126 protein-coding genes, 2 tRNA genes and 1 pseudogene (1 of these 129 cut by a window edge) are annotated in these 106,807 nt (G+C 68.6%); 83 read left to right on the top strand and 46 right to left on the bottom strand.

The genetic code is table 11. From position 1 onward, the window contains the following. Positions 1–610: 610 nt before the first annotated feature. From ACIBKY_RS00005 to ACIBKY_RS00015, 3 genes are read left to right on the top strand one after another with little or no spacing between them, the layout of a single operon-like run. Entirely contained in the window at positions 611–772 is a 162-nt protein-coding gene (locus tag ACIBKY_RS00005) for a hypothetical protein (RefSeq protein ID WP_397093194.1), read from the top strand. A gap of 7 nt (positions 773–779) precedes the next feature. After that, a complete protein-coding gene (locus tag ACIBKY_RS00010; RefSeq protein ID WP_397093195.1) occupies positions 780–941 on the top strand; it encodes a hypothetical protein in 162 nt (53 codons plus the stop codon). A 24-nt stretch (positions 942–965) separates the two neighbouring features. After that, the gene (locus ACIBKY_RS00015; protein WP_397093196.1) at positions 966–1,265 is read left to right on the top strand and encodes a helix-turn-helix domain-containing protein; all 300 of its coding nucleotides are present in this window, start codon (positions 966–968) and stop codon (positions 1,263–1,265) included. Positions 1,266–1,949: 684 nt separating this feature from the next. Here the strand turns inward: ACIBKY_RS00015 and ACIBKY_RS00020 are convergent. The 4 genes from ACIBKY_RS00020 to ACIBKY_RS00035 form a co-directional block, all read right to left on the bottom strand. Then, entirely contained in the window at positions 1,950–2,720 is a 771-nt protein-coding gene (locus tag ACIBKY_RS00020; protein WP_397093198.1) for a DUF4145 domain-containing protein, read from the bottom strand. Between the two features lie 219 nt (positions 2,721–2,939). Next, entirely contained in the window at positions 2,940–3,857 is a 918-nt protein-coding gene (locus ACIBKY_RS00025; RefSeq protein ID WP_397093199.1) for a XamI family restriction endonuclease, read from the bottom strand. After that, a complete protein-coding gene (locus ACIBKY_RS00030) occupies positions 3,814–5,448 on the bottom strand; it encodes an N-6 DNA methylase (protein ID WP_397093201.1) in 1,635 nt (544 codons plus the stop codon). Before ACIBKY_RS00030 ends, ACIBKY_RS00025 begins: the two co-directional genes overlap by 44 nt. Continuing rightward, positions 5,445–5,984 (bottom strand): hypothetical protein, encoded by a 540-nt coding sequence (locus tag ACIBKY_RS00035; RefSeq protein ID WP_397093202.1) that lies wholly within the window; start codon positions 5,982–5,984, stop codon positions 5,445–5,447. The genes ACIBKY_RS00030 and ACIBKY_RS00035 overlap by 4 nt, the downstream gene beginning before the upstream one ends. Positions 5,985–6,226: 242 nt before the next feature. Here ACIBKY_RS00035 and cutA point away from each other — a divergent pair, with 242 nt between their 5' ends. Then, entirely contained in the window at positions 6,227–6,559 is a 333-nt protein-coding gene (cutA, locus tag ACIBKY_RS00040) for a divalent-cation tolerance protein CutA (protein WP_397093203.1), read from the top strand. Here the strand turns inward: cutA and ACIBKY_RS00045 are convergent. Then, entirely contained in the window at positions 6,525–6,821 is a 297-nt protein-coding gene (locus ACIBKY_RS00045) for a hypothetical protein (protein ID WP_397093204.1), read from the bottom strand. The genes cutA and ACIBKY_RS00045 overlap by 35 nt on opposite strands. On the opposite strand from ACIBKY_RS00045, the gene ACIBKY_RS00050 reads away from it, so the two are divergent. The 3 genes from ACIBKY_RS00050 to ACIBKY_RS00060 are packed head-to-tail and all read left to right on the top strand — an operon-like array spanning position 6,809 to position 8,945. Then, entirely contained in the window at positions 6,809–7,507 is a 699-nt protein-coding gene (locus tag ACIBKY_RS00050; protein WP_397095416.1) for a replication initiator, read from the top strand. The two genes, ACIBKY_RS00045 and ACIBKY_RS00050, sit on opposite strands and share 13 nt — an antisense overlap. Next, on the top strand, positions 7,504–7,728 hold the full coding sequence (locus tag ACIBKY_RS00055; RefSeq protein WP_397093205.1) for a helix-turn-helix domain-containing protein: 225 nt from the start codon (positions 7,504–7,506) through the stop codon (positions 7,726–7,728). Before ACIBKY_RS00050 ends, ACIBKY_RS00055 begins: the two co-directional genes overlap by 4 nt. Next, complete coding sequence (locus tag ACIBKY_RS00060; protein ID WP_397093206.1) at positions 7,725–8,945, top strand: tyrosine-type recombinase/integrase; 1,221 nt, start codon at positions 7,725–7,727, stop codon at positions 8,943–8,945. The genes ACIBKY_RS00055 and ACIBKY_RS00060 overlap by 4 nt, the downstream gene beginning before the upstream one ends. On the opposite strand, the gene ACIBKY_RS00065 is transcribed toward ACIBKY_RS00060, so the two are convergent. After that, a tRNA-Gly gene (locus ACIBKY_RS00065) sits at positions 8,937–9,007 on the bottom strand. The two genes, ACIBKY_RS00060 and ACIBKY_RS00065, sit on opposite strands and share 9 nt — an antisense overlap. A 92-nt stretch (positions 9,008–9,099) precedes the next feature. Here ACIBKY_RS00065 and dcd point away from each other — a divergent pair. Next, on the top strand, positions 9,100–9,675 hold the full coding sequence (gene dcd, locus ACIBKY_RS00070) for a dCTP deaminase (RefSeq protein ID WP_397093208.1): 576 nt from the start codon (positions 9,100–9,102) through the stop codon (positions 9,673–9,675). On the opposite strand, the gene ACIBKY_RS00075 is transcribed toward dcd, so the two are convergent. Beyond that, complete coding sequence (locus ACIBKY_RS00075) at positions 9,647–10,876, bottom strand: MFS transporter (protein WP_397093209.1); 1,230 nt, start codon at positions 10,874–10,876, stop codon at positions 9,647–9,649. The genes dcd and ACIBKY_RS00075 overlap by 29 nt on opposite strands. Positions 10,877–11,074: 198 nt before the next feature. On the opposite strand from ACIBKY_RS00075, the gene ACIBKY_RS00080 reads away from it, so the two are divergent. Together ACIBKY_RS00080 and ACIBKY_RS00085 are read left to right on the top strand one after the other, a co-directional pair. Then, positions 11,075–11,692, top strand: coding sequence for a DUF47 family protein (locus tag ACIBKY_RS00080; RefSeq protein ID WP_184958320.1), 618 nt, complete (start codon positions 11,075–11,077; stop codon positions 11,690–11,692). Further along, positions 11,693–12,697 carry an anion permease gene (locus ACIBKY_RS00085; protein ID WP_397093211.1) on the top strand — a complete coding sequence of 335 codons (1,005 nt, stop codon included), beginning with the start codon at positions 11,693–11,695 and terminating at the stop codon, positions 12,695–12,697. Here ACIBKY_RS00085 and mshD read toward each other — a convergent pair. Then, a complete protein-coding gene (mshD, locus tag ACIBKY_RS00090; RefSeq protein ID WP_397093212.1) occupies positions 12,630–13,595 on the bottom strand; it encodes a mycothiol synthase in 966 nt (321 codons plus the stop codon). The two genes, ACIBKY_RS00085 and mshD, sit on opposite strands and share 68 nt — an antisense overlap. 108 nt (positions 13,596–13,703) lie before the next feature. Here mshD and ACIBKY_RS00095 point away from each other — a divergent pair, with 108 nt between their 5' ends. From ACIBKY_RS00095 to ACIBKY_RS00120, 6 genes are all read left to right on the top strand, one after another. Then, positions 13,704–15,488 (top strand): bifunctional metallophosphatase/5'-nucleotidase, encoded by a 1,785-nt coding sequence (locus ACIBKY_RS00095; protein ID WP_397093213.1) that lies wholly within the window; start codon positions 13,704–13,706, stop codon positions 15,486–15,488. A gap of 529 nt (positions 15,489–16,017) precedes the next feature. Beyond that, entirely contained in the window at positions 16,018–17,130 is a 1,113-nt protein-coding gene (locus ACIBKY_RS00100) for a hypothetical protein (protein ID WP_397093214.1), read from the top strand. Continuing rightward, a complete protein-coding gene (locus ACIBKY_RS00105; RefSeq protein WP_397093215.1) occupies positions 17,127–17,969 on the top strand; it encodes a GSU2403 family nucleotidyltransferase fold protein in 843 nt (280 codons plus the stop codon). The genes ACIBKY_RS00100 and ACIBKY_RS00105 overlap by 4 nt, the downstream gene beginning before the upstream one ends. 234 nt (positions 17,970–18,203) lie before the next feature. Further along, positions 18,204–18,713 (top strand): GNAT family N-acetyltransferase, encoded by a 510-nt coding sequence (locus tag ACIBKY_RS00110; RefSeq protein WP_397093216.1) that lies wholly within the window; start codon positions 18,204–18,206, stop codon positions 18,711–18,713. A 9-nt stretch (positions 18,714–18,722) separates the two neighbouring features. Further along, positions 18,723–19,850 (top strand): SDR family NAD(P)-dependent oxidoreductase, encoded by a 1,128-nt coding sequence (locus tag ACIBKY_RS00115; RefSeq protein WP_397093217.1) that lies wholly within the window; start codon positions 18,723–18,725, stop codon positions 19,848–19,850. A gap of 117 nt (positions 19,851–19,967) precedes the next feature. After that, entirely contained in the window at positions 19,968–20,435 is a 468-nt protein-coding gene (locus ACIBKY_RS00120; RefSeq protein ID WP_397093218.1) for a cyclase, read from the top strand. 38 nt (positions 20,436–20,473) lie between these two features. Here ACIBKY_RS00120 and ACIBKY_RS00125 read toward each other — a convergent pair whose 3' ends face one another. Continuing rightward, a complete protein-coding gene (locus ACIBKY_RS00125) occupies positions 20,474–21,169 on the bottom strand; it encodes a winged-helix domain-containing protein (protein WP_397093220.1) in 696 nt (231 codons plus the stop codon). Positions 21,170–21,336: 167 nt separating this feature from the next. On the opposite strand from ACIBKY_RS00125, the gene ACIBKY_RS00130 reads away from it, so the two are divergent. From ACIBKY_RS00130 to ACIBKY_RS00180, 11 genes are all read left to right on the top strand, one after another. Further along, positions 21,337–21,588: a MoaD/ThiS family protein gene (locus ACIBKY_RS00130; RefSeq protein ID WP_379622787.1), complete on the top strand. Its 252-nt coding sequence runs from the start codon at positions 21,337–21,339 to the stop codon at positions 21,586–21,588. A 61-nt stretch (positions 21,589–21,649) separates the two neighbouring features. After that, on the top strand, positions 21,650–22,315 hold the full coding sequence (locus ACIBKY_RS00135; protein ID WP_397093221.1) for a DUF2993 domain-containing protein: 666 nt from the start codon (positions 21,650–21,652) through the stop codon (positions 22,313–22,315). A gap of 68 nt (positions 22,316–22,383) precedes the next feature. After that, positions 22,384–22,896 carry a sigma-70 family RNA polymerase sigma factor gene (locus tag ACIBKY_RS00140; protein ID WP_397093222.1) on the top strand — a complete coding sequence of 171 codons (513 nt, stop codon included), beginning with the start codon at positions 22,384–22,386 and terminating at the stop codon, positions 22,894–22,896. A 2-nt stretch (positions 22,897–22,898) separates the two neighbouring features. Beyond that, entirely contained in the window at positions 22,899–23,702 is an 804-nt protein-coding gene (locus tag ACIBKY_RS00145; RefSeq protein WP_397095418.1) for an anti-sigma factor family protein, read from the top strand. 37 nt (positions 23,703–23,739) lie between these two features. Continuing rightward, positions 23,740–24,165, top strand: a complete 426-nt coding sequence (locus ACIBKY_RS00150) for a thioredoxin family protein (RefSeq protein WP_397093223.1) — start codon at positions 23,740–23,742, stop codon at positions 24,163–24,165. 33 nt (positions 24,166–24,198) lie between these two features. After that, a complete protein-coding gene (locus ACIBKY_RS00155) occupies positions 24,199–24,282 on the top strand; it encodes a putative leader peptide (protein ID WP_357918323.1) in 84 nt (27 codons plus the stop codon). A gap of 59 nt (positions 24,283–24,341) precedes the next feature. Further along, entirely contained in the window at positions 24,342–24,755 is a 414-nt protein-coding gene (locus ACIBKY_RS00160) for a DUF4395 domain-containing protein (RefSeq protein ID WP_397093225.1), read from the top strand. Further along, on the top strand, positions 24,752–25,591 hold the full coding sequence (locus ACIBKY_RS00165; RefSeq protein ID WP_184958292.1) for a sulfurtransferase: 840 nt from the start codon (positions 24,752–24,754) through the stop codon (positions 25,589–25,591). The genes ACIBKY_RS00160 and ACIBKY_RS00165 overlap by 4 nt, the downstream gene beginning before the upstream one ends. Continuing rightward, entirely contained in the window at positions 25,591–25,896 is a 306-nt protein-coding gene (locus ACIBKY_RS00170) for a DUF1416 domain-containing protein (protein WP_184958290.1), read from the top strand. The genes ACIBKY_RS00165 and ACIBKY_RS00170 overlap by 1 nt, the downstream gene beginning before the upstream one ends. Before the next feature lie 213 nt (positions 25,897–26,109). Next, complete coding sequence (locus tag ACIBKY_RS00175; RefSeq protein ID WP_397095420.1) at positions 26,110–26,661, top strand: RNA polymerase sigma factor; 552 nt, start codon at positions 26,110–26,112, stop codon at positions 26,659–26,661. Beyond that, complete coding sequence (locus ACIBKY_RS00180; protein ID WP_397093227.1) at positions 26,658–27,389, top strand: methylated-DNA--[protein]-cysteine S-methyltransferase; 732 nt, start codon at positions 26,658–26,660, stop codon at positions 27,387–27,389. Before ACIBKY_RS00175 ends, ACIBKY_RS00180 begins: the two co-directional genes overlap by 4 nt. Here ACIBKY_RS00180 and ACIBKY_RS00185 read toward each other — a convergent pair. Continuing rightward, the gene (locus ACIBKY_RS00185) at positions 27,356–27,919 is read right to left on the bottom strand and encodes a helix-turn-helix domain-containing protein (RefSeq protein WP_397093229.1); all 564 of its coding nucleotides are present in this window, start codon (positions 27,917–27,919) and stop codon (positions 27,356–27,358) included. The genes ACIBKY_RS00180 and ACIBKY_RS00185 overlap by 34 nt on opposite strands. Positions 27,920–27,966: 47 nt before the next feature. Between ACIBKY_RS00185 and ACIBKY_RS00190 the strand changes: the two genes are divergently transcribed. Further along, positions 27,967–29,142 (top strand): benzoate/H(+) symporter BenE family transporter, encoded by a 1,176-nt coding sequence (locus ACIBKY_RS00190; RefSeq protein WP_397093231.1) that lies wholly within the window; start codon positions 27,967–27,969, stop codon positions 29,140–29,142. Here the strand turns inward: ACIBKY_RS00190 and ACIBKY_RS00195 are convergent. Beyond that, on the bottom strand, positions 29,097–29,465 hold the full coding sequence (locus ACIBKY_RS00195) for a tetratricopeptide repeat protein (RefSeq protein WP_397093233.1): 369 nt from the start codon (positions 29,463–29,465) through the stop codon (positions 29,097–29,099). The two genes, ACIBKY_RS00190 and ACIBKY_RS00195, sit on opposite strands and share 46 nt — an antisense overlap. 81 nt (positions 29,466–29,546) lie before the next feature. On the opposite strand from ACIBKY_RS00195, the gene ACIBKY_RS00200 reads away from it, so the two are divergent. Further along, the gene (locus tag ACIBKY_RS00200) at positions 29,547–30,866 is read left to right on the top strand and encodes a hypothetical protein (protein ID WP_397093234.1); all 1,320 of its coding nucleotides are present in this window, start codon (positions 29,547–29,549) and stop codon (positions 30,864–30,866) included. Here ACIBKY_RS00200 and ACIBKY_RS00205 read toward each other — a convergent pair. Genes ACIBKY_RS00205 through ACIBKY_RS00215 form a run of 3 tightly spaced genes read right to left on the bottom strand, consistent with a single transcriptional unit; the run spans position 30,856 to position 33,023 of the window. Continuing rightward, positions 30,856–31,722: a hypothetical protein gene (locus ACIBKY_RS00205; RefSeq protein ID WP_397093235.1), complete on the bottom strand. Its 867-nt coding sequence runs from the start codon at positions 31,720–31,722 to the stop codon at positions 30,856–30,858. The genes ACIBKY_RS00200 and ACIBKY_RS00205 overlap by 11 nt on opposite strands. 3 nt (positions 31,723–31,725) lie before the next feature. Then, positions 31,726–32,364, bottom strand: coding sequence for a hypothetical protein (locus ACIBKY_RS00210; RefSeq protein ID WP_397093237.1), 639 nt, complete (start codon positions 32,362–32,364; stop codon positions 31,726–31,728). Further along, entirely contained in the window at positions 32,361–33,023 is a 663-nt protein-coding gene (locus tag ACIBKY_RS00215; RefSeq protein ID WP_397093238.1) for a hypothetical protein, read from the bottom strand. Before ACIBKY_RS00215 ends, ACIBKY_RS00210 begins: the two co-directional genes overlap by 4 nt. 170 nt (positions 33,024–33,193) lie before the next feature. Between ACIBKY_RS00215 and ACIBKY_RS00220 the strand changes: the two genes are divergently transcribed. From ACIBKY_RS00220 to ACIBKY_RS00245, 6 genes are all read left to right on the top strand, one after another. Next, on the top strand, positions 33,194–35,143 hold the full coding sequence (locus ACIBKY_RS00220) for a hypothetical protein (RefSeq protein ID WP_397093239.1): 1,950 nt from the start codon (positions 33,194–33,196) through the stop codon (positions 35,141–35,143). Positions 35,144–35,312: 169 nt separating this feature from the next. Further along, entirely contained in the window at positions 35,313–38,147 is a 2,835-nt protein-coding gene (locus tag ACIBKY_RS00225; protein WP_397093240.1) for an ATP-binding protein, read from the top strand. A 10-nt stretch (positions 38,148–38,157) separates the two neighbouring features. After that, complete coding sequence (locus ACIBKY_RS00230) at positions 38,158–38,763, top strand: thermonuclease family protein (RefSeq protein WP_397093241.1); 606 nt, start codon at positions 38,158–38,160, stop codon at positions 38,761–38,763. Between the two features lie 15 nt (positions 38,764–38,778). Further along, positions 38,779–40,083: a MurT ligase domain-containing protein gene (locus ACIBKY_RS00235; RefSeq protein ID WP_397093242.1), complete on the top strand. Its 1,305-nt coding sequence runs from the start codon at positions 38,779–38,781 to the stop codon at positions 40,081–40,083. Then, positions 40,073–40,786 carry a type 1 glutamine amidotransferase gene (locus tag ACIBKY_RS00240; RefSeq protein WP_397093243.1) on the top strand — a complete coding sequence of 238 codons (714 nt, stop codon included), beginning with the start codon at positions 40,073–40,075 and terminating at the stop codon, positions 40,784–40,786. The genes ACIBKY_RS00235 and ACIBKY_RS00240 overlap by 11 nt, the downstream gene beginning before the upstream one ends. Next, entirely contained in the window at positions 40,783–42,603 is a 1,821-nt protein-coding gene (locus tag ACIBKY_RS00245; RefSeq protein WP_397093245.1) for a hypothetical protein, read from the top strand. Before ACIBKY_RS00240 ends, ACIBKY_RS00245 begins: the two co-directional genes overlap by 4 nt. On the opposite strand, the gene ACIBKY_RS00250 is transcribed toward ACIBKY_RS00245, so the two are convergent. After that, positions 42,597–42,959, bottom strand: a complete 363-nt coding sequence (locus ACIBKY_RS00250) for a DsrE family protein (RefSeq protein WP_397093246.1) — start codon at positions 42,957–42,959, stop codon at positions 42,597–42,599. The genes ACIBKY_RS00245 and ACIBKY_RS00250 overlap by 7 nt on opposite strands. Before the next feature lie 112 nt (positions 42,960–43,071). Between ACIBKY_RS00250 and ACIBKY_RS00255 the strand changes: the two genes are divergently transcribed. The 4 genes from ACIBKY_RS00255 (at position 43,072) to ACIBKY_RS00270 (ending at position 45,508) form a co-directional block, all read left to right on the top strand. Further along, positions 43,072–43,560 carry an FABP family protein gene (locus tag ACIBKY_RS00255; RefSeq protein ID WP_184958255.1) on the top strand — a complete coding sequence of 163 codons (489 nt, stop codon included), beginning with the start codon at positions 43,072–43,074 and terminating at the stop codon, positions 43,558–43,560. A 6-nt stretch (positions 43,561–43,566) separates the two neighbouring features. Then, positions 43,567–43,863, top strand: a complete 297-nt coding sequence (locus ACIBKY_RS00260) for a DUF2470 domain-containing protein (protein WP_379622745.1) — start codon at positions 43,567–43,569, stop codon at positions 43,861–43,863. A 282-nt stretch (positions 43,864–44,145) separates the two neighbouring features. Beyond that, positions 44,146–44,559 carry a Fur family transcriptional regulator gene (locus ACIBKY_RS00265; RefSeq protein WP_184958251.1) on the top strand — a complete coding sequence of 138 codons (414 nt, stop codon included), beginning with the start codon at positions 44,146–44,148 and terminating at the stop codon, positions 44,557–44,559. 10 nt (positions 44,560–44,569) lie between these two features. Continuing rightward, on the top strand, positions 44,570–45,508 hold the full coding sequence (locus ACIBKY_RS00270; RefSeq protein ID WP_397093247.1) for a YgfZ/GcvT domain-containing protein: 939 nt from the start codon (positions 44,570–44,572) through the stop codon (positions 45,506–45,508). Between the two features lie 25 nt (positions 45,509–45,533). Here ACIBKY_RS00270 and ACIBKY_RS00275 read toward each other — a convergent pair whose 3' ends face one another. Then, positions 45,534–45,947 (bottom strand): hypothetical protein, encoded by a 414-nt coding sequence (locus ACIBKY_RS00275; protein WP_397093249.1) that lies wholly within the window; start codon positions 45,945–45,947, stop codon positions 45,534–45,536. Between the two features lie 76 nt (positions 45,948–46,023). Then, a complete protein-coding gene (gene dtd / locus ACIBKY_RS00280) occupies positions 46,024–46,449 on the bottom strand; it encodes a D-aminoacyl-tRNA deacylase (RefSeq protein WP_397093251.1) in 426 nt (141 codons plus the stop codon). A 50-nt stretch (positions 46,450–46,499) separates the two neighbouring features. Between dtd and ACIBKY_RS00285 the strand changes: the two genes are divergently transcribed. Then, on the top strand, positions 46,500–47,411 hold the full coding sequence (locus ACIBKY_RS00285) for an asparaginase (protein ID WP_397093253.1): 912 nt from the start codon (positions 46,500–46,502) through the stop codon (positions 47,409–47,411). Positions 47,412–47,418: 7 nt separating this feature from the next. Here ACIBKY_RS00285 and ACIBKY_RS00290 read toward each other — a convergent pair whose 3' ends face one another. Further along, a complete protein-coding gene (locus tag ACIBKY_RS00290; protein ID WP_397093254.1) occupies positions 47,419–48,000 on the bottom strand; it encodes an ankyrin repeat domain-containing protein in 582 nt (193 codons plus the stop codon). Positions 48,001–48,230: 230 nt separating this feature from the next. Beyond that, positions 48,231–48,737 carry a heme-binding protein gene (locus tag ACIBKY_RS00295; RefSeq protein WP_397093255.1) on the bottom strand — a complete coding sequence of 169 codons (507 nt, stop codon included), beginning with the start codon at positions 48,735–48,737 and terminating at the stop codon, positions 48,231–48,233. Between the two features lie 178 nt (positions 48,738–48,915). Between ACIBKY_RS00295 and ACIBKY_RS00300 the strand changes: the two genes are divergently transcribed. Next, positions 48,916–49,956: a sensor histidine kinase gene (locus tag ACIBKY_RS00300; RefSeq protein WP_397093256.1), complete on the top strand. Its 1,041-nt coding sequence runs from the start codon at positions 48,916–48,918 to the stop codon at positions 49,954–49,956. Continuing rightward, the gene (locus ACIBKY_RS00305) at positions 49,953–50,573 is read left to right on the top strand and encodes a response regulator (protein WP_379622724.1); all 621 of its coding nucleotides are present in this window, start codon (positions 49,953–49,955) and stop codon (positions 50,571–50,573) included. Before ACIBKY_RS00300 ends, ACIBKY_RS00305 begins: the two co-directional genes overlap by 4 nt. Here ACIBKY_RS00305 and ACIBKY_RS00310 read toward each other — a convergent pair. The 3 genes from ACIBKY_RS00310 to ACIBKY_RS00320 are packed head-to-tail and all read right to left on the bottom strand — an operon-like array spanning position 50,568 to position 54,215. Further along, on the bottom strand, positions 50,568–51,662 hold the full coding sequence (locus ACIBKY_RS00310; protein ID WP_397093258.1) for a serine hydrolase domain-containing protein: 1,095 nt from the start codon (positions 51,660–51,662) through the stop codon (positions 50,568–50,570). The genes ACIBKY_RS00305 and ACIBKY_RS00310 overlap by 6 nt on opposite strands. Beyond that, positions 51,655–52,599 (bottom strand): RNA polymerase subunit sigma-70, encoded by a 945-nt coding sequence (locus ACIBKY_RS00315; protein ID WP_397093259.1) that lies wholly within the window; start codon positions 52,597–52,599, stop codon positions 51,655–51,657. Before ACIBKY_RS00315 ends, ACIBKY_RS00310 begins: the two co-directional genes overlap by 8 nt. Before the next feature lie 5 nt (positions 52,600–52,604). After that, positions 52,605–54,215, bottom strand: a complete 1,611-nt coding sequence (locus tag ACIBKY_RS00320; protein ID WP_397093260.1) for a DUF2207 domain-containing protein — start codon at positions 54,213–54,215, stop codon at positions 52,605–52,607. A 60-nt stretch (positions 54,216–54,275) separates the two neighbouring features. Between ACIBKY_RS00320 and ligD the strand changes: the two genes are divergently transcribed. Continuing rightward, positions 54,276–55,181, top strand: coding sequence for a non-homologous end-joining DNA ligase (ligD, locus tag ACIBKY_RS00325; protein WP_397093262.1), 906 nt, complete (start codon positions 54,276–54,278; stop codon positions 55,179–55,181). Here ligD and ACIBKY_RS00330 read toward each other — a convergent pair. Continuing rightward, positions 55,171–56,253, bottom strand: coding sequence for an FAD-dependent monooxygenase (locus tag ACIBKY_RS00330; RefSeq protein ID WP_397093264.1), 1,083 nt, complete (start codon positions 56,251–56,253; stop codon positions 55,171–55,173). The genes ligD and ACIBKY_RS00330 overlap by 11 nt on opposite strands. A gap of 110 nt (positions 56,254–56,363) precedes the next feature. On the opposite strand from ACIBKY_RS00330, the gene ACIBKY_RS00335 reads away from it, so the two are divergent. From ACIBKY_RS00335 to ACIBKY_RS00345, 3 genes are read left to right on the top strand one after another with little or no spacing between them, the layout of a single operon-like run. Continuing rightward, entirely contained in the window at positions 56,364–57,272 is a 909-nt protein-coding gene (locus ACIBKY_RS00335; protein WP_397093266.1) for a TetR/AcrR family transcriptional regulator C-terminal domain-containing protein, read from the top strand. A 26-nt stretch (positions 57,273–57,298) separates the two neighbouring features. After that, entirely contained in the window at positions 57,299–57,421 is a 123-nt protein-coding gene (locus ACIBKY_RS00340; protein WP_397093267.1) for a hypothetical protein, read from the top strand. Between the two features lies 1 nt (position 57,422). Further along, positions 57,423–57,632 carry a helix-turn-helix domain-containing protein gene (locus ACIBKY_RS00345; protein WP_397093268.1) on the top strand — a complete coding sequence of 70 codons (210 nt, stop codon included), beginning with the start codon at positions 57,423–57,425 and terminating at the stop codon, positions 57,630–57,632. 2 nt (positions 57,633–57,634) lie between these two features. Here ACIBKY_RS00345 and ACIBKY_RS00350 read toward each other — a convergent pair whose 3' ends face one another. Beyond that, on the bottom strand, positions 57,635–58,369 hold the full coding sequence (locus ACIBKY_RS00350) for an alanyl-tRNA editing protein (RefSeq protein ID WP_397093270.1): 735 nt from the start codon (positions 58,367–58,369) through the stop codon (positions 57,635–57,637). 30 nt (positions 58,370–58,399) lie between these two features. Here ACIBKY_RS00350 and ACIBKY_RS00355 point away from each other — a divergent pair, with 30 nt between their 5' ends. Further along, positions 58,400–59,101: an SGNH/GDSL hydrolase family protein gene (locus ACIBKY_RS00355; protein WP_397093271.1), complete on the top strand. Its 702-nt coding sequence runs from the start codon at positions 58,400–58,402 to the stop codon at positions 59,099–59,101. On the opposite strand, the gene ACIBKY_RS00360 is transcribed toward ACIBKY_RS00355, so the two are convergent. The 5 genes from ACIBKY_RS00360 to ACIBKY_RS00380 all read right to left on the bottom strand — a co-directional run bounded on the left by ACIBKY_RS00360 (position 59,086) and on the right by ACIBKY_RS00380 (position 61,801). Beyond that, positions 59,086–59,454 carry a DUF2516 family protein gene (locus tag ACIBKY_RS00360; protein ID WP_397093272.1) on the bottom strand — a complete coding sequence of 123 codons (369 nt, stop codon included), beginning with the start codon at positions 59,452–59,454 and terminating at the stop codon, positions 59,086–59,088. The two genes, ACIBKY_RS00355 and ACIBKY_RS00360, sit on opposite strands and share 16 nt — an antisense overlap. A gap of 110 nt (positions 59,455–59,564) precedes the next feature. Continuing rightward, on the bottom strand, positions 59,565–59,984 hold the full coding sequence (locus tag ACIBKY_RS00365) for a hypothetical protein (protein WP_397093273.1): 420 nt from the start codon (positions 59,982–59,984) through the stop codon (positions 59,565–59,567). Positions 59,985–59,987: 3 nt separating this feature from the next. Further along, positions 59,988–60,479 carry a helix-turn-helix domain-containing protein gene (locus tag ACIBKY_RS00370; RefSeq protein ID WP_379622697.1) on the bottom strand — a complete coding sequence of 164 codons (492 nt, stop codon included), beginning with the start codon at positions 60,477–60,479 and terminating at the stop codon, positions 59,988–59,990. A gap of 60 nt (positions 60,480–60,539) precedes the next feature. After that, complete coding sequence (locus tag ACIBKY_RS00375; RefSeq protein WP_397093275.1) at positions 60,540–61,448, bottom strand: M56 family metallopeptidase; 909 nt, start codon at positions 61,446–61,448, stop codon at positions 60,540–60,542. After that, the gene (locus tag ACIBKY_RS00380; RefSeq protein ID WP_379622693.1) at positions 61,445–61,801 is read right to left on the bottom strand and encodes a BlaI/MecI/CopY family transcriptional regulator; all 357 of its coding nucleotides are present in this window, start codon (positions 61,799–61,801) and stop codon (positions 61,445–61,447) included. Before ACIBKY_RS00380 ends, ACIBKY_RS00375 begins: the two co-directional genes overlap by 4 nt. A 54-nt stretch (positions 61,802–61,855) precedes the next feature. Here ACIBKY_RS00380 and ACIBKY_RS00385 point away from each other — a divergent pair, with 54 nt between their 5' ends. Beyond that, positions 61,856–62,380: an O-acetyl-ADP-ribose deacetylase gene (locus ACIBKY_RS00385; protein WP_397093278.1), complete on the top strand. Its 525-nt coding sequence runs from the start codon at positions 61,856–61,858 to the stop codon at positions 62,378–62,380. A 39-nt stretch (positions 62,381–62,419) separates the two neighbouring features. Here ACIBKY_RS00385 and ACIBKY_RS00390 read toward each other — a convergent pair whose 3' ends face one another. After that, positions 62,420–63,205: a class I SAM-dependent methyltransferase gene (locus ACIBKY_RS00390; RefSeq protein ID WP_397093280.1), complete on the bottom strand. Its 786-nt coding sequence runs from the start codon at positions 63,203–63,205 to the stop codon at positions 62,420–62,422. Then, positions 63,198–63,941 carry an SDR family NAD(P)-dependent oxidoreductase gene (locus tag ACIBKY_RS00395; protein ID WP_397093281.1) on the bottom strand — a complete coding sequence of 248 codons (744 nt, stop codon included), beginning with the start codon at positions 63,939–63,941 and terminating at the stop codon, positions 63,198–63,200. The genes ACIBKY_RS00390 and ACIBKY_RS00395 overlap by 8 nt, the downstream gene beginning before the upstream one ends. A gap of 534 nt (positions 63,942–64,475) precedes the next feature. On the opposite strand from ACIBKY_RS00395, the gene mshA reads away from it, so the two are divergent. From mshA to ACIBKY_RS00410, 3 genes are all read left to right on the top strand, one after another. Further along, on the top strand, positions 64,476–65,759 hold the full coding sequence (gene mshA / locus ACIBKY_RS00400) for a D-inositol-3-phosphate glycosyltransferase (RefSeq protein ID WP_397093283.1): 1,284 nt from the start codon (positions 64,476–64,478) through the stop codon (positions 65,757–65,759). 82 nt (positions 65,760–65,841) lie between these two features. Next, positions 65,842–66,339, top strand: a complete 498-nt coding sequence (locus ACIBKY_RS00405) for a YbjN domain-containing protein (RefSeq protein WP_397093285.1) — start codon at positions 65,842–65,844, stop codon at positions 66,337–66,339. 10 nt (positions 66,340–66,349) lie between these two features. Further along, positions 66,350–67,087 carry a phosphoglyceromutase gene (locus tag ACIBKY_RS00410; protein WP_397093286.1) on the top strand — a complete coding sequence of 246 codons (738 nt, stop codon included), beginning with the start codon at positions 66,350–66,352 and terminating at the stop codon, positions 67,085–67,087. Positions 67,088–67,135: 48 nt separating this feature from the next. Here the strand turns inward: ACIBKY_RS00410 and phoU are convergent, their stop codons facing one another. Next, positions 67,136–67,780 (bottom strand): phosphate signaling complex protein PhoU, encoded by a 645-nt coding sequence (phoU, locus tag ACIBKY_RS00415; RefSeq protein ID WP_397093288.1) that lies wholly within the window; start codon positions 67,778–67,780, stop codon positions 67,136–67,138. A gap of 123 nt (positions 67,781–67,903) precedes the next feature. Here phoU and ACIBKY_RS00420 point away from each other — a divergent pair, with 123 nt between their 5' ends. Both ACIBKY_RS00420 and ACIBKY_RS00425 read left to right on the top strand, forming a co-directional pair. Further along, positions 67,904–69,082: a cell wall metabolism sensor histidine kinase WalK gene (locus ACIBKY_RS00420; RefSeq protein ID WP_246508319.1), complete on the top strand. Its 1,179-nt coding sequence runs from the start codon at positions 67,904–67,906 to the stop codon at positions 69,080–69,082. Beyond that, entirely contained in the window at positions 69,079–69,771 is a 693-nt protein-coding gene (locus tag ACIBKY_RS00425) for a response regulator transcription factor (RefSeq protein WP_184958198.1), read from the top strand. Before ACIBKY_RS00420 ends, ACIBKY_RS00425 begins: the two co-directional genes overlap by 4 nt. Before the next feature lie 65 nt (positions 69,772–69,836). Here the strand turns inward: ACIBKY_RS00425 and ACIBKY_RS00430 are convergent, their stop codons facing one another. After that, positions 69,837–70,409 (bottom strand): copper chaperone PCu(A)C, encoded by a 573-nt coding sequence (locus ACIBKY_RS00430; RefSeq protein ID WP_397093291.1) that lies wholly within the window; start codon positions 70,407–70,409, stop codon positions 69,837–69,839. A gap of 242 nt (positions 70,410–70,651) precedes the next feature. Between ACIBKY_RS00430 and ACIBKY_RS00435 the strand changes: the two genes are divergently transcribed. From ACIBKY_RS00435 to ACIBKY_RS00450, 4 genes are all read left to right on the top strand, one after another. Continuing rightward, entirely contained in the window at positions 70,652–71,134 is a 483-nt protein-coding gene (locus ACIBKY_RS00435; protein WP_030451583.1) for a CarD family transcriptional regulator, read from the top strand. 17 nt (positions 71,135–71,151) lie between these two features. After that, on the top strand, positions 71,152–71,613 hold the full coding sequence (gene ispF, locus ACIBKY_RS00440; protein WP_184958197.1) for a 2-C-methyl-D-erythritol 2,4-cyclodiphosphate synthase: 462 nt from the start codon (positions 71,152–71,154) through the stop codon (positions 71,611–71,613). A gap of 186 nt (positions 71,614–71,799) precedes the next feature. Continuing rightward, the gene (locus ACIBKY_RS00445; protein WP_397093293.1) at positions 71,800–72,087 is read left to right on the top strand and encodes a GlsB/YeaQ/YmgE family stress response membrane protein; all 288 of its coding nucleotides are present in this window, start codon (positions 71,800–71,802) and stop codon (positions 72,085–72,087) included. A gap of 73 nt (positions 72,088–72,160) precedes the next feature. Beyond that, complete coding sequence (locus ACIBKY_RS00450; protein WP_397093294.1) at positions 72,161–72,427, top strand: GlsB/YeaQ/YmgE family stress response membrane protein; 267 nt, start codon at positions 72,161–72,163, stop codon at positions 72,425–72,427. Here ACIBKY_RS00450 and ACIBKY_RS00455 read toward each other — a convergent pair. Beyond that, positions 72,424–73,593: a fumarylacetoacetate hydrolase family protein gene (locus ACIBKY_RS00455; protein WP_397093295.1), complete on the bottom strand. Its 1,170-nt coding sequence runs from the start codon at positions 73,591–73,593 to the stop codon at positions 72,424–72,426. The two genes, ACIBKY_RS00450 and ACIBKY_RS00455, sit on opposite strands and share 4 nt — an antisense overlap. A 72-nt stretch (positions 73,594–73,665) precedes the next feature. After that, the gene (locus ACIBKY_RS00460) at positions 73,666–74,532 is read right to left on the bottom strand and encodes a DUF2637 domain-containing protein (RefSeq protein WP_397093297.1); all 867 of its coding nucleotides are present in this window, start codon (positions 74,530–74,532) and stop codon (positions 73,666–73,668) included. A gap of 55 nt (positions 74,533–74,587) precedes the next feature. Between ACIBKY_RS00460 and ACIBKY_RS00465 the strand changes: the two genes are divergently transcribed. The 10 genes from ACIBKY_RS00465 to ACIBKY_RS00510 all read left to right on the top strand — a co-directional run bounded on the left by ACIBKY_RS00465 (position 74,588) and on the right by ACIBKY_RS00510 (position 83,508). Next, on the top strand, positions 74,588–74,974 hold the full coding sequence (locus ACIBKY_RS00465) for a PPOX class F420-dependent oxidoreductase (RefSeq protein WP_397093299.1): 387 nt from the start codon (positions 74,588–74,590) through the stop codon (positions 74,972–74,974). Positions 74,975–75,016: 42 nt separating this feature from the next. After that, positions 75,017–76,408, top strand: coding sequence for a cysteine--tRNA ligase (gene cysS, locus ACIBKY_RS00470; RefSeq protein ID WP_397093301.1), 1,392 nt, complete (start codon positions 75,017–75,019; stop codon positions 76,406–76,408). A gap of 23 nt (positions 76,409–76,431) precedes the next feature. Continuing rightward, a complete protein-coding gene (gene rlmB, locus ACIBKY_RS00475) occupies positions 76,432–77,391 on the top strand; it encodes a 23S rRNA (guanosine(2251)-2'-O)-methyltransferase RlmB (RefSeq protein WP_397093303.1) in 960 nt (319 codons plus the stop codon). Between the two features lie 21 nt (positions 77,392–77,412). Beyond that, positions 77,413–77,485: transfer RNA gene (locus ACIBKY_RS00480), tRNA-Thr, on the top strand. A gap of 684 nt (positions 77,486–78,169) precedes the next feature. Further along, positions 78,170–78,703 (top strand): Pycsar system effector family protein, encoded by a 534-nt coding sequence (locus ACIBKY_RS00485; protein ID WP_397093305.1) that lies wholly within the window; start codon positions 78,170–78,172, stop codon positions 78,701–78,703. Positions 78,704–78,751: 48 nt separating this feature from the next. Then, positions 78,752–79,399: a Crp/Fnr family transcriptional regulator gene (locus ACIBKY_RS00490; protein ID WP_397093307.1), complete on the top strand. Its 648-nt coding sequence runs from the start codon at positions 78,752–78,754 to the stop codon at positions 79,397–79,399. Between the two features lie 33 nt (positions 79,400–79,432). Continuing rightward, positions 79,433–80,242, top strand: a complete 810-nt coding sequence (locus ACIBKY_RS00495) for a hypothetical protein (protein ID WP_397093309.1) — start codon at positions 79,433–79,435, stop codon at positions 80,240–80,242. Further along, a complete protein-coding gene (locus ACIBKY_RS00500; RefSeq protein WP_397093311.1) occupies positions 80,239–82,176 on the top strand; it encodes a hypothetical protein in 1,938 nt (645 codons plus the stop codon). Before ACIBKY_RS00495 ends, ACIBKY_RS00500 begins: the two co-directional genes overlap by 4 nt. Further along, positions 82,164–82,976: a hypothetical protein gene (locus tag ACIBKY_RS00505; RefSeq protein ID WP_397093312.1), complete on the top strand. Its 813-nt coding sequence runs from the start codon at positions 82,164–82,166 to the stop codon at positions 82,974–82,976. The genes ACIBKY_RS00500 and ACIBKY_RS00505 overlap by 13 nt, the downstream gene beginning before the upstream one ends. 355 nt (positions 82,977–83,331) lie before the next feature. Then, on the top strand, positions 83,332–83,508 hold the full coding sequence (locus tag ACIBKY_RS00510; protein ID WP_397093314.1) for a hypothetical protein: 177 nt from the start codon (positions 83,332–83,334) through the stop codon (positions 83,506–83,508). A 410-nt stretch (positions 83,509–83,918) separates the two neighbouring features. Here the strand turns inward: ACIBKY_RS00510 and ACIBKY_RS00515 are convergent, their stop codons facing one another. Beyond that, the gene (locus ACIBKY_RS00515) at positions 83,919–84,854 is read right to left on the bottom strand and encodes a zinc-binding dehydrogenase (RefSeq protein WP_397093316.1); all 936 of its coding nucleotides are present in this window, start codon (positions 84,852–84,854) and stop codon (positions 83,919–83,921) included. Positions 84,855–85,070: 216 nt separating this feature from the next. Between ACIBKY_RS00515 and ACIBKY_RS00520 the strand changes: the two genes are divergently transcribed. After that, positions 85,071–85,745, top strand: a complete 675-nt coding sequence (locus tag ACIBKY_RS00520; protein ID WP_397093318.1) for a TetR/AcrR family transcriptional regulator C-terminal domain-containing protein — start codon at positions 85,071–85,073, stop codon at positions 85,743–85,745. A gap of 111 nt (positions 85,746–85,856) precedes the next feature. Further along, on the top strand, positions 85,857–86,459 hold the full coding sequence (locus ACIBKY_RS00525) for a hypothetical protein (RefSeq protein ID WP_397093320.1): 603 nt from the start codon (positions 85,857–85,859) through the stop codon (positions 86,457–86,459). A gap of 54 nt (positions 86,460–86,513) precedes the next feature. Here ACIBKY_RS00525 and ACIBKY_RS00530 read toward each other — a convergent pair whose 3' ends face one another. From ACIBKY_RS00530 to ACIBKY_RS00545, 4 genes are all read right to left on the bottom strand, one after another. Further along, positions 86,514–86,822 (bottom strand): hypothetical protein, encoded by a 309-nt coding sequence (locus ACIBKY_RS00530; protein ID WP_397093322.1) that lies wholly within the window; start codon positions 86,820–86,822, stop codon positions 86,514–86,516. A gap of 757 nt (positions 86,823–87,579) precedes the next feature. Further along, positions 87,580–89,175 carry a GMC oxidoreductase gene (locus ACIBKY_RS00535; RefSeq protein WP_397093324.1) on the bottom strand — a complete coding sequence of 532 codons (1,596 nt, stop codon included), beginning with the start codon at positions 89,173–89,175 and terminating at the stop codon, positions 87,580–87,582. A 226-nt stretch (positions 89,176–89,401) separates the two neighbouring features. Beyond that, positions 89,402–89,899, bottom strand: a complete 498-nt coding sequence (locus tag ACIBKY_RS00540) for a carboxymuconolactone decarboxylase family protein (RefSeq protein ID WP_397093326.1) — start codon at positions 89,897–89,899, stop codon at positions 89,402–89,404. Between the two features lie 60 nt (positions 89,900–89,959). After that, complete coding sequence (locus ACIBKY_RS00545; RefSeq protein WP_397093327.1) at positions 89,960–91,021, bottom strand: dihydrodipicolinate reductase; 1,062 nt, start codon at positions 91,019–91,021, stop codon at positions 89,960–89,962. Positions 91,022–91,088: 67 nt separating this feature from the next. Between ACIBKY_RS00545 and ACIBKY_RS00550 the strand changes: the two genes are divergently transcribed. Both ACIBKY_RS00550 and ACIBKY_RS00555 read left to right on the top strand, forming a co-directional pair. Beyond that, positions 91,089–91,451, top strand: a complete 363-nt coding sequence (locus ACIBKY_RS00550) for a MerR family transcriptional regulator (protein WP_397093329.1) — start codon at positions 91,089–91,091, stop codon at positions 91,449–91,451. A gap of 28 nt (positions 91,452–91,479) precedes the next feature. Continuing rightward, a pseudogene (locus ACIBKY_RS00555) lies at positions 91,480–91,692 on the top strand (CHRD domain-containing protein); the annotation flags it as partial. 237 nt (positions 91,693–91,929) lie between these two features. Here ACIBKY_RS00555 and ACIBKY_RS00560 read toward each other — a convergent pair. After that, positions 91,930–92,298, bottom strand: a complete 369-nt coding sequence (locus tag ACIBKY_RS00560) for a ClpX C4-type zinc finger protein (protein WP_397093330.1) — start codon at positions 92,296–92,298, stop codon at positions 91,930–91,932. 17 nt (positions 92,299–92,315) lie between these two features. Further along, positions 92,316–92,654: a hypothetical protein gene (locus ACIBKY_RS00565; RefSeq protein ID WP_397093332.1), complete on the bottom strand. Its 339-nt coding sequence runs from the start codon at positions 92,652–92,654 to the stop codon at positions 92,316–92,318. A gap of 311 nt (positions 92,655–92,965) precedes the next feature. Here ACIBKY_RS00565 and ACIBKY_RS00570 point away from each other — a divergent pair, with 311 nt between their 5' ends. The 4 genes from ACIBKY_RS00570 (at position 92,966) to ACIBKY_RS00585 (ending at position 97,374) form a co-directional block, all read left to right on the top strand. Next, complete coding sequence (locus tag ACIBKY_RS00570) at positions 92,966–94,786, top strand: glycosyltransferase family 2 protein (protein ID WP_397093333.1); 1,821 nt, start codon at positions 92,966–92,968, stop codon at positions 94,784–94,786. 75 nt (positions 94,787–94,861) lie between these two features. Next, the gene (locus tag ACIBKY_RS00575) at positions 94,862–95,872 is read left to right on the top strand and encodes an energy-coupling factor ABC transporter permease (RefSeq protein ID WP_397093335.1); all 1,011 of its coding nucleotides are present in this window, start codon (positions 94,862–94,864) and stop codon (positions 95,870–95,872) included. Between the two features lie 3 nt (positions 95,873–95,875). Then, the gene (gene cbiQ, locus ACIBKY_RS00580) at positions 95,876–96,634 is read left to right on the top strand and encodes a cobalt ECF transporter T component CbiQ (RefSeq protein ID WP_397093337.1); all 759 of its coding nucleotides are present in this window, start codon (positions 95,876–95,878) and stop codon (positions 96,632–96,634) included. Continuing rightward, positions 96,631–97,374 carry an energy-coupling factor ABC transporter ATP-binding protein gene (locus ACIBKY_RS00585; protein WP_397093339.1) on the top strand — a complete coding sequence of 248 codons (744 nt, stop codon included), beginning with the start codon at positions 96,631–96,633 and terminating at the stop codon, positions 97,372–97,374. The genes cbiQ and ACIBKY_RS00585 overlap by 4 nt, the downstream gene beginning before the upstream one ends. On the opposite strand, the gene ACIBKY_RS00590 is transcribed toward ACIBKY_RS00585, so the two are convergent. After that, positions 97,352–98,368: a potassium channel family protein gene (locus ACIBKY_RS00590; RefSeq protein WP_397093340.1), complete on the bottom strand. Its 1,017-nt coding sequence runs from the start codon at positions 98,366–98,368 to the stop codon at positions 97,352–97,354. The two genes, ACIBKY_RS00585 and ACIBKY_RS00590, sit on opposite strands and share 23 nt — an antisense overlap. Before the next feature lie 77 nt (positions 98,369–98,445). Between ACIBKY_RS00590 and ACIBKY_RS00595 the strand changes: the two genes are divergently transcribed. From ACIBKY_RS00595 to ACIBKY_RS00610, 4 genes are all read left to right on the top strand, one after another. Next, positions 98,446–98,784 carry an STAS domain-containing protein gene (locus tag ACIBKY_RS00595; protein WP_184958158.1) on the top strand — a complete coding sequence of 113 codons (339 nt, stop codon included), beginning with the start codon at positions 98,446–98,448 and terminating at the stop codon, positions 98,782–98,784. A 59-nt stretch (positions 98,785–98,843) separates the two neighbouring features. Then, on the top strand, positions 98,844–99,617 hold the full coding sequence (locus tag ACIBKY_RS00600; RefSeq protein ID WP_379614671.1) for an SDR family NAD(P)-dependent oxidoreductase: 774 nt from the start codon (positions 98,844–98,846) through the stop codon (positions 99,615–99,617). Positions 99,618–99,623: 6 nt separating this feature from the next. Then, the gene (locus ACIBKY_RS00605; protein ID WP_397093341.1) at positions 99,624–100,391 is read left to right on the top strand and encodes a crotonase/enoyl-CoA hydratase family protein; all 768 of its coding nucleotides are present in this window, start codon (positions 99,624–99,626) and stop codon (positions 100,389–100,391) included. Positions 100,392–100,492: 101 nt separating this feature from the next. Then, entirely contained in the window at positions 100,493–101,101 is a 609-nt protein-coding gene (locus tag ACIBKY_RS00610) for a rhomboid family intramembrane serine protease (protein ID WP_397093343.1), read from the top strand. Here ACIBKY_RS00610 and ACIBKY_RS00615 read toward each other — a convergent pair. Then, complete coding sequence (locus ACIBKY_RS00615; RefSeq protein WP_397093345.1) at positions 101,098–101,658, bottom strand: TIGR00645 family protein; 561 nt, start codon at positions 101,656–101,658, stop codon at positions 101,098–101,100. The genes ACIBKY_RS00610 and ACIBKY_RS00615 overlap by 4 nt on opposite strands. A gap of 140 nt (positions 101,659–101,798) precedes the next feature. Between ACIBKY_RS00615 and ACIBKY_RS00620 the strand changes: the two genes are divergently transcribed. Continuing rightward, positions 101,799–102,173, top strand: a complete 375-nt coding sequence (locus tag ACIBKY_RS00620; RefSeq protein WP_397093346.1) for a BlaI/MecI/CopY family transcriptional regulator — start codon at positions 101,799–101,801, stop codon at positions 102,171–102,173. Here the strand turns inward: ACIBKY_RS00620 and serC are convergent. Further along, positions 102,152–103,267 carry a phosphoserine transaminase gene (gene serC, locus ACIBKY_RS00625; protein WP_397093347.1) on the bottom strand — a complete coding sequence of 372 codons (1,116 nt, stop codon included), beginning with the start codon at positions 103,265–103,267 and terminating at the stop codon, positions 102,152–102,154. The genes ACIBKY_RS00620 and serC overlap by 22 nt on opposite strands. 105 nt (positions 103,268–103,372) lie before the next feature. Further along, on the bottom strand, positions 103,373–104,479 hold the full coding sequence (locus ACIBKY_RS00630; RefSeq protein WP_379614659.1) for a citrate synthase 2: 1,107 nt from the start codon (positions 104,477–104,479) through the stop codon (positions 103,373–103,375). Between the two features lie 154 nt (positions 104,480–104,633). Between ACIBKY_RS00630 and pdxH the strand changes: the two genes are divergently transcribed. The 3 genes from pdxH to ACIBKY_RS00645 all read left to right on the top strand — a co-directional run. After that, positions 104,634–105,275, top strand: a complete 642-nt coding sequence (gene pdxH, locus ACIBKY_RS00635) for a pyridoxamine 5'-phosphate oxidase (RefSeq protein WP_397093348.1) — start codon at positions 104,634–104,636, stop codon at positions 105,273–105,275. 10 nt (positions 105,276–105,285) lie between these two features. Continuing rightward, on the top strand, positions 105,286–106,527 hold the full coding sequence (locus ACIBKY_RS00640; RefSeq protein WP_397093350.1) for an MFS transporter: 1,242 nt from the start codon (positions 105,286–105,288) through the stop codon (positions 106,525–106,527). A gap of 144 nt (positions 106,528–106,671) precedes the next feature. Next, positions 106,672–106,807 carry the start of a metal-dependent transcriptional regulator gene (locus ACIBKY_RS00645; RefSeq protein ID WP_184958140.1) on the top strand. It continues 569 nt past the right edge of the window, so 136 of the gene's 705 nt are visible here — the first part of the coding sequence; its start codon is at positions 106,672–106,674; its stop codon lies beyond the right edge, outside the window.

The following is a 106,807-nucleotide window of genomic DNA, read 5'->3' on the forward strand; positions in this document are numbered from 1 at the left end:
TCTTGGTCGACTGCTGTCTTACCGGGAGCCTTCTCTTCTCTCAACCCACCCTCGCGCATCCACTCTGGCCTGCACGCTCAGGTTGGAAAAGCCTCAGGGATTCACATCCCGACCTGGGCTCACGCGCGTGGAGCGGGTGACGGGAATCGAACCCGCGCCGTCAACTTGGGAATTGCGGGAATCTTGCCTCGTAGGGGCGTTGACCTGGGCCTGAGGCCGGTCACGAGTGACCGTGGTTGACCCCTCGTCACCGCCTTATGGCACGCTAATGGCACGACGATCAGCCCGCGACCTGCTGCTCCTCGCGCGACGCGTACCCCTTGCCCGCCTGATCACCTTGTCCGCCGTGGACCCGTCCGAGGAAGAGCGGACAGGGCCACGGGGCATCCTTGGTGGGAGAAACGCAACGGGCATCCCGCTTGGGCGGTCCCTGGACTTGCGGGCCTACGGATCCACCAATCGGCTTGACGTGGAGTTCGCCAAGCACAACCTTCGGCGAGAGGCGGCGTGCGTCGGATGCGGCTGTGGAGAATATAACTAGATGGTCATAATCGTTTGCATGGGCTGAGAGGTCAGTCTTCATCCGGAGGTCGAGGCGTGGTATCTGACCATGTGCGTTGCCGATCCGGAGACTGCAGACCTGGTCAAGGGCGCGATTGATCAGCTCGCCGAGGAAGGCCCGACCGCGCGTCGTCCTCTGGTCGACCGGGTACAGGGCAGCCAGTTCCACAACATGAAGGAAACTACGTCCGCCCTCATCGGGGACGAGTGAGATCCGGATGTTGTTCTGCTTCGATCCGGCAAGGGAAGCGATCTTTCTGGTAGCCGACGACAAAGTCGGCAACTGGAACCGCTGGTATCGGGAAGCGATACCACTGGCTGATGAACGATTCGCCCAGCACCTGATCACGCTCAAACAAGAAGAGCAGGAGGAGCGATGAGCACTCAGTACAGCAAGTGGTCGGATGTCAAGGCCAAAGCGGCTCGACCCGCGAGACGAGACGGAACGCGCCGCTGGAGAAGCCGTCGCGCGTGAACGCCGCGAAGCATACATCCGCGGATTCCAGCTCGCCGAGATCCGTCAGGCCGCTGGTGTCACTCAAGCTGAACTCGCCCATACCTTGGGAGTCAGCCAAGCTCGCATCTCCAAGATCGAGCATGGCGAGGTGCCCGGCATTGACATCGTACGAGAGTACATTGCTCCGCTCGGGGGTCACTTGGATCTCGTAGCTACGCTCGGCGACCGAACCTGGAAAGTCGCCTGAGGAAGGCGCGTCAATCGTCTCGAGTGTGTGCCTGCGGTCGGCGCCTGTCTTGGCCATGGCGCAAGCTCTTCATAGGGGCGCGCGGAGCACCTTTTAGCCAGGGTGGGATCCAACTGCCCAACAACGTAGGTGGGCAACGGGTGGGGCCTCAAAAGTGCGCCCGACCGACGGGAGGACCTCGCAGTTGGGCGGGGTGTGGGGGCCGCGCCCCCACTGAATACAGCCTGAAGCCCATTTGCGCGAAGCGCCCCAGGAGCGAAGACCTTGCCTTTGGAGCGGGTGACGGGAATCGAACCCGCGCTGTCAGCTTGGGAACTCTTTCAAGATCACGCGGTCTGAGCTGGGAAAACACTGACCTGGGCGGATACCGGGCGAGTGACCGCGAGTCCCGTGACTTCCCGCTGATCGCCGACCGAACGGGCACGCAACGGGCACGGCGATCAGCCCCGTGACCAGGGTTTAGTAGCGCACCGCGAGTACCCTGCCCGCCTGATCATCCCGTCTGCCGTCGACCCGCCCGAAGGGGAAGCGGGCCGGGGCCATGAGGCCAAGGTGGAGCGCCCCACTGGACGAACGACCTTGGCCTCATGGCCCCGGTCTGCTCGGCTTGTCCCGGGTTGATGGCGGACGGGATGATCAGGCATCCACCTCAGCCACCTACGATCACCAAGCCCGACACGACGATCATCCTGGAGCCGGAGCGCCCCCGCCGGCGGCGTCTTGTTCCTGGGAGGCAGCCTGCTGAGCTTCGTCACGACGCTTCTTGAACTCGTTGAACTTGCCGGTGAACACGTAGAGGTAATCCATGAGCGCCTCAGCCAGACCAAGCGCGTCCTGCGCGTCCTGACGTGAGACTACGCGGCCAGTGAAGTGAGCCCCCGCGTTTCCGAGAACACGCAGTTCCTGCGCCCATTCGAGCAACCGGCCTTCGATCAACCCCTGGCGCTCCATTTCCTGGAGACCGCTCATCAAGTTCTTGCCGTGGAGGTTGATGTTGTAAGCAGCACAGACCCCTTCGAGAGATCTCCTTACCATGACCACCGTTGCGGTATATGCGTCGGTGTTGAAGCACAGTTGTGCCTCCTGGAGCTCCCTACGAAGATCCGAAGGAATTGCACGTGACCTCTCTAGGCCCCGCTGGTCAACGGTGGGCCAGACAACGTCCGCCCGAGTGGACCGGACTTTCTCGGATTCGTCCAGCTCGTTCCAAGTGACTTCCTGATAGAGAGCGACAGGTGCGGAGCAGTGCATGCAGGTAGCGATAGCTAAACGCATCTTCCGTTCATCGTGTTCACCGGACCGGCCGGTCACGAAGGAGGCCTGTTCTTCTGCGGCCTGTCGTTCCGAGCATGCCCAGCAATCGATCTCGTATTGAAACGGAGGCTGCTTCTCCTTCGTTCGCGGAGACTCGGATTGATCCTCTTCGAGGAAATCGGGGGGTGTGTTAGTAGTCATCAGGGAATTCGTGTCCGTCCACACAGGATGTCACGTTGATAACGTAACCAGTTTGATCGTTTGCGAACAGGGTGCGATCAGAAGCCAGCGGCCCGCGCGCGTCGCGCGCGAGAACGGCCCCCAGGCCGCACGCGCAGCGTGCGACGCGCGCAGGCCGCGTGGCGGTGCGCAGCGCCGCCCTTGATCCCTATGAGAACAATTCGGCAGTTCACACTGTCGTCATCGGGCATCGTCGATGAACTGTTTGAGAGGCTCCAGGTCATGAGACCAGAACAGGCTGAGACGGTTCTCCTGGGCGTAGGTGAGGTTCTTGAGCGCGAACACCCCGGACAACATGGCTGCGGGAACAACGTTGGCTTCGCCGAGCGCTTGCCGCCAGGACACGGCCTTCACTGCGGCGTCGTTGTTGATTCGCTTGTAGCTGTTCGTACCGCTGTTGGAGACCTTGCACTCGATTGGCATCAGGCGCCCATCCCATAGCCTCACACACACGTCGGCTTTTCGTCCGCAGACTTCTGCTTCACCGCTGAACGTGCCGTACGGCGGAAACTGGCTCATGTTCGAGATCTTTTTCGCAGGAACCTCTGTCAAGCCGCAGTCAGAGACGAGGAAGTCTTTCACCTTCTGCTCTTGGAGCTTCTTGCCTACGTTCCGCCTCAGGGTCTCTGTCTGACGGAACGCGAGCATGGCCGCGGTAGCAACGATGGCAGCGTGCCGCTCTGCCTCTGTAGGCTCGCGATCCTCGGTGAGCCACGGAAAGCGTTCCCGGTCGAAGCCAAGCAAGATCACTTCCATGAGGGCGGAGGCCCGTGCGGGGTCCCTCTGGATGAGCGTTGGAGCGAGCGAGATATCAGCGATGGTCTCAAGATCATCTTTGCTGATAGGCGGTGAGCATAGGTAGCGAGCTGCGTCAACGAGTGTCACGTCTCCGAGAATCGTTGCAGCTTCCTCTCGGATGCGGGTCAGGTCTACCGATACTTCGATGATGTTCGCTACGGCTTCGCGCCCTTTGTCGAAGAAGTCCAGGTACTGCTCTAGCGGCTCCCGGAAGCGTTCATCCCTGAATGTCTCGATCGATTTGCTTCTGTCCGATTCAAGCTGTGATTCGGTCCATTGTGTTGGCTGTACTTGGGGCATGCTGGAGGAGTACCTCCGGGCTCGGCACGGGGAGCCGTTCCATCTCTCGCGGCTCAAACTTGGTCAAGCCGCCAGCATAGGTGCGTCCTTGACCAAGAGCGACTGAGACCCGCAAATGTGCGGCGAGTCCGTCGAGGACCTCCGCGCCAAATGCCTGGCGCGGGTAGAGCCCATGTGCGATGTTAATGTGTCGTGCCTCCGCTAGGTTCCGAACGAAGGCGGGGGGCCTGCGCGCCATGTAAGTAGCCAGGATGGGTGCGGGCTGACGGAGACCTACGCTCCACCACGCCTTGCGGGCTCGTGCGATGTAGGTGTCTGCGGCCCCCTCGCTGCGCGCCGTGTCTAGGAAGCGATCCACAAGCCGCCGCTCGTCTGCATCTAGCTCGTCCAGATCTGTGGGCAGGTCGATCACCGGTCGCAAACCAGACGCGTCGACAAGTTCGTCTCCGGCCGCGAAGAGCTCCCGAGCCCGGGTGATTGAAGGGAAGAGGAACCGTTCAGGGATCCTGTCCTCTTCGGCGCGTCCTACCCAGACGTTGTTCGCTCCTGTGACTTGGCCACGGTGTACACGTACGAGCTCGCCGAGCTCTACGTAGCCCTCCGGGAGCTTAGGTGTCACTCGTACGAGTGGACTCCAGCGAGTGGATTCGATGAGCCTTTCGCGGGCCACCTCACGCCCTCCCTCAAGCGAACCTAGATCTTGAAGGCTCTTCACCTGACGTAGTTTTATTGAACTAGGAGAAGCCCCGAGACGGAAACACGTGACTGCTGCTGTCGTAGCAGCATCGGCGAAGGCTTCCACCGTAGGCTCAAGTACGTGAATTGCTTCACCGCCGAGTCCATCCAGCAGCAGCTCGCGAACTAGGCTTCCATAGTTAACATCGAGCCATTCTGCCGATGTAATGTAAGAGCCGAGATCTCCCTTTGCTCCATGTTGAACGGTGGCAAGGAAGAAATAGACGTGAAGCCCTGCGAGCTGGCTTGCCCGTAGGCCATGACGGCTAGCCGTGTCGACAAGCCACTTCTTCCATTCCGGCTGAATTTGGTGATGTCGTACGTACGGGGGATTGCCTAGATAGAGGGTCTGGCCATCCGTGGTGGGGATCGTTGAGGCTCGATAGTCGCCCAGCTCGATATGTGAGCGTGCGGCGAGCCCGTGCACTGCTAGATTCGCACGGGCCATTAGGGCTGCAACCGGATCGATGTCTACACCGACGAGTTCGACCTTGGGCCACTGTTGGGCAGCGGCGAGGAGATATCGACCTGATCCGGATCCCGGGTCCACCACCCTGCTTGGCTTTCCTTCGTTCGCCGCCCAGGCAACCATGCTCGCGATGATGGCTGGTGGCGTGTAGGTCTGGCCCAGAGGCCGCCTAGCGGCAGCATCTCGGATCCGGCAGAAGGCATCACCCAACGGATCATGTCCGGCGAGAATTCGTTCCCGGAGGTCATTGAGATCTAGGACAATTTCGGGAACCTGTCGGGAGAGGTCTCTTTCCTGGGCTGACCAGCCTGACACCTGATCGGCACCTAGCTGCAGTGCAGCGCTGATCAGGTCAGGGATTGTGCTAATCGGGCTCGTGTCGCTCATTGAGACACCTTTCTAGCTGGGCGGCCTTTCGGCTGAAGGGGGAGCGCTCGGGCCAGATAGCCGTCAAGCGCTTCGTCGCGTGTAGTGGCCTCCATCGCCAATGCGCGCGTAAGTACGCCATAGTCATGCTCATCAAGCTGGACGAGGCTGCGACGGATATGGGATCCCCATGCAGAAGGAAAGGTTTTCAGCTCAGATACCATGGTGACTAGTTCGGGGCCTTGGCCCCAGGGTGCTAGCTGGTCTATCTTTAGATCGCAATAGAAGTTATACGGCCGCTTGCGAAACTCTATCGGCATTTCGAGTTCTTGAAGTGGCGAAGCGATGATGGCACTAGCAATGACTCTGCCCCGATCGCGGGTTGGATTCCTAAAGCACTGCCGTGTCGTGTAGAGCGCGAGGGCGTCCCCTTGTTTCAGTGATCGCCATAGCCGCCATCGTTCTGGGCCGAATGCCATCTTTTGCTCACGAAGAACCCACCCGAGCGCCTCGCGGTCGCCGAGTATGGCCATAAAGCTGCTCGGTTGCAGGGTCATGATGTCGACCATACTATGGTCGACATACGCTCGAAAGGACATGTTGGAAAATCTGCCTCTGCGGATCTTTGGTAGTCGAACTCTCTGACGAGAAAGCTAGGGCGCGCCACTGACAGTTCTCGCGTCTCACGCCGCATGACCAGGGCAAACGCCTCATCTTAGTCATCTCGCCTACAGCCACAGCCATCGTGGCCTTGGATGCTTCCTCGCGAAGAGCGATGATGGATCCTCAAGGAGGGTGCATGGTGGATTGCGTGGAGGTTCGTGTCACTGCGGGCACCCGAGAGGAGGCCGACCAGATCTCTTCAACGGTGGTGGAACGACGATTGGCAGCGTGTGCCCAGGTGGTCGCGCCCATCGTGTCTACGTACTGGTGGCGGGGAGAGATCCACCAGGCGAACGAGTGGCTGTTGCTCATGAAGACGACCGCGGACCGCTTCGGAGAACTCGCAGGGTGCGTGCGGGCTCTCCACTCCTACGAGGTACCCGAGATCGTCGCAGTCCCAGTAGCCGTCGGGACGGCTGATTATCTACGGTGGATCACGAGGGAGACGTCCCCAGAGCCAGGCGAGTAGCGATCAGGTCGCCGAGTAGTTCGCGGGCGGCCTGGTCCTGCTGGCCGGCAAGGGTCTTCTCGACGGTGGTGAGATGCCGAAGGCCCCATGTTGACTCGGTGCGCTGGGCGGACTCCAGGGCGCGGCGGGCGTAGGCGACCCCCTCGGCCACGTCGCCGATCTGGAACTGAGACTGTGCCACGTCGGCGTAGATGACGGCGGCCCGCTTGTGGTCGGTGTCGCGGCCGATGGAGTCGAGCGCCGCCTGTCCTGCCTCGATCACGTGGCGCTCGTCACCGAGCTGCACGTACGGGGGAAGTTCTTCCCACCTGGGAGGAAGCCCTCGACCAGCTCGACGAGGACGAGCACGCCACGCCCCTACACCTGATCCGCTTCGGCGAGCAGGTCGACGTCAAGGGCGTGCTCGCTGGCACTCCGGACTCAGATCAGTGCATCCGCTACCTGTCCAAGTACCTCACCAAGAGCCTCGGCGAATCCCTCGACGGCCAGGCCCAACGCGAGCACGCCGCCCGTTTCGTCGATGCCCTGCGCTTCGAGCCGTGCGCGCCGACCTGCCCCAACTGGCTGCGGTACGGCGTGCAGCCCAAGGGCGCCAAGGCGGGTATGACTCCGGGCCAGTGCCGTTCCAAGGCCCACAAGCCCGAACACCTCGGCTATGCCGGTCGCCGCGTCCTCGTCTCCCGCAAGTGGTCCAACAAGACGCTCGCCGAACACAAGCAGGACCGCCGTACCTGGGTCCTGGAAGCCCTCGGCCAGCCAGACGAACCCATCGATCCACACCGCTACGTCTGGAAGCCGGTTCCCACGGGTGATGCAAACGTGCCACCGCTGGCCGTACGCCTCCTGAGATCCATCCGCGAGCGGCAACGCTGGCGCGCCCATATGGCCGAACTCCAGGCGCAAGCAGAGGGACAAGATCTTTCGGCAACTGAAGGGAGGGCAGCATGAACAACAGATCAAGGCCACCCGCTGACCGCCTCCTGACGGTCGCTGAGGTCGCTGAGCGGCTCGGCACTTCCGAGCGGTTCCCCCGGCGTCTCATCGAAGAACGCCGGATCACCTTCGTCCGCCTCGGGCGCAAGGTTCGCATCCCCGAATCCGCGCTCAACGACTTCATCGCGGCGGGACTCGTCCACCCCATCACCACTCGTACATGGAGGGCGGCATGAGCAAGCGTCGATTTGGTCGCGTTCGGAAACTCCCCTCGGGCCGGTACCAGGCCAGGTATCCGGGGCCTGACGGCATGGACCGTTCCGCACCGCACACCTTCGCGACCAAGAGGGAAGCGGACATCTGGCTGAGCAAGAAGGAAACGGAGATCCACGAGGGGGATTGGCTGAACCCCGATCTCGGGAAGGTCAGCTTCAAGGAGTTCGGTACGGCCTGGGTCGACGAGCGCCCCGGCCTACGTCCCAAGACGGTCCAGCTCTACGAGGGACTGCTTCGGCTCCACCTGATTCCGACTTTCGGCAACCGCACCATCGCCGAGATCAAGGAGCCGCACATCAGGAAGTGGCGCAAGGCGCTCCTCGACGCAGGGGTCGGGCCGGTCACCGTGGCCAAGGCGTACCGGCTTCTGAAGTCCATCTTCAACACCGCCGTCAGTGACGGTCTGATCAAGTCGAATCCGTGCAAGATCAAGGGTGCGGGTAAGGAAGACTCGCCGGAACGCCCGGTGCTGACCATGAAGCAGGTCTTCGTCCTGGCCGACTCGATCGAACCGCGCTTCCGCATGCTGATCCTGCTCGCAACCTTCGCGTCCCTACGCTGGGGCGAACTGGCCGCACTCCAGCGGCGCAACGTCGACCTGGAAGCAGGAACGATCCGCATCGTAGGGACCACGACCGAGCTCAAGGACGGCTCGGTGACCATCGGTCCGCCCAAGTCGGAAGCGGGCAAGCGCCTGGTCAGTGTCCCCGCGATGCTCCTCCCGGACCTCAAGGCCCACATGGAGACGTACGCGGAAGCGGGGGAGTTCGGGCACGTCTTCATCGGCCCCAAAGGTGCCAAGCTGCGTCGTGCGAACTTCACCCGAGTCTGGGCGGCGGCGCTCAAGAAGGCCAAGCTCTCCGGCTTCCACTTCCATGACCTTCGTCACACGGGTAACGACTTCGCCGCACGCTCCGGCGCAAGCCTCCGCGATCTGATGACCCGCATGGGCCACTCGACGACGAGGGCCGCCTTGATCTATCAGCACACCGCGATTGAGCGAGACCGGGCCATCGCTGACGCCCTCGGAAAGCTCGCGGAGAAGGGCCCTGAAAGACCAAGATCCAGATGGATCGGGCACGTAACGGGCACGGAAGATCGAATAGAACTCCGGAAAAATCAAAGGCCAGGCAGGGAATCCATCCCTGACCTGGCTTCTCTCGATGAGAGCGGGTGACGGGAATCGAACCCGCGCTGTCAGCTTGGGAAGCTGATGTTCTGCCATTGAACTACACCCGCGTCGGCCGGACGCCGCGCCCCCCACTGTAGCGGAAACCAGCCGTCCCCAAGCAACCCCGCCCCGCCCCCGCAACCACGGTAGGTTGCTCTACGTGCTGCTTTCAGACCGCGACATCTTCGCCGAGATCGACTCCGGCCGGCTCAGCCTGGAGCCGTTCGATGAGGACATGATCCAGCCGTCCAGCATCGATGTCCGGCTTGATCGATTTTTTCGTGTCTTCGAAAACCATAAATATCCGCACATCGATCCGGCGGTCGAGCAGCCCGACCTCACCCGCCTCGTCGAACCGGATGGCGACGAGCCGTTCATTCTGCACCCGGGCGAGTTCGTCCTGGCCTCGACCTACGAGGTCATCACCCTGCCCGACAACCTGGCCAGCCGTCTGGAAGGCAAGAGCTCGCTCGGCCGCCTCGGCCTGCTCACGCACTCGACGGCCGGTTTCATCGACCCGGGCTTCAGCGGCCACGTCACCCTTGAGCTCTCCAATGTCGCCACGCTCCCCATCAAGCTCTGGCCCGGCATGAAGATCGGCCAGCTGTGCGTCTTCAGGCTGAGCTCGCCGGCCGAGCACCCGTACGGCGCCCAGAAGTACGGCTCCCGCTACCAGGGCCAGCGCGGCCCCACCCCGTCGCGCTCGTTCAAGAATTTTCACCGGACCAAGATTTAGAGCGCAGCTCCACGAGCCCGGGGATCACCAACGCCACCAGCGGCAGCACCGCGGCGAGCGCGCTGACGAGCAGAACCGGCCTGGCCCCGACGGTGTCCACGAGCACACCGGTCGCGACCAGGCCGAACGGCGTCAGCCCGAGCACCGCCACCCATTCCAGCGAGGCCACGCGGGCCTGCCGCCCCGGCGGCACCTCGCGCAGCATGCCGATGACCCATTCGATGGCGGCGACTTCCAGCCCGACCCCGGCCAGCAGGAAACAGGTGAACACCGGCCAAGGCGTCGTCGAGGTCAAGAGCGACAAAGGCACCAGCCCGTACGGCAGCAGCCCCACCATGGCCGTGAGCCCCGGCCGGGGCCTGGGCCGGAGGAGTGCGATGACGGCCCCGATGAGCCCGCCGAGCGAGAGCGCGGCCAGCGACAGCCCGTAGATGGCGTCGGCCTCGTGCAGCGGCAGGAAGTTCCACTGCAGCTTGGAGGCGGTGGCCGGCAGCAGGACCTGGGCCGGGGCGACGATGAGCGTCTGGTGGAGGGCGAGCACCGCGATCACCGCGGCCATCCAGGGCCGGGACCAGACTTCGCGCATGCCTTGGCGGATCTCGTCCATGAGGCGGTGGCGCGGCTGGGCGGGCAGCACGGGTTCGCGCATGAGCCAGATGAGCCCGGCGCTGAGCCCGAATCCGAGCGCGGCGGCGAAGAAGGCGGCCCACGGGCCCCACGCGACGACGATGGCCGACCCGATGAACGCCCCGAGTAGCGATCCGCCGCGCAGGGAGACGCTGGTCATGGCGATTCCGGTACGGCGGTGCCGTTCAGGAAGAACGGTGGAAAGGACGCCCTGCAACGCGGGGCGGAAGAACGCCTCGCACAGCCCGCCGAGGAAGACGGCGACTCCCATGAACGGCGCCAGCGGCCAGATCGCGACGACGAGCGCGATGACCAGGAGGCCGAGCTGTGAGCAGGCCATGACGACGCGGCGGGGGAGCCGGTCCGCCCATACGCCGCCGAAGAGGGCGAAGCCCACCAGGGCGATCAGGCGTCCGGCCAGGACGAGGCCGATGGCGGCGGCGCCGTAACCACCCCGGACGAGTGAGATGACCACGGCTATGGGAAAGATGTAGTCAGCCGCCACAGATGCGGTGAGGCTGCACCAAAGCAGACGGAAGGATCGATCTCCCAACACACCGGCGGCTGGCCGCATATGTCACCAGGATGAGCCATAAGTGGCTCAAAAACCAGCAAAGCGGACGTCGGCAAAATGGTGATCAAGCTATCTGCAGGGCCGGTGTCCGGCAAGGGATGGAGGGTAGCCACACGATGAAGGGGACATGAAGTTCGCATTTTGCCTGGTAACCCGTACTCTCTTCCACGGACCATCCCCGCACATCTGGAGAACGACGTGCGCCTGCGTCTCACGCCTCGTGAGGACAGCTACTACGACCTGTTCGCCGACTCCGCGAACAACCTGGTCACGGCATCCCGGCTGCTGGTGGAGATCATCAGCGACGGCTCGGACCGGGAAGCCCTGGCCGAGAAGATGCGCGCTTGCGAACACGCCGGTGACGAACGCACTCATGCGATCATGAATCGGCTCAATGAGAGCTTCATCACCCCATTCGACCGCGAGGACATCTACCGCCTCGCCTCGAACCTCGACGACGTGATGGACTTCATGGAGGAGGCCTCCGACCTCATCGTCCTCTACCAGATCGACCACCTGCCCAAGGACGTCATCCGGCAGGTAGAGGTCCTGGAACGCGCAGCCGAGCTCACCGCCGAGGCGATGCCGCGGCTGCGGTCGATGAAGAACCTGAACGAGTACTGGATCGAGGTCAACCGCCTGGAGAACCAGGGCGACCAGGTGTACCGGCGCCTTCTGGCCAAGCTCTTCAGCGGTGAGTACGACGCGCTCACGGTCATGAAGATGAAGGAGGTCATCGACCGTCTCGAAGAGGCCGCCGACGCCTTCGAGCACGTGGCCAACACGATCGAGTCGATCGCGGTCAAGGAAAGCTAAGTGGACCTCACGCTCGCCCTCGTCATCGGCGTGGTCGTCGTGGCGTTGATCTTCGACTACACCAACGGCTTCCACGACGCGGCGAACGCCATCGCCACCTCGGTCTCCACCAGGGCCCTCACCCCAAGGGCGGCTCTGTTCATGGCGGCGGCGATGAACTTCATCGGCGCCCACTTGGGGACCCAGGTCGCACAGACCGTCGGAAAAGGCATCATCGATGCCCCACAGGGTTCCCACGGTCTGGTGGTCGTCTGCGCCGGCCTCATCGGCGCGATCACCTGGAACATGGTCACCTGGTATTTCGGACTACCCTCCTCCTCAAGCCACGCCCTCATCGGCGGCCTGATCGGCGCGGCGCTCGCCTCGGTCAGCGTCGTCCACTGGGACGGCGTCGTGGAGAAGGTCGTCATCCCCATGATCCTGTCGCCGCTGGTGGGTTTCTCGCTCGCCGCCGCGATCATGATCGCAATCTATTGGATCTTCCGCAACGCGCAGCCCGGAAAGACCAACCGCGGCTTCCGTTACGCGCAGACCGTCTCCGCCGCCGCCATGGCGCTCGGGCACGGCCTGCAGGACGCGCAGAAGACGATGGGCGTGATCTTCCTCGCGCTCACCGTCGGCGGCTACGCCTCCCCGCAGGACCCGATCCCGCAGTGGGTCATCCTGGCCGCCGCGGGAGCGATCTCACTGGGCACCTACGCGGGCGGCTGGCGCATCATGCGCACGCTGGGCCGGCGCATCATCGCGCTCGACCCACCGCAGGGCTTCGCGGCGGAATCCGCCGCGGCGACCGTGCTGTACGGCGCGGCCATTGGCTTCGGCGCCCCGATCTCCACCACCCACACCATCACCTCGGCCATCATGGGCGTCGGCGCCACCAAGCGCCTGTCGGCCGTGCGCTGGGGGGTGGCCGGCAACATCGTGACGGCCTGGATCCTCACGATTCCGGCCGCGGCTCTTGTCGCGGCTCTGTCGTACTTCGCGCTTCACTGGCTCGTGGAGTAGCGGCGTACATCACGTCGATGTCCCAACGGCTGAACCCGAGACCCGAGTAGAGCCTGATCGCGGCCGCGTTGGCCTCGTCCACGTAGAGCATGACCTGGGCGAGGCCGCGCGAGCGCAGATGGCGCAGGCCCGCGACGGTCAGCGCCTTGCCCAGGCCGGTGCCCTGCTGGGAGGGGTCGACGCCGACGACGTACACCTCGCCCAGCGGCTCGTGGCCGTGCTCGTCGGAGCCGTGGACCTTGGTCCAGTGGAAGCCGACGAGCCGGTCGCCGCGGAAGGCCAGGAAGAAGCCGGCCGGGTCGAACCACGACTCCGCCTCACGGCGCAGCACGTCCTCAAGCGTCCACGCCCCCTGCTCGGGGTGATGGGCGAACGCCGCCGCGTTCACCTTGAGCCAGGCCTCCTCGTCGCGGCCGGGGACGAACGGGCGCAGCCGTACCCCTGAGGGCATCTCAAAGGACGCCAGGGGCGCGAACAGCGACCGGCGCATCTGCCACAGGGAGCGAACCCTCTCGAACCCCATGGAAGCGGCCAGAGCGCCCGCACCGGGGTGATCTCCGTGCGCCCACAGCCGCAACCGGCCGTCGGTGATGTTCAGGACCTCGCTGAGCAGGCGCGTGCCATGCCCCTTTTGGCGGTACGACGGGTCGATCACCAGCTCACCACTTGGACCCTCGACCTCGTCGGTGGGGTCCACATGGGCGTAGCCGGCCAGGGTCTGGCCGTCGTAGAGCAGGAGCGAGCGGGCGCGGGCGTCGCCGCCGTAGCGCAGGTGGAGCATCACGTGCTCGTTCAGGGGGCGGACGCCGTCGGCCTCGGTGGCCGCTTCCACGACACTCAGAACGTCGGCGATTTCCTGTTCAGCAAGTCGTTCCGCGACCTTCACATGCACGCTCATGCGTCGAACTCTAGGCGTCCGTATGGCAAACAACGCCAGGGGGCTGGCCGATGAATCGTTACCTTTGCGACATGGGTTGCATGGATTGCGGCCGTAACGTCTTGGTCCATGACGTCTCGATCCCTCCTCCGGCTCGCGCTGGCCGGAGCCGTGGCCGCCGGCGGGTTCGCCTTGGCCATCACCCCCGCGGACGCCGGTAAGACCACCGCCAGAACGGTCCCCGTGCGCCTCCTCGCGCTGAACGACTTCCACGGCCACCTCGAGCCGCCCACCGGCTCCTCCGGCCGTATGGTCGACGAGAACGGACAGACCGTCGACGCCGGTGGCGCCGCCTACGTGGCCGCCCACATGAAGCGCCTGACCGACCGCAACACCATCGGTGTCGCCCAGGGCGACCTCATCGGCGCGACGCCGCTCATCTCGGCCGCCTACCACGACGAGCCCTCCGTCGAGTTCCTCGGGAAGATCGGGGTGAAGGTCTCCGCGGTCGGCAATCACGAGTTCGACGAGGGGTACGCCGAGCTGCGCCGCATCATGAAGGGCGGCTGCCACCCGGTCGACGGCTGCTCGCCCGCCGGCCCGTGGAAGGGCGCCCAGTTCGACTACGTCGGCGCCAACGTGCTGTTCAAGAACCGGAACGAGCGATCCGACACGCTGGCCGGGCTGTCCTCCACGCCGCAGGCCAAGCAGTTGCTCAAGGACTGGGGCGTCCCCGCGCTGCCGCCGGTCAGCATCAAGTGGAAGAACGGCGTGCCGATCGGCTTCATCGGCCTGGTCACGCAGACCACGCCCGGCATCGTCACCGCCGAAGGCATCAAGGACCTCAAGTTCGTCGACGAGGTCAAGGCCGCCAACGTCGCCTCCAAGCTCCTCAAGCTCATCGGCATCAAGGCCCAGGTCGTGCTGGTGCACGAGGGTGACCAGGTGAACGCCGGCCAGTCGCCCGACGCCTGCAGCGCCGTACCCGGAGCGGGCAACCGCATCGCCACGCAGGTGGACGCCGAAGTGGACATGGTGCTGAGCGGGCACTCGCACCAGGCGTACAAGTGCACCGTCAAGGACCCGGCGGGCAACGATCGCCTCTACTCGCAGGGCGGATCGTTCGGTCGCGTGATCACCCAGGTCGACTTCCAGGTGAACACCCGCAGCCGCGACATCGTCCGCGACACCGTCACGGCCGACAACCACGTCGTGACCCGCACCATCGCCGCGGACCCCGAGATCTCCACCTTCGTCCAGACGTGGAAGGACCGGGTCGCCCCGGTCGCCAACAAGCCCGTCGGCAAGATCACCGCGGACATCACCAACTCCGCCACTCCCACCGGCGAGACCCCGCTCGGCAACCTCATCGCCGACGCCCAGCTCGCCGCCACCAAGACCGGTGGCAACGCGCAGGTGGCGCTGATGAACCCGGGTGGCATCCGGGCCCCGTTCACGTTCGCCGGGTCGCCGGCGGGTGAAGGGGACGGTGTGGTGACGTATGGGGAGGCGTTCACCGTTCAGCCGTTCAACAACCTGATGCAGGTCGTGACGCTGACGGGGGCGCAGCTGAAGACGGTGCTGGAGCAGCAGTTCGTCGGTGGTCCCAACGGCCAGCCGTTCCAGAAGATCCTGCAGCCTTCGGCGAACCTGACCTACACCTACAACAGGGGCGCGGCCTGGGGCTCCAAGGTCAGTGACCTGAAGATCGACGGTGCCGCTGTCGCCGACACCCAGCAGGTCAGGGTGGCGGCGAACAACTTCCTCGTGGGCGGTGGCGACGCCTTCGCCGCCTTCAAGGACGGGACCGACGTGTGGAGCGGGCCGCTCGACATCGACGCCCTGGTCACCTACCTCACCGCGAACCAGCCCATCGCACCGCCGGCGCTGGGCCGTATCACCGCAGTCGGCTAGATGTGTGTGGGGCCGTGTGTTCCGCAAGCTCAGGCTGTGTCTTGCGGGGGCGCGGCCCCAAAGGCCCGGGCTTCGCGTTGGGCGCTTCGCGCTTCGGGGCTCAGGCTGTGCTTTGTGGGGGCGCGGCCCCCACACCCCACCAAAAGCGCGGGCTTCGCCTTTGGGGCGCTACGCGCATAGGGGCTCAGGCTGTACCAACCCCCGATCGAGGGGCTGCCGCCCCTCGAGCACCCCGCCCCGTTCACCGCCCAAGGCGTCCGCGGACCAACGCGCCAGGACTGAACGAGCGAATCGCGTGAGCGGTGTGTCCTGCTGAAAGCACCCACAGTCGTTCGAAGAGCCGATCACGAGCACACCATGGCGAATCTCTGAAGCAGGAGATGGAGGTTGTCGATCGGCCGTAACCGAGTCTCTGCCGGGGTAAGCCAGTATCCTCGCGCGGAGACTTGTCACTGAGCCGCTGTCGCAACTCGTCAGGATGGGCGAGTTTCGCGACGGCGCTGGTGTTCCACAAGCTAGAGTGTTCCGCGTGATGCGGAACGCCGAGCCCCGCGAAACAGAACTCGAGCACCTGCTCTATGCCGTCTTGCGTTCGATGCTCCCAGAAGAGTGGGTCCTGAAGATCACCCGAGAGCCTCGTTGGGCCTCTGAGGTGGGTGTGGACGCAACCTTCGAGATCCAAACCCCCGACGGCGCGCTTAGCCACGTCCACGTAGAGACGAAACGCCGGATAGAGCCGCGAGACGTTGATCGGCTCCTGAGCAAGATCTCGGCCTATGACAAGCGGTATCCCTCGGCAGAAACCACCGATCGTCGCGCCCAGCTGATCGCGGCTTCCTACGTCTCGCCCCGCGTGCGCGAGCTCCTGGCGGCGCAAGGCGCCGGCTGGTTCGACCCCACTGGCAATCTCCGGCTCCAGCTGCGGGAGCCTCTGATCTTCATCGATCGGCGGGGGGCTGATCGAAACCCCTATCCCGCGCAGGACCGTCGTCTCCGATCCCTTCGCGGCCCCGGCGCCGCCAGAATCGTTCGCGCGCTCCTGGACGGCCGTGGGTTTCGCGGAGTACGCGATTTGGCGGCCGAGGCCCAGGTCAGCGCGGCCACGAGTTCGCGTGTCCTCGAACTGCTGAACCGAGACAGTCTGCTCGAGCGCGACAACGGCGGGGCTGTCGTCACAGTACGCAAACGATCACTCGTTCACCGGTGGGTCCAGGACTATGGAGTGACCACCTCCAATCACGCGGTACCGATGCTCAGTCCCCGTGGCGCCGAGCAGGTCTTCCAGTCCCTACCGGACTATCCAGGCCGCTACGCCCTGACTCTGTCGGCCGCACTGCACGCTTACCTGCCCGCCGGACGTACCGCCGTCACCCCCCTGACATTGCCGGCGCTGTTCGTCGATGACGTCATGGCCGCGCAGCGGGATCTCAAGCTGCACCTTGCACCGCGAGGGGCCAACGTGCTCCTCATCGAGCCCTTTGATGAGGTTGTCTACCGCAATCCCACAGTCCGCGCTGGCCTGCGCTACGTCAGCCCCGCGCAGGCCGCTGCCGACCTCCTGACCGGGGCAGGCAGATCCCCGGAAGAGGGTGCTCAGCTGTTGGAACTCCTGGCCGAATCCGATCGAGAGTGGGCTGCGTGACATTCACCACCTCCATGGAGTACGTGCTCGCCCGTCGCGTCCTGCTCGACGCGTTGCATGCCCTCGGCCCTCATCGTGCCGCCGTCGTTCTGGTGGGTGCACAAGCGGTCTACCAGCACGTTGGCGACGGCATCCTGGCCGTGGCGCCGACGACTACCGACGCCGACGTCGCCCTCGCCCCAGACCTGCTATGTGAGGAGCCTCTTCTGGAGGCCGCTCTGCGGGATGCCGGGTTCACTCCCGGAGCCAACCCAGGAACCTGGCACAGCGCCAGCGGTATAGCCATCGACCTGATGGTCCCTGACGCGCTGAGCGGCGGTGGCAAGGGTCGGCGCGGAGCCAGGCTTCCCGTGCACGGCAACCGCGTCGCACGACGCACCACTGGGCTCGAACCAGCGCTGGTGGACAACCAGCAGCACGACCTCACCGCCCTGGACCCGGCTGACAACCGCTCCATCCGCATTCGCGTCGCAGGGCCCGCCGCCTTGCTCGCAGCCAAGGCCATCAAGGTCGACGACCGCTTGGAAGACCCCCACCGGCTCAAGCCCAAAGATGGGCTCGACATGCTGCGACTCTTGCAGGTCACGGAGGCCGGGCCCCTTGCCTCCCAGCTCCATCGACTCAGCAGTGATGTGATGGCAGGCGAGGTGACCAAGAGAGCTATCCAGGTGCTGCGCCGGCATGGAAACGGCCCGGACAGTATCCTCGCGCGCCTCGCGGCACGGGCGGTAGGCGTGCTGGAAGATCCCGATGTGATCGCCGCCTCGTTCGCGGTGCTTCTCCAAGAGACGCTCGCTGCCTACGATGCACGCCCAGAAGCCGTGTCTCCTGCCCGATAGGTAGTCAGTGACGCCAGCTCTCCGCTTCGACCCTCGCGTTCTCACGATCCTCGAGGTTTGACAGACAGATCAGCGGACGGTCAGCAGCAGATGATCGCGGTGGAGTGCCTTCGCAGGGGAGCAGCACGATCTATGACGTCGGCACAGCGGCTGGGCAACCGCGTCGTCGCACCGTTCATCAGCTGGAGAGTGGCTCTCGCGGGCGGAGAGAGCAGGTTGTTAGGGTCGCTGGTTGTGGCTGATGATCTGGCGCTTCCCATCCTCCCGACATCCGTGCCTGAGCTCGCCCTGCGACCGCTTACAGCCGATGATGCGGAGGCGTACTACAAGTTGATCGTGCGTAATCGCGAGCACCTCACCCGCAACGGCGACTACGAGGAGGTCAAGGTCGCGACGCTGGAGTCGGTTGAGCGGGAGTTCGTGAACCCGTCCGATCGGAATCTGCGGTTCGGGCTTTGGCTTGAGGACCGCCTTGTCGGCAGGGCGGATCTCAATCCGGTTGACCCGCCTCGGTATTCGATGGGGTATTGGCTGGATGAAGGGGTGACGGGCAGGGGTTATATGACCGCCGCGTGCGGGGCTTTGATTGATTTCGCTCGGGTGGGGCTGGGCGCGACGGACGTGTTCGCCGGGGTGACGCATGGTAACGACCGCAGCGTGGCTGTTCTGGAGCGGCTGGGGTTCACCGCGGTGGCCGACTTCGAGAGTTACACCAGGTTCCGGCTTTCGCTGGCGGCCGCATAGCCTGCCCGCGTGGACGATGGGCTGCTGTTCACCTATGTGATCCTGCTTCAGGTGATGCGAGCCAGGTCTTTCGCCGACGCAGGTTGCTTTTCGCATCGAAGGGTCCACGGCGAATTCTTGGTGCCCGGCCGCTGGTCCAATCGGCCCGTCCCGCGAACTGAATGGCAGGAATGGGGCAACTTGGGCCTGGGGCGGCTGGGCGATCCGGGCTGGGAAGATCGTTCAGGGACGGAAACGTCCAGACCGTCCGCGGCGATCAGGTCGCCGTCGCCGTCGCCGTCGCCGTCGCCGTCGCCGTCGCTGGTGCTGGTGCTGGTGCTGGTGCTGGTGCTGGTGCGGCGAGGATCTTCTACTGAAGGAACACACGTGACCACAGGTGACACGGGCGGGGGCAGCCGGCGGGTGGCGTTGGTGACCGGTAGTTCGCGCGGGCTGGGGAGTGCCATCGTGCGGCGGCTGGCCGAGGACGGCATGGCCGTTGTCGTCAACGGGCCGCCCGGGGACGCCCAAGCCCGCGTCGTCGCTCGCTCCGTCCGCGACAGCGGCGGCATCGCCGACGCCCTTCTCGCCGATGTCACCGACGAGCGGCAGGTCGCCGAACTGGTCACCGCCGTCACCACCACCCTGGGGCCCATCGACGTGCTGGTGCTGAACGCCACAGGGCCTCAGCCCGAGGCTCCCCTCACCGACGTCACCTGGGCGGACCACCTCGCCCAGCTTGAGTTCTTCGTCAAGAGCCCCGTGCTTCTCGGCCGCCTGGTGATCGAACAGATGCGGGCCGGCGGGTTCGGCCGGATCATCCAGATCGACTCCGAAGTCGCCCACCGGCCACCTCCGGGCCGGTCGGCCTATGCGACCGCCAAGAACGCCCAGATCGGCCTGACCCTCAGCTGGGCCCGCGAACTGGCGCCCGACGGCATCACCGTGAACACCGTCGCGCCGGGCTTCATCCCGGTCGAGCGCCATGCCGACGTAACGGCCGGGATCAGGAGCGCCTACCGGGCCTCGGTACCCGCGGGCCGCATGGGAACCGCCGACGACGTCGCGCATGCCGTGAGCTTCCTGGCCTCGGAAGGCGCCGGCTTCATCACCGGCCAGCGCATCGTGGTCGACGGCGGCCGCAGCCTCGGGACCTGACCACCGTCCCCGCCTCAACCCGCGGGCGGGACGCAGGCAGGCGGCACAAACCACAGCCTCGTAGGACATGGCGAACCCGAGGCCGGAGGCCTGATCGGCGCCGCATACGATCGGCCCATGCCGCGCTTCGAGGTCGTCACGCTCATCCAGGCGCCTGTGGAGGTGGTCTTCGACACCTCGCTCTCGGTGGAGACCCACACGTCCTCGATGCGGGCTTCACGGGAACGAGCTGTCGCCGGAGTCACCTCGGGGCAACTGACCCTGGGCGATCAGGTGACATGGCAGGCTCGCCACTTCGGGATCTCCTGGCGGCTGACTTCGACGATCAGCGCCTGCACCAGGCCGTCCTTCTTCGTGGATGAGCAGGTGGCGGGGCCGTTCCGGCGCTGGCATCACGCGCACCATTTCCAGGCGAGCACCGATGGCACCGTCATGCGGGACGTCGTCGATTTCGCCGCGCCTTATGGCCTGCTGGGCGTGTTCGCGGACCTCCTTGTCCTACGCCGTCACATGACCAGGCTCATCATCCTGCGCAACCAGCACATCAAGGCGGTCACCGAGGCGTCGGCCCAGAACGCCGGTTGAATGTCCCGCCTGTGAGAACGTGGTGAAGGCTGGTACGGCTACGAGACCAGGGATGAGTCGCCGCGTTCCGGGACGAATCTGTAGCCGACGTTGCGGACCGTGCCGATCAGTGACTCGTACTCGGTTCCGAGCTTCGCGCGCAGGCGCCGCACGTGTACGTCCACCGTCCGGGTGCCGCCGAAGTAGTCGTACCCCCACACCTCCTGCAGCAGCTGCGCCCGGGTGAAGACGCGGCCGGGGTGCTGGGCGAGGTACTTGAGGAGTTCGAACTCCTTGAAGGTCAGGTCGAGGACGCGGCCGCGCAGGCGGGCCGTGTAGGTGGCCTCGTCGATGGACAGTTCGCCGCTGCGGATCTCGTCGGGCGCGTCCTCGGTGGAGGCCAGGGACAGTCGGCCGGCGGCCATGCGCAGGCGGGCCTCGACCTCGGCGGGGCCGGCGCTGTCGAGCAGGACGTCGTCGACGCCCCATTCGGCGGTCATCGCGGCCAGGCCGCCTTCTGTGACGATGACCAGCAGGGGGACGTCTATGCCTGTCGTTCTGATGAGGCGGCACAGGCTTTTGGCGTGGGCGAGTTCTTTGCGGGCGTCGACGATCACGGTGTCGGAGGGTGGGGCGTCGATCAGGGCGGAGGCCTCGGCGGGCGCGACGCGGACGGAGTGGAGCAGCAGGCCGAGCGCCGGCAGCACTTCGGCCGACGGCTCCAGAGCGTTCGTCAGCAGGAGCAGGTTGCTCATCACGGCCTCCCCAAAACGCGCAAGGACCCGGGGGCTACGTCGCCCAGGTCCCATACGTGAGGATAACCCAAGGGAATCTCGCGTTCATTGTGCGTCCACCTGGTGAACAGCGAAACACGCGTGTTAACAGGGGCGCACAATGGAGCCGACACGATTGTGAGGAGCCTATGGCCACGGGAAAGGTTCGTTATTGGGCGGCGGCGAAGGACGCGGCGGGGGTCGCGGAGGAGCCGTTCGAGGCCGTCACTCTTGGTGAACTCATGACGAAAATCACAGCCGGCCGCGACGATCTGGCCAGGGTGATGCGGCGTTCGTCGTTCCTGGTGGACGGCGATCCGGTCGGCCGGCGGGCGCATGACGAGGTGGTGCTGGGCGAGGGGGTGACGGTGGAGGTTCTGCCGCCGTTCGCGGGCGGGTGATCTCCCGTTTTTTCAGGGAATTGGTCGGTAAGCTCAATGTCCCCCGTGCCAAAGGAGCCCGATGCGCAAGCTGGTCATTTTCCTGATCGTGCTGATCGTTCTCCTTGTCGCCGTCGACCGGGTCGCGGTGGCCGGCGTCCAGCGTGACCTGGCCAACCGGATCGGGGCCGCCGCCGACCTCAGCGGCACGCCCACGGTGACGATCGAGGGCATCCCGTTCCTGACCCAGGCGTTCGCGGGCCGCTATCCCGAGGTCCGCTTCGACCTCGGGACGCTCACCTACGGGGGCGTGCCCATCCGGAACCTGCACGGCGTCGCCTACGGGGTCACCGCGCCGCTGTCCGACGTGATCCAGAACACCGCGGACGTCCGCGCCGAACGGCTGGCCGTCAGCGGCACCGTGACCAGGGCGACGATCGACAAGTTCGCTCCCGCCGGCGTGAAGATCTCGGGCAACGGCCAGCGGCTCGTCGCCTCGGGAGAGGTGCCGTTCGGCGGGCAGAAGGTGAAGTTCAGCGCCGAGCTGAAGGTGGAGCTGACCGACGGCGGCATCAAGCTCGCCGCCACGAAGATCCAGGGAGTGCCGAGCCAGCTGGCGCAGTTCGTCACCTACACGATCCCGTTCAAGGGCAAGCTGCCGTTCGACGTGAAGGTGACGGGTGTGAAGAGCGTGGCCGACGGGCTGGAGCTCTCGGCAGAGGGAAAGAACGTGCCGCTCCGTGGATGAGGACGAAACCAGTGGATGAGGACAAAGCCACCGGTGAACCGCCTGGCCGTGCCGTACGTGATGAGGGCGTGAGTCCAGCTGGCACCGCCGACGAGGAGCTTGTACGCACCCTCTTCGACGAGCACGCCGGGCCGCTGTATGGCTACGTGTTGCGACTTACCGGAGATTCCGGCCGGGCGGAGGATGTCGTGCAGGAGACGCTGCTGAGGGCTTGGCGGCATCCCGACGCGTTGTCCGGGCGTCCGATCCGCGCGTGGCTGTTCACGGTGGCCCGCAACCTCGTCGTCGATCAGCACCGGGCGAGGAGGGCCAGGCCGCCCGAGACGGGTGACGACGCGCTGGCCGTGATCCCCGCCGACGACGAGCTGGAGAAGGCCGTCGAGTCGTGGGCCGTGGCCGAGGCCCTGGCGGCTCTGCGTCCTGAGCACCGCGAGGTGCTCATGGAGGTCTACTACCGGGGGAAGTCCGTGAAGGAGGCATCGGCCACGCTCGGCATTCCGCCGGGCACGGTCAAGTCCCGCACCTACTACGCGTTGCGGGCGTTGAAGCTGGCGCTGGAAGAGCGGGGGTTGGCGCCGTGAGGATGACCTGTGAGGAGGTACGGCTGTCGCTGGGCGCCCACGCGCTCGGCGCGCTCGACCCCGAGGAGGCGCTGGAGATCGACACCCACCTCGCCACGTGCGAGGCGTGCGGCGCCGAGCTCGTGGAGCTCGAAGGCGTCACCGCTTTTTTGGGCAAGGTCTCCGAGCGCGACGTGGAACTGGTCGCCAGCCCCCCGCGCCAGGTACTTGACCGGCTGCTGAACGACCGTGCCAAGCGCAGCAGGCGTGGCCGCGTCCTGCTGGCCGTGGCCGCCTCCGCCGCGGTGATCGCCGTCGGCGGCACGATCTGGACGGCCACGACCGGCGGCGAGAGCACCAGCTCGACGGCCGCGGGAGCGGAGCGCGCCGATCAGGGCAAGGCGGCCGCCCCTGACAGTGCCACCCAGCCGGAGTATGGCTTCGACACCAGCGCGAGCCCGGAGCCGCGGACGGCGGCGAGCAAGAGCGCGCCGGAGTCGCCCTCGACGCTGAACGCCCCCGCGGGCAAGGAGTTCAAGGGCGCCAACGGCGCCAGGCAGGCCACCGTCATGGCGATGCCCGCCGAAAGCGGCACCGAGCTCAACCTCACCGTCTCCGGCGTGGCGGTCGGCACCCAGTGCCGCGTGATCGTGCTCGGCGAGGGCGGCGAGCGCGAGACGCTCGACGGCTGGGAGGTCAGCCGGGAGAACTACGAGAAGCCTCCGGTCTTCCAGCTGACGACGAAGCTGCCGCTGGAGTCGATCCGGTTCATCAGGATCGTCGACCAGGACGGCAAGCTGCTGGTGCACACCAAGACCGTGACGTAGGGAAGAACCCGGGCCCCGCGATGGTTGGCCATGAGCGATGACGGGTTTGTGGGTGGCGCTCGGCACACTGGCGCTGGGCTTGGTGATCGGGGTGGTACGACTGCGCCGCGACGGAAGGATGCGCGAAACGGCCTCCGACGTGCTGACGGAAGGGCAGATCGGCGCGCCGCTGGGGGAGCGGGCGACGCTGGTGCAGTTCTCGACGGCGTTCTGCCAGCCGTGCCGCGCCACGCGCAGGATTCTGACCGAGGTGGCCGATCTCGTGCCGGGCGTGGCGCATGTGGAGATCGACGCGGAGTCCCGGCTGGATCTGGTGCGCCGACTGGACATTCTGCGCACCCCTACGGTCCTCGTCCTGGATCGGTCCGGAAAAATCACTAAAACGGCGTCGGGGCAGCCCAGGAAGGCCGACGTGCTCGCGGCTTTGGGCACCGCGGTGTCTCAGGAGCCGGACGAGATGTGACAGATGGCGAGACGTCGATGTAGTCTCATCGACATGAACCCCACGACAGAGCTGCTGACGAAGCGGCGCGCGGTTGATTTTTGCCGCGTGGCCACCGCGCTCTGTCGCGCTGCCTGAGGACGGTCTCGCGGACATTCAGGTCCGCCCCAACCCGACCCCTTCAGGAGCATCCAGCGATGCGTGCCGACCCTAGAGCGCTGCGCTTCGGCGCCGCGATAACGACCCTGGTCCTGACCCTCGTCCTGGTGGCCGAGAGCCCGTGGCTCCTGGCCGCCCAGGCGGTGGTCTTCGCACTCGGTACGGCGGGTCGCTCGCCGTACACCATGCTCTTCAAGGCGCTCGTCAAGAGCGCTCCGAAGGAGACGGAAGACGCCCGCCCGCCGCGTTTCGCGCAGGTGGTGGGGCTGGTCTTCGCGGGTGCCGGGCTGATCGGTTTCTTCACCGGGATCACGCCGCTCGCCCTGGGGGCGACGGCAGCGGCCCTCCTCGCCGCCCTCCTCAACGCAGCCTTCGGATTCTGTCTTGGCTGCGAGATGTATCTGCTGATTCGCCGTCTACTGCCCGCCGCCAAAATGGAGGTTCCCCAATGAGCCGCTCCGCCGTCCTGGTGGATGCCGACTGGGTCGAGGCCAACCTCGACACGCCCGGTGTCGTACTCGTCGAGGTCGACGAGGACACCAGCGCCTACGACAAGGGCCACATCCGTGGCGCCGTCAAGATCGACTGGAAGTCCGACCTGCAGGACCCGGTCCGCCGCGACTTCGTGGACAAGGCCGGGTTCGAGGCCCTGCTGTCCGAGCGTGGCATCTCCAACGACGACCAGGTCGTGCTCTACGGCGGCAACAACAACTGGTTCGCCGCCTACGCCTACTGGTACTTCAAGCTCTACGGGCACGAGAACGTCCGGCTGCTCGACGGCGGTCGCAAGAAGTGGGAGCTCGACTCCCGCGAGCTGGTCAAGGACGTGCCGGCCAAGGCCGCCACCACCTACGTGGCCCAGGACCAGAACAGCTCCATCCGCGCCTTCCGCGACGACGTCGTCAGCGCGATCGGCAAGCTCAACCTGGTCGACGTGCGCTCGCCCGACGAGTTCACCGGCAAGCTGCTGGCTCCCGCGCACCTCCCCCAGGAGCAGGCCCAGCGCGCCGGCCACGTGCCCACCGCCCGCAACATCCCGTGGTCGAAGTCGGCCAACGACGACGGCACCTTCAAGTCCGACGACGACCTGCGCACCCTCTACGGGGAGGCCGGCGTCGACTTCGGCAAGGACACCATCGCCTACTGCCGTATCGGCGAGCGCTCGGCGCACACGTGGTTCGTGCTGCACGAGATCCTCGACCAGGCCAACGTCAAGAACTACGACGGTTCATGGACCGAGTACGGCTCGCTCGTGGGCGTGCCGATCGAGCTGGGAGAGGCCCGCTGATGTCTGTTGTATCTCAGGGTTGCGCGGCGCCGGAGCAGACCGCGACGCTGCCCGCCGGGATCGACCTGTCCACCCAGGCCGTCATCCAGGGTGTGGTGACCGGCGCGGGCACCGCCTACGCGCGGCTGCTCGACCACTCGGGCGAGTTCACCGGCGAGGTCGTGGTGTCCGACGAGGGCATCTTCCGCTTCTTCGCCGCTCCGGGCGACTGGACCGTCCGCATCATCGCCGGTGGTGGCGTGACGCGTGACGTCCACGTCTCCGCGCGCCTCGGCGAGGTCTCGCAGCTCGCCGTCGCCGTCTGATCGACGTCCCCCTCCAGGGCGGGCCCGCTTCGTGCGGGCCCGCCCTTTTTGCGCCTTTACGGCTCTCGCCCCCTTGCCCGCCCCGCCGCCACCGGCCGGCGCCCGTCGAGCGCCGGTCGTGAGGGCTCACGGGTCGCTCGCCGTAACGCCGCGCGGTGACAGGACCACTGCAACCTCCCTCAGGGCGATGGTGTTCTATGGAACGTGATTGACATGGAATGCCTGGATCCGGTGCGCAAAGCGTTGCTCGACGACCTCGACGAGGGGTTCGCCGAGCTCTTCAACGCTTACCGGGGTCTGGTGTTCTCGACCGCGCTCCGCCTGACGGGCAAGTGGGCCGACGCCGAGGACCTGACGGCCGAGGCGTTCCTGCGTGCCTACCGCGCGCTCGCGGACTACGACCACGAACGCATCTCCGCCCTGCAGCCGCGCGCCTGGATCGTCACGATCGTGATGAACGTCTGGCGCAACTGCGCCCGGCACAAGTCCCGCAAGCCACCACCGCACCTGCTCGACGAGCCGGTCGAGACCCTGGACCCGGGCGAGGGAGTGGAGGAGGCGGCCCTGCGCCACGAGACCGGCGACGAACTGGCCGACCTGCTCGTCCAGCTCCCGAGCGACCAGCGCGCGGCCGTGGTGCTGCGGCACGTCGTCGACCTGCCGGTCAGCGAGATCGCGACGGTCATGCGGATCCCGCAGGGCACCGTCAAATCGCATATCTCACGAGGCCTGAAGCGGCTGCGCACACTGGGAGGTGCCCGATGACCCACGACCCGATCATCACCGGACTCGCGGCACTGGCCGCGGAGCCGCCGCACGACCTCTACGACCGGATCGCCACCCGCTGGACCCGCGTGCCGGGCCCGATCGGCGAGCTGTCGGTGGCCTTCACCGATCGCGGCATCGCGTACGTGCACCACGGCGACGGCTTCGCCGAGACGTTCCGGCGGCGCTTCGGCCGCCCGCTGGTGCGCGCCGAGCGCCCGCCCGCCGGGCTGGTTCCCGCGCTACGCACGGGACAGGCGTCCGGGCTTGAGCTGGACCTGCGCGGGATCAGCGACTTCCAGCGCGACGTGCTGCTGGCCGCGCGGACGATCCCGCGCGGCGAGGTACGCCCGTACGCGTGGATCGCCACCAGGATCGGCCGGCCCAAGGCGGTCAGGGCGGTGGGTACCGCGCTGGGCAACAACCCGGTGCCGCTGCTGATCCCCTGCCACCGGGTGACCCGCTCCGACGGCGTCCCGGGCGAGTACGTCTTCGGCGCGAGCGCGAAGGAGGAGGTGCTGGCGGGCGAGGGCGTGGACCTGGAGCGGATGCGCGAGCTGGCCGGTTCGAGCATCTTCTACCTGGGCAGCGACACCACGGGCGTGGTCTGCTTCCCGACCTGCCACAACGCCCGCCGGATCACCCCGGCGCACCGCGTCGGCTTCCGCACGCTGCCGCAGGCCGAGCGGGCGGGCTACCGGCCCTGCAAGGTCTGCCGTCCCGGGTAGCGGATGAGCAGGCTGGCCTGCACGACGTCGGGTCCCTGCGCCCGGTAGAGGTGCGGCCCGTCGGACGTCCAGCTGATGTGGTCGCCGGGCCCGGCCGTCATCGGCGCGGACGCCGGACCGGCGATCAGGGTGCCGTGGAAGACGGTGAGGTGTTCGGTGACGCCCTCATGGTGGGCGGGCGAGGACTGCGTGGTTCCCGGCGGGACGCGCAGCCGGTAGAGCTCGTAGGTGACCTCCTGGTCCTCGAACACCTCCAGCAGGGTGGCCTCGACGGCGGTGCCGTACATGACCTGGGGTTCCGCGGGGGTGTCGAGGATGGCGCCGATGGGCACGCCGAGCTGCGCGGTGATCGCCCAGAGCGTTTCCAGGGTGGGGTTGCGCTGGCCGGTCTCGACGCCGGAGAGTGTGGCCTTGCCGATCCCGGCCCGCCTGGCCAGCTCCGACAGGGAGACTCCGCGTGCCTCCCGTAGCCTGCGTACGCGCTGGCCCACCTCGCGCGGGTCGCCGTCGAGCGCCGGCCGGGAATCCATGCCGCCCATCTTGCCCTCTCGCCGCCGAGTTCACTACTGTTCCGCAAATGGAACGAACCACCCTGAGACCGGTCATCGCCGGCATCGTGACCGCGGTGGTCGGCTTCGCCAGTTCGTTCACCATCGTGCTGGCCGGCCTGCGCGCCGTCGGCGCGGACTCCCGCCAGGCCGCCTCCGGCCTGCTCGCCCTCTGCGTGGCCGTGGGCGTCACGACCATCGTCCTTTCCGTACGGCACCGCATGCCCATCACCGCCGCCTGGTCCACCCCCGGGGCGGCGCTGTTGCTGTCCACCGGCCCCGTCGATGGCGGCTACTCCGCGGCGGTCGGCGCCTTCCTGGTCTGCGGCCTCGCCATCATGGCCACGGGGCTGTTCCCCGCGCTCGGCCGCCTCATCGCCCGCATCCCGCAGCCGATCGCCGGTGCGATGCTGGCCGGCATCCTGCTCAAGCTGTGCCTGGCGCCGGTGGCCGCGGTCGCGCAGGTGCCGCTCATGGCGATCCCGGTGATCGTGATCTGGGCGCTGCTCTACCGGTTCGCCCGCATGTGGGCGGTGCCGGGCGCGCTGGCCGCCGCCGTCGTGGCGATCGTGGTGACCGCGCCCTCGCTCACCTTCGACGCGGTGCCCGTGGTGGCGCCGGCCGTACCGGCCTTCACCGGCTCCGCCATGGTCGGCATCGCGCTGCCCCTCTTCCTGGTGACGATGGCCTCCCAGAACGTACCGGGCATGGCCGTCCTTTCCGGGTACGGCTTCCGCCCCCCGTTCGGCCAGGTGCTGCTGGCCACCGGGGCCGGCACCGCCGCGGGAGCCTTCCTCGGCGGCCACGCGATCAACCTGGCCGCCATCTCCGCGGCGCTCGCCGCCGGGCCCGACGCCCACGAGGACCCCGCGCGACGCTGGGTCGCCTCCCTGACCTCGGGCATCTCCATGGTCGTCCTGGGCCTGGGATCGGGCCTGGCGGTGGCGCTGGTCCTGCTGGCACCGCCGGTGCTGATCGAGGCTGTGGCCGGTCTGGCGTTGCTCGGCGCACTGGCCGCCTCGATCGCCGCCGCGTTCAGGGCCGGGGTGGAAAGCGCCGCCGTCACCTTCGTGGTGACCGCCTCGGGAGTCTCCTTCTTCGGCGTCGGCCCGGCCTTCTGGGGCCTGCTGGCGGGCGGCGCGTTCCACCTGCTGATGAACTACAAGGACAGCTTCCGCTCGACGCGCGTCACCGAGTCGGCGTAGTCGGGCTCGGCGGCCATGGCCGCGGCCATCCGCAGGTGCGGCAGCGCCTGCTCGGGCTTGCTCGCCCGCTCCAGCGTCCGGCCCAGCAGGAACCGGGCATAGTGGTCGCTCGGGTCGCGCTCGACCAGCGTGCCCAGGGTCTTCCGGGCACGGCCGAGCTGGGCGGAGTGGAAGTAGGCACGGGCGGCGAGCAGGAGCACACCGGGGTCGTCGCCGTGCTCGTCGAGCAGCGGCTCCAGCATGTACAGGGCTCCGAGCGCATCCCGCTGGCCAAGCAACCGCTCGGCGTAGCGGTAACGCTCGATCTCGTTGAGAAGCGTCATAGACGGTTGAACAAACAACTTATCGGCGCCATTCCGCGTTGTAGATGCGCCCATCCGGGGCAGACCGCTACGATTCTGCAGATGTCCGGATCGTCTGGTGTGATGACACCCCCTCGACCTGGGCCAACACCGGCTCAGCGAGCGCCCTCGCCGTACTCGCTGCCCCTCCACACCCTGCGTCTGGCGGGCAAGTGCGCGCTGCCGCTGGTCCTGTGGTTCTCCGCGGGAGAGGTGGCCCGGTGGGCGCTCCTCTACATCGCGACGGAGATCTCCCACGGCGACTTCCGCCAGGCCCGCCTCGTGGTGACCATCACGCTCATGACGGTCATCGTCATGATGGCGATGACCGTCATCACCGGGATGATGCTCTCCCTGCGCGCCGCCATGTGGGAGAGCGCGGCCCGCCGCGCCGACGGGGCGGAGGACGAGTCGTTCTGGTCGTCGCTGAACCGGATCGCCCCCGCGTTCGCGGTGATCTATCTCGCCTGGGAGCTGTACAAGCCCGACGCCAGAGCCTTCCTGGCGATGGACTCGCTGCACAACCTGGACGACAACTTCTACAAGGTCATCTTCAACAACGTCGCCAACGGCACGAAGGAAGAGACCACGCTCAACATGGGGCTGGTCGGTCTCGACTGGCGCGTGTCACTGGGCGCCATGGCGGTGGCGCTGGGGCTGCGGATGCTGTTCGAGCGGCAGGTCGAGCGCGGAGCCGGCAAGCTGGCCGGCGTGGCGCAGGCCTTCGCCGAGTTCGCGTTCATGTTCTGCGGCCTGAACGCGGTCTTCACCTTCGGCGCGCTGCGCGCCGACTGGGCCGAGCACCGGGTCGTGGTCTCCGAGGCGGAGGACATCGTCGTCAAGGCCAAGGAGAGCGTTCCCGGCCTGGAGGCGTTCTGGAACTGGGTGGGCGAGATCTGGCCGTTCATCGTGGACGCTCTGGTCATGCCGCTCACCTGGCTGGCCGTCGCCGTTCTCGTGTTCGGCGGCACGGTCGACGACACCCGGCGGGCGCTGCGCGGCACCCGGCTGGCGGGCAGTGTCGACAGGCTGGAAGGCTCGCACGAGGTCACCCAGCGGTCGGTCAACCGCGTGGTCGGCGGGTTCCAGGAGCGCTGGGTCCCGGTCGTGAACGCCTTCCGCGTCACGGTCAAGGGCGGCGCGACGCTCTTCGGGCTGATGTGCCTGCTGTTCGTGGGAATCCGGGTCGGCGCGGACTATCTGGACAGGGCGGTCAGCACGTTCATCGGCTCGCCCACGCCGTACATGTGGCTGTGGGTCAGCTGGCCCGTCGAGTTCGTCAAGAACCTGCTGGTGACCGTGCTCACCTACTGCCTGCTGGCCGCCACGTTCGACATCGCGGCGACCAGGGCGCGGGCTCGCGGCGAGGACATCACCGCCTGAAGACGATCACGTCGTTGCGGCGGTCCTTCTCCGTGTCCTCGTCGTTCACCTGCAGCAGCTTGTCGGTCGGGGTGTCGGAGCGGTAGGTGATGTTCGGCTCCAGGTTGAGCTGGACCTCCTTGCCGACCGCCGCCGGGACGACCGCCATGGCCAGGTAGCTGTACTCCTTGCCGACCTCGTGCTTGTCGGTCGGGGTGTTGTCCTCGTAGATCTCGGCCATCCACGTCCGCCCGCCGGCGTCCTTCAGCTTGAGTTCCGGCTTGGCGGTGAGCACGGCGCCGGTGTCGTCGGTGGCCGAACGGGTGACGGTGATCTTCAACCACTGCTTGTCGGGGGTGTTGTGCCTGCTGCCCGGGGGCGCGGTGGCCGGTTCGATGGCCGACTTCCAGGACACGTGCTCGTAGGTGAGCGTCTGTCCGGGCTCCGCCAGGTGCACGGTCGGGCTGGGCCGGCCGCTCTTGTAGAACAGGTATCGGTCGGCGGTCGGTACGCCGATGGCCACGACAAGGGCGACGACCGCCCCGATACCGAGCAGGAGGCGGCGCGGCCGAGGCGGCGGCGTGGCGGCGGGCGGCGTCTCCTCCGGAGGGGTCCAGGGCGGCTGGGGCGGCCTCGGGGGCAACGGGCCCGCGCTCGGGATGGCCGGGATGGGCTGTGTCGAACCGCCGGCCGGCTCGGTGGGGGCGGGCGGCCACACCTGCTGGTCGGCGTGGATCGCGGGCCGGGGGCGCGGTGGCGTCGGGGCGGCGGCCCGCCGCCCGGGGCGCCGAATCGGTGGCGCCGGCGGCTGCGGACGCTGCGGGGGCTGGCCGGCGGGCGGGGCGAACCAGTCGCGTTCTGAATCGTTCGTGCTCATCGTCTACTTCTTCTCGCCCAGCGTGTACACGTCCTGAGGGGCGGCGGCGAGTTGCTTGGCCGCCGTCTCGTCGATGCCCAGGTCGATCTCCGCCGCCGGCAGCATCGGCTCGCCATAGAAAGCGCTCGTGGGCGCGGTGAACGAGGCCTGTGCGCCGGCCAGCGCGTCGGCGGGCACGTCGAAGACGAACACGCCCGACGCCCACCAGCCCGGCTGGCTCCACACGTTCGCCAGCGTCTTGCTCCTGTCGACCTTGTCGGTGGTGTCGAAGCGGCGGCCGTCCTCGGCGACCAGAACGGGCGGCCGGATCTTCATGGGTTCCTGCGGAACGGTCGCCGAGGTTTCGACCACCAGGAAGACGTTGCCCGTGACGGCGGTCTTGTCCCCGGCGCGGACGGACTTGGCCGTCTTCACGCCGTCCACGCGGATGGTGAACCGTCCGGTGGCGACCTCCTCGCCCTTGTCGCCGGCGCTCGCGAGCGGCATCGACATCTCGTCGGCGCTCAGGCCGAGGGTCTGGAGTCCCACGGCGGCCGCGGCCAGGGCGAGGCCCACGACGGCGCCGAGAACCTTGGAACCGCCCCCTCCGGCGGGCGCGCGGCGTCTGCGCGGCGCCGCCGGCCGCTGGTCGGTCGCGGTCACTGCGCCGCCTCCTGCTTCACCGGGGCCTTGATGGTGTAGAGCACTTCCACGGCGCGCTCGCGGGTGAAGGGGTCTTCCTTGTCGACGGGCATCCACATCGTCGTGCCGGAGAGGGGGTTCTCGCTCTCCTCCAGCTTGGACAGGCTCAGGGCCACCTCGGGCGGAGCCTGGGCCGCCTTGTCGAGCTCGTAACGGACGGTCACGTCCGACGGGACCCCCGGATGCAGCTGGGAGCTCTTGCCGTCCTCGCCCGAGGGGATGAAGGCCTGCGCGCCCCACTGCGACTTGATCTCCGGCGTCATCTTGATCAGCGTCCCGGCGAAGCCGCTGCCGGCGCCGGTGGCGCTGGAGCCCGCACCGGTGGTGATCGTCGTGTCGCTCTTGTTCGTGACCTTGAAGAGGAGGTCGAGATACCGCCGGGACTCCGCGAATTCGCCCGGACCTCGCTGGACGGTGATCTTGGCCTCCACGAACTCGGTCTCGTACAGGCCCTGGTCGATCTTCTGGCCGGCGGCCATCTGGGGCGGCGGCTTGTCCGGAGCGGTGTTCAGACCGCCGAGCAGGGCGGTGATGCCGAGGGCGGTGAGGATGACCAAGCCGATCGCGGGCACCACAACCGGGCGTTTGGGGATGCTTGGTGCGCCGGAGGGTTCCGTCATGGGTAAGGATGGTAATAGGTCGCGCTTGTCCCATCTGCCGCAATGGTCCCATCCCTGTGATGGATTTGGCGGGAACCCTGCCCGAATAGGGGTTCTAGCTCTTACGCTGTCACGAGCGGCCGACGACGAGGTCGCCGCGGGACAAGGACATATCGCAGCCGGAGGGTCACGTGACGGACGTGCATCCCGAGCATGCGCAGCTCCAGGCCGACCGGATCTACCTGGGCTGGCAGTACGTCCTGCTGCACCCCGACCCCGGCCCGCCGCCGAAGCGGCCCTCGCCCATCGGCGACACCGGCGAACCCGCCGACGCCGGAGAACAGGCCCGCATCGACACCGAGCTGCTGCGGCGCGAGAAGCTCCAGGAGGATCTGCTCAACCGGCCGGTCCGGATCTTCCGGATCTTCATGATCTTTCTCACGTTGCTCATCTTCGCCCTCGCCCTGCTGGGCTATCTCGACTGGTCGTTCGCGCTGATCGGGTTCGTGGCCGCGGGCGGCGTCGCCGGAATCTGCAGCTACGCGCTGCTGCAGGGCGACCGGGCGGTGCGCTACCGGGTCCTGGAGCAGCAGGCGCGCGACGACCGGGTGCGTCAGGAACGTGACAAGGAGTTGTTCCGCGCCCAGGAGGAGCACGCCCAGCGCTACCGCGAGTGGCAGGAGGTCAAGGACCGCCACGACCGGCAGGTCAACTGGTACGCGGTAGCCGTACCGGATGAGATCGACCGCATCGACGTGGCAGGCGGGACGCTGCCCGGATGGTCGGCGCTGATCACGCTGATCGGCGCGACCCGGCTCTACAGCGGCGGGCACCTGACCGTGCTCGACCTGTCCGAGGGCGCCATCGCCAAGGACCTCATCGAGCTGGCCAGGCGCGGCGGCGACGACCCGCTCGTCTGGGTGCTGCCCGTCGACCTGCCCCGGCTGGACCTGGGGGCGACGCTCAAGCCGGAGGCGTTCGCCGACGTGCTGGCCCACGTCGTCAGCGTCAGCGAGGAGCACCGCACCACCCGCGACCTCAGCTTCGACAACGCCATCCTGGAGCGCGTGCTGGAGGTCCTGGGCGAGAACGCCACGATCAGCCAGGTCACCGCGGCCCTGCGGGCGCTGGCCCAGGTGGGCGACCCGCGCGACGACCTGAGGTTCGGGCTGATCACCGCGACGCAGCTGGAGCGCATCGGGACGCTGTTCGGGCGCGGCGTCAGCGACCGCGTGGTGATCGAGCGCGCGTGGGCGCTGGAGTCACAACTGCGCAAGCTCGAAACCCTGGGCACCCAGGCCGTACGGCTCCCGCCCGCGCGCCTGCGCGTGGTCAGCATGGACCGCCAGGCGGGCGTGTTCGGCAACCGGGTCCTCGGCACGTACGTGGCCACGGCGCTGACCCACATCCTGCGCCAGTCGCCCGCCTCCGAACGGCCCTGGTACCACACGATCATCGTCGCGGGCGCGGACAAGCTCCGCGGCGACGTGCTCGACCGGCTCATGGACGCCTGCGAGACCTCCCGCACCGGCCTCGTGCTGACCTACCGCTCGCTGACCCCCACGGTCAGGGAACGGCTGGGCCGCGGGCACGCGGCGGTGGCGTTCATGCGGCTGGGCAACGCCGAGGACGCGCGGGTCGCCAGCGAGCACGTCGGCACCGAGCACCGGCTGGAGCTGGCCCAGCTCACCGAGACGATCAGCGCCTCGGTACCGGGGCTCGACGGCGGCTACACCTCGACGATCTCCCAGGTGGAGGAGTCGACGGAGGAGCGCGGTGACAACCGTACCGACCTGGCCGGGGACATCACCGAGTCGACCGAGTGGGGCAGGACGGCGACCAAGATAGGCGAGAAGGAGCGGGTGCTGCAGCGCTCGCGGGAGTTCCTGGTCGAGCCGCACCAGTTGCAGCAGTTGCCCACGACGTCCGTGATCGTCACCGACGCCACCGCCGAGGGCCGCCGGGTCCGCCTGGCCGACGCCAATCCCGCGATACTGACCTTCCCCAAAACCACGCTTGGCGAGCTGGAGGACGTCCGCGACGCCGTACTGGCGCAGAACGGCAACGAGAACCCCGGCGAGGAGCCACCCCCGAACCTCGGCCCGCCCCCGCCGCGTCTGGACTGGCGCAAGGAGAGGTAAGGACCTCCCCAATGACCGGTCCACACGCCGAATGGAGGCGGACTTTACTAAGAACCATCTGTGGGGGGATGAGATGCAACTAAGCGGACCCTGGTACAGAATCCAGTCGATCGCCGCACCCTCGCGAAGTTCATCGGCGGAGTGGGACTTCGTCTCCATCCTGCCGGCCGTGCTCTCGGCCGCCCAGCGGCAGCGGCCGTTCGTCATCGGCTGGCTCTCGCGCGGCTCCGGCGCGCCGCTGGAGCTGATCACCAACGCCGGGCCGCTGTCGCCGCCCCGGCAGCCGCGCCGCGCGCCGGGGCCCGAAGGCTCGCGCGGCCCCCAGCCGCTGCTGTTCCCCGGCGGGGCCAGGGGCGTGCAACTGGGCGAGGAATGCCTGGCCGACCTGTCCGACCTGGTGTGGATGCCCTGCCCGGGACGCCAGGCGCCGCCGCTGAACGCGCGCAGGGAGCACGATCCCGACGAGCTGAAGCGGCCCACGTTGTTCGAGTCGACGCTGGTCACGCTCATGTCGCGGCCGTTCGCTTGGCTGCTGGTGGCCGAGCCGACCGACATGCTCGACGCGGAGGTCGCCCATCTGCGCACCCAGCTCAACGTCCTCAGGCAGTACGGCGACGCCTCCGAGCGCTCCAGGTTCGACGCCGAGCGCGCCGAGCGCCGCATGCAGGAGCTCGACGCGTTCCGCGAGGCCGGGCTGTGGAACGTCAGGGCGCTGGCCGGCGCCGCCACCGCCGACGAACTGCGCCAGCTCGCACCCGTCCTCGTCGGCTCGGTCGAGATCGGCCACCACCCCTACCGGCTGCGCAGCGCCGCGGGCGCCGTCTACGCGCTGCCCGAGGCGCTGAGCCTGAACCTTCAGGACCCGGGCGACGGCGCCGCGGCGCCGTTCGCGGCCACCGCGGGCGCGCTGGCGGCCCTCGCCGGGCTGCCCAGGCGAGAGGTGCCCGGCCTGCGCGTGCTGGACGCCGGATTCTTCGACGTCACCTCGGAAGCCTCCGAGGCGGGCGAGCTCGACCTGGGCGAGATCCTCGACGGCCAGGACCGCGGCGTGGGCGCCTTCCGGGTACCGCTGGCCACGCTCAACCGCCACGCCTTCGTCACCGGCGCGACCGGCTCCGGCAAGTCGCAGACCGTCCGGCACCTGCTCGAACAGCTCAGCGCCGCCAGGATCCCGTGGCTGGCCATCGAGCCGGCCAAGTCGGAGTACCAGGCCATGGCCGGGCGGATCGACACCCCGGTCACCGTGATCAACCCGTCGGCGCCGGACAGCGTGCCGTTCAGCGTGAACCCGCTGGAGCCCGAGCCCGGCTACCCGGTGCAGGCGCACATCGACATGATCCGGGCGTTGTTCATGGCCGCCTTCGACGCCGAGGAGCCGTTCCCGCAGATCATGTCGCTGGCGTTGCAGCGCGTCTACGAGGCGACCGGCTGGGACGTCGTCACCGGCGGCGCCGTGCCCGGCTCGAAGGTGCCGCCCAGCGTGCCGACGCTGGAACAGCTCCAGCAACACGCCATGGACGTGATCCGGGAGATCGGCTACGGCCGCGAGGTCCAGGCCGACGTCGAGGGCTTCATCTCCCTGCGGCTGCGCTCGCTGCGCGTCGGCTCGGCCGGACGCTTCTTCGAGGGCGGCCACCCGGCCGACATCGGCGGGCTGCTCGAACGCAACGTCGTCCTGGCCATCGAGGACGTCGCCAACGACGAGGACAAAGCCTTCCTCATGGGCACACTGATCATCCGGATCGTGGAGCACCTGCGGATGCGCGCCCGCGGCGAGAAGTCCGGCGGGCTGCGGCACGTGATCGTGATCGAGGAAGCGCACCGGTTGCTGCGCGACCGCGGCGCGGGCCGCGCCTCCACCCACGCCGTCGAACTGCTCGCCGGAATGCTCGCCGAGATCCGCGCGTACGGCGAGGGCATCGTCGTGGCCGAGCAGATCCCCACCAAGCTCGTGTCCGACGTCGTCAAGAACACCGCGCTCAAGGTCGTGCACCGGCTGCCCGCCGAGGACGACAGGCAGCTCGTCGGCGCCGCCATGAACCTCAGCGACGAGCAGTCCCGCCAGGTCGTCTCGCTGCAGCCGGGCGCGGCGGCGGTGTTCGCCGACGGCATGGACCGGCCGCTGCGCATCATGGTGCCGCTCGGGGAGTCGCGGGAGAAGGTGCTGCCGGGACCACCGCCGCCGATCCGGGGGCGGCGCTCGGCGGCCTGCGGGGCGTCGTGCCGTACCGGGCAGGCGTGCACGCTCGTGGAACTGCGCGAGGCGGACGTGCTCGCCGGCGCGCCCGAGTGGGCGTGGTTGCGTATCTGGTGCGACACCGTCGTGCTGGCCTTCGTCGGCAACCGGCCGCTGCCCGGGGTGCCGCGCGCGCTCGCCGGGGTCTGGGCCGAGGTTCCGGCCAGGCGGCGCGAGTGCCTGCTGGCCACGCTCGTTGAGCGGGCGGTCAGCAGGCGGGCGTGGGCGCTGCGGAGCTGGTTCGACCCGGCGCTGCTGGTGGAGAAGGCCGCGGAGACGGCGGCCAAGCTGCTGAACGCGGCCGAGGGCGGCGGCGAACGGCCCGGCCCTTCGTGGGTGATCCCGCAGGTGCGGTGGCTGCACGAGGTGGACAGGCTCTTCCCGTTCGGGCAACCGGCTCCCGACCTGCGCGCGCCCGCGCCGGCGCTGGAGTACGCGCTGTTCGGCACCGGGACCTCCACCGAACTGGTGCGCGGCGAACTGCTCGGCCACCGGGCCAAGGCGCTGCGCCACCACCCGCTGTCGATGGAGATCGACCACAACCGGGCGCTGGCCTGGCGGGTCATCCTGGGCGACGACGAGAACGAGGCCGTGCAGCGCGACATCCTGGCCGTCGCGATCGGGATCGAAGCCGCCGCGCGGCTGCGGCACGTCGGGCAGATGATGGGCGCGGGGTGGCTGGAGAGCGTGCTGTCGTGGCCGCGGCGGTTCGTGCTGCCGTTCGAGAACGGCGGCGCCCCCGAGATCACCTTCGCCGAGTCTGGGTAGGTCTGCCCGTGTGCGACTGACCGTGATTGGAATACTGCTGGTTGTAGCCGCCCTGGGCGCGGTGTACGTACTGGCCGACACCTTCGTCAGGCCGCCCATTTCCGGGCTGGTGCCGGCGAGCCCGCCGCCGGTCGAGAGCGCGCGGGTCGTGTGGGTGAACGACGGCGACTCCATGGTGGTCGCGCCGGTCGACGGGGAGTACGCGGGGCGTGAGCAGCGTGTCCGGCTGATCGGGATCGACGCGCCCGAGATGCGGCCGGCGCCGCAGTGCTGGGCCAGGGAGTCGGCGGACGCGCTGCTGAAGCTGGCGCCTCGGGGATCGATCGTCACCCTCGCCTTTGATACGCAGAAATTTGATGACTACCGGAGGCAGCTGCGTTACGTGTGGAATGCCCGGGGGGTGCTGGTGAACGAGAGCCAGCTGGCCGCAGGGAACGCCTTCTTTCTTCGCGTGTGGCCGAACGTGGCGTACGAGAAGGAGTTCCGGCGGCAGGCGAACCAGGCGCGTACCGGAAAAAAGGGTTTGTGGGGTGGCTGCGCCGACCCCAGGCCGCCCGTCCACGGCGGGAATTCGGCGCCGGCGCCGAGTACCGGGAGCCCGCATGGCCAGCCTTGACTAGGATCCATAACCATGACCCAGCTTCCCCTGCGGGCTCAGCTCGCGAGTGCCCTGGGGCGCAGTGCCGCCACCTTGTCCAGGATGACCGGACGTGGCGACGGTTCGGTGATCGGCGGCCGCGTGGGCCTGATGCTGGAGCCCGACCTGCTGCGCCAGCTGGCGCGTGACCGCAGGCTGGCCCTCATCAGCGCCACCAACGGCAAGACCACCACGACCCGGCTGATCACCTCCGCGCTGCTGGAGATGGGCCAGGTGGCCACCAACGCCTACGGCGCCAACATGCCCGCCGGGCACGTCTCCGCGCTGTCGCAGCACAAGGACGCGCCCTACGGTGTGCTGGAGGTCGACGAGAAGTACCTGCCCGAGGTGCTCGACACCACCGGCGCCGGCGTCGTCTGCCTCATGAACCTCAGCCGCGACCAGATGGACCGCGCCGCCGAGATCTGGCTGCTGGCCCAGAAGTGGCGCCGGGCTCTGTCCGGAAAGCCCACCCACGTCATCGCCAACTGTGACGACCCCCTCGTCACCTGGGGCGCCTCCACCGCCGCCAAGGTCACCTGGGTCTCCGGCGGCCAGCGTTGGAAGGAGGACAGCTGGTGCTGTCCCGAGTGCGGCGGGCCGCTCGACCGTAAGGAGGAAAGGAGCTCGTGGGGAGAGAGCGAGCGTGCGATGCCCACGAGTCACGAAGCGGTCGCGACCATCGACACGGCGCGGCACTGGGCGTGCCGCGAGTGCACCTTCCACCGTCCCGAGCCGCAGTGGATCCTCGACGACGACGCCGTGATCGACCCGCGCGGCCGGCGCTGGGTGCTCGACATCCAGCTGCCCGGCTCCGCCAACCGCTCCAACGCCGCGATGGCCCTGGCCGTCGCCGAGGCGTTCGGCCTGCCGGTCGAGCGTGCCCTGCCGAGGCTGCGCGAGGTCACCTCCGTGGCCGGCCGCTACACCACCGTCGAGCGCGACGGCCGCCACGCCCGCCTGCTCCTGGCCAAGAACCCGGCCGGCTGGCTGGAGGCCTTCGACGTCGCCGACCCGGCGCTGCCGATCATCCTGTCGGTCAACGCCCAGGGCCCCGACGGCCGCGACACCTCCTGGCTCTGGGACGTCGACTACCGCATCCTGCGCGGGCGGCCCGTGTTCGTCACCGGTGAGCGCCGGCTCGACCTGGCGCTGCGGCTTGACGTCGCCGACGTACCATTCGCGCTGGCCGAGACCTTCGCCGAGGCCCTCGGCGCGCAGCCGCCCGGCCGGGTCGACGTGATCGCCAACTACACCGCCTTCCAGCAGATCCGATCGGAGTTCGGCCGTGCCGTCTGACAGCACCCTGCGCATCGTCTGGATCTACCCCGACCTGCTCAGCACCTACGGCGACCAGGGCAACGCGCTGGTGCTCGAGCAGCGTGCCCGCCGCAGGGGCATCGGCGCCGAGGTCGTCCACGTACGCTCGGCCGACCCCGTGCCGGAAACCGGCGACATCTACCTTATCGGCGGCGGCGAGGACCGCCCCCAGATCCTCGCCGCGGAACGGCTGCGCCGCGACGGCGGCCTCCACCGCGCCATCGCCCGGGGCGCGGCCATGCTGGCCGTCTGCGCCGGATACCAGATCATGGGATCCACCTTCGGCGGCGAGGAAGGCCAGCCGGTCGACGGCATCGGCCTCCTCGACATCAGCAGCACCCGCGGCCCCGCCCGCGCCGTCGGCGAACTCGTCGCCGAGGTCGACAGCGCACTCAACCTGCCCACGCTCACCGGCTTCGAGAACCACATGGGCGTCACCCACCTCGGCCCCGGCGTCAAGCCGCTGTCCCAGGTCGTCACCGGCGTGGGCAACGGCAACGGCTTCGAAGGCTGCTACGCCGGCCACGTCGTCGGCACCTACCTCCACGGCCCCGCCCTGGCCCGCAACCCCGCCCTGGCCGACCTCCTGCTGACCTGGTCGGCCGGCGACCTCCCACCCCTGGACGACCGCTGGTACGACGCCCTGCGCACCGAACGCCTCTCCGCCGTTTTGCCCCGTTGACCGGTGCGGAGGCGCCGCGGCTCGACGTGTGGGGCCTGCGGCGGAAGTGTTTCACCGGCCACGCGTCGAACGAGGTCCGCGAGTACGCCGCCCGCCTGGTGCCCCACCTCATGGAGTTGCTCGCGATACCGGAGCTGCCGCGCCGGGCCCTGATCCTCGGGCTCCTGGCGGAGGTGGCCACGGGCACCGGGGCCGTGGACGTGTCCCGTGACCCCGAGCTGCCGCCGGAGCCCGACCACGCCGCGGTGGCGCGGGCGCGGATGCTGGAGGCTTTGGAGACGCCGATCCGGCTGCTGGACGACCCGAAGCGGAAGGTCGCCATCAGGGCTGCGTACCTGCTGAGCCGGTTGCCCGACGGCGCCGCCCGGAGCGTCGGCCCGTTGAAGGCGCGCGCCTCCACAGGAGATCTGGACGTCAGGGTCGCGGCGGTGCTGGCCGTCGGGATGCTGGCCCCCCGCGAGAACGTGGAGTGGTTCCAGTCACTGGAGCACCCCGCCTTACGCGCGGCGGCCGCCGCGGGACTGGCCAGGGCGGACGTGTCCGAGCCCGACCCCAAGGCCGTGCACGCCGCCGCCGGCGCCGCCGTCTTCAAGCGGCTGCCGTGGGAGATGCGGCTGTGGGACGCCTTCCAGGAGTCCGAGAGATGGCACCGCGCGCTGGCGGCCGAGCTGGCCACCGCGGAGCGGTTCAAGGGCCGTGCCCGTACAGAGGTCAGGGACGCCGTGCTGCGCTGGCGTACGGCCGCGCAAGAGGTTGTCCCCATCCTTGTGGACAGGGCGCCCACGACCTACGGCAGCGACTTCCCCGGCCTGGTCGAGATCGTCGCCGAGGCGGGGGAGGTGTCGGCGGAGCAGGCCGACTTCCTGGCCGAAGTCCTGGAGCGAGGGGCAGTAAGTGGCGGTCGCGCGTATGAGTGGCCGCCCGAGGTGGTGGCGGCGATCAAGTCGCTGGCCCTGCGCGGAGACGCGCGCAGTCTTCCGTGGCTGGAGTCCGCGCTGCTTCACCCGCGCATCGGCGACGTCGGCCTTCCGGCGGCGGTCGCGCCGATGGCCGCGCACGCGGACGGGCTGCTGGCGGGCCTGGACACCTTCCTGCGCGGTCCCGAACTGAAGGGGAACCGCGGCTTCGATCTGGTCGAGGTCATCCACGCCCTGTCGGCCTGGGGCGAGGCGGCCGCGCCGTTGCTCCCGGCGCTGACGACGAAGTTCCCGGTCTACGGGTACTCGATCATCGTGCTCCCGCTGCTGGGGGCGATGGGGCCTGCCGCCGCCGAGGCGGTGCCGTACGTCAGGGGACTGCTGGAGCACGAGTTGGAGCAGCCGCGTGCGGCGTGGGCGCTCTGGCGGATCACCGGAGATCCCGGTGACGCCGTCGCGATCATCACGGAGCGCCTCGCGCAAAGCGGCCACTACGCAGGTGATCTGTCGCCGCTGCTCGAAGACCTCGGGCCGCCGGCGGCGAGTGCGGTGCCGCATCTGCGGGCCCTGCTGGACGACGAGGTCCACGGGTTCCGGTGGGATCGGGTGGGCATCGCGCGGGCGCTGTGGGCGATCACCGGCGATGCTGACGGGCTTGTCGAGGCGCTTCTTGCCGCCATCACGGTACGGCCGCTGCCCGATCACACCCTCACCTCCCAAAGCAGCGGCCTACGGGCGGTCGAGGCGCTGGGGTGGGTGGGGGAGGCGGCGGTCGGGGCTGTGCCTGCGCTTCGGGACATCGCCTACGGTCCCGCGCGGGTGACCTGGTGGGACGCGTTTCTGGACGACCGTTACCGGCGGGCGGCGGTTGAGGCGCTGGGGCGGATCGAGGGTCAGTAGACCAGGGCTTGGGCGCCTTCCGCCACCGCTTCCTCGACGAAGGCGGGGGCTCCGGCGATGCGTACGCCGTCGATGAGGTCGTCCACCGTGATCTCGCGGCGGGCGGCGCACTGGGTGCAGACCGTGACCCGGCCGGCGGCCAGGACCACGTCCAGGAGGTCGGTCAGGGGAGCGGCGTGGGGGAGGCTGAACTCCTTGGCCCTTCCCGGCAACGCGAACCAGGAGGCCTCGCCGGTCAGCCAGAGCGAGACCGGTACACCGCTGGCCAGGGCGGCGGCGGCGATGGTGAAGGCCTGGTTGCACCGCTCGGGGGCGTCGGCCCCCGCGGTCACTTTGATCACCAGTGATCGTGCCATGCAGGCCACCCTACGCCTCCTCCGCCGGGCCTCGGCACCTCGCCCGGGGGCAAGCATCGAGGGCATGCCGTACCCCGGGAACGGCGGGCGACGGAGAGTAATGTTGGGCGGCATGGAAACCCCTGAGGCGCACCCCGATCTTGAGCACATCTCCTTCCTCCTGGGCAGGTGGGAAGGCGCGGGAGTCGGCGGTTACCCCACGATCGAGAGCTTCAACTTCGGGCAGGAGATCGAGTTCGGGCACAACGGCAAGCCGTTCCTGGAGTACGTGAGCCGGACCTGGCTGCTCGACGAGGACGGGAACCGGGTGCGGCCTCTGGCCACCGAGTCGGGCTACTGGCGGGCGCGGCCCGAGCGGCAGCTTGAGGTGGTGCTGGCGCATCCCACGGGCATCGTGGAGATCTACCTGGGCGAGGTCGTCTTCCACAAGATCGAGCTGCGCACCGATGTGGTGGCGCGGACGGAGTCGGCCAAGGAGTACACGGCGGGGCAGCGGATCTACGGGCTGGTCAACGGGAACCTCATGTGGGCCTATGACATGGCCGCCGCCGGACACCCGCTGACGTCCCATATGTCGGCAGAGTTGAAGAAGGTAGCTTGAGCGGATATGACTACCCCTTTCACCCCTGATGTCGTCGAGGCGATCAAGCGCCACATGAACGACGACCACACCGACGACGCGCTCATCATCGTGCGCGGGCTGGGCGGGCGGCCCGAGGCCACCGAGGCGGTCACGAGTGACGTGACGGCGCAGGCGATCGAGTTCACGATCGACGGGGGCGAGAAGCTCAACGTGCCGTGGGGGGAGACGCTGACCGAGCGTCCTCAGGTGCGCAAAGCGGTCGTGATGCTCTACCGCGAGTCCTGCGAGAAGCTCGGGATCCCCTGGCGGACCGAGCACTAGGCAGGAAAGGCAGAAGGGCCCCGGGCAGGTTCCGCCCGCGTGAGCGGGCGGGCTGGATGGGCCATGGGTCGGGATGGACCTCCCGCCCCCCAGCAGCCTCGGGGCCCCGGTGGTTGCCTCGAATTTCGCCGAAACGACGCGAGACAATGGAGTCCGCTTCGTTAGCGGACAACCACCTCGCTAGCCCAACTATGAATCACCATTGTTTGGACCACCTCCTTTCCGCGTGCAGACGACGCTATGCGAGGCCCCCGAACCCGGGCAAGCGATTATTCTCAGGGCATGACGGAGACGCAGTGGCACGAGGAACTCCGCGCCAAGGGCTACCGGGTGACGCCGCAGCGGCAGCTGGTGCTGGAAGCGGTCAAGGACCTGGAGCACGCCACCCCGGAGGAGATCTGCGTCAAGGTCCGTGAGACCGCGCGGGGGGTGAACATCTCCACCGTCTACCGGACCCTGGAACTGCTGGAAGAGCTGGGCATGGTCACCCACACCCATCTCGGCCACGGCGCGCCCACCTACCACCTGGCGGCCGACGCCGACCACGTGCACCTGGTCTGCCGGGGGTGCGGCGAGGTCGGGGAGGTGGGGCCCGAGATGGCGGAGGGCCTGGTCAAAGGGCTGGACGACCAGCTCGGCTTCGTCGCCGACGTCCATCACCTGACCGTCTTCGGGCTGTGCCGCAACTGCAGATAGCCTGGAGGGCATGCGTAGCCCTCTGCTCGATCTCCCCGGCGCGGTCGCGGCCGATGCCCCCGACGCCGACGTGGCGGCGCACTACGGCGATCTGTTCGCCGAGCAGCGTGCGCTGATCAAGGGAGAGGCGGTCGTCGACCGCAGCAATCGCGAGATCGTCCGCGTCTCCGGGGCAGACCGGCTGAAATGGCTCAACGATCTGACCTCCAACAAGCTCGACACCCTCAAGCCTGGTGAGTGGACCCAGACCCTCATCCTCGACCTGCAGGGCCGCGTCGAGCACCACCTCACGCTGGTCGACGACGGCGAGGCCGTTCTCGCGCACGTGGAGCCCGGCACCTCCGAGGCGCTGATCGACTACCTCGACAAGATGCGGTTCATGCTGCGCGTCGAGGTCTCGAGCGCCGACGACGAGCTGGCCGTGATCTCCACCGCCGACGGCGACCGCTACATCCCGCGTGCCGAGCTCAACGCGGGCCTGGGCCGCATGGCCGGGATCTGGGCGTACGAGGCGCTGCGCATCGAGCGTCACCAGCCGCGCCTCGGGCTCGACACCGACCACAAGACCATTCCCCACGAGGTGGGCTGGATCGGCGAGGCCGTACACCTGACCAAGGGCTGCTACCGCGGGCAGGAGACGGTCGCGCGCGTGCACAACCTCGGCCACCCGCCCCGCCGCCTGGTCTTCCTGCACCTCGACGGCAGTGTCGACACGCTGCCGCCGCACGGCGCGCCGGTCATCTTCGAGAGCCAGGAGGTGGGCGCGGTCGGTTCGTCCGTCCGTCACCACGAGCTCGGGCCGATCGCGCTGGCCGTGGTCAAGCGGACGGTCCCGGTCGACGCCCCGCTGCTGGCGGGCGGCGTCGCCGCCACGCAGGAGGTCATCGTCCCGCCGGACGCGGGCCGCAACGTCAGCATCGACCCGGCCATGCGCCGCCGCATCCGCTAGTCCATCCGGTACGGCAGGCCCGGCCTCACCCTTCGGCGCAGGTCACCTTCGCGGCGCAGCTGAGGCCCCCGGCCGCGCCGGTGACCTTGATCCGGGTCGCCTCGGGCACGGTCAGCACGTAGTCGGCCGCGCATGCGTCGTCGCACGAGTAGGAGATGCGCAACCGCCGGGCGTCCTCCCAGGCTTCCTCGTGGTGGCGCCCGCCGGTCCAGCTGAGTTCCCTCTTGATGGCGACCCGCTGCCGCCCTCCGGCCACGACCGTGAGCCGTATGGGCCCGTCGGCCTCGATGGCCAGGTCGGTCCCCGGGAGCTCGTGGTAGCCGAACGTCGTCTCCGTCTGCGGCACGGGCTCCGGGCCGGGCTCGCGGTTGAAGGAGATCGCGGCCAGCGCGGCGACGAGGAGCACGGCCCCGGCCGGCACCCAGAGGATCTTTCGCATACCAGCACGATAGGAAGCGCCACCCGTCCGGCGACATGGCGGAGGATGGCCGGTTGTGGGTGGGGCCAGCCCCACCCTAGACGTCGACCACCAGGGTGATGGGGCCGTCGTTGACCAGGGAGACCTTCATGTCGGCGCCGAAGCGGCCGGTCTCGACGTGCGCGCCGAGCGACCGCAGCCCGGACACCACGGCCTCCACGAGCGGCTCCGCCACCGGTCCGGGGGCGGCCGCCTGCCAGGTGGGGCGGCGGCCCTTCCTGGTGTCGGCGTAGAGGGTGAACTGGCTGATGACCAGCAGGGGCGCGCCGATGTCCGAGCAGGACTTCTCGCCGTCGAGTATGCGCAGCCCCCACAGTTTGGCGGCCAGCTTGCGCGCCTGCTCCGCCGTGTCCGTGTGGGTGACGCCCACGAGCACGAGCAGCCCCGGCTCGTCGATCGCGCCCACCGTCTGACCGTCCACGACCACCGAGGCCGTACTCACTCGCTGCACTACCGCCCGCATGGGAACTCATTCTCGCCGATCCGTAGACTCCTGATGAAAGGGGGCGGGGAATGTCGCTCGTTGTCGAGGTTGTCCGGTCCGGGTTCGTGGAGTCCACGCATCTGGCGCGGGTGCTCACCGTTGACGCGGACGGGACGCCGGTCGACGCGCACGGCGCGGTTCACGTGCCCGCCTCGCCGCGCTCGTCGATGAAGCCGCTCCAGGCGCTGGGCATGCTCCGCAACGGGCTCTCGCTGGAGGGCGAACTGCTCGCGCTGGCCTGCGCCTCGCACGCGGGCGAGCCGTACCATGTGGACGGGGTTCGCAAGATCTTGGCCGGGGCGGGGCTGGAGGAGTCGGCGCTGCTGTGTCCCGAGGACTATCCCGAGGACCGGACGGTCACCGACCGGGGCCGCGTGTACATGAACTGCTCGGGCAAGCACGCCGCCATGCTCGCGACCTGCGTGCTCAACGACTGGCCGCTGGACTCGTACCTGGAGCCCAGGCATCCGCTGCAGCGGGCGGTCCGGGCGACGGTCGAGGAGCTGACCGGGGAGCGTGTGGCCGCCTCCGGGGTGGACGGGTGCGGGGCGCCCTTGTTCTTCGTGTCCATGCTGGGGGTGACCAGGGCGTTCCGTGCCCTGCCGCTCGGCGGGCCGGGCAGCCACGAGCGGCGGGTCTTCGACGCCATGCGCGCCTATCCGCAGTGGACGTCCGGCACGCACCGGGACGAGGCCAAGCTGATGCGGGCCGTACCGGGGCTGATGCTGAAGTCCGGGGCGGAGGCGTTCGACGCGTTCGTCTTCGAGGACGGGCGGGCCGGCACCGTCAAGATCGAGGACGGCTCGTCGCGCGCCCGCACACCCGTCACGGTGGCCGCCCTGCGCGGCCTCGGTCTGTCCGGCCCCGACCTCGACGTCCTCGCCACGGGCCTCCTGTACGGCGGCGGCCGCCCCGTGGGCGAGATCCGCGTGCGCCCATAGGCCCGCGTCAGCCGCGCAGGATGTCGGCGACCTCCCGCTGCCCCTTCTTCACCGCGTGCCGCAAGGAGGTGACTCCGTCACGGTCGGCCAATTCGCGATCGGCGCCCGCGGCCAGCAGCAGGCGGACGATCTCCTGGTACCGGGCCGAGCCGTCGCCCAGGATCACCGCCTCCAGCAGGCCGGTCCAGCCGAGGTCGTTGACGTGGTTGACGTCGATGTCCGTCTTCAGCACCTCGCGGACATAGTCCACGTGGCCGCGCTCGCACGCCGGGATCAGGGAGACGCCGCCGTAGCGGTTCCTGATCGTCAGGTCCGGGTTGGCGGGCAGCAGGACGCGCAACATCGCCACGCTGCCGGTCACGCCCGTCACCAGCCATGGGGTGTCGTGCTGGGCGTCCAGCGCGTCCGGGTCGGCGCCGACGGCCACCAGGATCTGCGCGGCCTCCACGTGATCGGCGGCCGAGGCCAGCAGCAGAGCGGTACGCCGGCGGCCGTCACGGGCCTCAAGATCGGCCCCCTCGGTGACCGCCTCGCGCACGGCGGCGGCCTCACCTGCGGCGGCGGCGGTAAGCAGTTGTTCGTCAAGCACGTCTGATCCTTTCACGGCTTTTGTGGAGGTAACGCCCGGAGCGGTCGATACCGCCCGGCCACTACCTCCACCACAGGCCGCCGCCACGAGCCCTAGACCCGCGAGCAGCAGCCCGCGCCTGCCAACCCCACCCACGCCCCCATCCTCTCTCCCTTTCTCACCTTTTTGGACAGATCGGGATATATACCGCGAAAGGGGTGTGGGTGTCGGTGCGGTGCGGTCCGCGGACATCAGCCGAGTCGGCCCTGGACGGCCTTGAGGCCGGCCTGGGCGATGGCCTCGTCGATGTCGCCGCTGGGCGCGCCGCCCACGCCGATCCCGGCGATCGGCGCGCCGCCCGAGGCGACCGGAACGCCGCCGGCCAGCAACAGGGTGCCGGGGATGGCGGCCAGAGCCTGGTTCTTGGCCAGGGCGCTGGTCGGCTGTCCGAAGGACACCGCGGTGAACGCCTTGCGCTTGGCCGACTCCTCCGTCTGCGGCCCGGCCCCGTCGCCCTTGAGGATGAGGCGGGTGGCGCCCGAGCGGTCCACGATGGCCACGGTCACGCGCTGCTTCTGCTTGGCCGCCTCCTTCTGCACCGCGTCGGCGATCTTGAGGGCGGCGTCGGCCGACAGCACGTTGGCCTGGACGACCGCGGGCGCGTCCGGCGCGGCGGCCTGCGCGGCGGTGCTGGTGACGCCACCGGCGACGGCGAGGGCGGCGAGCGAGGCGGCGGCGAAGCGGGTACGGAGCTTCATGGTGTTCCTCCAGGTCAGTGGTCGGTTCGACGAGTTCCAGACTGCCGGGACGCACCGGCCGCGCCATCGGGAGAGCGGTCGATGCGTGGGAGAGAATCGGTCGAAGGGCAGGTCAACCGATCGGTTGATGCGGGCGCCGGGGGCGCCGCCTACGCTCGCACCACGGCGAGGGGGTGAGATGGAGCGGATCTGGCTCAACCGGGCGATGCACGCCGGCTTCTTCCTGTTGCTGGCCGCCTCCGCCTCCCGCCTGGTGGTACGCCACGCGATGGACCTCACGACCATCGCTGCCCTGGCCGACGCGGGCCTGCTGGCACTCGTGTACGCGGGCGGCGTCCTGCTGTGGGGGCGCCTGGGCCGCAGGGGCCGGCTGGTATGGCTGGCGGTGGTCCTCGGGTGCTGGCTGGTGCTGGTGGAGCTGGCGCCGTCGTTCGCCTGGTGCGCGATCCCACTGCTGTACCTGTGCCTGCGGCTGCTGTCGTTGCGGATGACGCTGGTCGCCGCGGCCGTGCTGACCGTCGCGGTGATCGTGGCGCAGATCAGCCTGTCCGACCGGTTCGACCCCAGCCTGGTGCTGGCGCCGATCGCCGTGGCGGCCATGACCATCGTGATCTTCTGGGAGCTGAGGAAGGCGGGAATCATGCAGGAGCGCGAGCGTCTCTCGCGGGAGATCCACGACACCCTCGCCCAGGGCCTGACCAGCCAGCGCATGCTGCTGCAGGCGGCCGAGCGGGTCTGGGAGTCCGACCCCGCGCAGGCGCGTTCCTACGTCAGGACGGCGATCGAGGCGGCGGGGGAGAACCTTGACGAGGCCCGCCGGTTCGTCCGCGACCTCGGGCCCGCGCCGCTGGCCGTACGGTCGCTGCCGGAGGCGCTGACGGCGCTGGGCGCGGAGTTCCGGCTGGAGGGCACGGAGTTCCCGCTGGCCGACGGGACGCAGGCCGTACTGCTGAGAGTGGCTCAGGGGGCGGTGGCGAACGCGCGTGAGCACGCCCGCGCGAGCCGGGTGATCGTGACGCTCGCCTATCTCGACGACGAGGTGACGCTGGACGTGTACGACGACGGGGTGGGCTTCGACCAGGCGATGGCCGTGACCCGCCCGGGGCGCGGGTACGGCCTGCGTGCCATGCGCGACCGGGTCGCGGAGGTGGGCGGCACGCTGACGGTGGAGAGCGCGCCCGGGGAGGGTACGGCGGTGGCTGCGAGGATTCCGGTATGAAGCTGTTCCTGGTCGACGACCATCCGGTGGTCAGGGCGGGCATCGCGGCGCTGGTCGGCGGCGAGGCCGACATGGAGATCGTGGGCGAGGCGGAGAACGCCGACGACGCGCTCCGGCTGATCGCCCTGCGCCGGCCCGACGTGGTGCTCATGGACCTGCAGCTCGGCGACGGCCCCGACGGCGTCGCGGCCACCAGGAAGGTGCGCGCGCTCGACGACGCGCCGCAGGTGCTGGTCCTGACGACCTACGAGACCGACGCCGACATCGTGCGCGCCATCGACGCGGGCGCCACCGGCTACGTGCTCAAGGCCTGCCCGCCGGACGAGCTGTTCCAGGCGATCAGGGCCGCGGCCAGGGGCGAGACGGCGCTCTCGCCCAGGGTGGCGACCCGCATGATGCGTCGCATGCGCGACCCCGGCCCGGCGTTGACCACACGCGAGATCGAGATCCTGGAACTCCTGGCCCGCGGGGCGGGCAACAAGGAGATCGCCAAGGCCCTGTTCATCACCGAGGCGACGGTCAAGACCCACCTCAATCACGTGTACGGCAAGCTCGGCGTCGACACCAGGACCGGAGCCGTCAGCAAGGCCGTCGAGCTCGGCCATATCCGTCTATAGGATCACCTGCCCGATCCTGTCCACCGTCCCGAACGGGTCACCGGCGCCGATGCGGTTCTTGGTGATCCCGACCGAGAGGCCGGTGGCCTTGTCGGCGAAGGCCGCGGTGCCGCCGCTGCCGCCCATCCCGAAGTAGGTGGGGCGGTCGAGCACCTGGGTCAGCCCGACGGAGTACCCGAGCCCCCAGGTCGCCGGCATGCCGACGACCTCGTCGGTCCCGCTGGCCTGCGGCGAGGTGACCTCGGCCAGTCGTGCGGGCGGGATCAGGCCGTTGAGCAGGGCGTCGTACATGCGGGCCAGGCCCCTGGCGGTGGCCGTGGCGCCGGCGTCGCTGGTCAGCACGTCGGGACGGTTGCTGAAGGCGGCGTCGGGCAGGGCCGCCATCGGCGCGGCGGTGTAGCCGTCGACCACGCGGAAGAACGGGATCTGCGCCGTCATCTCCGGCGTCAGTTCCATCGGCGGGCCCTCGGGGTCCTCGATGACGGCCAGGCGCGGCAGTTCGGAGTGGGGCACGGCCAGGAAGAGCTCGTCGGCGACGCCCAGCGGCAACGCGACCTGCTCGCGCAGGATCTGGGAGACGGTCTTGCCGGACGTCCGGCGGACGATCTCCCCCATGAGATACATCCAGGACTGCGGGTGGTAGCCGATCCTGGTGCCCGGCTCCCACCAGGGCTTCTCGTCGGCGACGGCCGCGCACATCTTGTCCCAGTTCGCGATGTCCGCCGGCGTGGTCTCCACGGGCACGCCGGGCACGCCCGCCCGGTAGGTGAGGGCATGCCGTACCGTGGCCCGCTCCTTGCCATGGGCGGCGAACTCGGGCCAGTACTCCGCGATCGGCGTGTCATAGGCCAGGACGCCCTGCTCGGCCAGCAGATGCACGACCGTGGCGATCATGCCCTTGCCGGTCGAGGTCACGTAGACCGGGGTGTCCGAGGTCATCGGGCGGCCGGTGGCCGGGTCGGCGAGACCGGCGACCGCGTCCACGACGAGCTCGCCCTCCCGGTACACGGCGACCTGGACGCCGCGCTCCACCCCGGTCTCCACGAGCTCGTCGATCGTGGCCTGAACGTTCTTCTGCAGATCAGTCATGCCCATATGACGAGGCATCGCCGGAAAAGGAATCGGGCAGACCCATCTCCGGGAAAAGTTCGTGGTCGAAGGTGGTGATCTCGCTGATCAGCGGCCCTTCCATGCGGAAGACGCCGAGCCAGAACGCCGAGAAGACCTCCTCGCCCGGCCGGCGCAGGTACGCGGCGATCGCGGGCTGGCGGTTGACCCGGGCGGGCAGCACGCGCCAGTCGCCCCACGAGGCCTCGCCGGACATCTGCGGGCCCCACGAGGAGACGAACGCGTCGCGGCCGAGGATCCACCCCGGCGTGGGCGGCATGGTCTGCCAGACGTCCGATGCGAGCAGCGCGGGCAGGACCGACGGATCGCCCTGTTCGAGCGCGTGGATGTACGTGCGCACCACGGCCAGCTCGTCGGCGCTGCCCGAGCTCATGCGCTGGGCGGGCAGATGCTCGCGCAGCACCGGCCGGGCACGCTGCAGGGCACTCTTGACCGCGGTGACGGTCGTGTCGAGCGCCGCGGCGGTCTCCGGCGCCGACCAGCCGAGCACGTCGCGCAGGATGACGATGGCCCGTTGCTTGGCGGGCAGGTGCTGGATCGCCACGAGGAAGGCCAGCTCGATCGTCTCGCGCTCGATGACGGAGTCGAGGAGGTCGTCCGGGTAGGGGCTGATCCAGGGCACGTGGGTGGAGACCGGCCACGGCATCCCCGCGTCGGCCGCCATGGGCGTATCGAGCGGCTCCGGCCGCCGGGGGTTGGCGCGCAGGAAGTCGAGGCAGGCGTTCGTGGCGATCTTGTACAGCCATGCCTTCAGGTTGTCCGGCGGCTCGTCCCGCTTGCGCCAGGCGCGCAGGAACGTCTCCTGGACCAGGTCCTCGGCCTCGTGGTAGGAGCCGAGCATCCGGTAGCAGTGAACGTGCAGTTCCCTGCGATGGCGCTCCAGCTCTTCGGCCTTCACAGTGTTCACAGTGAGCGCAGTTGCCGGGTGGCGGAGATCGCGCCGGAAGTGGTGGTGGTGAAGGTACGCATCGACCCGGCGAACTTGGACAGGTCCCATTCGGCGGGCCCGTGGTACCAGTACAGATTGTCGGCCTGGTGGCCGTTGCCGGTGACCGAGGCCACCACCCGCGACCAATGCTCCACGCCATCAAAAATCACGGCGTAGGGCAAATATCGCGAAAAAAGCTCGACTCGATGCTGTTCGGGGACATTTTCCAGCTCGCCGGAGAACAGGTACTGCCGGAAGCTCAGCGTGTGCGCCAGCGCCGCCGACCCCTTGGCGGTCTTGGCCGGCATGAACTGCCCGCCCACCGCCAGCGCCGCCCCCGCGATGATCAGGGCCAGGCCCAGCAGCCCGTAGGTGGTGAACCAGGCCAGCCCCACCGTGGCCAGGATCCCGGCGCCGATGAGGACGAAGCCGATCGTGGTCCAGCGCGTCCGCTCGGTGTCGGGCCGCCGGGCGAACCACCCCTGCCGCACGACATCGGCATACAACTCATCCCGCACTTTCCCGAGATTTTTCGCGAAAGATCCGGACAACTCAGACAGCAGGACGGCGTCGCGGCCCTCGAACACCGCGTCGTACAACGCCTTCTCATACGGCAGCAAGGCCTCGACCGGCGCGCTCGGCAGCCTGACCAGCGTCCAGTCCGGCGCGTCATAGGCCTGCCTGGACCGCTCGTCGATCCGCAGGTACCCGCGTACCGCCAGGTCCACGATCGTCGCGGTCACGTCGACCACGTCGGCCTGCTCGTCCACGAGCGTGCCGATCTGACCGGGCCGCACCCCGTCCGGCGGCGAGAAGTGCCCGTTCTGCACGGGATCGACGGCGGTCTCCTGACCGGCGATCCGCGCGTCCCGCCCCCGCGTCCAGTACAGGAGCCCGATCCCGCCCAGCATCAGCACCAGCAGCGCGGCCAGGGCGCCACCGGTGATCCCGTTGAGCGTGAACGCGGTGGCCAGCGAGAAGCGCCGCTCCAGGATGGGGGCGCCGGAGCTGGTGCCCTTGGGGTAGCCGACCACGACGGTGAGGGCCTCGCCGGGCGCGAGGTTCTCCTGCTCGAAGTCGGCCTGGGTGGCCCCGTGGTCCATGGAGGCGCTGGTGCAGCCGATGGCCGAGGTCAGCTCCCCGGCGAAACACGACAGGTTCTGCACCATGCCGGCGCCGGTGACCTTCACCGTGGCCTTGGAGACCGGGACGTTCCAGCCGTTGACCGCGAACCAGCGCAGTTCCTCCACGCCGCCGGACGGCGTGACCGTGCCCTTCACCTCGTAGGTGACGGTGGCGGGAGCCTTGACGGTGAGCACGTCACCGGCGAGCTGGCCGCCCTTGACGTTGGCGATCTGGTAGACGCGGTCGTTGCCGTCGTCGTAGCGGGTCCTGGTGAGGAAGGTCCGCTTGACCTCGCCCTCACCGCCGATCTTCTCGCTGACGCGGAGCACGCCGTCCTTGCGCAGTTCCAGGCTGACCTGGTCGGTGATCGGTGCGGCGGCCGCGCTCGCCCACGCGGGCGCCGCGGTCAGCGTCAGGGCGGTGGCGCCCAGCAAGGCCAGCGTCAGCCTGATTCCGGTCATGGCGGCAAATCGTATCGGTTCGCCCTATGTCTGGCAGGGGTATGCCTCTGACCAGGGGGAATGATGCTGATCAGGCCGATGCTGGCGGTCAGCGGGGAGCTGCCCATCGCCGCTCAGGAGGCGGCCTGGGCCGCCGAGTTCAAGTGGGACGGGGTACGCGCCGTCGCCTACCTGCTCGACGGTGAGGTACGCCTGCTCTCGCGCAACGACCGCGAGGTGACCGGCGCCTATCCGGAGCTCCGCGCGGACCTGGCCGGTGAGCGGAGCATGGTGCTCGACGGAGAGGTCGTCGCGCTCGACTCGTCGGGGGCGCCGGACTTCGGGCGGCTCCAGTCGCGCATGCACGTCCGGTCGCCGAGCCGGTCGCTGCTGGCCACGGTGCCGGTCATGTACCACGCGTTCGACGTGCTCCACCTGGACGGGCGGTCGACGTTGCGGCTGCCGTACGAGCGGAGGCGGGCGTTGCTGGAGGATATGGACCTGGACCGGGGGCGGGTGCGGGTGCCGCCGTCGTTTCCCGGCAGCGCCCGCGTGGTCATGGGCGTGGCCCGCGAACACGGTCTGGAGGGCATCGTCTGCAAGCGGCTCGACTCGCCCTACCTGCCGGGACGGCGCAGCGAGCTGTGGATCAAGGTCAAGAACACGCTGATGCTGGACGTGCTGGTCGGGGGCTGGAAGCCGGGTGAGGGCCGCCGGTCGGGGATGATCGGCTCGTTGCTGGTGGGGGTGCCCTCGGCCGACGGATTGCGGTACGTGGGTCACGTGGGCACGGGCTTCACCGAGCACATGCTGCGCGACCTGTCGGCGCGCATGGCGCCGCTGGCCCGCCCGGCCTCGCCGTTCGCGGGGGTGGCCCCCGAGCCGGCCCACTGGGTGGAGCCCCAGCTGGCCGGCGAGGTGGAGTACGCCGGCTGGACCAGGGACGGCGTCCTGCGCCACCCCACGTGGCGCGGCCTCACAGAGTGATCGCGTCGGCCGCGCGGCGCACGCTCTCCTCGGGGGCGGGCCCGGCCGGGTTCTCCTTGGCCAGCGCCTGGTTGAGCGCGACGAACTCGCGCATCCGCTCCTGGTAGCGCCCGAATCCGCCGTCCGCCGCCATCTCCTCGGCCAGCACGTACGCGCCGACCATGGCCAGGCTCGTCCCCTGCCCCGACTTCACCGAGGCGCAGTAGGCGGCGTCGCCCACGAGCGCGACCCTGCCCTTGTGCCATGCGGGCAGGTGGACCTGCGCCATCGCGTCGAAGTAGAAGTCGCCGGCCGCCCACATCGCCTCCAGCAGCTTGGGCGCGATCCATCGAAGGTCCGCGCAGGCCGCCGCGACCAGCCGCTTCTGCTGCTCGGTGTCGCGGTGGTCGTAGGCGATCGGCCCCGACTCGAAGCCCATGTTCACCACCAGTTCGCCGTTGCCCCTGGCCGGGTAGAGACCGAACCCGGCGGCCCCCTCGCGGTGCCACACCTGCCAGTGGTCGAGGCCGAGGAAGTTCTCGGCGCGGAACAGGCCCAGGTACATGCCGAGATGCTCCACGAACTGCCCCTCCTCGCCGAAGAGAAGCCCGCGGGTGCCGGAGTGCAGTCCGTCCGCGCCGACCACTCTGTCGAAGGTGCGCGGCGCGTTCCGCTCGAATCTCACGTGTACGGCGGAGCCGTCGTCGTCGAGCGAGGCGATCGAGTCGCCCCACAGGATCTCCACGCCCTCGACGGCGCCCAGGAGCAGCCCCATCAGGTCCTCGCGCATGATCTCGACGTCCGGGCCGTCCAGGCGGCCGCCGCTGAAGGTCGACTCCTCCGAGCGCATGACCTCGTTGCCGTCGCCGTCCATCACGGACATGCCGAGCATCTCGGTCTTGAGAGCCTTGGCCGCTTCCAGGACGCCCATGCGCTCGGCGACGGTCAGCGCCGCGCCACGGATGTCGATGGCCTGCCCGCCGCCGCGCGGCGCCGGGGCCCGCTCGACGAGGGTGACCCGGGCGCCGCGCTCGCGCAGCCAGTAGGCCAGGACCGTGCCGCCGACGCTGGCGCCGGAGATGAGGACGTTCACGATGGTTCTCCCGTTCAGTGGTTTACGCTGTACGCAACTGAATGTACACAGTACGCACAGCCAGTGCAACAGGCGTTTCTGCTACCTTCTGTACTAGAACAGGAGGCCCCATGACCCCGCCCTACATCCGGATCGTGGCCGACATCAAGCGGCGCGTCGCAGAAGGCGAGCTGAAGCCGGGTGACAAGGTCCCGTCCACCCGTGGCCTGGCCCGCGACTGGAACGTCGCGCTGGCCACGGCGGCCAAGGCGCTGACCCTCCTGGCCCAGGAGGGCGTGATCACGTCCGAGCCCCGGGTCGGCAGCACCGTCGCCGGGGCCGGTCCCGCCCGCGACCGCGCCCCCACCCCCTCCGACCTCACCCGCGAGCGGATCGTCAGGGTCGCCATCGAGATCGCCGACGCCGAGGGCCTGGCCGCCCTGTCCATGCGCGGCATCGCCGCCAAGACCGGCGCCGCCACCATGTCCCTCTACCGCCACGTGGGCGGCAAGGAGGACCTGGTGCGGCTGATGGCCGACGCCGCCTACGGTGAGTTCGACTATCCGGAGCCGCTGCCCGAGGGCTGGCGGGCCCGCTTCGAACTGTCGGCGCGCGGCCTGTGGTCCCTGTACCGCCGCCATCCCTGGCTGCCGCACGTCACCGCGCTGACCCGGCCGCTGATCCTGCCCAATCTGATGCGGCACGCCGAGTACGCCCTGGCCTCCCTGGACGGCTATGGGCTCGACGCCCTGACCAGGCAGAACATCCACGTGCTCATCTACAACTACGTGCAGGGCGTGGCCGTACACCTGGAGCGGGAAGCCCAGCAGGACGCGGCGACCGGCATGGGCGACGACGAGTGGATGGACGCGCAGGGGCCCGGCCTGGAGGCGCTGCGGGCCTCCGGCGCCTACCCGCACTTCGCCGCCGTCACCGCCGGGCTGGGCGAGGACTACGACCTCGACCTGGACGCCTTCTTCGAGTTCGGCCTGACCCCGCTCCTGAACGGCCTGGCGACGCTCATCGAACCCTCGACATAACGAATTTCGTTATTACGATAATCGTTATGCGATGGATCACGAGACTCGAGATCACGTTCAGCTTCGGCTTCGTCCTGGGCCGCCTGGGCGTCGCGGAGATCGTCCGCCGGGGCCTGGCCCTGCTCCACGAGGTCGAGGCCACCATCTGACATGCCGATCCGCATCCGACTCGACGAACTGCTCAAAGAGCGCGAGATGACGCTCACCGAGCTGTCGCACCGCGTGGAGATCACCGTCGTCAACCTGTCCATACTCAAGAACGGCCACGCCAAGGCCATCAGGTTCTCCACGCTGGTCCGCCTGTGCGCGGCGCTGGAGTGCCAGCCGGGCGACCTGCTGACCTACGTCCCGGAGACGTGAGGTCAGTCGGAGATCGCGATGCGCAGGCGGCGGAAGCCCTTGCCCTTGCTCTCGATCTTGGTGACCTTGATCCGGCCGATCTGGGCGGTGGAGCCCACGTGGGTGCCGCCGTCGGCCTGGGTGTCGAGGCCCACGATGTCCACGATGCGTACCTCCTCGACCTCTTCCGGGACGAGGTTGGTGGCCGTGCGGATGATGTCGGGGATGTCGAACGCCTCCTTGCGCGGCAGCACCCGGATGTCGATGCGCCGGTCGGCGGAGACCTCGGCGTTGCAGGCGTCCTCGACCGCCTCCTTGAAGCCCGGCGGGACCTCGGGCAGGTTGAAGTCCATGCGCGCGGCGAACGGCTCCATGTTCCCGCCCGTGACCAGCGAGCCGTAGTCGCGGAAGACCACCCCGCACAGGACGTGCAGCCCCGAGTGCGTGCGCATCAGCGCGGAACGGCGCTCGTCGGACACCGCGGCGCGCACCACCGTGCCCACCGGGGGCACCGGGTCGCCCTCGGCCGGGATCAGGTAGAGATCGTCGCCTTTGCGTACGCCGGCGATCCGGGTTTCCACGCCCAGCCAGAGCAGAACTCCGTGATCCGCCGGCTGACCGCCGCCACCTGGGTAGAATGCCGACCTGCTCAACACGATCCCGTCGGGCGTCGAGTCCAGCACGACTGCCTCGAATTCGCGCAGGTTCTGGTCGGACAGCTCGAGACGCTCAGTGCGCCCGTAGAGGTCGGAGCTCATGTCCGGCAGCTTAGAGCCCATGAGGTGGTCATGCGCGGCCTGATGCATGGACGGCTGATCGCACCGGCCGCCCTGATGATGGCGTTTTGTTCTGGATGCGGCAGTGCGGCGGGCGAGACGGCCGGCCCGGACCCGACCCCGGTCCAGCAGAAATCCGCCCCGGTGCTCATGTTCGTCGGCGACAGCTTCACCGTCGGCTCCGGCCCCGTCCCCACCTGGAGTTCCTACGCCGCCGAGACCGCCCGCCTGCTCGGCTGGCAGCCCGTGATCGCCGGCGCGGGCGGCACCGGCTACATCAACAAGGGCCGCGTCGGCCGCAGCTTCCAGGACTCCTTCGACGCCGAGCTCTCCTGGCGCCCCGCCCCCGACCTGCTCGTCATCTCCGGCGGCCACAACGACCGCCGCTGGCCCGTCCCGGGTGTACGGCGGGCCGCCGCCACACTCCTCTGGACCGCGCGCGCACGCTGGCCGGAGACCCGCGTGGTCATGGTCGGCCCGATCTGGCTGGCCGACGCCCCGCCCAAGGCCTACGCCGTGCGCGACGCCCTGGCCGAGGTCGCCGCCCGCGAGGGTGTCACGTTCCTGGACCCGCTGAAGCAGCGCTGGGTCACCGGCCGCCGCTCCGAGGTGCTGCTCCCGGACGGCGTCCACCCCACCTTCGCCGGCCACGCCCGCCTGGCCCGGTGGCTGTCGGCGGCGCTAGGCCCGGCGGTGGTTCACCAGGGGCCGTAGGGGCCGTTGTTGCCGCCCCTGCCGCCCATGCCCTTCACGGCGGGCTTGACGTCCACGATGTACACCGTGGCCGCGATCACCGCGAGGATCGAGAAGATGCCCAGGCCAATGCCGATGAACGCGGCCCCGCCGACCACCATGAAGGCGTTGAAGTAGGACCAGGCCCCGGCGGCCGAGAACAGGGTGGCCAGGCCGAGAATCAGCAGCCACAGGTTCTTCTGCAGCTTGCCGGCCGAGACGAAGGCGTTCGGCGTCACCCGCACCGCGTGGATCAGCGCATAGACCGACATGCCGAAGATGCCCGTAGCCAGCACCAGGAAAAGAAGGTTGAGAACGCCGTTGATCATGCTCATGTTGGCTCCGCCCCAGGCTGCGTTGTCGGGCCCAGCCTAGTGCGCAACTCGGGCACGCGGGCAACGAAAGAGCCCGCCCCGGATCGGGACGGGCTCATCGCGACGCACGCTCAGGCCTTGGCCTTGGGGGCGCGGGTGGTCTTCTTGGCGGGAGTGACGGGGGCGGCGGCAGCCGGCTCGGCGGCCTCGGAGACCTCCTCCAGCTCCAGCGCGGCCTCGCCGCTGACCTTGCTGACGACCTTGCGGCCGCGGCTGGCGAACTCCTCGTAGACCTCGGTGGCCTTGTGGCCGAGCTCACCGGCGTAGGCGCGGGCCTTCTCCGGAAAGTCCTTGGCGAAGCCCTCGGCCTTGCCGGTGAGCTCACGGGCCCGCTCCGGCAGGTCCTTGGCGATCTCGGTACGGCGGGCCTGCAGCTTCTGCAACTGCTCGGGCAGCTCGCGCAGCTTCTCCACCGCGTAGTCGCCGGCGCCGGCGACCGCGTAGAACGGCTTGGACTCGGTCAGCTTCTTGACCTCGGTTGCAAGCGTCATGGGTTAACCTTCCTTGGTTTCCTGGGTGACGGTGCCGTTGCCGGGGTTCGCCGCGAAGGGTTCCAGGGCGGCGAGAAAATCCCCGGGCAGCGGTTCGTCGTCCGATTCCGGGTCACGCTGGGGATGGGCATTCTGGGAGGTCTGCTCGTCCCCGGCGTGGTTCTCCTTGCGAAACGACTCATAGATATCAATGAGCACCTGGCGTTGCCGCCCGGTGATGTGCGTGTCGGCCCGGATCGCCGCTTCGACGTCGCTCGGCGGCTCTTTGTCCTCGATGAGGCCCGCCTGCACGTAGAGCGCCTGCGCCGAGATGTGGAGACCCTTCGCGATCTGGTTGAGGATCTCCGCGCTCGGCTTGCGCAGCCCGCGCTCGATCTGGCTGAGGTAGGGGTTGGAGACCCCCGCCGCGGCGGCAAGCTGGCGCAGCGAGATCTTCGCCTGCTGCCGCTGCTCGCGGATGTACTCGCCGATCGAGCCGACCTTGGGTAGTGCCATGCCGACATTCTGCCCCAAGGTGCTTGCAATTGCAAACGCGGAGCTAGCAGGTGCAAGCACTCAGAGCGGGATCACCCAGAGGCTGGCGGCCGAGACCAGCAGCGCGGCCGACAGGCCGAGGTAGCCGTAGCGGAAGTGGGGCTTCAGTTCGGGATCGGGCTTGACCAGGCGGTTCACGCGGGCCATGACGTTGGCCGCGGTCACGCTGCCCAGCATTCCGTGCGGGGTGGGCATGGCGCCGGCCGTACCGAAGCGCAGGAGGGCGGTGGCGAGGCGGCGGGGTGAGCAGTAGCGGCGGGCACGGTCGTCGGCGGCCATCTCCACCAGCAGCTCGACCTGGGCCTGAGCGTCGCGCACGACCTTCGACCAGGGCAGCACGCGGCGCAGCGCGCCGAACGGCAGCAGCACCAGGTCGTGGCGCTCGCGCACGTGCGCGGCCTCATGGGCGAGCACGGCGGTCAGCTCGTCGTCGGAGAGCAGTTCCATCGCGCCCGCGCTGATCACGACCTGCGAGCGCAGGCCGGGCACGCAGTAGGCGGCGGCGCCGGGATGGTCGAGCACGCGCACGCCCGGCACGAACGGGTCGTCGCGCGCGATGAGCGCCAGCAGTGTGCGGTGGCGGCGGCGGGCGCGCAGGGCCTGCGCGGCCGCGGCCAGGGTCACGGCCACGAGTACGGCCAGCGCGGTCAGCCCCGCGACCAGCGCGAACAGATGCGGCCCGTCCCAGGGCTCCACCGGCTCGCGGCCCTGCGCGACGGCGATCAGCCCGTGCAGGAGCCCGCGGTCATAGGGCTGGACGGCGTACGCCAGCATCGAGCCGGTGGTCGCCAGCCCCCAGGCCAGCCCGAGCGCCTGCCACAGGACGATGGCCACGCGGGGCGCGCGGTAGGTCCAGCGCGCGGAGGTGAAACGCCAAGCGCCGAGCGCGCACGCGGTCGCGAGCGCAGCCAGCGCGGCGGCGGTGATCACTCGTCCTCCAGCTCCGTAAGGGCCTTGCGCAGGATCTCCGCCTCGGAGGCGGGGACCGCCTGGGCGAAGCGGGTCAGGGCGGCCGAACGGTCGCCCGTCATTTCCAGAGCCTCCAGCATAAGCTCGGCGATGTACGTGTCGCGGCTTTCCGCCGGTTCGTAACGCCACGCGCGCCCGTCGCGGATGCGCTCAAGGAAGCCCTTGCGGGTAAGACGGTCGAGAACGGTCATGACCGTGGTGGGGGCGAGATCGCGTTCGGCGATGAGCCGGCCGACCTCGCGGGCTGTCAGCGGGCTGCTCTGCGCCCAGAGGATGTCCATGATGCTGCGCTCTAGCTCGCCAAGACCCTTCACACGCTCCAGCGTAGTACTACAGGTTGTCGAGCAGCCATTCGGGAGGTCGGTGAGATGGACGTCACTCTGGTACAGGGAGATATCACCTCGCAGGAGGTCGACGCCGTGGTGAACGCCGCGAACTCCTCGCTCATGGGTGGCGCCGGGGTGGACGGCGCCATCCACTGGCGGGGTGGTCCCGAGATCCTGGAGGAGTGCCGGCGGCTGCGCGCCTCCCACTACGGGGGCGGGCTGCCCACCGGCCAGGCCGTCGCCACGACCGCGGGACGGCTGCCGGCCCGCTGGGTCATCCACACGGTCGGGCCCGTGTACGCGCCGGGGGAGGACCGCTCGGCGCTGCTGGCCTCGTGCCACCGCGAGTCGCTGCGGGTGGCCGACGAACTCGGCGCGCGTACGGTCGCCTTCCCGGCGATCTCCACGGGCATCTACGGCTGGCCGATGGCCGACGCCGCGGGGATCGCGCTGGAAGCCGTCTCGGCTGCGGAGACGTCGGTGGTGGAGGTGCGGTTCGTCCTCTTCGACGACGCCGCTTACGACACCTTCAGCGACGTGATTATGAAATTTGCCAGGAAATCGTGACATCTCACGACTTGTCGAGTGAGGAGGGGCTGAGGAAGATCAGCCAGTGGCGGACCAGGGGATGGTCAGCTCCCCGAGCCGCCACCTGGTCCGTCCGCCCAGAGGCGCATGCTGGGGGACGGGCCAGGTGGCTCCCAGCGCCTCCACCGCCGCCAGCCAGCGCTGACGCAGGCCGTGCGCGCCGTACGGGGCGCTGACCGCCCAGGCGTGATCCCAGTCCTTGAGTAAGGCGTGGATGCGCTCACCGGGCACGTTGCGGTGGATGAGCGTCTTGGGCAGCCGGTCGGCCAGGTCGGAGGGCCGCTCGAAGGCGTCGAACCTGGCCGAGAACGTCAGCGTCCGCGGGCCGTTCCTGTCCAGGCCCACCCAGACCGCCCGGTGCCCGACCTCCGAACAGGTGCCCTCCACCAGCACGCCGCCGGTCGCGAGCTTGGCGCACAGCTCCTGCCAGTAGTGCCAGGCGTCGGCCTCGCCGTACTGGCGAAGGACGTTGAAGGCGCGCACCACGTCCGGCGGGCGCGGGACCGGCAGCTCGAAGCCGCCCAGCCGGAAGGACAACCCCTCGCGCTCGTACGGCCTCGCCAGCGCCACCCGAGCCGGATCGATCTCGATGCCGATCACCTCGACGTCGGGGCGGATCCTGCGCAACCGGGTGAACAGCTCCAGCGTGGTCGTGTGCGAGGCCCCGTAGCCGAGATCGACCACCAGCGGCCGGGCGGCGGCGCGCAGGACGTTGCCGTGCACGGCGGCCAGCCAGCGATCGGCCCTGCGCAGCCGGTTGAACCCGGTCGTCCCTCTGGTGATCTCCCCGACCGGCCTACGCACTTACGCGGTGCACCTTGTGCTGGGCCGCCTGGGCGCGGGGGCGGATGACGAGGCGGTCGACGTTCACGTGCGCGGGGCGGGTGACGCACCAGGCGATGGCGTCGGCCACGTCATCGGAGGAAAGAGGGTCGGGCACGCCGGCGTACACGCGGGCGGCGGCCTCCGAGTCGCCACGGAACCTGGTCACCGCGAACCCCTCCGAGCGCACCATCCCCGGCGCGATCTCGACGACGCGCACCGGGCTGCCGACCAGCTCCAGGCGGAGGGTCTCGACCATGGCCGTCTGGGCGTGCTTGGCCGCGCAGTAGCCGCCGCCGCCCTCGTAGGAGACCAGCCCGGCGGTGGAGGTCAGCATGACCAGCACCCCGTCGCCGGACTCGACCAGCTTCGGCAGGATCGCCTGCGTCACCCGGAGCGAACCGAGGACGTTGGTGTCGTACATGTTCTGCCAGTCCTCCAGCCGCGCCTCGGCCACGCTCTCCGTCCCGAGCGCGCCGCCCGCGTTGTTGACCAGCACGTCGCAGCGCTCCAGCCCGGCCACGAAGGCGTCCACCGAAGCGCCGGAGGTGACGTCCAGCTCCAGCGCCCGGATGCCGGGGACCTCGGCGGCCAGCTTCTCCAGCCGGTCGATCCGCCTGGCGCCCGCCACGACCTCATACCCCTCCGCGGCCAGCCGCCGCGCGGTCGCCGCCCCGATGCCGCTGCTCGCACCGGTCACCACTGCCGTCTTCGTCATGCCACCCATCCTTCCACGCACCCCCACCCCCCACCCGGCCCCGGAACTCCCACCCATGCCCCGCCCCGCTTCCCACCACACCTCCCTCCCCGAACCCCGGCACCCTCCGGAACCCGGGAGGCGTCCACACGGCGCGATCCCGGGAGGCGATGTCTCCGGGGGTCCTCCGGAAACCTGGGGGCGTCCGGGCGGTAGGGCGTGATCCCGAAGGGGCGCCGGTCACCTTCCCAGCGAGGCGGCCTGGGCGCGGGCTCCTCCGGATGCGGAAAGCGGTGCCCTCGGGTCGTGGGTGGCCGGCCGTGCGGCTTTCCCGGGGGTGACGACCGGCAACCCACGGCCCGGCGGTGGCGACCGCCTCGCCGAGGGGTGGGTGGCGGCGGGGTTCGGGTGCGGCTTCGGAGTGGGGGGTGGGGGCTGGGCTGGGTTTTCCAAGGGGGTGCAGGGGGTGCCCCTGTGTTTGGTCTGGATGTTGGCTTGTCGGTGTTTGTCGGGAATGCGGCTTAGGTCCTCCTGGTTGTAGCCAGGTTGGAGGTGGTGACGTTGAGGCGTCGACGGGTCAACCGCGTGGCGACCATCAGCATGCACACATCCCCCCTGGACCAGCCGGGCACCGGTGACGCGGGTGGGATGAACGTGTACATCGTCGAATCCGCCAGACGCCTGGCGGAGCTGGGCGTCGAGGTGGAGATCTTCACCCGGCAGACCGGCAGCGCACTGCCTCCGGTGGCGGAGATCGCGCCGGGCGTCTCGGTCAGGCACGTGACGGCCGGGCCGTACGAGGAGCTGGATCGCGCCGACATGCCCGGCCAGCTGTGCGCGTTCCTGTCGGGCGTGCTGCGGACCGAGGCCATGTACGACCCCGGCCGCTACGACGTCATCCACTCCCACTACTGGCTGTCGGGCCAGGTCGGCTGGCTGGCCAAGGAACGCTGGGGCGTGCCGCTCGTCCACACCATGCACACCATGGCCAAGGTCAAGAACCTCCTGCTCGCCGCCGGCGACCGCCCCGAGCCGCCCGCCCGCGTGCTGGGCGAGGAGCAGGTGGTGGAGGTCGCCGACCGCCTGGTCGCCAACACCTCCGACGAGGCGCGCGAGCTCAAGGACCTGTACGGCGCGCCCGACGACCGCGTGGCCGTCGTCAACCCGGGCGTCAACCTCACCGTCTTCCAGCCCGCCTCCCAGGGCGCCTCCCGGCGCAGGCTGGGGGTGCGCCAGGACGCGCACCTGCTGCTGTTCGTGGGCAGGATCCAGCCGCTCAAGGCCCCCGACGTGCTCCTGCGCGCCGCGGCCCGCATGCTGATCGAGGACCCGTCGCTGCGCGGGCGCCTCGTGGTCGCCTGCGTCGGCGGCCCGTCGGGCAACGGCCTGGCCCGCCCGGACGTCCTCGTCGAGCTGGCCGCCGAGCTGGGCATCGCCGACGTGGTCCGCCTCGTGCCGCCGGCGCCGCAGGAGGAGCTGGCCGACTGGTACCGCGCCGCCGACGTGACCGTGGTGCCCTCCTACAGCGAATCGTTCGGCCTCGTCGCCCTGGAGTCCCAGGCCTGCGGCACTCCGGTGGCCGCGGCCTCGGTGGGCGGGTTGCGCACCGCCGTACGCGATGGCGTGTCCGGACTGCTCGTCGACGGCCACGACCCGCACGACTGGGCGCTGGCGCTGCGGCGCTTCGTCACCGCGCCGCGCTGGCGCGACGGCCTCGCGTCCGGCGCGCGCGCCCACGCCGCCGCCTTCGGCTGGCAGTCCACCGCCTCGCGCCTCATGGAGGTCTACGCGGGCGCGATGGCCCACCTCCACCGGATGCCGGTCGCCGTCAACTCGTAGGGTGTGGGGGCGGGAGCGAACCCGACGCAGTGAGCGACGCGGACCGCGAACGGGGGAGCGGTCCGCGTGGCGAAGGAGGAGGGTGAGTGACCTGATGGACACGCGCGAGGTCGTGGAGGCGGCGCTGAAGGCCGCCGAGGTGCCCTTCGAGGAAGAACGGCCGGGCGCGTTCGTGGTCACCCTGCCCGGCAAGCGCAAGCTCGCCACTGTCACCTGGTTCGTCATCGGTGACCAGGCCATGCTGGTGGAGGCGTTCTTCTGCCGTCAGCCCGACGAGAACCACGCCGAGTTCTACCGCTTCCTGCTGTCGAAGAACGGCGGCATGTACGGCGTGCACTTCGCCCTGGACCCGGTGGGCGACGTCTACCTCGTCGGCCGGATCCCCCTGGACGCCGTCAGCGAGCCGGAGATCGACCGGCTGCTCGGCTGCGTCCTGACCTACTCCGACGACTGGTTCAACAAGGCACTCGAACTCGGCTTCGCCTCGACCATCAAGCGCGAGTGGGAATGGCGGGTCAAGCGGGGCGAGTCGCTCAAGAACCTCCAGGCGTTCGCCCACTTCGCCGACCCCGGCTCCTAAGATTGTCGCCATGGCGACATTGGTACTGCTACGGCATGGCGAGAGCGATTGGAACGCTAAGGGGCTGTTCACCGGCTGGGTGGACGTGAGCCTTTCGGCCAAGGGCGAAGAGGAGGCCAGGCGCGGCGGACGCCTCCTGACCGAGGCCGGCGTGCTGCCGGACGTGGTCCACACGAGCCTGCTCGTCCGGGCCATCCAGACCGCGCAGCTCGCGCTGGGCGCGGCCGGGCTGGCGTGGCTGCCGGTCAAGCGTTCGTGGCGGCTGAACGAGCGCCACTACGGCGCGCTGCAGGGCAAGAACAAGGCGCAGACACGCGAGGAGTTTGGCGAGGAGCAGTTCATGCTGTGGCGCCGCTCCTACGACACCCCGCCGCCGCCGATCGCCGACGACGACGAGTTCTCGCAGGCCGGCGACGCCCGCTACGCCCAGCTGCCGAACGAGCTGCAGCCGCGTACCGAGTGCCTGAAGGACGTGGTGGATCGCATGCTGCCGTACTGGTACGACGAGATCGTGCCGGACCTGGCGGCGGGCCGTACCGTGCTGGTGGCCGCGCACGGCAACTCGCTGCGCGCGCTCGTCAAGCACCTCGACGGCATCTCCGACGCCGACATCGCGGAGCTGAACATCCCGACCGGCATCCCTCTGGTGTACGACCTGGACGCCGACTACAAGCCGGTCAAGAGCACCTACCTCGACCCGGACGCGGCCAAGGCCGCCATCGAGGCCGTGGCCAACCAGGGCCGCTGAACCATCCCAGGGGCTACCCACCGATCCGGGTAGCCCCGAACTGGTCTCCTAGCCGGGCCGGGAACCGGTGACGAGGTAGACCACGTCGCGGGCGACCCGTACCGAATGGTCGGCGTAGCGCTCGTAGTAGCGGCCGATCAGCGTTATGTCGATCGCGGGCTCCACGCCGTGCGCCCAGTCCTTGGACAGGATCCTGCGGAACAGCCGCCGGTGCAGCCGGTCCATCGCGTCGTCGTCCTGCTCAAGTTCCAGTGCCGACTCCACGTCGCGCGAGGCGACGGAGCTGCCGGCCTTGGTGATGAGGTTCTCCGCGATCTGGCCCATCTCCAGGATGGTCGAGCGCATCTCCGGCGGGATGGCCGAGTCCGGGTGACGCAGGCGGGCGACCTTGGCCACGTGCCCGGCCAGGTCGCCCATGCGTTCCAGGTCGGTGCCCATGCGCAGTGCGGTGATCACCATGCGGAGGTCGACGGCGACGGGCTGCTGCCGTGCCATCAGCTCGAAGATGGTGGTCTCGATCTCCGCGAAGATCCTGTTCACCTCCTCGTCACGGGAGATGACGCTCTCGGCCAGCTGCAGGTCGGCGTCGAGGAGGGCGGTGGTGGCCCGCGAGATGGCGGACCGGACAAGCCTGGTCATTTCCACCAGTTTGTCCGTGAGGGAGTCAAGTTCTTCATGGTACGCGTCGCGCATGTCGTCACGGTACGTGTAGATCTGTGAACGAACCCCGACCGCAAGGTGAACTTTCCGGGAAAGGACCGTTCATCCGCAGGTAGAGGGTCTGTTACGTCTCCTGGGCCACCTACCATCGAAGACATGAGTGAGATGGCCCTGAGCTTCGCGGCCCTGGCCGGCTTCGTTGTCGGAGCCGTGGCCGTCCTCTTCTATCGCAATCAGATCGAGACGCGCGCCAGAGACGAGAACACCGACGACACCGAGACCGGTGCCCTGCCACAGGGCGTCGCCTCGGTCCTCGCCGTGCTGCCCTCCTCCGCCGTCGTCCTCGACGCCCACGACCGGGTGCTGCGCGCCAGCTCGGCCGCCCGCGCTTTCGGGCTGGTCAAGGGCGACCGCCTCATGGCCGCCGAACTCCTCGCGCTCGCCCGCCAGGTCCGCCGCGACGGCGAGATCCGGGAGAGCGAGATCGACGTGGCCGGCCACAAGTTCGGCCAGGAGACCACCTGTTTCGCGGTGCGCGTGGCGCCGCTGGGCTCGCACGGACAGGTGCTGGTGCTGGCCGAGGACCAGACGGAACGCCGGCGGGTCGAGGCGGTGCGCCGCGACTTCGTCGCCAACGTGAGCCACGAGCTCAAGACCCCCGTCGGCGCGCTCAGCCTGCTGGCCGAGACCATCCAGGACGCCGCCGACGACCCCGAGGCCGTCACCCGGTTCTCGGGCCGCATGCAGCACGAGGCGGCCCGGCTCACCTACCTCGTCCAGGACCTGATCACGCTCAGCAGGATCCAGGGCGCGGAACCCATCCCCACCCCCGGCCAGGTCGCCATCGACGAGGCCGTCAACGACGCCATCGACCACTGCAACACCAAGGCCGTCGCCAAGGACATCACCCTCGTCTCCGGCGGCACGGAAGGGCTGCGCATCTGGGGCGACGACGAACTTCTCGTCACCGCCCTGCGCAACCTCATCTCCAACGCCATCGCCTACAGCCCCGAGCACACCAGGGTCGTCGTCAGCGTCAGGCCGGCCGGCGACTCCGTCGAGATCAGCGTGAGCGACCAGGGCATCGGCATCCCGGAAGAGGCACTGGAGCGCATCTTCGAGCGCTTCTTCCGCGTCGACGCCGCCCGCTCCCGCGCGACCGGCGGCACCGGCCTGGGCCTGGCCATCGTCAAGCACGTCGCCGTCGCCCACGCGGGCGAGGTGTCCGTGTGGAGCAAGGAAGGCTCCGGCTCGACGTTCACCCTCCGCCTGCCCGCGTTCGGCGGGACGGCGGTAGCCGTACCACCTTCGATTCCCCTGGAGGCAGTCCAATGACCCGCGTTCTCGTAGTGGAGGATGAGGAGTCGTTCTCCGACGCCCTTTCGTACATGCTCCGCAAGGAGGGCTTCGAGGTCTCCGTCGCCGCGACCGGCCCCGAAGCACTGGACACCTTCGACCGTAACGGCGCCGATCTGGTCCTGCTCGACCTGATGCTCCCCGGACTGCCCGGCACCGAAGTCTGCCGCTCGCTGCGCCAGCGCTCCAAGGTCCCGGTCATCATGCTGACCGCCAAGGACAGTGAGATCGACAAGGTGGTGGGCCTGGAGCTGGGCGCCGACGACTACGTCACCAAGCCCTTTTCCTCCCGCGAGCTCGTCGCCCGCATCCGGGCGGTCCTGCGCCGTCAGGGTGACGTCGTGGAGGAGCTGGAGAGCGCCGTCCTGGCCGTCGGCCCGGTCCGCATGGACGTCGACCGGCACGTCGTCGCGGTCCGCGGCGAGCAGGTCCAGCTGCCGCTGAAGGAGTTCGAGCTGCTTGAGGTGCTGCTCCGCAACGCCGGCCGCGTCCTGACGCGTGGCCAGCTCATCGACCGGGTGTGGGGCGCCGACTACGTGGGCGACACCAAGACCCTCGACGTCCACGTGAAGCGGCTGCGCGCCAAGATCGAGGCCGATCCGTCCAACCCGCGCTGCATCCTCACGGTGCGCGGTCTCGGCTACAAGTTCGACGCCGTGGAGGAGTGACCGGCCGTCCCGCGTTTCGCTTTCTCCGGTACGGCGGGCCGCCCGCCGTACCGGAGACAAGGCTTTTAGTGCCCGCCCGTCGTGGCCGTGGTGCTGGCGGAGGGCGAGGGGGACGGCGCGGGGGTGGCACCGGGGGCCGCGGGGTAGGCGGCGAACTCGCGGCTGCGGGTGACCACCGGCACGTGCAGGTCGACCTGACCCGACTTGGCGAACTGCACGGACAGGCGCACGCTCTCGCCGCCGTGCAGCGGCTTGGACAGGCCCTGGATGATGATCTGGGGCGTCGGCTTGCCGGTGCTGGTGAGCACGCCCGCCGGGATCGTGATCGGCGCCGCCAGCTTGGCCGCGCCGACGTCGGAGCTGACGGCCTGGATGGCGTCGCCCGCGGGGCTGAGCACGTTGAGGTATACGGGGGCCTGGCCGCCCTGGGCGAGCTGTGCGCCCGCGTCGGGGCCGAGGATGAACGCCTGGGGGATCTGGACGCCGCGGGCGCCGTACGCGCCGTTCTGGATGAGTGCACCGGCTTCGACGGGTGCGTACGGCTTGTTGGTGTTGGCGTCGAACCCAGCGGCGCAGCCGGCCAGCACGGGGGCCGCGAGGAACGCGGCGGCGGCGACAATCCAGCGACGGCTGGTCACGGGGGTAACTCCTAGGTCTCGCGCGTGCGTGTGAGTGGGCAGCGCCCACCATATCCGGCCTATTCCATGGTCATATCCGCGCCCCTGCAGGTCATTCGGTATGTCAGCATTTGTGATTCACAGAGTTGAAGGGATGTCAACCCCTAATATGCGGCTTTGACCTGCAGTTATGGTGATTTCACTGTTCCGGGAGGCTGTGGATGCGTGGTACCCTGGAGTACAGCGGAAGGGGTACTTGTCACATGACTTTCCAGGTCGGCGACACTGTCGTCTACCCCCACCATGGGGCTGCTCGGATCGAAGCAATCACGACCCGAACCATCAAGGGTGAGGAAAAGACCTACCTGGTGCTCAAGGTCGACAAGGGCGACCTAACCGTCCAGGTGCCAGCAGAAAACGCAGAACTTGTCGGCGTACGTGATGTTGTCGGCCAGGAAGGCCTTGAGCGGGTTTTCGACGTTCTCAGGATGCCGCACACCGAGGAGCCGACCAACTGGTCTCGCCGTTACAAGGCCAATCTCGAGAAGCTCGCTTCCGGTGATGTCAACAAGGTCGCCGAGGTGGTTCGGGACCTGTGGCGGAGGGACCGCGAGCGCGGCCTTTCCGCGGGTGAGAAGCGCATGCTCGCCAAGGCCAGGCAGATTCTCGTGAGCGAGCTCGCACTCGCCGAGAAGACCAATGAGGACAAGGCCGAGGCCCTGCTCGACGAGGTTCTCAACTCCTGAACGCGCAACTTCCCCGGGTGGGCGTCGGTATCGACGTCCACCCGTTCGCATCTGGGCGCGAACTGTATCTCGCCGGCCTGCACTGGCCGGGCGAGACCGGGCTCGACGGCCATTCCGACGCGGACGCGGTCGCCCACGCGGCCTGCAACGCGCTGCTGTCGGCGGCCGGCATGGGCGACCTCGGCGCCGTCTTCGGCACCTCCGACCCCCGCTGGGCGGGCGCGTCCGGCGCGGTGCTGCTGGAGGAGACCGTACGCCTCGTGCGCGAGGCCGGATTCCAGATCGGCAACGTGGCCGTCCAGGTGGTCGGAAACCGGCCCAAGCTGGCTCCGCGGCGCGCTGAGGCGGAGAAGGTCCTGAGCGCGATCGTGGGTGCCCCGGTGAGCGTCTCGGCGGCGACGACCGACGGGCTCGGCTTCACCGGCAGGGGCGAGGGAATCGGCGCCATCGCCACGGCTCTCGTGGTGAACCTCGCGTAGCCGTAAGGCGTCTTATGTCGGGATGCGTTGAGGTATCCCGGCGGGTGGTGCCCTTAGCCCGTCGACTCAGGGGTGCGGCGGTCCGTCACTGGCGCGGTGCGGACCGCCGCTCTTCCCATGCGTAGCTCTCCGTGATGTCGGGTAAACCCTTTGTGAAGCGGCAAGTGGATCTGGGGGGACCTTGTCATGATCGGAGCCATCGTCTCGGCGATCGTCATCGGTGCCATCGTCGGCGCGCTCGGCCGGCTGCTGGTGCCGGGCAAGCAGAACATGTCCATCGGCCTGACCCTCATCGTCGGCATCGTCGCCGCGCTGCTCGGCACGCTGATCGCCCAGGTGTTCGGCTGGGCGGACACCCGCGGCATCGACTGGCTGGAGCACATCCTCCAGCTCGCGCTCGCGGTGGCCGGCGTCTGGCTGGTCGCCCGCATGCAGGCCACGCGAGGCTCGGGAACGTCAGGTCCCGCCGCGTAGGCATATTCGCGGACGACGGGGTAGACCTCAGTCTGTGGGTGTGAAGGTCTCACACTTACCGGGAGGTGCCCACATGACCATCCAGTCCATCCTCGGCGCCATCGTGATCGGCGCGGTGATCGGCGCAATCGGCCGGCTGCTGATTCCCGGCAGGCAGGCCATCGGGTGGATCCTCACCATCGTCGTAGGCATCGTCGCGGCTCTGGTCGGCACGCTCATCGCCCAGGCGATCGGCGTGGAGAACACCTCAGGCCCCGACTGGATCGAACTCGTGCTGCAGGTCGTCCTGGCCGTCGTCGGCGTCGGCCTCGTGGCGGGGCTGCGGAGGGGCAAGACCTAGACGGCGGGATAGACGGTCCCCGCGACCCCGCCGAACCCCAGGCGCGAACCATCGGCCGCGGGTACGGAGGCGGTGACGCGCACCATGTCGCCGTCGCGCAAGAAGACCCGCTCGGAGCCGTCAGGCATCCCGAGCGGGTCTCTGCCGTTCCAGGTGAGGTCCAGGAGCGTGCCGGAGCCCCCGACGGGCCCCGTGGTCAGGAGATCACCCGTGCGCACCGGAGAGCCCGTCACAGAGGCGTGCGCGAGCATCTGCGCGCCGGTCCAGTACTGGCCCTGGTACTCGGGCTTGGCGACCGTCAGGCCGTTCAGCCGGACGTCCAGCTCGGCCCGGATGGCGACGTCGTCCTTGATCGTCAGGTAGCTGGCCGGTTCGGGGTCCTGGACCGGCTGGGCCGTACGCGCGTGGTTGAGCGCCGACAGCGGCACCACCCACGGCGAGATCGACACCATGAACGCCTGCCCCAGGAACGGCCCCATCGGCCGCGCCTCCCACGCCATCAGGTCCCAGGCCCGCCAGGCGTTCACCAGCACGGCGCCGAAGACGTGGGCGGGGAAGTCGGAGGTGCTCAGAGGGTACGGCGGCGCCGACGGCACCCCGACCACGTATCCGAGCTCGGCCGACAGGTCCAGCTTGGCCGTCGGGCCCACGTGGCCGCGCCTCAGCTGGCCGCTCGGGCGTACGACCGGCGCCCCCGACACGGTGACGGCGGCGGCTCTGCCGTACTGGCCGACGGGCATGTGGCGCCACGTGCGGGGCAGCGGCTCGCGCTCGGGCGGCAGGAACATGCGGCCCACGTTCGTGGCGTGCTCCAGCGACGTCTGGAACAGCAGCAGGTCCGCCACGTTGAACGGCAGGTGCAGCCGCACCTCCTTGAGCGGCGTCAGAGCCGGAACGACGTGCGGCCTGCGGCTCTCGTCGGTGAGCAGCTCCAGCAGGTCGGCGCGGACGTTGTGCCACACCCTCGGACCCGCGGAGAGGAAGGAGTTGAGCGTGCCGCTGGCGAACCAGTAGGCGGGCGGCAGCGCGCCCTGCGTCGTGAGCAGGTGCATGTCGAGGACGTATTCGCCGATCGCCACCCCCACCCGCGGAAGCTCCCCGCGGCGCGAGAACACGCCGAAAGGGAGATTGAGCAGAGGGAAGTCGCTTCCCTCGGGGACCGGCACCCACGACATGATCGCCACGGCTGGCTGATTCCCTCACCCGGGTCAGGGGGCCGTGGGCGTACGGTCAAGCTTTCATTCCTCAGGCGGTAACGGGGTGCTGCGCAGGCGTCCCGAAGGTGCCGGGGCCTCGTCCCGCTCGCTGTCGTCGGCCTGCTCGGGACCGTGGCCGGGGTCGGCGGCCTGTTCCGTCTCCTCCGTGAAAACCCGCACCGGCTGGGTGTCGGCGTCCCGGTCGGTGACCTCTGGCGTCCTGGGGTGGACGAGCACGTCGGTCGGCTTGACGCGGTCACCCCAGCGCACGGGCTCGGGCTCCTCTACCGGCTCTGGTTCGGGTTCCGGCTCTGGCTCTGGCTCTGGCTCGGGCTTTTCCTCTGGCTCGGGCTTTTCTTCTGGTTCGGGGGCCGACCAGCGGGTGACCCGCTCCGACAGCGGCGGTTGTTCCTCCGTCTTCGGTGGTTCTGGCCGGTGGAAGGGCACGATGTCCGGCTCGGGCTCCGCCTCTTCCGGTACGGCCGCGCGCCCAGCCTGCACGTGCTTGATCAGGAGCAGCCACAACCACAGCGCCACGGCCAGCATGATCCATGGGGCGAGGGCCACGCCCAGGGCGGCCTGCCGTACATCGAAGGAGAAACGCAGCGCCGTCGCCACGTTGACCGCCGCGGCCGCGACGATCAGCAGCACGAGCGCCGTCGCGGCCTGGGCGCGCACCAGCGGCCGGGCCGCGCGCAGCAGCAGGACGCCGGTCAGTGCGACCACGAGCACCGCGTCGAACGCGGCCGGATAGAGGAACGCGAGGTCAGGCCGGGCCTCACCGAGGATGGCCAGCTCGCGCAGATCGTCGAAGGACAGGGCGCAGGCGGCGCCGGTCAGGGCGGCCACCGCGAGTCCGGCAAGGGCGAGGCCCAGGCGGCGCAACGTGGAGGGGGGAGTCACTTCCATGGCGAATTCGAGACTACAGAAGAATGGGTGACAGCAAGCGATCAAGGGAGATTCCATGGCAGAGCTCTCCGACGAGGTGCGGAGGCTGTTCGACGGCCCCAACTACGCGACGGTGACCAGCATCAACCCGGACGGCGGGCCGCAGGCGTCGGTGATCTGGGTGCGCACGGACGGCGACGACATCCTGTTCTCGACCGTCAAGGGCCGGCGCAAGCCGCGCAACTACCAGCGCGACCCGCGCACCAGCATCGTCGTCATCGACCCCGAGAACCCGTTCAGGTACGCCGAGGTACGGGGCGTGGTCACCCTGGAAGAGGACCCCGCGGGCGACCTCATCCAGGAGCTGTCACGCAAGTACACCGGTGCGGCCTGGGAGGAGCATGCGGGGGCGGAAAGGCTGATCGTCCGGGTACGTCCGGAGAAGGTCTTTCTCAAGGGGTGATTGTCGGCATGCGACGCCGGCCGAGGCGTTAGCCTTTCTTTCGTGAGCCTGCACCTTTACGACACCAGCACGCGCGCCATCCGTGAATTCGTTCCGGTCGAAGCCGGCCGGGCGTCGATTTACCTGTGTGGGGCCACCGTGCAGGCGCCCCCGCACGTCGGGCACATCCGCTCGGGCGTCAACTTCGACGTGCTCAGGCGCTGGATGACGCGCTCGGGCTACGACGTGACCTTCTGCCGCAACGTCACCGACATCGACGACAAGATCATCAGGGTGTCGGCCCAGGAGGGCGTGCCCTGGTTCGTCGTGGCCGAGCGCAACCAGCGCGCCTTCACCTGGGCCTACGACACGCTGGGCTGCCTTCCGCCCACCGTCGAGCCGCGCGCCACCGGCCACGTGCCCGAGATGATCACGCTGATGGAGCGGCTGATCGAGCGGGGCCACGCCTACGCCTCGGGCGGCGACGTCTACTTCGACGTGCGCTCCTACGCCGACCGCTACGGCTCGCTGTCGAACCAGCGGCTGGAGAACATGCGGCCCGCCTTCGACTGCGACGACGACTCCCACAAGCGCGACCCGCGCGACTTCGCCCTGTGGAAGGGCGAGAAGCCGGGCGAGCCGACCTGGCCGACGCCGTTCGGACCCGGGCGGCCCGGCTGGCACCTGGAGTGCTCGGCCATGGTCACCAAGTACCTGGGCCCCACCTTCGACATCCACGGCGGCGGGCTCGACCTGATCTTCCCGCACCACGAGAACGAGATCGCCCAGTCGCAGGCGGCTGGCGACGGCTTCGCCCGCTACTGGATGCACAACGGCATGCTCAAGATCGGCGCCGAGAAGATGAGCAAGTCGCTGGGCAACTCGCTGCTCATCCCCGACCTGGTGCAGAAGGTGCGGCCGGTCGAGCTGCGCTACTACCTGGCCGTGCCGCACTACCGCTCCTCCATCGACTACTCGGAGGAGGCGTTGCTGGAGGCGGCAGCGGCGTACCAGCGCATCGAGGGCTTCGTGACCAGGGCCGCGGAGGTCATCCACGACGTGGACGCCGACGCGCCCCTTCCCCAGGCCTTCGCCGACGCCCTCGACGACGACCTCGGCACCCCGCAGGCCGTGGCCGTCATCCACGAGGTCGTCAGGGAGGGCAACGTCGCGCTGTCCAAGGGCGACAAGGAGGCAGTGGCCCGCCTGCTGGCCGAGACCCAGAACATGCTGGACGTCCTGGGACTCGACCCCCGCTCGCCCCAGTGGCGCACCGGCGGCTCCGACCTCAAGCCCGTCGTCGACGCGCTGGTGGCGGTGGCGCTGGAGCAGCGCAAGGCCGCCAGGGAGCGCAAGGACTACGCGGCCGCCGACGCCATCCGCGACCAGATGACCGCCCTCGGCATCGTCGTCGAGGACACCCCGCACGGTCCGCGCTGGGAACTGGCGCGCTGAATTTCGCCGGTACCCTTGGTCCCATGGCAGCAGGTGGTAGGGCGTCCGGTCGACCGGCGAAGAAGAAGGGCCCGGCCAAGGGCACCGGTGGGCAGAAGCGGCGCAGCCTTGAGGGCAAGGGCGCGACGCCGCCCGCCCACATGCGCCACTGGTTCAAGGACAAGTCCCGCGAGGAACGCATCGCCCGCGAGGCCAAGGGCGGCGCCGGCCGGCAACCGGCCCGCCAGCGGCGTTCCGAGGACGCCCCCGAGTACATCGGCGGCCGCAACCCGGTCCTGGAGGCCATGCTGGCCGGCGTCCCCGCCAGCGCCCTCTACGTCGCGCAGCGCCTGGACAACGACGACCGCGTCCGCGACTCCATCAAGATCGCGGCAGAGCAGGGCATCGCCTTGCTGGAGGTCAGCCGCGACAAACTGGACCGCCTGACCGAGGGCGCCGTCCACCAGGGCATCGCCCTGCAGATCCCCGCCTACGACTACGCCCACCCCACCGAACTGATCTCCCTGGCCGAGGACGCCGCCGAGATCCCGCTGATCGTGGCCCTGGACGGCGTCACCGACCCCCGCAACCTCGGCGCCATCGCCCGCTCCGCCACCGCCTTCGGCGCCCACGGCATGCTCATCCCCTCCCGCCGCTCCGCCGGAGTGACCGGCGGCGCCTGGAAGACCTCCGCCGGCACCCTCGCCAACCTCCGCGTCGCCCGCGCGTCCAACCTCACCGCGGCGCTGCGGGAGTACCGGGAGGCCGGCCTCTTCGTCGTCGGCCTCGACGGGGAGGGGACCGTGGAGATCGGCGACGTCTCCCTCTTCACCGAGCCGCTCGTCGTGGTGGTGGGCTCGGAAGGGAAGGGTCTGTCGCGGTTGGTACGGGAGCAGTGTGACGCGCTGGCCAGGATCCCGATGCAGGCCGCGGCCGAGTCGTTGAACGCTGGGGTGGCGGCTGGGGTTACGTTGTATGAGGTGGCTCGTCATCGGCGTGGGTGAGCGTCTACACTGATGGGCTGTGCCGACGTAGCTCAATCGGCAGAGCATCTGTCTTGTAAACAGAAGGTCAGGGGTTCGATTCCCCTCGTCGGCTCTGCGTACTGAAGCCCCTGAACTGGTCTTTCTTGTTCAGGGGCTTCTGCTTTGTCAGGACAATCATGCGATCTTGCTAACACCCTTGCTAACAGCGGTCGCGAAGATCTCGGCGGCCGTCGCTGCCTGCTCCGTGATGACGTGGGCGTAGACGCGCAAGGTGATGGCCGCGCCGTACAGCTAGCGCTCTCATGCGATGCTCCCTTGGGCTGCCATAGGGCCTCCATTCCTCGGGCTTGGCGGCCCTTCGGTACGGGTCCCTTCCCACCGGATAGGCAGACCGGTCGCCTGCCGCCTGTTGTCCAGCGGTGAAGTACAGGAGCGACGACACACACACGCCCACAGCCATGCAGGATATGCAGGATATGCAGCTTAACCAGGAGGCAGGCTGCTCAACGTCGTGACTGGCGCTCGTTACGAGCAGGAAGTCAAGTGCCGCCCCGCTTCCCACTCCAATGTTTGGCTGCCCCGTGATTCGGATCGGTTCGCCGCCAAATTTGATGTATCCATTTCAGTGCGCCAGAGGACAGCAGCGGCCGTACGCCGCAGTCGTTGATCCTTACGTAGAGTGCGGTTGAAAGGGGGTGCTGGAGGTTCTCATGACGAGCCGATCTTCGATCCTTTTCTGTCTCGGCAGCCGAACGACTCAAGGGCCACTCACTAGGGGGCACATGTGTTCCGGTGGATGACCAGGGCGATTGTGCCTGTACCGCCGCCGCAGGACCATGACAAGCAAGCCCGCATTCATGGTGTCCAGCTCCTCGCCGAAGCCCGTGAAGAGCTCAATCGGGCAGACACGAAGGCACAGGTGCTCCTCGGCGTCGCAGGGCTCGGTATCGGTGCGGTCGCCGGTGGTCTCCTCGCAGGGAGTTGGTCGCCGCTGAAACTGCACGTAGGTCTGCAATGGCTGTGGTGGGTGGGGGCTGTGTGTGCTCTCGGTGCCCTTTGCTGCCTGGCGGGTGCGGTGTACCCGCGCATCACAAAGCGGGCGCTCGGCATTGGCTACTTCGGCGACCTTGGGCGATACGGCTCCGCAGCGGAGATCGCTGACGCACTGCGCAGCCGTATCAGCGGCGACCTAACCGAGTTGGCCGACCAGATCTTCGCGGTCAGCGTGATCGTCATCAGGAAGTACCTGCTGATCCGGTGGGGGTTCTGGTTGATGTTGGTCTCCATTGGGTCGATAGTGGGCGCAGCGGTGATCCAGCTAACCCTTTGACACGCTCGGGTGATTGCCAAAAGGGCCTGCCCGACGTACGCATGAACAATGCAGCCCTTCCCCCAGCCTGCCTGGCACGCTCTGATCGAGGAGGGCATCCCGCGCCGGTACGCGGCCGGCGACGTACTCCTACAGCAGGGCGCTCCTGGCAGTCACGTGCTGGTTCTTACCCTGGGGCAGGTCAAGGTGGTCCGCCTGGAGCCAGACGGTGGTGAACTCCTGCTGGCCATACGAGGGCCGGGTGAACTACTGGGAGAACTGGCTGTCCTGGACGGCGGAGACCGCTCGGCCACCGTGTCGGCACTGTCCGCATGCCTGGCCTACATGGTGTCGGCTGAACGATTTCACCAAATCGTTCATCGTTTCGATCTACACGGGATGCTGATCCGCCGCGGCGTCCATCGCTTGAGAGAAGGGGAAGACGTCCGAGCAGACCTGGCAGGACTACCTGCCGTCATGCTTGTGGCGCGGACCCTGCTGAGACTGGCAATCGGTCCGGAGGTATCGCTCTCCCAGAGCGATCTGGCGGCAGCGACGGGATTGTCGCGGTCGGCCGTAGCCGCAGAGCTGGCCGCGTTGCGGCGGATGGGGATTGTCGTCACCGCACGCCGGCGCGTGGGTATCGAAGATTTCGACGCGCTTCGGAGAGCGGCTTGGTGCGAACGTCCAGTTTTGGACAGTCGCTCGAAAAGTTGAGTGCCATCGTGTACCCAGCCCCAGGGACCGACCATGACAGGAGACACAATGATCCCCGATGGGGACAGTCATCCCCTGCCGCCATACCGCGGACTGTTGGCGGTGGACGTTATTAAGTTCACCGACAATCGAGACAGACATCTCCCTGAACTGAGCGCGATGATCCCAGATGTTCTGGAGCAGGCGTTCTCGAAATGTGGTCAAGACCACATCTGGCAGGAAAAACGCTTCCCCGAGTTGCCGGGCGACGGGTATGTCTTTGGCATCACGCCGCAATACCTGCCGTTCCTGATCCATCCTTTCCTGGACAGTCTGCAGACCACGCTATGGGAGCTCTCACCCTCGCTTCGCGCCCGCGACAGAGCCCTGACCATGAGGTTGAGGGTCAGCATCCACGTGGGTCCCGTCTATGACCAGGATGACCCGTTGCGTGATCGCAAGGGGAAGACCACCAACGACGCCTTCAGGTTGCTCAATTCCGACCAGTTGCGCGAGGTGATGGCCCACGCAGACTCCGACGTCACCCTCGTCGGAGCGATCATCTCCGAGCGGGCATTCCAGGACGTGGTGGAGGGTGGGTACACCGCCGTCCATGGGAGTCAGTTCCGCCGTGTCGCCGCTGAGGTGCCGGAGAAGGACTTCAAACAGCATGCCTGGATTTACGTGCCCCGCCCGACTTTCCTCGACGGGACGCCGGGGACGGACAGTCATGCGGCGGGCCAACGGGGCGATGAAACGGACCAGCAAGCCGTCACAGGCGCTTCACCGGTCTTCCATGAGCGCGTTGGACAGGCGTTCACTGGCGGAACGTTCCACGGTGATTTCACCTTCAGGGAGACATGAGCGTGTCTCCAAGCGCGGAGTTCCATGACGAGGTGAAAGCGGCTTTCGTCGACAGCGTTTTCCACGGCGACCTCACCTTTAACCTGGGCAAGCTGATTCCCTCACGCCGGCTGGGGCCAGAAGAAATCAGCAGGATGCGGGCGATTTACGTGCCGCGCGGCGACATTCTCTCGCGGGCCGTCGCGGCGGCGCGCGAGACAGGTCTCGTCGTTCTATGCGCCAACCCGGGAAACGGTCGGCGTATCACCGCGGTGAATGTGGCAGCCGCTCTTGAACTGACCCCCGAATGGCTGGTCATCGATGAGGAGGACGTTCATGCCTCGCTGCATTGCAAGAAGCGCAGGACCTACCTGCTGAACCTGCAGGAGAGCGCACCAGAAGTGCTCCCCGCGCTGGGAAGGGAACTGGCGGGTTACGTCGCGCGTCTGCGCGAGGCTGGTTCCTGCTTGGTCGTGGTCGCTACGGAGCATGAACTGGGGACGCTCGACCTCGCCGTCCACCCCGAGATCGTTAAGTTGCGGGCAAGCGACCCGCGCGAGGTGTTCCTGGCGCACTTGGCTCGGCGGCGTTCGCGCGAGGAGTCCCAAGCCTGGGCGGCTGACGACCAGATCAACAGAATCCTGGCCGACGCCTCCCCGCAGGACGCGGTTCGGCTCACCGAGCACGTGCACGAGTCAGGAAACCGAGTACCGCAGGAAGGCGTTCAGGAGGTCCTCGCCGCCTACTACAACTGGGAGAAGGAGCTCGAAAGCTGGTTCACGATCACCCAAGCGACAGAGCAGGGGTACCGGCGTGCCCTCCTGCTGTCGGTCGCCGCGATGGAGGGTTCATCCGTGACGAAGGTCTTCGCCGCGGCCGACATGTTGTGCGCGGCCGTTGGCATCCCGTACCTTCCAGGCCGAGGCCTGATCGGTCCGGGCGTTGACACGCATCTGCAGGACGTCGACGCGAAGTACGTGAACGGTCAGGTGAAGTTCACCCGTCCTAGATACGGCGTGGCCGTATTGGATCACGTGTGGGAGGACCGGCCCTTCTTCAAGGATCATCTGACCGACTGGCTCAGGGAATTGCGCGATGATCAGCCCTCCACCATCCTTCTGCGCCTGGCGATGCGGCACGGCCTGCCGGATCTGGTGTTGGAGACGGTCCAGCAGTGGTCCAGGCAGGATCCCGAGCGAGCGGTCAGGATGCTGACTATCGCGGCGATGAGCGACGAGCTCGGCCGCGCGATACGCAGCAGGATGTACGCGTGGGCGCGGAACGGGAACCAGGAGTCGCTCCATCTGGTGGTCGCGGCGGTCTGCGGAGGCCCGCTGGCCGACGCATTCGACCGAATCGCGTTCACCCGCCTGAAGCATCTGGCCGGCCGTGACTCCGAGCAGGTCGAAGCTGCGGTGATCGACGCGCTGGCCAAGCTTGTCACCCGCCCGCGACTGCGCGTTCCAACCGCGGTGGAGATTGTGAAGTGGGCTGAGAGCGCGGGACGTGCCCGGCGCACTGGCCTGCGTGCCTTCGTGAAGTTGGCCGCCCTGTGCTCGCCCGAAGGACGCCTGGTGCTGATGCCGTACTCGACGCGAGAGGAGACGCTCATCGACACCCTCGCCGACGGATGGCGGGCGACCCTCCGCGACCACGAGAGCGCCGATACGGCCAAGAAGGTAGCGGTCGCCTGGCTAGAAGAGGCCGTCCGAGGCGATACCGACGGCGAGGTGATCTGCCAGATCCTGGCCAAGGCGGTTAGATCCAGCATGGACGTCGGCGTGCTCGCGCCTCTCATCTGGCACTGGGCACGCACCGCACCGGACGACGGTGTCGACCGCGAGAGCCTCTGTATCGCGTTGATGCGACGGATTGGTGAAGCGGACAGGCTCACTTCCGATATCTCACTGCTGAGCGCCTACGACGTCGAGGAGACGACCGAGTGGGATTCTTAGACCGGCTGATAGCGCTCCTGGCCCGACGGCATCGGGGCGACTTCGTCACGCACCATACAGAGCTCGCGCAGGTGCTGCACAGCGAGCGGGAGTATCTGAAATTCCGCGCGCGAATCGAGCTCACATGGCTTCTGCCCTGGGAAACGGAGCTGTCCGTCGACATCGAAACCTCGGTGTGCGACAGACTTATCATGGCCGCTCGTCAAGCGGCCAGGCAGTTCTCGGTGCTCTACAGGGAGGAGGCGGAGAGCGCGGTAAACCTGGCGCTGGGCCGTGTCGAGACCCATCCCTACTTACGCCGGGCACGTGTGGTGCTCAGCGTCGAGCCCGAGGCGCTCGAGTTCGCCCGTGAGCAGATGGTGGAGGATCTGGCGATCGAGCGACATCGAACGGCGCAGCAGGTCGAGCTGGCCCGGCTGACGGTCTTGCGAGACACGATGTTGCGGGACGGCTCCATCGCACGGCTGTGGTGGCTCCAATCGGACCCGAAAAAGCTGATGGAGCTGGTGAAACACGGGGACGAGTTCGAGAAGGCCATCACTCTGATATCCGACGGCAGCAGTAAGCGGTTGAGCGTACCGGGGGCGGGGGAGACGTCCGTGGCCGAGCTCGTCGAGCTCTTCCTGACGGAGCTCGGACCGGAACACCGCCGGCTTCTGATTCACCAGTTGGACAAGGTCTTCCGAGGCTATGAACGTCCAGAATTGGCAGATCGGCTAGGCGTGGCGTCCGGTGACGGTGCGGGGGGATCGCCGGATAGTGATCACGGGTACGGGAGATATCCCGAAGGTGTTCCGTAACCTCAGGCAATCGTCTGAAGGACCTCAAGGCTCTGCCCTGGAACCCGCGCGTAGTCGAGATATGGCAGCACGGACGTAGCGTAGATCTTCGCGTTGTGGGGTCAGCGAGGTCGCCCTCTGACGCTGCCAGCATGAGAAATCTTGCTAACAACTGGTTTGACGACCATGGAATTGAGACGCCCGCTCCACTGGGCCCGGTAGGCGCCGGTGGACGGTCCTGGACGATTCCCCTCGTCGGCTCTGCATGTGGAAGGCCCTTTCCTTGGTTGGGCGGGGTCCTTTTCGATCTTGTGCGGCCACGGGGGCAACCGGCGGTTTCGTGGAACCGGGCATCCCGTTCGAGCGTTCTCCGGGCATGACCAGCCCTCAACTCGTCTGTCCCCTCTGCCAGAACACCGAGTTCCAGCAGGAGGAGGGTCGGCTCGACAGCCGGTGGGGGATGACCTCTCACCGCATGACGCTGATGATCTGCACGAGGTGCCGTTACATTCTGCACTTCTATGACAGGCACTCGATCTTCGACTTCGACTAAGCCCGGTGCGGCCTGGGCCAAGTAGTTCCATCCCGGTCAGGTGATCCGGGATGGGACTCAGGTTGTCGAGGGCCCTGCGGGGTTTAGTGGCGTGAACGTTCGTGGTCGTGGCTGAACACCTCCCGCTGACCGGCTTCTCCGTAACTAGCCCGGCTCTGACGGCGTACGGGGTGGGCGGGCGGTGCTTCGCCTGCGGGTTTGGGCTGGTTCCTTTCGGCGGTGGCCGGCGATACGGCCGAAGCGGCATGGCGCGATAGCGTTCCGTCCGTGATCGGTGGTGAGTGGCGTGGTCATGGTCGTTGGGCTCTCATCAATGACATGTTCGGCGCCGTTCCGCATTCGACGCAGCCCAGCCATTGACGCCGTTCGCCCTGCCCAGGCGTCGGCGGGCCGTACGTTGTCAGGAGGCTTTATCGGGAGGGCTCCAGGATTACCTTGATTGCTCCTGCGGATCTGTCGCGGGCCACTCGGAACGCGTCGGCGGCGTCGTTCAGCGGGAATCGGTGGGTGATGACGGTTTCTGCGATCTCCGGCCGGGTGGCGAGCAGGTCCGCGGCCTGACCGAACTCCCGTACGCCGTCGGGCCGGCCGTAGGCCATGGCATTGATGTAGGTCAGCTCCTTGATGAGGCTTTGTGCCGCAGGAAGGCCGATGGTGTCGTGGTAGACGCCCAGCACGATGATCCGTCCACCGGCCGCGGCCAGTTCGGCGCAGCGGGCCAGGCCTGACGGGCTGCCGGCAGCGTCGATGACGACGTCGTACGCGCCCTCTGGACGTCCGGCGCCGAGGCGCTCCGCGGCTGATCGCTGGTGTTCGTAACGAGCTTCCAGATCGACGTCGAAGCCCAGATGGCGCGCTACGGCGGCCGCGAGGAGCGCGATGGATCCCCCGCCGACGATGACCACCCTCTCGCCGGGCCGCAATCCGGCCTTTCGCACGCCGTGCCATGCGACGGCGGTGGGCTCAACCAGGCAGGCATCTTGTACGGGCAGGGCGGCGGGCAGCGGTAGCAGCGTGTATTCCGGGACCACCACGGATTGCGACATTCCGCCATCCCGGAAGATGCCCAGCGTGCCGTGCGCCGGGTCGGCGCAACGCTGGGTGTTGCCCGCCGCGCATTCCGGGCAACGACCGCAGTAGATGGACGGCTCCACCACGAAGGCGGCACCGTCGACCGTTCCGGCGAACTCGTGGCCGAACGTGAAGCCTTGGAGTCCGTTCGCGACGAACGTGACATCCGTGCCGCAGATCCCCGCCGATGCGATGTCCAGCCGGACGCCCGGCCCTTCCGGGTCGGCCACGTCCCGCACCTGGATCCCATCGGCGGTGTTCCTGACAGCCAGCATTCCGGTTCCCCCTCGTCGCCTCTTAAGCAAACTGTGTTCGCTTAAGCTAGGCGATCTCGTTTCGCTTCTGCAAGGCATGGGAGGCTGAACCTCGACATGACACGAGAGAAGCCCAGCTCACCGAACCGTGCCCGCATCTCATCGCCGGACCGGCCGGGCTCCGCGTCCTGGTGGCTCGCGCGCGGCGAGCCACCCACGCGCCCGCGGCGGAACCGGATGCTGTCACTGGAGGCGATCGCCGACACCGCGCTCCGACTGCTGGACGAGCACGGCATCGAGGCGATGACCATGCGGCGGCTCGCCGAGGACCTGGGGTGCAACCAGTCCTCTCTCTATCGGCACGTCCGCAGCCGGGACGAGCTGACGATCATCGTGGCCGACCGGGCCATCCGGCTGGGCCTGCAACCACCACCCCCGGGTCTGGACTGGCGGTCGGAGGCGGAATGGCTGGCGCGCGAATTCCGCGCTTTCCTTCTTGGCCATCCCTCTGTCGCCCTGCTTCTGCGTGGCACCGAGCGGCTCGGTCCGAATTCGCTCCAGGGAGTGGAGTTCGCGGTCGATCGGTTCATCGGCGCGGGTCTGAGCCCAAGACGCGCGGCGGCGGCCGCGGGCGCGTTGGCCACACTGATCATCGGTTCTGTGCAGTTCAACCTTTATCTTGACGCCACCGATCCCGGGGAACGGCAGGCACGTCAGACGCTTTATGAACGCCTCGACCCGCAGACCCATCCCCGAATGGTGCGGCATGCCACCGACATCGCCGGGGTGGGGAGCGAAGAGGAATTCGAGTTCGGGCTAAGGATGTTCCTGGACGGCATCGCGGTCGCGGTCCGTGGTACGACCGGTGACCCTGCTGGTCAGAAGGCGGACCAGTTGGCAGTTCCCGATTAGCATCCGGGAGTTGGCGGCGGTTCACCCTGTCATGAAAGGCCTGCCCACCGGTTTTCTGTCGGTGCCGCCTGCGATGATCTTCGCTCGGAGTCGGGTTCAGAGGAGGTCATCGTGGTTGCTGATCAGGCGTATCCGCACTACCGGCAATTGCTCGACAACAGCTGGCTGGGTGAAGCCATCTGCTGGACAGTGCTAGTGCCTCACGATGGGTCCCCGCTAAGCCTCGCGGATATCGGGGAGCGGGTGAGCGAGACGGGGCAGTACACGGTTTATGAGACAGCTACCTTCGAGCATGAGGGGGTGTTTCTGCACCTGTCGGATGGCGCGCCTTGGGCGATGCTCGTCGATCGTTCTGATCGGCACGTCGCTCTCTTCGAGTACAACGGGTTCCGGAGTGTCTATCCGCCGGTGCTTCCTCGCCTCAGCATGGGAGGGCGGGCTTACAGCGCCTACTGGAACGTCAACCGTACTAATAGCGTGGGCTTTGCCGTCGACGGCGAAATGGTGTTGTCCTTTGACGCCATGTACGCAGAAGAGGCGAGGAGGCTGCCGGGCTGGGAACGGTGGCCGCAGGTGGGGGAGATCCTTCCCTATTTCGATTGGCGGAAGGGTGAGAGTTGCTGGGCTGCCGCTTTGACGGCCATAGAGCTGGCTACGGACGTGAGGCTGGGCGAGGAATGGATTGCCGAAGCCTCATCCTTCATCACGGGATGACGAGCCTCGGGTGAAGGGTGTTGCCCCACCCTTTTGACGGGGTGGGGTTTGGAGTCAGCAGTAGGCGATCCCCGCCACTACGAAGGGGATGTTGTGGTACGGCGTGTATTCCGAGCGCTGCCCGGGAGTGACGCAGGGGCCGACCTCGCTCCAGGACCCGACCTGGGGGTTGGGGTGGGTGACGTGGATGCGGACGCCGTAGCCGCCGGTGCCGCCGGCGCAGTATGCCCAGGCGGTCTTGATGCCCTCGCGGCCGGCCGTACAACTGGCGGGGTTGGCTTGTGCGGGGGTGGCGGTGGCGGCGAGGGTGGCCGCGGCGACGAGGGTGGCCACGGACAGGGCGGTGTGCTTTCTCAGGCGCATGTGCCGGCTCCAAAGGGGTGCACTGTTAGGAAAGCTTCTTAATAGAAAGTAGGCGTGCTTCGGCTGGAGTCAAGGCCGGGGCCGGTTTTGGGTCTGGTTGGGGGTGGGGGGTGCGCGTACGGTGGCGGCACGCCTGAGGAGTCCTCTTGGTTGGCTTCTCATGGCGATGGGGACCCCGGTGGCTTCGGCCCGCGGGCGTGGAAGGGCCCACCCGCCCTTCGGTGATTGGGCGGGTGAGCCCGGCCGTGGTCGGCGTTGCGGATGGTGCGCAGGGGAAATGCCAAGGAAGATGTACGGCGGGCAGACCTTGCACCGGCTCTGACGTGCGAAAATGGTCAAATGGGGGATAGGGAAGAAATCTATCTTCGGGTAGACCCAAACGATTCACTGCGTGACGCGTACGACGACCTTTTCGTCAGGACCCAGCCGGGGGCACTGGAGCATCGGGAGTACCTCGCGGGCCGCTATTGGATCATCTTTCGGGATACCGGGCAGACCCGAGACGGGACCGATGGCAACATCGTTCGCATCTTCGAACTCACGACGAAGGTCGTGCGCACAGCGCACTAACCGAAAAGTGGCCGCGGCCACGTCTTTCTGGGCAGATGGCACATGTGGCGCATCTTGCCATTCACCTGCGGACTCGTGAGGCGGGTGGGAAAGATGATGGCATCCGCTGACCCGGTCAAGGGCGAAGCGGACACCCCCGGCTCAGGAGATCTTGCAGATTCATACCCTGGGCCGGGGGTGGCGGTGATCAGAGGTCAGTGGCGATGATGGTGTCGATGTTGCGTTCGGCCAGTGCGGTGATGGTGACGAACGGGTTCACGCTGGTGTTGCCTGGGATCAGCGCGCCGTCGATGACGTAGAGGCCGGGGTAGGCGGTCAGGCGGCCGTAGTTGTCGGTGGCCTTGTTGAGTACGGCGCCGCCGAGCGGGTGGTACGTGAGATGATCGCCCCAGATCTTGTAGATGCCGAACAGGTCGGTCCGGTAGATCGTGCCCTCTTTCGCATTGATCTTGTCGAAGATCGTTTTGGCCATGTCGATGGACGGCTGTTTCCAGGATGTCTGCCAGTTCAGGTCCACCGAGCTCGTCGCGGAGTTCCAGGTGAAGGCGGCTCTGTTCGGATTCTTGGTGATCGAGAGATAGAACGAGGCGAACGTTTCGATTCCCGTCGGCAGCGGGGCGACCTCGGCGAAGGCGCCGCCGGCTGACCAGTTGTCTATGCCGGAGCACGGGATCGTCGACTGGAGTTTGCCGGTCGGGTCCCAGAGGTGGTTGGCGCGGCCGCACATGACATTGCCGTTGTCGCCCCAGCCTTTGCCGATCTCGTTGTTCAGGTTGGGTAACGCGCCGGTGGCCTTCAGCTTCACCAGAAGCTTGCTGGTCCCGACGCTGCCCGCCGCGAAGAAGACGCGGTCGGCGGTGACGGCCTTGGTGGCGGTGGTGGCGCCGCTGGTGTTGAGCTGGTCGATGACGACGGTGTAGCCGCCGCCGGACGCGGGGGTGACAGAGGTGACCTTGTGGAGAGCGGAGATGGTGACCCTGCCGGTCGCCTTGGCGCGGGCCAGGTAGGTCTGTTGCAGGGACTTCTTGCCGTGGTTGTTGCCGTAAAGGATCTCTCCGGCCAGGGCTGACTTGGTGGCCGTTCCGGCGGCTTCCCGCTTCATGTAGTCCCAGTCGTAGACGTCGGGAACGAAGACGAACGGGAATCCGGATCGCTGCGCGTGCTTACGGCCGACGCGCGAGTACTGGTAGCAGGCGGTGGTGTCGAACCATGCGGGGTCGATGAGACCGACGCCCAGACCGGCGTTGGCGCGGGGGTAGTAGGTGGCGTACATCTCGTCGGCGTTCACCGAGGGAAGCACCGTGGCGAAGTTCTCGCGCTTGGGGGTCACGGCCATGCCGCCGTTCACCAGTGAGCCGCCGCCGACGCCGCGACCCTGGTAGACGGTGATGCCGCTGAACTCCTCGGCGTCGAGGATGCCCGTGTAGCGAGGGATGTCGCGGTCGATGGGGAAGCCGAGGAAGTAGTTGAGGGGAGCCTTGGTGCGCGTGCGCAGCCAGTAGGAGCGCTGGTCGGGGGAGAGCGTGCTGCAGAAGATCTTGCCATCGGGGCCTGGCGTGTCCCACGCCATCCCCATTTCCACCATGTGTACGGCCACGCCCGCCTCTGCCAGGCGAAGTGCGGCGACGGCTCCGCCGTACCCGGTGCCGATCACCAGGGCGGGCACGCGCTCGCCCGAGGTGATGACGGCGGCGCGGGCCGCGGGGGCGCGACCGGCCAGGACCGCGGCGCCCAGGAGAGAACCGGTTCCAGCGATGAAGCCACGACGGGAGACACCCGACATGTATCACTCCTCACTCTCGACGGATTCGCGCCTTGACATCACTAGGTGCGGGCGGGTCCGCCCCGGGTCGGCTCTGTCGTCTCACGCCGGGCCGATGCGGTGGGCGGGGGCTCGCACGGGATTCACTCGGTGGTGGGCTCGGATTCGCGCGTGGCCGGCTTGGGCGGCTCGTGTGTCGTCGGCTGTGCGGAGGGCGCCGGGCCGGGTGAGGTCGCGGCTTCTGCGCTCACTTCCCGGCGGGCGAGGCTCCGCTGGGCAGCTTGCACACGGTGTCGAGGCCGAGCACCCGGTTGAGGCGGCCGAACGCCAGCCAGGAGCCGATGCTCATGCTCAGTTCGACGATTTCGAGCTGCGTGTATCGGGCCGTCATCCGGTCCCAGAACTCCTCGTCGAGCGCGTGGTGGTCGAGGGCGTAGCGCTCGGCGTACTCGGCGGCCAGGCGGGTGCGCTCGTCGAAGGCGTCGGTGGTGCGCCAGTCGGTCACGGCGTCGGCGAAGGTGTCCTCGACCTTCTGCCCGTCGCGCTCGGTCCGCCAGTCGAGGCAGAAGACACAGCCGTTGACCTGCGCGATCCGCAGCCGCGCCGCCTCGAACTCGCGCAGCCCGAGCGTGGTGTGGGCGTACACCGACAGCGAGAAGTGCGAGGCGGCGGGGCCGATTCCGGGCACCATCTCGCCCCAGACGTACTCGATGGCGTCCTTGCCCTCGGGAATGTCGATCCTCATGTCAGCCTCCCCGGGCCCGCGAGCGCGGCGGCGACGCGGCGTCGCCGGGAATGTCGGTTGTCATGTCAGCCTTCCGGGCCTCAGGGGTACGTCGAGGGCGTCGTAGAGGCCGGGTTCCGCGGCCATAAGCCAGTCGATGGCGCCGATCAGCCTGCCGACGGCGGTGGCGTTGCCGCCGGCGGAGTGGTTGCCGTCCTCGTCGGTGGCCTCGACCGTGACCTCGATCCGCGGGCGGCCCTCGATGACCACCCGGTGCGCGCCGACGCCGTCCGGCGGTGTGGGCCAGTCGGGAGCGCAGGAGGCGTGGATGCGGGTGACGTGCTCGATGACGATGCGGGGCGCGCCGCCGACGACGCCCTGGACCTCGAAGCGGACCGCGCCCTGGGTGCCGGCGTCGAACTTGCCCATCGTCACCGTGCTCACCGTCGCGTCGAGCGCCCGCCGGTCGACGGTCTCGCGGATCTCGTCGAGGTCTACGCCGAGGGCGCGGGCCATGAGCCGTATCTGCCCGCCCCAGACCATGGACGGAATCGTGGGCGCGAGCATGGGCGGCTCGTAGTCCATCGGCTGGCCCATGCCGACCAGGTAGCGGACGGAGTCCTCCTGGTCGTAGGTGGAGTAGTCGAAGATCTCCTGGCAGCGGATGACGTCCACGACGGAGCCGAGGCCGCTGATCAGCAGCGGCAGCACGTCGTTGCCCCAGCCGGGGTCGACGCCGGAGACGAACAGCGAGCCGCCGCCCTCGGCGATGGCCGACAGCACGGGCTCACGTAGTTCGGGCGGGGCGTTGCGCTGGTCGTAGAGGGCGTAAAGGGAGGGAGTGACGACGACGGCGCCGGCTCGGATGGCCTTGACGATGTCGGCGAGCGCCTCGTCGGGGCGGATTTCGCCGGAGGCGGCGTACACGACGGCGTCCGGACGGGCCGACAGCGCCGCTTCGGCGTCGGCGCTCGCGGTGACGCCGAGGTCGCGGCCGAGGCCGGCGAGTGCTCCGGCGTCGTGGCCGACCTTGTCGGGATTGTGGACGATCACTGCGGCGAGTTCGAGATCCGGGTTGGCCTCGACGGCGCGGATGGCCGCGCGGCCGACATTGCCGGTACCCCAGACCATCGTGGAGACCATGGGCGGAGCGTAGCAAGCGCTTGGTTCGGTGTACAGGGCCTACCATCGGGGTCGGAGGGGGATGGAGATGAAGATCGGCGAGCTGGCCAGACGGGCCGGGGTGAGCGAGCGGTCGCTGCGTTACTACGAGCAGCAGGGCCTGCTGGTGGCCGGCCGTACGCCCGGCGGGCACCGCGACTACCCCGAGAGCGCGGTCGACCGGGTCATCCGGATTCAGGAGCTGTTCGCCGCGGGGCTGCACAGCAGGAAGATCGCGCGAGTGCTGCCCTGTATGCGTGACTCCGACGGCGGTCCTGCCGCCATCGCCACTCCCGCGCTGGTGGACGAGCTCACGCTGGAACGCGACCGGATCGACCGGATGATCGCCGACCTGGTCCGCTCCCGCGAGGTCCTCAACGACGTGATCGCCACGGCCGCGGGCAACGCCTGACGGCTTCGCCGCGGCACGATCCGGTGGCGCCTCGGTGGGCTGTTCGGCCGGGTGGCACCTGTGCTACGCCCTGTCCGTAAGGAAGATCCGCCCGGCCACCGCCGCCCACATCCACCGCCGCCCACATCCACCGCGGCGCCAGAGGGGTGGCGGGTGTCATCACCGGTGGCCGCACCGCTACTACGTCAACGTCCACAACAAGAGGTTCCCGATGGGCGCGGTACGCGGCCAGCTCCGCTGACCCCCCTGCTCCAGCTCCACAAGGCTGCCAGCTCCGCTGACCCCCTGCTCCAGCTCCCCGGGGCGGCCGGGGAGCTGGAGCCCGTTCACTCGGCGGCGAGTCGTTCTGCCTCTTCGTGCAGCACCGCGATCAGCGTCATCTCCAGCTGCAGGTCGCTGAGCTCCGGTGCCGCGAGGCCGTCAAGCACGCGCATGCGGGCCTCCCTTTGCTGGGAGACGCCTCAGCAGTCACAGAGGTTTACGCGGAAGGCTCTTTGAATCTTTCCCAGGCGGACTGTTTGGTCATGCTGAGGGAGGCGCCGATGCGCTCCCAGCTGACGTTACGGCCCCGCAGGTGCGCTACCCAGTCACGCATGTTGTCGTTGATCTGGGCCTGGACGGCTGCGATCTTCGGCAGGTGGTCGAGGATCTGGTCGTCGCTCATCGTCTCCCACATGGGCAGCCGCGGCTCGGTGCTCTCGGCCAGCTTCTCCTCTTCGAGGATCTGGTCGCACAGGGCCACGCACGAGTCGCAGATGTGGACCCCGGGCCCGGCGATGAGCTTGGCCACCTCGGTGCTCTTCTTGTGGCAGAAGGAGCAGTGCAGCTTGTCTTTCCAGTCAGGCATGGCCTGACGCTAACTCGTCAGGCAACTCCTGACAAGCCTTCGTCGAGGAGGGCCTTCCGTTCCTCGTGGATGCGGCAGCAAAGGGTGACGTAGGCGTCGAGCACCTTGTCATAGGCGGCGCGCGCCTGGTCGACCTGGGCGCTGAGCGCGACGATCCGCTCGGGGTCGCCCCGGCGTTCGGCGTCCGCGAGCATCATGCGCGCCTCCAGCACGATGTCCTCAGCCCTGGTCCTGGTACGGCGGAGCAGTTCCGAACACTCGTAGAGCTCCTTCAGCCGCGCTGAAGTGAGGATGTCCTCGGCCGCGTAAAGCACCTTGGCCTGGGCCACGAGCTGCTTGTAGAGACTGGTTCCCATAACCTGCCACCTCCCGGTCAAGGTTGCCTGAGTGTAGACGCGCGAGCCTTGAGCGCGGATCACGGCCGCGGCCAGGGGGTAGGGCACTGTTCCCTTCGGGGTTGTTCTTATCCCCCGGGTGGAAGAAGAGCGTTCCTGAACGGAATTCGATGCTCCGCATAGCCGCTCATTAGGTGCTTTAGCCGGAAATTTCGCCAGGTGCGGCGGAGGAAAACGGCGCACCAAGAGGCCCGATCGCCCACGCGAGAGCCGCTCCTCGTCACATACTGAAACGAAGTGCAAGCAGATTGTGACGGCTGAGGGGCGCGGCTGTGGCTGATACGACGACGGGGTGCGACGAGGATGCGGCGGACGTCAGCGTCATCATCCCGGCCCACAACTGCCGGTCCTACCTCGACCGATGTCTGACCTCCGCGCTCATCCAGCGCGTGAAGAAGGAGATCGTCGTCATCGACGACGGCTCCGACGACGGCAGCGCCGAGCTGCTCGACCTCTACGCGACCTACCACCGCAGCATCGTGAAGGTCGTCCACCAGCCCTGCTCGGGCGGCGCCGGCAAGCCGCGCAACGTCGGCCTGGAGCACGCCACCGGCCGCTACGTCTTCTTCTGCGACGCCGACGACTACCTCGGCGCCGAGGCGCTGGAGCGCATGGTCGCGATGGCCGACCGCAACGGCTCCGACATCGTCCTGGGCCGCATCGTCGGCCATGGCAGGCGGGCGCCGGTGTCGATGTTCCAGCGCAGCGCCGACCGGGTGGAGCTCGGCGAGAGCGCCGTCTACAACAGCCTGAGCTGCTTCAAGCTGTTCCGCAGGGAGATGCTGGAGCGTCACACGATCCGCTTCGCCGAGGATCAGCTCATCGGCGAGGACATCCAGTTCTCCGTGCACGCCTACTGCCACGCCGGGACGATCTCCGTGGTCGCCGACTACGACTGCTACCACCTCACCGCCCGCCCCGACGGCAGCAGCATCATGCAGCAGCCCGGCAGCCGCGACCCGATCTCCTGGCTCACGATGATCCGGGCTCCGATCGAGCTCATGACCCGGCACATCGAGCCGGGCCCGCTGCGCGACCACCTGCTCAGACGGCATTTCAGGCTCGACGCCTTCGCCCAGCTCGGCGCGCCGTTCCTGGAGGCCGACGACGTCCAGCGCAAGGACATCGCGGCCGAGGTGGCGGCGCTCTGCGACGAGTACCTCACCCCGGGCGTGGCCGAGCGGCTCAACAGCACCGACCGCCAGCGCCTGGCCGCCCTCGGCGACATCGAGCGCCTGCTGCGCCTGGCCGACATCGAGAGCGCGACCGTGCTGCGGCGGCTGACCGGGCTGCGCTGGGAGGCCGAGCGGCTGCTGGTCACCGGTACGGCCCGGCTCGAAGGCATGCGCGACAACGACGGCGTCTCGGTCGTCCTGCGGGCCAGGCACGACCCGGCCGGCGAGCAGGTGATCCCGGCTGAGTGCGAGGACGGCGAGTTCACCGTGCGCATCGACCCCGCCCAGCTCGCCTCGGGCGTGTGGGACGCCTACGTCGCGGTCGAACTGGAGGGCGTGACCCGGCTGGGCAGGCTGGGCGCCAACCGGGAGGGCGGTCTGGCCAGGCCGTCGCCCCGGCTGATCGGCAACGTGGTGGCGCTGCCGTACTTCACGAGGGACAACGGGAACCTCAGCCTCGACGTCGGCGGGCACGTGCTGGCGGTGCCCGGCAGCGTCCGCATCACCAGGACGCGCTGGGGGCTGGGGCACCGGCTGCTGCTCGACGGCGAGATCACGGTCGGCGGGTCGGCGGTGGAGGCGGGAGCCGTACGCGGGCTGGTGTGGAAGGAGCGGCGTACGGGCAGCGAGCGGACCGAGCGCGTGACCGCGCTGCCCGGCGGGGCCTTCGCGGCGCGGCCTGCGGTGGGCCGGTTCGCGCCGGGCACCTGGGACGCCTACCTGGAGCTGGAGCTCGGCGGGCCGCCCGCGCGCTTCCGCATCGAGACCGGCGCGGTGGGGGTGCCGGCGGCGCGGCGCTGGTGGCGGGGCGCGGTGCTGCGGAGCGTGCGGCCGTACGCGACCTCGGGGCGTGGACGGCTGAGCACGGTGGTGCGGAAGCTGACGCCGCGGGCGATTCTCCGGAGAATTCTTCGCTAAATGCCATCTATGTGCAGGTGCAAGGCGATGCCTTATCGTAAGGACGTTATCCCCCCTTACTGAGAGGCAGGAGTCGTGCACGTTCCCGATGGCTTCTTCAACGCGGCGGTGTCCATCTCCGCCGGGGTCGTCGCGGCAGCGGGGGTCGCGGTCTGCCTGCGCGGCGCCCGGCGCGAGCTCGACGACCGGACGGCGCCCATGGCGGGCCTGGTGGCGGCGTTCATCTTCGCCGTCCAGATGCTGAACTTCCCGGTGGCCGCCGGCACCAGCGGCCACCTGCTCGGCGGCGCGCTGGCCGCGATACTCGTCGGTCCTTATACGGGTGTCCTGTGCGTGGCCGTGGTGCTCCTGGTCCAGGGCCTGTTCTTCGCCGACGGCGGCCTGACCGCGCTGGGCGTCAACATCACCATCATGGGCATCGTGACCGTTCTGGTCGGCTGGGGCGTCTTCCGGCTGGTCACCCGCTTCGCCGCGGGCAAGGGCGCGATCACGGCCGCCGCGTTCCTGGCCGCGCTCGTCTCCGTGCCCGCCTCGGCGCTGGCGTTCACGGCCCTGTTCGCGATCGGCGGCACCGCGCCGATCGAGGTCGGCGCGGTGGCCGCCGCGATGGGCGGCGTGCACGTCCTGATCGGCATCGGCGAGGGGCTGATCACCGCGGTGACCGTCGGCGCCGTCCTGGCGGTCCGCCCCGATCTCGTGTACGGCGCGGCCGGCCTGGCCAAGCCGCTCGTGCTCCGCGGCGCCGACGGCTCGATCACGGAGGCCACCGGAAAGCCGGAGACCGTCGAAAAGGGCGGGGTGCGGCCGTTCGTGCTGGGCGGGCTCGGCGTGACGCTGATCCTGGCGGGCGTGGTCTCCTTCTTCGCCTCCTCCTCACCCGACGGCCTGGAGCGGGTGGCCGAGGACAAGGGATTCATCGACCAGACCACCGACCATCTGTTCGGCACGTGGGCGCTGGCCGACTACGGCGACGTCGGCGGCATCCCGGTGGGTGTCGCGGGCATCATCGGCGTCGGCCTGACGCTGCTGGTGGCGGCCGGCATCGCGTACGCGGTGCGCAGCCGTAAGGTCAAGGCCGAGGCGTAGGCCATGGGGGCGGGCCACCACCACCAGCTCTACCGGCCGGGGGGCTCGCTCGTGCACCGGCTGCCGCCGCAGTGCAAGCTGCTCGCGGTCCTGGCCTTCGCCATCGTGGTGGTGGCCACGCCCCGCGAGGCGTTCTGGGCGTTCGGGTGCTACGCGGTGCTGCTCGCGGCGGTGGCGGCGGTGGCGAGAGTGCCGCCGGCGTTCATCGCGCGGCGCATGGTGATCGAGCTGCCGTTCGTCCTGTTCGCCTTCCTCATCCCGGTCATCGGGATGGGGGAGCGGACCACCGTGCTCGGGCTTTCGCTGAGCGTGCCCGGTCTCTGGGCGGCCTGGAACATCCTGGCCAAGGCCTCCCTCGGGGTGGTCGCCTCGATCCTGCTGGCCGCCACGACCGAGCCGCGGGCGGTCCTCATGGGCGCGCAGCGGCTGCGGGTGCCGTCGCTGCTGGTGCAGATCGCCATGTTCATGCTGCGCTACATGGACGTGATCGTGGACGAGATGCGCAGGATGAGGATCGCCAGGGAGTCGCGCGGGTTCGAGGCGCGCAACATGCGGCACATCCCGGTGATCGCGCGCTCGGCCGGGGCCCTGTTCATCCGCTCCTACGAGCGGGGTGAGAGGGTGCACCTGGCGATGCTGAGCCGGGGGTACGACGGCCGGATGCCGGTCGTGCAGGAGATCTCGGCGAGCGTGCGGCAATGGGCGATCGCGCTGGCGCTGCCCGGCGGGGCGCTGGCCGTACTGGGGATGATGGCGTTGTGAACTACTCGCTGGAGGTCAAGGACCTCGCCTACGCCTACCCCGACGGGACGCAGGCGTTGTTCGGGGTGGACCTGGCCGTCGGGCGCGGCGAGCGGGTCGCGCTGCTGGGGCCCAACGGCGCCGGCAAGACGACGCTCGTCATGCATCTCAACGGCATCCTCACCGCCGGGCACGGCACTGTCACCGTCGCGGGCACTCCGGTGCGCAAGGACACGGTCAAGGAGATCCGCCAGCGCGTCGGCCTGGTGTTCCAGGATCCGGACGACCAGTTGTTCATGCCGACGGTCCGCGACGACGTCGCCTTCGGCCCCGCCAACGCGGGCCTGCGCGGCGAGGAGCTCGAACGCCGGGTCAAGGACGCGCTCGACCGGGTCGGCATGCTGGAGTTCGCCGACCGGCCGCCGCACCACCTATCCTTCGGCCAGCGGCGGCGGGTGGCGGTCGCGACCGTGCTGGTCATGGAGCCGGAGATCCTCGTGCTGGACGAGCCGTCGTCCAACCTGGACCCGGCCGCGCGCAGGGAACTGGCCGAGATCCTGCGCGCGCTGGAGGTGACCGTGCTCATGGTGACGCACGACCTGCCGTACGCGCTGGAGCTGTGCGAGCGCTCGCTCATCCTGTCGGGCGGCGTGATCGCCGCCGACGGGCCCACGCGCGCGCTGCTCGCCGACCCCGGCCTGCTCGCCGCGCACCGCCTTGAGCTGCCGTACGGCTTCGCTATACCCGCGGAACGTGGATGATGATCAGCCGGTCCCCGGCCTGCAGGGTCTGGGCCTGAGGGTCGGCGTAGGTCAGCAGGTCGCCGCCACGGGCCACGGCGACGACCATGCCGTCGCACTCGGCCGGCTCCTTGCCGACCTCATCGGCGGTGACGGCGCGTTCGTACAGGTCAAGGCCCTTGCCGAAGACCAGGAAGTCCTCGATGAGCGCGCTGATCGCCGGGCTCTGCGTCGCCACGCCCAGCATCCGGCCGGCCGCCTCGGAGGAGGTGATGACCACGTCGGCGCCGCTCTGCCTGACCAGCGGGTCGTTCTCGGCCTCCCGCACCGCCGCGACGATGGTCGCCGACGGGTTGAGGCTGCGCGCCGTGAGCGTGACCAGGGCCGCGGTGTCGTCGCGCTGGACGGCGATGATGACCTGGGCGGCCGTCCTGATGCCGGCGCGGTTGAGCACCTCGCTGCGGGTGGCGTCGCCCTGCACTCCCGCGAACCCGTCCGCCGTGGCCTCCTCGACCAGCGCGCGGACCGGGTCGATGACCACGATCGACTCCTTCGTGCGCTCGTTCTCCAGCAGTGTGCGGATCGCCGAGCGGCCTTTGGTGCCGTAGCCGATGATCAGCGTGTGGTCGTGCAACCTGGACCTCCAGCGTTTGATGCGGAAGACGTCGCGGGTGCGCTTGGTGAGCACCTCAAGGGTGGTGCCGACCAGGATGACCAGGAAGGCCACGCGCAGCGGCGTCACCGCCACGATGTTGATGATCCGGGCGGTGTCGGTGACCGGGGTGATGTCGCCGTATCCGGTGGTGGAGAGCGAGACGGTCACGTAGTAGAGGGCGTCGAGCAGCGAGACGGAGCCGTCGGCGTTGTCGTGGTAGCCGCCCAGATCGACCGCCACCAGCAGGAACATGGCGGCGAGCACGCCGAGGGCCAGTGCCATGCGCCGCAGGACCGCGCGCAGAGGGCTCATCGGCGCGGAGGGCAGCTGAACGCCCGGCTCCGCCTCATCCCCTCGCATAAGGGCTGATCGTAGTTTGTGCATGCCCGCTTATCGGGGATGTCCAAGTACAGTGGCTCATCGAGGAGGGGCCGAACATGAAGCTGCGGCTTGCGCGACACTCGATGGGCGATGCCGTGGTGGTGGCCGTCGAGGGTGAACTCGATCTGTTCACCGCGCCCTTCCTGCGTGACGAGGTGCGCGATGCCATCAAGCAGGACAGCGCGCGGCTGGTGCTCGACCTGCAGCAGCTGTCGTTCATGGACTCCAGCGGGCTGTCGGTGCTGATCGAGGCGTGGCGGCTGGCCACCGGCGAGGGCGGCGGCGTGTCCCTGGCCGCCCCGCAGGCGCCCGTGGCCCGCATCCTGCGTACCACCGGTCTTGACCGGCGGATCAAGGTCTACTCGGACGTCGACAGCGCCGTCGGCGGCATGTGACCGCGAATTAACCCACCCCGAGTAGAACTTCATTCGGTTGTCGGGTTAGGGTCCGGGATATGGACGTCAACGGATCTGCAGCAATCATCTCCGGCGGTGCCAGCGGCCTCGGTGAGGCCACCGCCCGCGAGCTGGCCGCCCACGGCGCGACCGTGGTCATCGCCGACCTCAACGAGGAGCGCGGCAAGGCCATCGCCGACGAGCTCGGCGGAGTCTTCGTCAAGACCGACGTGTCGGACGAGGAGCAGGTGCAGGCGGCGGTGGACGCCGCTGTGGCGACCGGCAAGCCGGTCCGTGTGATCGTGAACAGCGCCGGGATCGGCTGGGCCGAGCGGACCGTCAACCGCGACGGCGCGCCGCACAGCCTCGGCAGCTACCGCAAGGTCATCGAGGTGAACCTGATCGGCACGTTCAACCTCATGCGCATCGGCGCCGCCGCCATCGCCAAGACCGAGCCCGCCTCCGAGGACGGTCACCGCGGCGTCGTCATCAACACCGCCTCCGTGGCGGCGCTGGAGGGCCAGACGGGTCAGCTCGCCTACTCCGCCTCCAAGGGCGGCATCGTGGGCATGACGGTCCCGGCCGCGCGCGACCTGGCGGCGATCGGCGTACGCGTGAACACGGTCTGCCCCGGCATCATCGACACCCCGATCTACGGCTTCTCGCCGAACTCGGAGGAGTTCAAGGCCAAGCTGGTGGCTCCGGTGGTCTTCCCGAAGCGCATGGGCCGTCCCGACGAGTTCGCCCACCTGGTCCGCTCGCTGATCGAGAACGACTACATGAACGCCGAAGTCGTCCGCTTCGACGGCGGCATCCGCTTCCAGCCCAAGTGAGGTCGCGTGTCTGACTCTGAGGTTCTCGTCGAGGAATCCGGCAACGTCGCCGTCATCACGATCAACCGGCCGCGGGCCCGCAACGCCGTCAACGGCGCGGTGGCCCGCGGCATCGCCGCGGCTCTTGACGAGCTCGATGCCCGCTCCGACATCTCCGCCTACGTCCTGACCGGGGCGGGTGGCACCTTCTGCGCAGGAATGGACCTCAAGGGCTTCCTGTCCGGCGACTTCCCGGTGGTCGAGGGGCGCGGCTTCGGCGGCCTGGCGGAGGCTCCGCCGAAGAAGCCGCTGGTCGCCGCCGTCGAGGGGTACGCGCTGGCCGGCGGGTTCGAGCTGGCGCTGTCCTGCGACGTGATCGTCGCCTCCGATGAGGCCAAGTTCGGCCTGCCCGAGCCCAAGCGCGGTCTGGTGGCCGGCGCCGGCGGCGTCATGCGGCTGCCCCGGCGCATCCCCTACCACGTAGCCATGGAGATCGCCCTGACCGGCGACCACTACCCGGCCTCCCGCCTGTACGAGCTGGGCCTGGTCAACCGGATCACCCCGGCGGGCGGCGCCCTTGAGACGGCGCTGAAGCTGGCCGGGAAGATCGCCGCGAACGCCCCGCTGGCACTGGCGGCCACCAAGAAGGTGATCATCGAGTCGCAGGATTGGTCCCTGGAGGAGATGTTCACCAAGCAGGGCGCGATCGTCGGGCCGGTGTTCGGCTCGAAGGACGCGATGGAGGGCGCCGCGGCCTTCGCCGAGAAGCGCGCCCCCAACTGGAAGGGCGAATAGAACAGAGGGTCCTCTCTCCATTGAGAAGAGGGCCCTCTACGCATGCGTGGCGATTCCTGCGTACGGTAAAAGAGAAGTCAGTCGACCCCGCAGGAGCGCGCATGAACGGCCAGCCCGAAGGACGGTCCCGCTTCCGTGGCACGCTCGCCGAAGCCGCGGGAGCCGTGATCTTGCTTGTCGTGGCGGTCGCCGCCATGTGGGCCATCGAGGTCGCGGACTACGTCCTGCCGGCCAACCTCGACGACTACGGCATCGCCGGCTGGCAGCCCTCGGGCCTGGTCGGGATCCTGTTCGCGCCGTTCCTGCACGTGGGCTTCGGCCACCTGATGGCCAACTCGCTGCCGTTGCTCATCCTGGGCTTCCTGGCGGCGGTGCGGGGGCTGGGCCGGTTCGCGGCGGCCAGCCTGCTGATCATCCTCATCGGCGGACTGGGCACCTGGCTGACCACCCCGATCGGGACCGTCGCGGTGGGCGCGAGCGGCCTCATCTTCGGGTACTTCGGCTATGTGGTGGCCCGCGGGATCTTCGACCGCAGCATCCTCGACATCGTCATCGCGGTCGGCGTGGCGATCGCCTACTACTCGATGCTGCTCGGCGTGCTGCCGAACCAGCCCGGCATCTCCTGGCAGGGCCACCTGTTCGGGCTCATCGCCGGAGTGGTGTCGGCGTGGGTGCTGCGCCGGCGCCGCAACTCCCTCACCGCCTACTAGTGCACCAGGTCCCTGGTCCGCTCGGCGGGCGAGTGGGACAGCAGCCGGTCGATCCACGCCAGCCCGATCGCCGAGGCCACGAAGGCCAGGTGGATGAACGTCTGCCACATGATCTTGTTGTCGGGGATCCAGCGCGCCTGGATGAACGTCTGCAGCAGGTGCACCGACGAGATGCCGATGATCGCGGTGCCCAGCTTGACCTTGAGCACGTTGGCGTTGACGTGGGAGAGCCACTCGGGCTCGTCGGGATGCCCGTTGAGGTTGATGCGTGAGACGAACGTCTCGTAGCCCCCGACGATGACCATGATGAGCAGGTTGGAGATCATCACGACGTCGATCAGCGCGAGCACGGAGAGCATGACGATGACCTCCATACTCGGCGCCGCGCCCTCGGTCAGCCTGGCGAAGCTCGCCGCGACCGGCGAATGGCCAGGATCACCGGTGGCGACCGTCTGGATCAGGTGCCACAACTCGACCAGGAACTGCCACACGTAGACGCCCTGCGCCACGATCAGCCCCAGGTAGAGCGGCAGCTGGAGCCAGCGGCTGGCAAACATCAGGTACCCCAGGCCTAACGGCCGTCTGGGATGGGACGTCACTCCGGTCAACCCCCGTCACGTGCGTGCGTTCTCGCACAACTTTACGGAATATCGACATCACTGGTCGCCGCGCGGGTTTTCCGGCAAGAATGTTTCCTGTGGCAACCCTGGGATCCCTGGAACGCGCGATCATGGACGTGTTGTGGGACGCCCGCAAACCGCTGCTCGTCAGGGAAGTCCTGGCCAGGCTGAACAAGGACAGGGCGCTGGCCTACACCACGGTTCAGACCGTGGCCGAGCGGTTGCTGAAGAAGGGGTTGCTGGTCCGCACGCCGTACCGTAACGCCTTCAGGTACGCGGCGGTGCACACCAGGGACGAGCACGTCACCAGGCTGATGCTCGAGGCCCTCTCGGCCAGCACCGACAGGCTGCCGGTGCTGGCGCGCTTCGCGCAGAGCGTCGAGGACGCCGACGCGCTCGCCCTCCTGGAGGAACTGGCCAGGCGGACGGGTCAGAGGCGCTCGACCACGTAGTCGACGCAGGTCGTCAGCGCCTCGATGTCGGCCGGGTCGATGGCGGGGAACATCGCCACGCGAAGCTGGTTGCGGCCGAGCTTGCGGTAGGGCTCGGTGTCGACGATCCCGTTGGCGCGCAGCGTCTTGGCGACCGCGGCGGCGTCGACGTCGTCGTTGAAGTCGATGGTGCCGACGACCTGCGAGCGGAACTCCGGCGCGGCGAACGGCGTCGCGAAGGAGGACTTCTCCGCCCACGTGTACAGGCGCTGGGACGAGTCGGCCGTGCGGGCGGTGGTCCAGGACAGGCCGCCGTTGGCGTTCATCCACTCGATCTGGTCGGCCAGCAGGAACAGCGTCGCCACCGACGGGGTGTTGTAGGTCTGGTCCTTCGCCGAGTTGTCGATGGCGACCGGCAGGCTGAAGAACTCGGGCACGTAGCGGCCGGAGGCGGCGATCTCCGCGACGCGGGCCAGCGCGCGCGGCGACATGATCGCGATCCACAGGCCGCCGTCGGAGGCGAAGCTCTTCTGCGGGGCGAAGTAGTAGACGTCGGTCTCGGCGATGTCGACGGGCAGCCCGCCGGCGCCGGAGGTGGCGTCGACCAGCACCAGCGAGTCGTCGGAGCCCACCCGCCCGATCGGCATCGCGACGCCGGTCGAGGTCTCGTTGTGCGTCAGGGCGTAGACGTCGACGCCCTCTTCGAGCACGGCCTCCGGGTGGGTGCCGACCTCGGACTTGATGATCGTCGGGTCGCCGAGCCAGGGCGCCTTGCTGACGACGGCGCCGAACTTGGAGGAGAACTCGCCGAACGACAGGTGCTGCGATCTCTCGCGCACCAGCCCGAAGGCGGCGATGTCCCAGAACGCGGTGGTGCCGCCGTTGCCCAGCACGACCTGGTAGCCCTCGGGCAGCGAGAACAGGTCCGCGAGGCCGGAGCGCACGCGGCCGACCAGGCTCTTGACCGGCTTCTGGCGGTGGGAGGTCCCCATGACGCTCGCCCCGGCGGAGGCGAGCGCGGCCAGCTGCTCGGGACGGACCTTCGAGGGCCCGCAGCCGAAGCGGCCGTCGGCGGGCTTGATGTCAGCGGGAATCACGATGTCAGCCACCTGCATAAGCGTACTGAGCCGTGACGGATGGCTTGGCCCGGGTCCGGGATTTGAGACGTCCGGAAGGCCGGACGTACGGCTGCCCACGGCGGCAGCCGTACGAAGCAGGCCTCAGATGAGGCCGGCGACCTCGGAGGCTCCGGGCACGTCGCTCAGGGGGCGGGTGGCCGGGCCGGTGTAGTTCGCGCTGGGGCGGACGAGCCTGCCCGTGCGCTTCTGCTCCAGGATGTGCGCGGCCCAACCGGCCGTGCGGGCGCAGGTGAACATGGAGGTGAACATGTGCGAGGGCACCTCGGCGAAGTCGAGGACGACGGCGGCCCAGTACTCCACGTTGGTGGCCAGCACCCGGTCGGGCTTGCGGGCGTGCAGTTCTTCGAGCGCCGCGGTCTCCAGCGCCTGCGCGACCTCGTAGCGGGGCGCGTCGAGCTCCTTGGCGGTACGGCGCAGCACACGCGCACGCGGGTCCTCGGCGCGGTAGACGCGGTGACCGAAGCCCATGAGGCGGTTGCCCTTGTCCAGCTCGCTCTGGACGTACTTCTTGGCGTCGCCGAGCTGCTCGACGCCTTCGATCATGTGCAGCACGCGGGCGGGGGCGCCACCGTGCAGGGGACCGGACATGGCGCCCACGGCGCCGGAGAGCGCGGCGGCCACGTCGGCGCCCGTGGAGGCGATGACGCGGGCGGTGAACGTGGAGGCGTTCATGCCGTGCTCGGCGGCGGAGGTCCAGTAGGCGTCGATGGCCTTGACGTGCTTGGGATCAGGTTCGCCGCGCCAGCGGACCATGAACCGTTCGACGATGGTCTTCGCCTCGTCGACGCGGCTCTGCGGCACCATCGGCAGGCCGAGGCCACGCGCCGACTGCGCCACGAAGGAGAGGGCCATGACGGAGGCGCGGGCGAGGTCGTCGCGTGCCTGGTCGTCATCGATGTCGAGCAGCGCCTTGAAGCCATAGGCGGGAGCCAGCATGGCCAGGGCGCTCTGTACGTCTACGCGGATGTCACCGGAGTGAACGGGGATCGGGTACGGCTCCGCCGGGGGCAGACCCGGCTGGAACTTGTTGTCGACCAGCAGGCCCCAAACGTGCCCGAACGGGACACGGCCGACCAGCTCCTCGATGTCGACGCCCCGGTATCGAAGGGCGCCCCCCTCTTTGTCCGGTTCCGCGATCTCGGTCTCGAAAGCTACTACGCCTTCGAGGCCGGGTTTGAAGTCGGACATTCTCGGCCGCCTCCCTTTCTTGATGTCGAGATACCGGCGCGTCAATTTAACCCCCTGCCGTCCAGTGCTTCGTCTCCGGGCACGCCGAAACGCAATCACCGCTGGTGGGGGCGGTTGTGTGGGATCGCCACCAAGCGCGCAAGAATACCGTCTCGTGGATGCCACCTCGCTGTCAGGGCTGCGCCGCTCGTACGAAGGCGAGCCCCTGCTGGAAGCCAACGTCGCCGCCGACCCCATCGCCCAGTTCACCGTCTGGTTCCAGGAGGCGCTCGACGCCGGCCTGCCCGAGCCCAACGCCATGGTCGTCGCCACCGCCTCGGCGGGCGGGCGGCCCAGCGCCCGAACGGTCCTGCTCAAGGGCTACGACGAGGACGGTTTCGTCTTCTTCACCAACTACGAGTCCCGCAAGGGCCGCGACCTGGCCGAGAACCCGCGCGCGTCGCTGCTGTTCCCCTGGCACCCGATCCGCCGCCAGGTGCGCGTCGAGGGCTCCGTCGTACGGCTGTCGCACGAGCGCTCGGCCGAATACTTCAACTCCCGCCCGTACGGCTCCCGCATAGGCGCCTGGGCCTCCAGGCAGTCGGCCGTGGTCCGATCCAGGGAGGACCTGGACCGGCGCTACGAGGAACTGGCTGACCGCTGGCCGGAGGATCCGCCGGTGCCCGACTTCTGGGGCGGCTATCTGGTGGTGCCGAGCGAGATGGAGTTCTGGCAGGGCCAGCTGGACCGTCTGCACGACCGGCTCCGCTACCGGCGCGCGCACCCCGGCTGGGAGCTGGAGAGACTTGCCCCTTAATGTGCCTTAGGTGGCATTCGGGGATTTGATCAAAAGGTACCTTGTCGACACCCGGCCACTGCAGGTCCCCGCCTACCGGCGGCTTTGGATCGGCCAGACCGTCTCCCACGTCGGCCTGGGCGTGACCGTGGTGGCCGCGAGCCAGCAGGTGTGGGTGCTCACCCACTCCTCCCTCTGGGTCGGCTTCCTCAGCCTCGCCAACCTCATCCCCCTCGTCGTCTTCGGTCTGTGGGGCGGCGCCGTCGCCGACGCCATGGACCGGCGCAAGCTGCTGCTGATCGGCTCGCTCATCGCCTGGGCGAGCACTCTGCTCATCCTCTTGCAGGCCCTGCTGGACCTGCGCAACGTCTACCTGCTCCTGGGCCTGATGGCGGTCAACGCGACGGGCTTCGCCATCACCTCGCCCACCAGGGGCGCCATCATCCCGAGGATCCTGCCACCGGAGCGCGTACCGGCGGCCAACGCCCTGCAGTCGCTCGTCTTCAGCGTGGGCGCGGTCGCCGGTCCGATGCTGGCCGGGGTGGTGATGGCCGCCTCCGGGTTCGCGGCCGCGTACGCGATCGACGCCGTGTTGTTCAGCGCCGGGCTCTATGCCGCGGTCAAGCTGCCGCCGCTGCCGCCCGTCGGCGAGGTCACCCGGCCGGGCGCGCGGGCAGTCCTGGACGGGCTGCGCTACATCCTGGTCACGCCGGTGCTGCTCATGTCGTTCGTCGTGGACATCATCGCGATGGTGTTCGCGCTGCCCAGGGCGCTGTTCCCCGAGCTGGCCGCCACCCGGTTCGGCGGCTCGGAGCTGGCGCTCGGCTGGCTCAACGCGGCCATGGCGCTCGGATCGTTCGCGGGCGCGCTGTTCTCCGGGTGGGTCGGCCGGGTCGGCAGGCAGGGGCTCGCGCTCGTCCTCGTCATCGCCCTCTGGGGCCTGTCGGTCGCGGCCGCCGGGCTGGCGCAGTCGCTCTGGCTGGTGGTGGTGTTCCTGGCGCTGGGCGGGGCGGCCGACGTGGTGTCGTCGGTGTGGCGGCAGTCGATCCTGCAGCTTTACGCGCCCGACGAGATGCGCGGCAGGCTGCAGGGCGTCTTCATGGTGGTGGTCGCCGGCGGGCCGCGGCTGGGTGACGTGCGTGCCGGGGCGACCGCGACGGTGTTCGGGCTGGCCGGGGCCTGGGTGGGCGGCGGTCTGGCGTGCGCGGTGGCGGTGTTGCTGGTGGGGCTGGCCGTACCGGGATTCAGGAACTATCGCTCGCAACGGCGGTGATCGGGAAGGAACCGGGCCGCACTATTGTTCCCGTCCTTTGCCATCGTCGGTCGTTCTCCCAATAGGGTTCCCTTTGACCTCTGTGCCCGCCGCGGACGGGCTCAGTCCCCGCCGGACCGGCGTAGCATCAAGATGGGAGGAGCCTTGACCGCACACGGCCTGATCGACACCACGGAGATGTATCTCCGCACGATCTACGAACTCGAAGAGGAGGGCATCGTCCCTCTTCGCGCCCGCATCGCCGAGCGGCTCCAGCAGAGCGGCCCGACAGTGAGCCAGA

Source organism: Nonomuraea sp. NPDC050394 (assembly GCF_044459065.1).
GTDB lineage: Bacteria > Actinomycetota > Actinomycetes > Streptosporangiales > Streptosporangiaceae > Nonomuraea.

Excerpts from the sequence above, each read along its gene's own strand:
- ACIBKY_RS00345 (WP_397093268.1), top strand. The coding sequence starts at position 57,423 with ATGCCGATCCGCATCCGACTCGACGAACTGCTCAAAGAGCGCGAGATG.
- ACIBKY_RS00035 (WP_397093202.1), bottom strand. The coding sequence starts at position 5,984 with ATGACCCTGCAACCGAGCAGCTTTATGGCCATACTCGGCGACCGCGAG.
- ACIBKY_RS00295 (WP_397093255.1), bottom strand. The coding sequence starts at position 48,737 with ATGAAGCTCCGTACCCGCTTCGCCGCCGCCTCGCTCGCCGCCCTCGCC.
- ACIBKY_RS00195 (WP_397093233.1), bottom strand. The coding sequence starts at position 29,465 with ATGACGCTTCTCAACGAGATCGAGCGTTACCGCTACGCCGAGCGGTTG.
- ACIBKY_RS00200 (WP_397093234.1), top strand. The coding sequence starts at position 29,547 with ATGTCCGGATCGTCTGGTGTGATGACACCCCCTCGACCTGGGCCAACA.
- ACIBKY_RS00385 (WP_397093278.1), top strand. The coding sequence starts at position 61,856 with ATGGACGTCACTCTGGTACAGGGAGATATCACCTCGCAGGAGGTCGAC.
- ACIBKY_RS00020 (WP_397093198.1), bottom strand. The coding sequence starts at position 2,720 with ATGACTACTAACACACCCCCCGATTTCCTCGAAGAGGATCAATCCGAG.
- ACIBKY_RS00535 (WP_397093324.1), bottom strand. The coding sequence starts at position 89,175 with ATGTCGGGTGTCTCCCGTCGTGGCTTCATCGCTGGAACCGGTTCTCTC.
- ACIBKY_RS00540 (WP_397093326.1), bottom strand. The coding sequence starts at position 89,899 with ATGAGGATCGACATTCCCGAGGGCAAGGACGCCATCGAGTACGTCTGG.
- ACIBKY_RS00465 (WP_397093299.1), top strand. The coding sequence starts at position 74,588 with ATGGCAGAGCTCTCCGACGAGGTGCGGAGGCTGTTCGACGGCCCCAAC.
- ACIBKY_RS00005 (WP_397093194.1), top strand. The coding sequence starts at position 611 with ATGTGCGTTGCCGATCCGGAGACTGCAGACCTGGTCAAGGGCGCGATT.
- ACIBKY_RS00180 (WP_397093227.1), top strand. The coding sequence starts at position 26,658 with ATGACCCACGACCCGATCATCACCGGACTCGCGGCACTGGCCGCGGAG.
- ACIBKY_RS00010 (WP_397093195.1), top strand. The coding sequence starts at position 780 with ATGTTGTTCTGCTTCGATCCGGCAAGGGAAGCGATCTTTCTGGTAGCC.
- ACIBKY_RS00530 (WP_397093322.1), bottom strand. The coding sequence starts at position 86,822 with ATGCGCCTGAGAAAGCACACCGCCCTGTCCGTGGCCACCCTCGTCGCC.
- ACIBKY_RS00025 (WP_397093199.1), bottom strand. The coding sequence starts at position 3,857 with ATGCCCCAAGTACAGCCAACACAATGGACCGAATCACAGCTTGAATCG.
- ACIBKY_RS00545 (WP_397093327.1), bottom strand. The coding sequence starts at position 91,021 with ATGGTCTCCACGATGGTCTGGGGTACCGGCAATGTCGGCCGCGCGGCC.
- ACIBKY_RS00125 (WP_397093220.1), bottom strand. The coding sequence starts at position 21,169 with ATGAGCAACCTGCTCCTGCTGACGAACGCTCTGGAGCCGTCGGCCGAA.
- ACIBKY_RS00510 (WP_397093314.1), top strand. The coding sequence starts at position 83,332 with ATGACCAGCCCTCAACTCGTCTGTCCCCTCTGCCAGAACACCGAGTTC.
- ACIBKY_RS00260 (WP_379622745.1), top strand. The coding sequence starts at position 43,567 with ATGACTACCCCTTTCACCCCTGATGTCGTCGAGGCGATCAAGCGCCAC.
- ACIBKY_RS00395 (WP_397093281.1), bottom strand. The coding sequence starts at position 63,941 with ATGACGAAGACGGCAGTGGTGACCGGTGCGAGCAGCGGCATCGGGGCG.
- ACIBKY_RS00155 (WP_357918323.1), top strand. The coding sequence starts at position 24,199 with ATGAACCCCACGACAGAGCTGCTGACGAAGCGGCGCGCGGTTGATTTT.
- cutA (WP_397093203.1), top strand. The coding sequence starts at position 6,227 with ATGGTGGATTGCGTGGAGGTTCGTGTCACTGCGGGCACCCGAGAGGAG.
- ACIBKY_RS00340 (WP_397093267.1), top strand. The coding sequence starts at position 57,299 with ATGCGATGGATCACGAGACTCGAGATCACGTTCAGCTTCGGCTTCGTC.
- ACIBKY_RS00450 (WP_397093294.1), top strand. The coding sequence starts at position 72,161 with ATGACCATCCAGTCCATCCTCGGCGCCATCGTGATCGGCGCGGTGATC.
- mshD (WP_397093212.1), bottom strand. The coding sequence starts at position 13,595 with ATGAGCGTGCATGTGAAGGTCGCGGAACGACTTGCTGAACAGGAAATC.
- ACIBKY_RS00165 (WP_184958292.1), top strand. The coding sequence starts at position 24,752 with ATGAGCCGCTCCGCCGTCCTGGTGGATGCCGACTGGGTCGAGGCCAAC.
- ACIBKY_RS00270 (WP_397093247.1), top strand. The coding sequence starts at position 44,570 with ATGCGTAGCCCTCTGCTCGATCTCCCCGGCGCGGTCGCGGCCGATGCC.
- serC (WP_397093347.1), bottom strand. The coding sequence starts at position 103,267 with ATGCAGGTGGCTGACATCGTGATTCCCGCTGACATCAAGCCCGCCGAC.
- ACIBKY_RS00150 (WP_397093223.1), top strand. The coding sequence starts at position 23,740 with ATGACGGGTTTGTGGGTGGCGCTCGGCACACTGGCGCTGGGCTTGGTG.
- ACIBKY_RS00630 (WP_379614659.1), bottom strand. The coding sequence starts at position 104,479 with ATGTCCGACTTCAAACCCGGCCTCGAAGGCGTAGTAGCTTTCGAGACC.
- ACIBKY_RS00190 (WP_397093231.1), top strand. The coding sequence starts at position 27,967 with ATGGAACGAACCACCCTGAGACCGGTCATCGCCGGCATCGTGACCGCG.
- ACIBKY_RS00435 (WP_030451583.1), top strand. The coding sequence starts at position 70,652 with ATGACTTTCCAGGTCGGCGACACTGTCGTCTACCCCCACCATGGGGCT.
- ACIBKY_RS00600 (WP_379614671.1), top strand. The coding sequence starts at position 98,844 with ATGGACGTCAACGGATCTGCAGCAATCATCTCCGGCGGTGCCAGCGGC.
- ACIBKY_RS00130 (WP_379622787.1), top strand. The coding sequence starts at position 21,337 with ATGGCCACGGGAAAGGTTCGTTATTGGGCGGCGGCGAAGGACGCGGCG.
- ACIBKY_RS00185 (WP_397093229.1), bottom strand. The coding sequence starts at position 27,919 with ATGGATTCCCGGCCGGCGCTCGACGGCGACCCGCGCGAGGTGGGCCAG.
- ACIBKY_RS00160 (WP_397093225.1), top strand. The coding sequence starts at position 24,342 with ATGCGTGCCGACCCTAGAGCGCTGCGCTTCGGCGCCGCGATAACGACC.
- ACIBKY_RS00255 (WP_184958255.1), top strand. The coding sequence starts at position 43,072 with ATGGAAACCCCTGAGGCGCACCCCGATCTTGAGCACATCTCCTTCCTC.
- ACIBKY_RS00030 (WP_397093201.1), bottom strand. The coding sequence starts at position 5,448 with ATGAGCGACACGAGCCCGATTAGCACAATCCCTGACCTGATCAGCGCT.
- ACIBKY_RS00425 (WP_184958198.1), top strand. The coding sequence starts at position 69,079 with ATGACCCGCGTTCTCGTAGTGGAGGATGAGGAGTCGTTCTCCGACGCC.
- ACIBKY_RS00310 (WP_397093258.1), bottom strand. The coding sequence starts at position 51,662 with ATGACTGATCTGCAGAAGAACGTTCAGGCCACGATCGACGAGCTCGTG.
- ACIBKY_RS00320 (WP_397093260.1), bottom strand. The coding sequence starts at position 54,215 with ATGACCGGAATCAGGCTGACGCTGGCCTTGCTGGGCGCCACCGCCCTG.
- ACIBKY_RS00235 (WP_397093242.1), top strand. The coding sequence starts at position 38,779 with ATGACCCAGCTTCCCCTGCGGGCTCAGCTCGCGAGTGCCCTGGGGCGC.
- ACIBKY_RS00355 (WP_397093271.1), top strand. The coding sequence starts at position 58,400 with ATGCGCGGCCTGATGCATGGACGGCTGATCGCACCGGCCGCCCTGATG.
- ACIBKY_RS00595 (WP_184958158.1), top strand. The coding sequence starts at position 98,446 with ATGAAGCTGCGGCTTGCGCGACACTCGATGGGCGATGCCGTGGTGGTG.
- ACIBKY_RS00060 (WP_397093206.1), top strand. The coding sequence starts at position 7,725 with ATGAGCAAGCGTCGATTTGGTCGCGTTCGGAAACTCCCCTCGGGCCGG.
- ACIBKY_RS00485 (WP_397093305.1), top strand. The coding sequence starts at position 78,170 with ATGACCAGGGCGATTGTGCCTGTACCGCCGCCGCAGGACCATGACAAG.
- ACIBKY_RS00495 (WP_397093309.1), top strand. The coding sequence starts at position 79,433 with ATGACAGGAGACACAATGATCCCCGATGGGGACAGTCATCCCCTGCCG.
- ACIBKY_RS00335 (WP_397093266.1), top strand. The coding sequence starts at position 56,364 with ATGACCCCGCCCTACATCCGGATCGTGGCCGACATCAAGCGGCGCGTC.
- ACIBKY_RS00285 (WP_397093253.1), top strand. The coding sequence starts at position 46,500 with ATGTCGCTCGTTGTCGAGGTTGTCCGGTCCGGGTTCGTGGAGTCCACG.
- ACIBKY_RS00365 (WP_397093273.1), bottom strand. The coding sequence starts at position 59,984 with ATGACGCTTGCAACCGAGGTCAAGAAGCTGACCGAGTCCAAGCCGTTC.
- ACIBKY_RS00565 (WP_397093332.1), bottom strand. The coding sequence starts at position 92,654 with ATGGGAACCAGTCTCTACAAGCAGCTCGTGGCCCAGGCCAAGGTGCTT.
- ACIBKY_RS00520 (WP_397093318.1), top strand. The coding sequence starts at position 85,071 with ATGCTGTCACTGGAGGCGATCGCCGACACCGCGCTCCGACTGCTGGAC.
- cbiQ (WP_397093337.1), top strand. The coding sequence starts at position 95,876 with ATGGGGGCGGGCCACCACCACCAGCTCTACCGGCCGGGGGGCTCGCTC.
- ACIBKY_RS00215 (WP_397093238.1), bottom strand. The coding sequence starts at position 33,023 with ATGACGGAACCCTCCGGCGCACCAAGCATCCCCAAACGCCCGGTTGTG.
- ACIBKY_RS00515 (WP_397093316.1), bottom strand. The coding sequence starts at position 84,854 with ATGCTGGCTGTCAGGAACACCGCCGATGGGATCCAGGTGCGGGACGTG.
- ACIBKY_RS00370 (WP_379622697.1), bottom strand. The coding sequence starts at position 60,479 with ATGGCACTACCCAAGGTCGGCTCGATCGGCGAGTACATCCGCGAGCAG.
- ACIBKY_RS00360 (WP_397093272.1), bottom strand. The coding sequence starts at position 59,454 with ATGAGCATGATCAACGGCGTTCTCAACCTTCTTTTCCTGGTGCTGGCT.
- ACIBKY_RS00460 (WP_397093297.1), bottom strand. The coding sequence starts at position 74,532 with ATGGAAGTGACTCCCCCCTCCACGTTGCGCCGCCTGGGCCTCGCCCTT.
- ligD (WP_397093262.1), top strand. The coding sequence starts at position 54,276 with ATGATGCTGATCAGGCCGATGCTGGCGGTCAGCGGGGAGCTGCCCATC.
- ACIBKY_RS00275 (WP_397093249.1), bottom strand. The coding sequence starts at position 45,947 with ATGCGAAAGATCCTCTGGGTGCCGGCCGGGGCCGTGCTCCTCGTCGCC.
- ACIBKY_RS00095 (WP_397093213.1), top strand. The coding sequence starts at position 13,704 with ATGACGTCTCGATCCCTCCTCCGGCTCGCGCTGGCCGGAGCCGTGGCC.
- dtd (WP_397093251.1), bottom strand. The coding sequence starts at position 46,449 with ATGCGGGCGGTAGTGCAGCGAGTGAGTACGGCCTCGGTGGTCGTGGAC.
- ACIBKY_RS00560 (WP_397093330.1), bottom strand. The coding sequence starts at position 92,298 with ATGCCTGACTGGAAAGACAAGCTGCACTGCTCCTTCTGCCACAAGAAG.
- ACIBKY_RS00055 (WP_397093205.1), top strand. The coding sequence starts at position 7,504 with ATGAACAACAGATCAAGGCCACCCGCTGACCGCCTCCTGACGGTCGCT.
- ACIBKY_RS00350 (WP_397093270.1), bottom strand. The coding sequence starts at position 58,369 with ATGAGCTCCGACCTCTACGGGCGCACTGAGCGTCTCGAGCTGTCCGAC.
- ACIBKY_RS00550 (WP_397093329.1), top strand. The coding sequence starts at position 91,089 with ATGAAGATCGGCGAGCTGGCCAGACGGGCCGGGGTGAGCGAGCGGTCG.
- ACIBKY_RS00300 (WP_397093256.1), top strand. The coding sequence starts at position 48,916 with ATGGAGCGGATCTGGCTCAACCGGGCGATGCACGCCGGCTTCTTCCTG.
- ACIBKY_RS00145 (WP_397095418.1), top strand. The coding sequence starts at position 22,899 with ATGACCTGTGAGGAGGTACGGCTGTCGCTGGGCGCCCACGCGCTCGGC.
- rlmB (WP_397093303.1), top strand. The coding sequence starts at position 76,432 with ATGGCAGCAGGTGGTAGGGCGTCCGGTCGACCGGCGAAGAAGAAGGGC.
- ACIBKY_RS00590 (WP_397093340.1), bottom strand. The coding sequence starts at position 98,368 with ATGCGAGGGGATGAGGCGGAGCCGGGCGTTCAGCTGCCCTCCGCGCCG.
- ACIBKY_RS00265 (WP_184958251.1), top strand. The coding sequence starts at position 44,146 with ATGACGGAGACGCAGTGGCACGAGGAACTCCGCGCCAAGGGCTACCGG.
- ACIBKY_RS00120 (WP_397093218.1), top strand. The coding sequence starts at position 19,968 with ATGCCGCGCTTCGAGGTCGTCACGCTCATCCAGGCGCCTGTGGAGGTG.
- ACIBKY_RS00250 (WP_397093246.1), bottom strand. The coding sequence starts at position 42,959 with ATGGCACGATCACTGGTGATCAAAGTGACCGCGGGGGCCGACGCCCCC.
- ACIBKY_RS00615 (WP_397093345.1), bottom strand. The coding sequence starts at position 101,658 with ATGTTTGCCAGCCGCTGGCTCCAGCTGCCGCTCTACCTGGGGCTGATC.
- ACIBKY_RS00015 (WP_397093196.1), top strand. The coding sequence starts at position 966 with ATGTCAAGGCCAAAGCGGCTCGACCCGCGAGACGAGACGGAACGCGCC.
- ACIBKY_RS00305 (WP_379622724.1), top strand. The coding sequence starts at position 49,953 with ATGAAGCTGTTCCTGGTCGACGACCATCCGGTGGTCAGGGCGGGCATC.
- ACIBKY_RS00445 (WP_397093293.1), top strand. The coding sequence starts at position 71,800 with ATGATCGGAGCCATCGTCTCGGCGATCGTCATCGGTGCCATCGTCGGC.
- ACIBKY_RS00500 (WP_397093311.1), top strand. The coding sequence starts at position 80,239 with ATGAGCGTGTCTCCAAGCGCGGAGTTCCATGACGAGGTGAAAGCGGCT.
- ACIBKY_RS00410 (WP_397093286.1), top strand. The coding sequence starts at position 66,350 with ATGGCGACATTGGTACTGCTACGGCATGGCGAGAGCGATTGGAACGCT.
- ACIBKY_RS00205 (WP_397093235.1), bottom strand. The coding sequence starts at position 31,722 with ATGAGCACGAACGATTCAGAACGCGACTGGTTCGCCCCGCCCGCCGGC.
- ACIBKY_RS00610 (WP_397093343.1), top strand. The coding sequence starts at position 100,493 with ATGAACGGCCAGCCCGAAGGACGGTCCCGCTTCCGTGGCACGCTCGCC.
- ACIBKY_RS00075 (WP_397093209.1), bottom strand. The coding sequence starts at position 10,876 with ATGCGGCCAGCCGCCGGTGTGTTGGGAGATCGATCCTTCCGTCTGCTT.
- ACIBKY_RS00135 (WP_397093221.1), top strand. The coding sequence starts at position 21,650 with ATGCGCAAGCTGGTCATTTTCCTGATCGTGCTGATCGTTCTCCTTGTC.
- ACIBKY_RS00490 (WP_397093307.1), top strand. The coding sequence starts at position 78,752 with ATGCAGCCCTTCCCCCAGCCTGCCTGGCACGCTCTGATCGAGGAGGGC.
- phoU (WP_397093288.1), bottom strand. The coding sequence starts at position 67,780 with ATGCGCGACGCGTACCATGAAGAACTTGACTCCCTCACGGACAAACTG.
- ACIBKY_RS00420 (WP_246508319.1), top strand. The coding sequence starts at position 67,904 with ATGAGTGAGATGGCCCTGAGCTTCGCGGCCCTGGCCGGCTTCGTTGTC.
- ACIBKY_RS00170 (WP_184958290.1), top strand. The coding sequence starts at position 25,591 with ATGTCTGTTGTATCTCAGGGTTGCGCGGCGCCGGAGCAGACCGCGACG.
- ACIBKY_RS00175 (WP_397095420.1), top strand. The coding sequence starts at position 26,110 with ATGGAATGCCTGGATCCGGTGCGCAAAGCGTTGCTCGACGACCTCGAC.